Annotated in this window: 103 protein-coding genes and 2 tRNA genes (2 of these 105 running past the window's edge); 37 read left to right on the forward strand and 68 right to left on the reverse strand. The window is 72.1% G+C overall.

Annotated elements, in window-relative coordinates; all coding sequences use genetic code 11:
• The 9 genes from cyc1 to IE244_RS05595 all read right to left on the reverse strand — a co-directional run.
• A protein-coding gene (gene cyc1, locus IE244_RS05555) for an epi-isozizaene synthase (RefSeq protein WP_191871515.1) crosses the window boundary here: on the reverse strand, positions 1–60 show its beginning. It extends 1,026 nt beyond the left edge of the window; 60 of the gene's 1,086 nt are visible here — the first part of the coding sequence; it begins with the start codon at positions 58–60; its stop codon lies beyond the left edge, outside the window.
• 294 nt (positions 61–354) lie between these two features.
• Positions 355–1,005 carry a peptide deformylase gene (def, locus tag IE244_RS05560; protein ID WP_191871516.1) on the reverse strand — a complete coding sequence of 217 codons (651 nt, stop codon included), beginning with the start codon at positions 1,003–1,005 and terminating at the stop codon, positions 355–357.
• 73 nt (positions 1,006–1,078) lie between these two features.
• On the reverse strand, positions 1,079–2,059 hold the full coding sequence (locus IE244_RS05565; protein ID WP_191871517.1) for a hypothetical protein: 981 nt from the start codon (positions 2,057–2,059) through the stop codon (positions 1,079–1,081).
• Positions 2,060–2,159: 100 nt separating this feature from the next.
• Positions 2,160–3,452: an HD-GYP domain-containing protein gene (locus tag IE244_RS05570; protein WP_191871518.1), complete on the reverse strand. Its 1,293-nt coding sequence runs from the start codon at positions 3,450–3,452 to the stop codon at positions 2,160–2,162.
• On the reverse strand, positions 3,449–4,759 hold the full coding sequence (locus IE244_RS05575; protein WP_191871519.1) for an HD-GYP domain-containing protein: 1,311 nt from the start codon (positions 4,757–4,759) through the stop codon (positions 3,449–3,451). The genes IE244_RS05570 and IE244_RS05575 overlap by 4 nt, the downstream gene beginning before the upstream one ends.
• 118 nt (positions 4,760–4,877) lie before the next feature.
• Positions 4,878–5,180, reverse strand: a complete 303-nt coding sequence (rsrA, locus tag IE244_RS05580) for a mycothiol system anti-sigma-R factor (RefSeq protein WP_191871520.1) — start codon at positions 5,178–5,180, stop codon at positions 4,878–4,880.
• The gene (gene sigR / locus IE244_RS05585; RefSeq protein WP_031163380.1) at positions 5,177–5,872 is read right to left on the reverse strand and encodes an RNA polymerase sigma factor SigR; all 696 of its coding nucleotides are present in this window, start codon (positions 5,870–5,872) and stop codon (positions 5,177–5,179) included. Before sigR ends, rsrA begins: the two co-directional genes overlap by 4 nt.
• Positions 5,873–6,128: 256 nt before the next feature.
• Complete coding sequence (locus tag IE244_RS05590; protein ID WP_191871521.1) at positions 6,129–6,755, reverse strand: alpha/beta hydrolase family protein; 627 nt, start codon at positions 6,753–6,755, stop codon at positions 6,129–6,131.
• Position 6,756: 1 nt separating this feature from the next.
• Positions 6,757–7,611, reverse strand: coding sequence for an SOS response-associated peptidase (locus tag IE244_RS05595; RefSeq protein WP_191871522.1), 855 nt, complete (start codon positions 7,609–7,611; stop codon positions 6,757–6,759).
• Between the two features lie 70 nt (positions 7,612–7,681).
• Between IE244_RS05595 and IE244_RS05600 the strand changes: the two genes are divergently transcribed.
• The 4 genes from IE244_RS05600 to IE244_RS05615 all read left to right on the forward strand — a co-directional run bounded on the left by IE244_RS05600 (position 7,682) and on the right by IE244_RS05615 (position 11,336).
• Positions 7,682–8,449, forward strand: a complete 768-nt coding sequence (locus IE244_RS05600; protein WP_191871523.1) for a M50 family metallopeptidase — start codon at positions 7,682–7,684, stop codon at positions 8,447–8,449.
• A gap of 142 nt (positions 8,450–8,591) precedes the next feature.
• On the forward strand, positions 8,592–9,908 hold the full coding sequence (gene aroA / locus IE244_RS05605) for a 3-phosphoshikimate 1-carboxyvinyltransferase (protein ID WP_191871524.1): 1,317 nt from the start codon (positions 8,592–8,594) through the stop codon (positions 9,906–9,908).
• A 9-nt stretch (positions 9,909–9,917) separates the two neighbouring features.
• Positions 9,918–10,928, forward strand: coding sequence for a ribosome small subunit-dependent GTPase A (rsgA, locus tag IE244_RS05610; RefSeq protein ID WP_191871525.1), 1,011 nt, complete (start codon positions 9,918–9,920; stop codon positions 10,926–10,928).
• Between the two features lie 84 nt (positions 10,929–11,012).
• Positions 11,013–11,336, forward strand: a complete 324-nt coding sequence (locus IE244_RS05615) for a DMT family transporter (protein WP_191871526.1) — start codon at positions 11,013–11,015, stop codon at positions 11,334–11,336.
• 32 nt (positions 11,337–11,368) lie between these two features.
• Here the strand turns inward: IE244_RS05615 and IE244_RS05620 are convergent, their stop codons facing one another.
• Genes IE244_RS05620 through IE244_RS05630 form a run of 3 tightly spaced genes read right to left on the reverse strand, consistent with a single transcriptional unit; the run spans position 11,369 to position 15,077 of the window.
• Positions 11,369–13,162, reverse strand: a complete 1,794-nt coding sequence (locus IE244_RS05620) for a dipeptide ABC transporter ATP-binding protein (RefSeq protein WP_191871527.1) — start codon at positions 13,160–13,162, stop codon at positions 11,369–11,371.
• The gene (locus IE244_RS05625; protein WP_191871528.1) at positions 13,159–14,052 is read right to left on the reverse strand and encodes an ABC transporter permease; all 894 of its coding nucleotides are present in this window, start codon (positions 14,050–14,052) and stop codon (positions 13,159–13,161) included. The genes IE244_RS05620 and IE244_RS05625 overlap by 4 nt, the downstream gene beginning before the upstream one ends.
• Positions 14,049–15,077: an ABC transporter permease gene (locus tag IE244_RS05630; RefSeq protein WP_373305710.1), complete on the reverse strand. Its 1,029-nt coding sequence runs from the start codon at positions 15,075–15,077 to the stop codon at positions 14,049–14,051. The genes IE244_RS05625 and IE244_RS05630 overlap by 4 nt, the downstream gene beginning before the upstream one ends.
• Positions 15,078–15,198: 121 nt before the next feature.
• On the opposite strand from IE244_RS05630, the gene IE244_RS05635 reads away from it, so the two are divergent.
• On the forward strand, positions 15,199–16,887 hold the full coding sequence (locus IE244_RS05635) for an ABC transporter family substrate-binding protein (protein ID WP_191871529.1): 1,689 nt from the start codon (positions 15,199–15,201) through the stop codon (positions 16,885–16,887).
• A 66-nt stretch (positions 16,888–16,953) separates the two neighbouring features.
• On the opposite strand, the gene IE244_RS05640 is transcribed toward IE244_RS05635, so the two are convergent.
• Positions 16,954–17,559, reverse strand: coding sequence for a TetR/AcrR family transcriptional regulator (locus tag IE244_RS05640; protein WP_191871530.1), 606 nt, complete (start codon positions 17,557–17,559; stop codon positions 16,954–16,956).
• A gap of 193 nt (positions 17,560–17,752) precedes the next feature.
• Here IE244_RS05640 and hisN point away from each other — a divergent pair, with 193 nt between their 5' ends.
• Complete coding sequence (gene hisN / locus IE244_RS05645) at positions 17,753–18,553, forward strand: histidinol-phosphatase (RefSeq protein WP_031163400.1); 801 nt, start codon at positions 17,753–17,755, stop codon at positions 18,551–18,553.
• A gap of 148 nt (positions 18,554–18,701) precedes the next feature.
• A complete protein-coding gene (locus tag IE244_RS05650; RefSeq protein WP_191871531.1) occupies positions 18,702–19,097 on the forward strand; it encodes a CBS domain-containing protein in 396 nt (131 codons plus the stop codon).
• A 121-nt stretch (positions 19,098–19,218) separates the two neighbouring features.
• Here IE244_RS05650 and IE244_RS05655 read toward each other — a convergent pair whose 3' ends face one another.
• Positions 19,219–20,670 (reverse strand): catalase, encoded by a 1,452-nt coding sequence (locus IE244_RS05655; RefSeq protein WP_229853967.1) that lies wholly within the window; start codon positions 20,668–20,670, stop codon positions 19,219–19,221.
• A 156-nt stretch (positions 20,671–20,826) separates the two neighbouring features.
• On the opposite strand from IE244_RS05655, the gene IE244_RS05660 reads away from it, so the two are divergent.
• The gene (locus IE244_RS05660) at positions 20,827–21,243 is read left to right on the forward strand and encodes a Fur family transcriptional regulator (protein ID WP_191871533.1); all 417 of its coding nucleotides are present in this window, start codon (positions 20,827–20,829) and stop codon (positions 21,241–21,243) included.
• Between the two features lie 124 nt (positions 21,244–21,367).
• Here IE244_RS05660 and IE244_RS05665 read toward each other — a convergent pair.
• From IE244_RS05665 to IE244_RS05680, 4 genes are all read right to left on the reverse strand, one after another.
• Positions 21,368–21,441 (reverse strand) — tRNA-Met (locus IE244_RS05665).
• Positions 21,442–21,540: 99 nt separating this feature from the next.
• Positions 21,541–23,352: a tetratricopeptide repeat protein gene (locus tag IE244_RS05670; RefSeq protein ID WP_191871534.1), complete on the reverse strand. Its 1,812-nt coding sequence runs from the start codon at positions 23,350–23,352 to the stop codon at positions 21,541–21,543.
• Positions 23,353–23,556: 204 nt separating this feature from the next.
• Positions 23,557–23,630 (reverse strand) — tRNA-Met (locus tag IE244_RS05675).
• Between the two features lie 41 nt (positions 23,631–23,671).
• Positions 23,672–26,632: a UPF0182 family membrane protein gene (locus IE244_RS05680; RefSeq protein WP_191872082.1), complete on the reverse strand. Its 2,961-nt coding sequence runs from the start codon at positions 26,630–26,632 to the stop codon at positions 23,672–23,674.
• Between the two features lie 163 nt (positions 26,633–26,795).
• On the opposite strand from IE244_RS05680, the gene IE244_RS05685 reads away from it, so the two are divergent.
• Entirely contained in the window at positions 26,796–27,338 is a 543-nt protein-coding gene (locus tag IE244_RS05685) for a PPA1309 family protein (RefSeq protein ID WP_191871535.1), read from the forward strand.
• A 72-nt stretch (positions 27,339–27,410) separates the two neighbouring features.
• On the opposite strand, the gene IE244_RS05690 is transcribed toward IE244_RS05685, so the two are convergent.
• The 4 genes from IE244_RS05690 to IE244_RS05705 all read right to left on the reverse strand — a co-directional run bounded on the left by IE244_RS05690 (position 27,411) and on the right by IE244_RS05705 (position 30,551).
• Complete coding sequence (locus IE244_RS05690) at positions 27,411–28,505, reverse strand: YlbL family protein (protein WP_191871536.1); 1,095 nt, start codon at positions 28,503–28,505, stop codon at positions 27,411–27,413.
• Between the two features lie 50 nt (positions 28,506–28,555).
• On the reverse strand, positions 28,556–28,729 hold the full coding sequence (locus IE244_RS05695) for a hypothetical protein (protein WP_167349445.1): 174 nt from the start codon (positions 28,727–28,729) through the stop codon (positions 28,556–28,558).
• A gap of 128 nt (positions 28,730–28,857) precedes the next feature.
• Positions 28,858–29,319: a molybdenum cofactor biosynthesis protein MoaE gene (locus IE244_RS05700; RefSeq protein ID WP_191871537.1), complete on the reverse strand. Its 462-nt coding sequence runs from the start codon at positions 29,317–29,319 to the stop codon at positions 28,858–28,860.
• A gap of 119 nt (positions 29,320–29,438) precedes the next feature.
• Entirely contained in the window at positions 29,439–30,551 is a 1,113-nt protein-coding gene (locus IE244_RS05705; RefSeq protein WP_191871538.1) for an SDR family oxidoreductase, read from the reverse strand.
• 192 nt (positions 30,552–30,743) lie between these two features.
• On the opposite strand from IE244_RS05705, the gene IE244_RS05710 reads away from it, so the two are divergent.
• Positions 30,744–32,186 carry a zinc-dependent metalloprotease gene (locus IE244_RS05710; RefSeq protein WP_191871539.1) on the forward strand — a complete coding sequence of 481 codons (1,443 nt, stop codon included), beginning with the start codon at positions 30,744–30,746 and terminating at the stop codon, positions 32,184–32,186.
• The gene (locus tag IE244_RS05715) at positions 32,183–32,704 is read left to right on the forward strand and encodes an NUDIX hydrolase (protein ID WP_191871540.1); all 522 of its coding nucleotides are present in this window, start codon (positions 32,183–32,185) and stop codon (positions 32,702–32,704) included. The genes IE244_RS05710 and IE244_RS05715 overlap by 4 nt, the downstream gene beginning before the upstream one ends.
• A gap of 45 nt (positions 32,705–32,749) precedes the next feature.
• Here IE244_RS05715 and IE244_RS05720 read toward each other — a convergent pair whose 3' ends face one another.
• From IE244_RS05720 to IE244_RS05735, 4 genes are all read right to left on the reverse strand, one after another.
• Positions 32,750–33,505 carry an AIM24 family protein gene (locus IE244_RS05720; protein WP_191871541.1) on the reverse strand — a complete coding sequence of 252 codons (756 nt, stop codon included), beginning with the start codon at positions 33,503–33,505 and terminating at the stop codon, positions 32,750–32,752.
• Between the two features lie 17 nt (positions 33,506–33,522).
• Positions 33,523–34,203: an AIM24 family protein gene (locus IE244_RS05725; RefSeq protein ID WP_191871542.1), complete on the reverse strand. Its 681-nt coding sequence runs from the start codon at positions 34,201–34,203 to the stop codon at positions 33,523–33,525.
• Positions 34,204–34,215: 12 nt separating this feature from the next.
• Positions 34,216–35,940, reverse strand: coding sequence for a TerD family protein (locus IE244_RS05730; protein ID WP_191871543.1), 1,725 nt, complete (start codon positions 35,938–35,940; stop codon positions 34,216–34,218).
• Between the two features lie 129 nt (positions 35,941–36,069).
• A complete protein-coding gene (locus IE244_RS05735) occupies positions 36,070–36,666 on the reverse strand; it encodes a M48 metallopeptidase family protein (RefSeq protein WP_031163435.1) in 597 nt (198 codons plus the stop codon).
• A 304-nt stretch (positions 36,667–36,970) separates the two neighbouring features.
• Between IE244_RS05735 and IE244_RS05740 the strand changes: the two genes are divergently transcribed.
• Positions 36,971–38,188, forward strand: a complete 1,218-nt coding sequence (locus tag IE244_RS05740) for a TOMM precursor leader peptide-binding protein (protein ID WP_191871544.1) — start codon at positions 36,971–36,973, stop codon at positions 38,186–38,188.
• Positions 38,181–39,551: an ABC1 kinase family protein gene (locus IE244_RS05745; protein WP_191871545.1), complete on the forward strand. Its 1,371-nt coding sequence runs from the start codon at positions 38,181–38,183 to the stop codon at positions 39,549–39,551. The genes IE244_RS05740 and IE244_RS05745 overlap by 8 nt, the downstream gene beginning before the upstream one ends.
• 83 nt (positions 39,552–39,634) lie before the next feature.
• Here the strand turns inward: IE244_RS05745 and IE244_RS05750 are convergent, their stop codons facing one another.
• The 5 genes from IE244_RS05750 to IE244_RS05770 all read right to left on the reverse strand — a co-directional run bounded on the left by IE244_RS05750 (position 39,635) and on the right by IE244_RS05770 (position 43,530).
• The gene (locus tag IE244_RS05750; protein WP_157857832.1) at positions 39,635–39,847 is read right to left on the reverse strand and encodes a hypothetical protein; all 213 of its coding nucleotides are present in this window, start codon (positions 39,845–39,847) and stop codon (positions 39,635–39,637) included.
• Between the two features lie 141 nt (positions 39,848–39,988).
• Complete coding sequence (locus IE244_RS05755) at positions 39,989–40,312, reverse strand: putative WhiB-interacting protein (protein ID WP_191871546.1); 324 nt, start codon at positions 40,310–40,312, stop codon at positions 39,989–39,991.
• On the reverse strand, positions 40,309–40,677 hold the full coding sequence (locus IE244_RS05760; protein ID WP_023546912.1) for a WhiB family transcriptional regulator: 369 nt from the start codon (positions 40,675–40,677) through the stop codon (positions 40,309–40,311). Before IE244_RS05760 ends, IE244_RS05755 begins: the two co-directional genes overlap by 4 nt.
• A 172-nt stretch (positions 40,678–40,849) precedes the next feature.
• Complete coding sequence (locus tag IE244_RS05765) at positions 40,850–41,170, reverse strand: hypothetical protein (protein ID WP_031163446.1); 321 nt, start codon at positions 41,168–41,170, stop codon at positions 40,850–40,852.
• A 164-nt stretch (positions 41,171–41,334) separates the two neighbouring features.
• Positions 41,335–43,530 (reverse strand): ATP-dependent DNA helicase UvrD2, encoded by a 2,196-nt coding sequence (locus tag IE244_RS05770; RefSeq protein ID WP_191871547.1) that lies wholly within the window; start codon positions 43,528–43,530, stop codon positions 41,335–41,337.
• Positions 43,531–43,757: 227 nt separating this feature from the next.
• On the opposite strand from IE244_RS05770, the gene IE244_RS05775 reads away from it, so the two are divergent.
• A complete protein-coding gene (locus IE244_RS05775; protein WP_191871548.1) occupies positions 43,758–44,000 on the forward strand; it encodes a mycoredoxin in 243 nt (80 codons plus the stop codon).
• A gap of 97 nt (positions 44,001–44,097) precedes the next feature.
• On the opposite strand, the gene nudC is transcribed toward IE244_RS05775, so the two are convergent.
• The 5 genes from nudC to IE244_RS05800 form a co-directional block, all read right to left on the reverse strand.
• Complete coding sequence (nudC, locus tag IE244_RS05780) at positions 44,098–45,042, reverse strand: NAD(+) diphosphatase (protein WP_191871549.1); 945 nt, start codon at positions 45,040–45,042, stop codon at positions 44,098–44,100.
• A gap of 154 nt (positions 45,043–45,196) precedes the next feature.
• Positions 45,197–46,600 (reverse strand): dipeptidase, encoded by a 1,404-nt coding sequence (locus IE244_RS05785; RefSeq protein WP_191871550.1) that lies wholly within the window; start codon positions 46,598–46,600, stop codon positions 45,197–45,199.
• Between the two features lie 47 nt (positions 46,601–46,647).
• On the reverse strand, positions 46,648–50,262 hold the full coding sequence (locus IE244_RS05790) for an ATP-dependent helicase (RefSeq protein ID WP_191871551.1): 3,615 nt from the start codon (positions 50,260–50,262) through the stop codon (positions 46,648–46,650).
• A 267-nt stretch (positions 50,263–50,529) separates the two neighbouring features.
• A complete protein-coding gene (locus IE244_RS05795) occupies positions 50,530–54,099 on the reverse strand; it encodes an ATP-dependent helicase (RefSeq protein WP_191871552.1) in 3,570 nt (1,189 codons plus the stop codon).
• Positions 54,100–54,356: 257 nt separating this feature from the next.
• Positions 54,357–54,743, reverse strand: a complete 387-nt coding sequence (locus IE244_RS05800) for an MGMT family protein (protein ID WP_191871553.1) — start codon at positions 54,741–54,743, stop codon at positions 54,357–54,359.
• Between the two features lie 185 nt (positions 54,744–54,928).
• Between IE244_RS05800 and IE244_RS05805 the strand changes: the two genes are divergently transcribed.
• From IE244_RS05805 to IE244_RS05825, 5 genes are all read left to right on the forward strand, one after another.
• Positions 54,929–57,841 carry a lysylphosphatidylglycerol synthase domain-containing protein gene (locus IE244_RS05805; protein WP_191871554.1) on the forward strand — a complete coding sequence of 971 codons (2,913 nt, stop codon included), beginning with the start codon at positions 54,929–54,931 and terminating at the stop codon, positions 57,839–57,841.
• Between the two features lie 84 nt (positions 57,842–57,925).
• Entirely contained in the window at positions 57,926–59,473 is a 1,548-nt protein-coding gene (locus tag IE244_RS05810; RefSeq protein ID WP_191871555.1) for an alpha/beta hydrolase, read from the forward strand.
• Positions 59,474–59,607: 134 nt separating this feature from the next.
• Positions 59,608–60,627 carry a hypothetical protein gene (locus IE244_RS05815; protein ID WP_191871556.1) on the forward strand — a complete coding sequence of 340 codons (1,020 nt, stop codon included), beginning with the start codon at positions 59,608–59,610 and terminating at the stop codon, positions 60,625–60,627.
• A gap of 168 nt (positions 60,628–60,795) precedes the next feature.
• Positions 60,796–62,445, forward strand: coding sequence for a hypothetical protein (locus IE244_RS05820; RefSeq protein ID WP_191871557.1), 1,650 nt, complete (start codon positions 60,796–60,798; stop codon positions 62,443–62,445).
• 20 nt (positions 62,446–62,465) lie between these two features.
• On the forward strand, positions 62,466–63,371 hold the full coding sequence (locus tag IE244_RS05825; protein WP_191871558.1) for a hypothetical protein: 906 nt from the start codon (positions 62,466–62,468) through the stop codon (positions 63,369–63,371).
• Positions 63,372–63,565: 194 nt separating this feature from the next.
• Here IE244_RS05825 and moeZ read toward each other — a convergent pair whose 3' ends face one another.
• From moeZ to IE244_RS05880, 12 genes are all read right to left on the reverse strand, one after another.
• A complete protein-coding gene (moeZ, locus tag IE244_RS05830) occupies positions 63,566–64,744 on the reverse strand; it encodes an adenylyltransferase/sulfurtransferase MoeZ (RefSeq protein WP_191871559.1) in 1,179 nt (392 codons plus the stop codon).
• A 63-nt stretch (positions 64,745–64,807) separates the two neighbouring features.
• Positions 64,808–65,557, reverse strand: coding sequence for a spherulation-specific family 4 protein (locus IE244_RS05835; protein WP_191871560.1), 750 nt, complete (start codon positions 65,555–65,557; stop codon positions 64,808–64,810).
• Positions 65,545–66,504, reverse strand: a complete 960-nt coding sequence (locus tag IE244_RS05840; protein WP_191871561.1) for an NAD-dependent epimerase/dehydratase family protein — start codon at positions 66,502–66,504, stop codon at positions 65,545–65,547. The genes IE244_RS05835 and IE244_RS05840 overlap by 13 nt, the downstream gene beginning before the upstream one ends.
• A 777-nt stretch (positions 66,505–67,281) precedes the next feature.
• A complete protein-coding gene (locus tag IE244_RS05845) occupies positions 67,282–68,361 on the reverse strand; it encodes a hypothetical protein (RefSeq protein WP_191872084.1) in 1,080 nt (359 codons plus the stop codon).
• A gap of 218 nt (positions 68,362–68,579) precedes the next feature.
• Complete coding sequence (locus IE244_RS05850; protein WP_229854005.1) at positions 68,580–70,244, reverse strand: glycosyltransferase; 1,665 nt, start codon at positions 70,242–70,244, stop codon at positions 68,580–68,582.
• A gap of 240 nt (positions 70,245–70,484) precedes the next feature.
• On the reverse strand, positions 70,485–72,077 hold the full coding sequence (locus IE244_RS05855; RefSeq protein ID WP_191871563.1) for a dipeptide ABC transporter ATP-binding protein: 1,593 nt from the start codon (positions 72,075–72,077) through the stop codon (positions 70,485–70,487).
• Positions 72,074–73,072: an ABC transporter permease gene (locus tag IE244_RS05860; protein ID WP_191871564.1), complete on the reverse strand. Its 999-nt coding sequence runs from the start codon at positions 73,070–73,072 to the stop codon at positions 72,074–72,076. Before IE244_RS05860 ends, IE244_RS05855 begins: the two co-directional genes overlap by 4 nt.
• Positions 73,069–74,145 carry an ABC transporter permease gene (locus tag IE244_RS05865; protein WP_191871565.1) on the reverse strand — a complete coding sequence of 359 codons (1,077 nt, stop codon included), beginning with the start codon at positions 74,143–74,145 and terminating at the stop codon, positions 73,069–73,071. Before IE244_RS05865 ends, IE244_RS05860 begins: the two co-directional genes overlap by 4 nt.
• 4 nt (positions 74,146–74,149) lie before the next feature.
• Positions 74,150–75,868: an ABC transporter substrate-binding protein gene (locus tag IE244_RS05870; RefSeq protein ID WP_191871566.1), complete on the reverse strand. Its 1,719-nt coding sequence runs from the start codon at positions 75,866–75,868 to the stop codon at positions 74,150–74,152.
• Positions 75,869–76,078: 210 nt separating this feature from the next.
• Positions 76,079–76,174, reverse strand: a complete 96-nt coding sequence (locus IE244_RS43120) for an Ms4533A family Cys-rich leader peptide (protein WP_373305711.1) — start codon at positions 76,172–76,174, stop codon at positions 76,079–76,081.
• Between the two features lie 56 nt (positions 76,175–76,230).
• Complete coding sequence (locus tag IE244_RS05875) at positions 76,231–77,790, reverse strand: DUF3152 domain-containing protein (RefSeq protein ID WP_191871567.1); 1,560 nt, start codon at positions 77,788–77,790, stop codon at positions 76,231–76,233.
• Between the two features lie 7 nt (positions 77,791–77,797).
• Positions 77,798–78,799 (reverse strand): alpha/beta fold hydrolase, encoded by a 1,002-nt coding sequence (locus tag IE244_RS05880; RefSeq protein WP_191871568.1) that lies wholly within the window; start codon positions 78,797–78,799, stop codon positions 77,798–77,800.
• A 267-nt stretch (positions 78,800–79,066) separates the two neighbouring features.
• Here IE244_RS05880 and IE244_RS05885 point away from each other — a divergent pair, with 267 nt between their 5' ends.
• The 4 genes from IE244_RS05885 (at position 79,067) to IE244_RS05900 (ending at position 80,888) form a co-directional block, all read left to right on the forward strand.
• Entirely contained in the window at positions 79,067–79,291 is a 225-nt protein-coding gene (locus IE244_RS05885) for an Rv3202a family protein (protein ID WP_191871569.1), read from the forward strand.
• Positions 79,292–79,448: 157 nt separating this feature from the next.
• The gene (locus IE244_RS05890) at positions 79,449–80,090 is read left to right on the forward strand and encodes a TetR/AcrR family transcriptional regulator (RefSeq protein ID WP_031163494.1); all 642 of its coding nucleotides are present in this window, start codon (positions 79,449–79,451) and stop codon (positions 80,088–80,090) included.
• Positions 80,091–80,224: 134 nt separating this feature from the next.
• Entirely contained in the window at positions 80,225–80,452 is a 228-nt protein-coding gene (locus IE244_RS05895) for a DUF3107 domain-containing protein (protein ID WP_191871570.1), read from the forward strand.
• Between the two features lie 169 nt (positions 80,453–80,621).
• A complete protein-coding gene (locus IE244_RS05900; RefSeq protein ID WP_191871571.1) occupies positions 80,622–80,888 on the forward strand; it encodes a hypothetical protein in 267 nt (88 codons plus the stop codon).
• Between the two features lie 118 nt (positions 80,889–81,006).
• On the opposite strand, the gene IE244_RS05905 is transcribed toward IE244_RS05900, so the two are convergent.
• Positions 81,007–81,753, reverse strand: a complete 747-nt coding sequence (locus IE244_RS05905; protein ID WP_191871572.1) for a ferritin-like fold-containing protein — start codon at positions 81,751–81,753, stop codon at positions 81,007–81,009.
• A gap of 499 nt (positions 81,754–82,252) precedes the next feature.
• Here IE244_RS05905 and IE244_RS05910 point away from each other — a divergent pair, with 499 nt between their 5' ends.
• Entirely contained in the window at positions 82,253–85,003 is a 2,751-nt protein-coding gene (locus tag IE244_RS05910; RefSeq protein ID WP_229854006.1) for a DEAD/DEAH box helicase, read from the forward strand.
• Between the two features lie 142 nt (positions 85,004–85,145).
• Complete coding sequence (locus IE244_RS05915) at positions 85,146–86,027, forward strand: alpha/beta fold hydrolase (protein ID WP_191871574.1); 882 nt, start codon at positions 85,146–85,148, stop codon at positions 86,025–86,027.
• On the opposite strand, the gene IE244_RS05920 is transcribed toward IE244_RS05915, so the two are convergent.
• Positions 86,024–86,929 (reverse strand): NYN domain-containing protein, encoded by a 906-nt coding sequence (locus IE244_RS05920; RefSeq protein ID WP_191872085.1) that lies wholly within the window; start codon positions 86,927–86,929, stop codon positions 86,024–86,026. The genes IE244_RS05915 and IE244_RS05920 overlap by 4 nt on opposite strands.
• 186 nt (positions 86,930–87,115) lie before the next feature.
• On the opposite strand from IE244_RS05920, the gene IE244_RS05925 reads away from it, so the two are divergent.
• Positions 87,116–87,268: a DUF8834 family protein gene (locus tag IE244_RS05925; RefSeq protein WP_191871575.1), complete on the forward strand. Its 153-nt coding sequence runs from the start codon at positions 87,116–87,118 to the stop codon at positions 87,266–87,268.
• A 55-nt stretch (positions 87,269–87,323) separates the two neighbouring features.
• On the opposite strand, the gene IE244_RS05930 is transcribed toward IE244_RS05925, so the two are convergent.
• From IE244_RS05930 to IE244_RS05945, 4 genes are all read right to left on the reverse strand, one after another.
• Positions 87,324–87,929 carry a MarC family protein gene (locus IE244_RS05930; protein WP_191871576.1) on the reverse strand — a complete coding sequence of 202 codons (606 nt, stop codon included), beginning with the start codon at positions 87,927–87,929 and terminating at the stop codon, positions 87,324–87,326.
• A 70-nt stretch (positions 87,930–87,999) separates the two neighbouring features.
• Positions 88,000–88,857 (reverse strand): PHP domain-containing protein, encoded by an 858-nt coding sequence (locus IE244_RS05935; RefSeq protein ID WP_191871577.1) that lies wholly within the window; start codon positions 88,855–88,857, stop codon positions 88,000–88,002.
• A gap of 210 nt (positions 88,858–89,067) precedes the next feature.
• Positions 89,068–89,709, reverse strand: coding sequence for a DUF6758 family protein (locus IE244_RS05940; protein WP_191871578.1), 642 nt, complete (start codon positions 89,707–89,709; stop codon positions 89,068–89,070).
• A gap of 239 nt (positions 89,710–89,948) precedes the next feature.
• Positions 89,949–90,533 carry a suppressor of fused domain protein gene (locus IE244_RS05945; RefSeq protein ID WP_191871579.1) on the reverse strand — a complete coding sequence of 195 codons (585 nt, stop codon included), beginning with the start codon at positions 90,531–90,533 and terminating at the stop codon, positions 89,949–89,951.
• A gap of 462 nt (positions 90,534–90,995) precedes the next feature.
• Between IE244_RS05945 and IE244_RS05950 the strand changes: the two genes are divergently transcribed.
• On the forward strand, positions 90,996–92,126 hold the full coding sequence (locus IE244_RS05950) for a magnesium and cobalt transport protein CorA (RefSeq protein WP_191871580.1): 1,131 nt from the start codon (positions 90,996–90,998) through the stop codon (positions 92,124–92,126).
• 23 nt (positions 92,127–92,149) lie between these two features.
• Entirely contained in the window at positions 92,150–92,671 is a 522-nt protein-coding gene (locus IE244_RS05955; protein ID WP_191871581.1) for a hypothetical protein, read from the forward strand.
• 96 nt (positions 92,672–92,767) lie between these two features.
• Here IE244_RS05955 and IE244_RS05960 read toward each other — a convergent pair whose 3' ends face one another.
• A complete protein-coding gene (locus IE244_RS05960) occupies positions 92,768–93,517 on the reverse strand; it encodes a hypothetical protein (RefSeq protein WP_191871582.1) in 750 nt (249 codons plus the stop codon).
• A 226-nt stretch (positions 93,518–93,743) separates the two neighbouring features.
• Between IE244_RS05960 and IE244_RS05965 the strand changes: the two genes are divergently transcribed.
• The 3 genes from IE244_RS05965 to IE244_RS05975 are packed head-to-tail and all read left to right on the forward strand — an operon-like array spanning position 93,744 to position 96,814.
• Positions 93,744–95,033 carry a magnesium transporter MgtE N-terminal domain-containing protein gene (locus tag IE244_RS05965; RefSeq protein ID WP_031163526.1) on the forward strand — a complete coding sequence of 430 codons (1,290 nt, stop codon included), beginning with the start codon at positions 93,744–93,746 and terminating at the stop codon, positions 95,031–95,033.
• Positions 95,023–95,637 carry a DUF1003 domain-containing protein gene (locus IE244_RS05970; protein ID WP_191871583.1) on the forward strand — a complete coding sequence of 205 codons (615 nt, stop codon included), beginning with the start codon at positions 95,023–95,025 and terminating at the stop codon, positions 95,635–95,637. Before IE244_RS05965 ends, IE244_RS05970 begins: the two co-directional genes overlap by 11 nt.
• Before the next feature lie 43 nt (positions 95,638–95,680).
• Positions 95,681–96,814 carry an Mrp/NBP35 family ATP-binding protein gene (locus IE244_RS05975; RefSeq protein WP_191871584.1) on the forward strand — a complete coding sequence of 378 codons (1,134 nt, stop codon included), beginning with the start codon at positions 95,681–95,683 and terminating at the stop codon, positions 96,812–96,814.
• An 87-nt stretch (positions 96,815–96,901) separates the two neighbouring features.
• Here IE244_RS05975 and IE244_RS05980 read toward each other — a convergent pair whose 3' ends face one another.
• The 5 genes from IE244_RS05980 to sigE form a co-directional block, all read right to left on the reverse strand.
• On the reverse strand, positions 96,902–97,567 hold the full coding sequence (locus tag IE244_RS05980) for a hypothetical protein (RefSeq protein ID WP_191871585.1): 666 nt from the start codon (positions 97,565–97,567) through the stop codon (positions 96,902–96,904).
• A gap of 256 nt (positions 97,568–97,823) precedes the next feature.
• On the reverse strand, positions 97,824–98,279 hold the full coding sequence (locus IE244_RS05985; protein WP_191871586.1) for a sec-independent translocase: 456 nt from the start codon (positions 98,277–98,279) through the stop codon (positions 97,824–97,826).
• 104 nt (positions 98,280–98,383) lie between these two features.
• Positions 98,384–100,033 (reverse strand): S1C family serine protease, encoded by a 1,650-nt coding sequence (locus IE244_RS05990; RefSeq protein ID WP_444545075.1) that lies wholly within the window; start codon positions 100,031–100,033, stop codon positions 98,384–98,386.
• Between the two features lie 803 nt (positions 100,034–100,836).
• Positions 100,837–101,871 (reverse strand): zf-HC2 domain-containing protein, encoded by a 1,035-nt coding sequence (locus IE244_RS05995; protein ID WP_191871587.1) that lies wholly within the window; start codon positions 101,869–101,871, stop codon positions 100,837–100,839.
• Complete coding sequence (gene sigE / locus IE244_RS06000) at positions 101,868–102,578, reverse strand: RNA polymerase sigma factor SigE (protein ID WP_191871588.1); 711 nt, start codon at positions 102,576–102,578, stop codon at positions 101,868–101,870. Before sigE ends, IE244_RS05995 begins: the two co-directional genes overlap by 4 nt.
• A 234-nt stretch (positions 102,579–102,812) precedes the next feature.
• Between sigE and IE244_RS06005 the strand changes: the two genes are divergently transcribed.
• A complete protein-coding gene (locus IE244_RS06005) occupies positions 102,813–103,511 on the forward strand; it encodes an O-methyltransferase (protein ID WP_078963523.1) in 699 nt (232 codons plus the stop codon).
• A gap of 87 nt (positions 103,512–103,598) precedes the next feature.
• Here IE244_RS06005 and IE244_RS06010 read toward each other — a convergent pair whose 3' ends face one another.
• Positions 103,599–103,766 (reverse strand): DUF3117 domain-containing protein, encoded by a 168-nt coding sequence (locus IE244_RS06010; RefSeq protein WP_018544333.1) that lies wholly within the window; start codon positions 103,764–103,766, stop codon positions 103,599–103,601.
• Between the two features lie 371 nt (positions 103,767–104,137).
• Between IE244_RS06010 and chcB the strand changes: the two genes are divergently transcribed.
• On the forward strand, positions 104,138–104,941 hold the full coding sequence (gene chcB / locus IE244_RS06015; RefSeq protein ID WP_191871589.1) for a 2-cyclohexenylcarbonyl CoA isomerase: 804 nt from the start codon (positions 104,138–104,140) through the stop codon (positions 104,939–104,941).
• A gap of 24 nt (positions 104,942–104,965) precedes the next feature.
• Here chcB and IE244_RS06020 read toward each other — a convergent pair whose 3' ends face one another.
• From IE244_RS06020 to IE244_RS06030, 3 genes are read right to left on the reverse strand one after another with little or no spacing between them, the layout of a single operon-like run.
• Positions 104,966–105,652, reverse strand: a complete 687-nt coding sequence (locus tag IE244_RS06020; RefSeq protein ID WP_373305712.1) for a GNAT family protein — start codon at positions 105,650–105,652, stop codon at positions 104,966–104,968.
• Entirely contained in the window at positions 105,625–106,215 is a 591-nt protein-coding gene (locus tag IE244_RS06025; RefSeq protein ID WP_191871590.1) for a DNA-3-methyladenine glycosylase I, read from the reverse strand. The genes IE244_RS06020 and IE244_RS06025 overlap by 28 nt, the downstream gene beginning before the upstream one ends.
• Positions 106,212–106,568, reverse strand: a complete 357-nt coding sequence (locus IE244_RS06030; protein ID WP_191871591.1) for a DivIVA domain-containing protein — start codon at positions 106,566–106,568, stop codon at positions 106,212–106,214. The genes IE244_RS06025 and IE244_RS06030 overlap by 4 nt, the downstream gene beginning before the upstream one ends.
• 137 nt (positions 106,569–106,705) lie before the next feature.
• On the opposite strand from IE244_RS06030, the gene folP reads away from it, so the two are divergent.
• Positions 106,706–107,566 (forward strand): dihydropteroate synthase, encoded by an 861-nt coding sequence (gene folP / locus IE244_RS06035; protein WP_191871592.1) that lies wholly within the window; start codon positions 106,706–106,708, stop codon positions 107,564–107,566.
• A gap of 67 nt (positions 107,567–107,633) precedes the next feature.
• Here the strand turns inward: folP and IE244_RS06040 are convergent, their stop codons facing one another.
• Together IE244_RS06040 and dapE are read right to left on the reverse strand one after the other, a co-directional pair.
• Positions 107,634–108,392: an LOG family protein gene (locus IE244_RS06040; protein ID WP_191871593.1), complete on the reverse strand. Its 759-nt coding sequence runs from the start codon at positions 108,390–108,392 to the stop codon at positions 107,634–107,636.
• Positions 108,393–108,496: 104 nt separating this feature from the next.
• Positions 108,497–109,576: a succinyl-diaminopimelate desuccinylase gene (dapE, locus tag IE244_RS06045; RefSeq protein ID WP_191871594.1), complete on the reverse strand. Its 1,080-nt coding sequence runs from the start codon at positions 109,574–109,576 to the stop codon at positions 108,497–108,499.
• 95 nt (positions 109,577–109,671) lie between these two features.
• Here dapE and IE244_RS06050 point away from each other — a divergent pair, with 95 nt between their 5' ends.
• Positions 109,672–110,664, forward strand: a complete 993-nt coding sequence (locus IE244_RS06050) for a VldE C-terminal domain-containing protein (protein ID WP_191871595.1) — start codon at positions 109,672–109,674, stop codon at positions 110,662–110,664.
• 287 nt (positions 110,665–110,951) lie between these two features.
• On the forward strand, positions 110,952–111,368 hold the full coding sequence (locus IE244_RS06055; RefSeq protein ID WP_031163565.1) for a hypothetical protein: 417 nt from the start codon (positions 110,952–110,954) through the stop codon (positions 111,366–111,368).
• A gap of 72 nt (positions 111,369–111,440) precedes the next feature.
• On the opposite strand, the gene IE244_RS06060 is transcribed toward IE244_RS06055, so the two are convergent.
• Positions 111,441–112,538: a bifunctional succinyldiaminopimelate transaminase/glutamate-prephenate aminotransferase gene (locus tag IE244_RS06060; protein WP_191871596.1), complete on the reverse strand. Its 1,098-nt coding sequence runs from the start codon at positions 112,536–112,538 to the stop codon at positions 111,441–111,443.
• 126 nt (positions 112,539–112,664) lie between these two features.
• Positions 112,665–112,985 carry a ferredoxin gene (gene fdxA / locus IE244_RS06065; RefSeq protein WP_023546973.1) on the reverse strand — a complete coding sequence of 107 codons (321 nt, stop codon included), beginning with the start codon at positions 112,983–112,985 and terminating at the stop codon, positions 112,665–112,667.
• Positions 112,986–113,125: 140 nt separating this feature from the next.
• On the opposite strand from fdxA, the gene IE244_RS06070 reads away from it, so the two are divergent.
• A protein-coding gene (locus tag IE244_RS06070; RefSeq protein WP_191871597.1) for a GNAT family N-acetyltransferase crosses the window boundary here: on the forward strand, positions 113,126–113,962 show its 5' portion. The gene runs 186 nt beyond the window's last position; 837 of the gene's 1,023 nt are visible here — the first part of the coding sequence; it begins with the start codon at positions 113,126–113,128; its stop codon lies beyond the right edge, outside the window.

A 113,962-nucleotide genomic window follows, 5' to 3' on the forward strand; every position in this document is an offset into this window, starting at 1 on the left:
TGAGGGTGGTACGACGACCGCCGTCGGTGTCGCTGTGGTGCTGTGTGGGAAAGCTTGCACGAACAAACCCCTCTCAGCCGCCAGGAGCGCACATCCCTCTCCGGTTGTGCCGGGCGTGCGCCGTTGCGTATCCCCGCACTTACATTCAGCACCACAACTGACCGCCATGGGAACGGATTTGCTTCACTCACTACCCCAAGCTTGCCGAGAATCCCACCTTGTGTGACCGATCAAGGATCACAACAAGGGCAGAAGGGATCGGTTGTACGACGCACGGATGAGCGAGGCGGGGACATACGCAGGGCGCCCGACCGGGAGTGATCCCGGCCGGGCGCCCCAACTCACCAGTGTCGCCTAGTCGTTGGCGACCACCGGGTAACGTGGCTCGTTCTCGGCCATCTGCCGCAGCGCGTCCTTGCGGTCCCGCTTGGACAGCCGGTCGATGTACAGGTAGCCGTAGAGGTGGTCGGTCTCGTGCTGCAAACAGCGTGCGAAGTAACCGGTGCCGCGCACCCTGATCGGGTTGCCCTGCTCGTCCTGGCCGGTGACCTCGGCGTAGTCGGGGCGCGCGAGCGGCGCGTACGCCGTCGGTACGGACAGGCAGCCCTCGTTGCTGTCGTCCAGCCGGCGCCGGTCGGCGGGCAGGTCGACCAGCTTCGGGTTGCACACCACACCCACGTGCCGGGCGCCCTCGTCGTCCTGGCAGTCGTAGACGAAGACCTTCAGGCCGACACCGATCTGGTTGGCGGCCAGGCCCACGCCCTCGGCGGTGCGCTGACTGGCGAACATGTCGGCCACCAGCTGCTGCAGCTCCTCGCCGAACTCGGTGACGTCCTCGCACTCCTTGTGCAGCACCGGGTTGCCGACGACCGTGATCGGGCGCGAGGTCCCGCGCTCCCGCCAGGCCTTCTCGCGCTCCTCGCAGTCCTCCGTGTCGACGACGTAGCCCTCGTCGTCGACGGGGAGCACGCCCGCGTGCTGCTGATCGGTGTCCTGCTGCGCCATGACCGACGTACGCCTTCCTGCAAACCTGTGAAAAGTCTCGGGTACAGCCTAAAGGCGGCCGGTCACCGTCGGCTCAGCAAACCTCTTCGAGATCCCGCCAGTCCCTGGAGTCAGGGCTGTCCGCAACCCACCCGTCCAGCAGCCCTCTCACCAGCGAGGCCGGCGCGGCCACCCCGCACTCCCGCTCGGGCACCCAGAGCTGCCCGTCGGTGCGATGCCCCAGCGGCCCCGGATGCCCCGGCTCGCTGTGGTCATGCGGATCCAGGTGCACACCCTCCCCCTCGTCGGACGGCATACGCGACTCGCTGCACATCCGGCACAGCAGCCGTACCGAGGAGGACCAGTCCTCCGCGGCGAAGCCCGCGTCGGCGGCCAGCTGCTCCAGCGCGTCCCGGTCCGCCTCGGTGGCCGCCTCCAGCAGGACCACCCAGGTCGGAACGGGTGAGGGCGCCCAGAGCTCGATCTCGTCGAAGACCGGGTAGGAGTGCCCGGCGGACGTCGTGCGCTCACCGTGCGGGACACCGTCGTGCAGCACCACCTCGCCCCAGCGCCGCCCGGACGAGGGAAGCGGGATGGACAGCACCTCCAGCCGCGCCGGGTCCAGCCTGCGGCCCCACACGACCTCGGCCTCACCCTCCGGGGAGAGCCGTACGGCCGCGCTGCCCAGTTCCATGCCGAGGGGCTCGGCGGAGGCGGCGGCGCCCCCGGGCACCTTCAGCCCGTACGCCTGCCAGGCGCGGCGGGCCAGCGGCCAGTCCTGCAGGGCGGTGGCGGCGATGCCCACGTTCCACCAGTCGGGCGCCCCGGTCTCCCGGTCGAGCAGCGCGACGGCCCGGAGCCCGGCCGCCCGGGCCTGCTCCCAGTCGTGCCGGAACTTGTGCAGCAGGGCGAGGTTGAACCAGGACTCCGACAGCCAGGGCTCCAGATCGGCGGCCCGTGTCAGCAGCTCGCCCGCGTCCTCGTACCGTCCGTCGCCGATCAGCGTGAACGCGCGGTCGGTGGCCTGCCGCCAGGAGGCGGAGGGCCGGTGCCGTCCCTTGCCGAAGATCCTCACGATTCCCGCCTGCCAGTTCCAGTTCCGCACAGTGGGCTGGCTTGTGCCCCCGGACACCCTCTCCCTCGCATCCAACCACGTACGGCGGGAAAGGCGCTCATTACCCATGGGTTACCCAGCCGGGCGCGGGGTCAGACAGTGCCGTGCGTCTCCCGTCGCCCTTGGCCGGGGCGCCCTCCCCCCAGGCCCGCGGCCGGGCGAGGACCCGGGCGAGGGACTCCACGACCTCGGGCGCGTAGTCACCGGCGGTCCCGAGCCGCAGGTCCTCCAGCGCCCGCAGGGCTGCCTCGGGGCCGGCGTCCCGGGTCTTCTCCTCGTAGGCGTTCACGGCCCGGATGACACGCGCGGCGACCGGCTGTTCGCGGTAGGGGTCCGCCTGCCGTTCCACCATCACGGCGACGGCCGCGGCCACACCGGTCTGCCGTACGACGGCCCCGCCGAGCAGCGCGATCCGCCGCTGCTCGGCGGGGGGCAGGCCGGCGGTGGCACCGGCCGGGACCGGGTCGACCAGGCTGAGCTGGCCGATGTCGTGCATGAGGGCCGCGTACTCCAGGACGGTCAGCTCGCCCTCGCTCAGGCCCAGGTCCCGGCCGACGGCGAGACCGAGCGCGGCGACACGCCGGGCGTGCCCGGCGGGGGTGTATCCGGCGATCTCGGTGGCGCGGGCGAGGGAGGCGATGGTCTGCCGGTTGGTGGCGCGGACCGCCGCGTACCGGCGCACGGACAGCTGGGTGAGCAGCAGGGGCAGACAGAACACGGGCAGCGCCCACAGGCCGACGACGGCCACCGCGAGCGCCATCACCGCCCCGGTCGCGCAGACGGCGGAGCCGATGCCGAGCAGCCCGCGCAGCTCGTCGCGCAGCAGCGGGCCGAAGGGCCAGCGGGTGCGGGAGTGGGCGAGCGCCGCGGCGAGGACGGCGTCGCACAGGGCGGTGAGGACGAGGAGGGCGACGAGCAGCAGCGCGTAGGCGGGGCCGCTCCAGGACGCGAACACGCCCTTGTTGGAGAGGGGCTGGAAGCAGACGGCGGCGAATCCGACGCTCAGGACGCGGCGGGCGAGGTGGTCGAGGGTCGGGGTGCGGCCGCACCAGATGTGCGGGACGCCGCCGAGCAGGGAGGCGGCGAGGACGACGGTGACGACCTGCGGCGCGTCGTGCAGCGTGGGGTGTCCCGCGTCGGGTCCGAGCAGGGCGTACGACAGGGATCCGGCGGTGCCCAGCGGCGCGGCCTGCCGGACCGGGGCCCCGCTCCACCGGGTCAGCTCCCCGACGGCTATGAGCACCCCGAAGGCGAGCGCCACGCCCCGGTCGGCCAGGCCGGTCCACAGGCTGGCACCGAGGCACACGGCGGCGGTGAGCGCGGCGCAGGTGTGCACGATCCGCAGGGCGGTCATCGCGGTGCCCCACTGCGCGAGCCGGCGACCGGCTGCTGGGTCGGGGCCGCCCGCGCCGTCTCGTCGGCCGTGACGGCCGGGTGCCAGCCGTGCCGGTCGAGGGCCCGGGCGAGCGCGGTGACCATACGGGGGTCGAACTGGGTGCCCGCGCACCGCTCCAGTTCGGCGACGGCCACCTCGACCGGCCGGGCCCTGCGGTAGGAACGGGTGGAGGTCATCGCGTCGAAGGCGTCGGCGACGGCGACGACCCGGGCGCACTCGGGGATCTGGGTGCCGACCAGGCCGTACGGGTAGCCGCTGCCGTCGAGGCGTTCGTGGTGGTGCAGGATCGCGGCGCGGGCCTCGCCGAGGAAGGAGATCCCGCGGACCATCTCATGGCCGTACTCGGGGTGCAGTTCGATGATCCGGCGTTCCTCGGGGGTCAGGGGGCCGTCCTTGCGCAGCAGCCGGGTGGGGACGCCGAGCTTGCCGACGTCGTGCAGGATGCCGGCGAAGCGCAGGGTCTCGACGCGTTCGTCGTCCATGCCGAGCTCCCGGGCGATCATCACGGAGGCCTGTCCGACGCGTTCGCTGTGGCCGCGGGTGTAGCCGTCCTTGATGTCGACGGCCTGCACGAGGGCGCGGATGGTGGCCTGGTGGGCAGCGCGTTCGCGGTGGTACTGGGCGAAGATCCACCAGGACACGTACATCGGCAGCAGCACGAGCAGCGCGGCGACCGGGCCGTACGGGCTGCGCCACAGCACGGCCATCATCAGCCCGGCCAGTCCGTGCACCGCGACCGGCGCGAGCGAACGGGACAGCAGCCCGCGCCAGGCCCGGCGCAGCGGAACACCCAGGGCGACCACGCGCAGGCCGCCGTCGAGCAGGCTGAGGACCAGGCAGAACGCGAGGACGGCCGCACCGGCGGGCAGCAGCGCGTACGGGAAGTCGCAGCCGACGACGGCGTCCCGTCCGCCGAGCGCCCAGTGCACCCGGGCGGCGGCCCACACGGCGAGCGCGGGCTGCGCGGCCCGCCACAGGCGCCGCGGCAGCGCGGGCCGGTGCTCGACCGGGGAGACCAGGGCGGCGGGCAGCGGGACGAGCGCGGCGGCCGGCGGCGGCAGCAGGAACGCCCCGGCGAGCAGGACGGGGTGGAAGGTGCCGCCGAAACGCCGGCGTACGACGTACTCGCTGGCGGCGTAGAGCGCGGCCAGCAGGCCGAGCGCCCACCAGGGGGTGTGCAGCGCCGGCAGCGGCAGGAGGCAGAGCAGCGCCAGCAGGGCCGCACCGGCCACATAGCCGCGTGCCCTCGCCGGTACCGCCTCCATCGCACCCCTCCCCGACCATGCCTGTCCAGGCTCGGAGCCTAGGGCGGGGATCGGGGGGTACGGGGCTTATGACCTGAGGATTAGCACATTCGGGTGACGGCCGCGCCGACGGGCGTGGTCAGCTCTCCTGCGGCGTGGCGGTCACGTCGTGGTCCGGCACGGCCTGACCGGAGCGGATCAGGTCGATCCGCCCCATGACCTTGGCGCGCAGGTCGGCGGGCACGTCGTCATGGCCGCAGCACCGCTTGACCAGCTTCTTCACGGCCTGCTCCAGGCCGTACTTCTCCAGGCACGGCGAGCATTCCTCGAAGTGGTGCTGGAACTTGTCGCGATCGACGTCCGGCATCTCGCTGTCGAGGAACTCATACAGATGGTCGAGGACCTCACTGCAGTCCGTCTCGTGCGGGTCTCCGCAGCTCATGAGCCCGAACCTTTCGCTTCGTTCGACTCTCCGGCGCCCGCCGGGACCAGTCCGCGCTCACGCGCGTAGTCCTCCAGCATGCCGCGCAGTTGCCGGCGGCCCCGGTGCAGCCGGGACATCACCGTACCGATGGGTGTCCCCATGATGTCCGCGATCTCCTTGTACGCAAAGCCCTCGACGTCCGCCAGATAGACGGCGATGCGGAACTCCTCGGGGATCGCCTGCAGCGCTTCCTTCACGTCCGAGTCGGGCAGGTGGTCGAGCGCCTGCGACTCGGCGGAACGCAGACCCGTCGACATGTGCGACTCGGCGCGGGCGAGCTGCCAGTCCTCGATCTCCTCCGCGGCGGAGCGCTGCGGCTCACGCTGCTTCTTGCGGTAGGAGTTGATGAAGGTGTTGGTGAGGATCCGGTACAGCCAGGCCTTCAGGTTGGTGCCCTCGCGGAACTGGTGGAAGGACGCGTACGCCTTGGCGTAGGTCTCCTGCACCAGGTCCTCGGCGTCGGCCGGGTTGCGCGTCATGCGCAGCGCGGCCGAGTACATCTGGTCGAGGAATTCGAGCGCGTCCCGCTCGAAGCGCGCACTGCGCTCGGCGGTGGACTCGGAGTTCGTCTCCGCGCTCACGCCCTGGCCCTCGGGCTGCTCCGCCTGGCCGTTGTCGGTCCCTGCGTCGGTACCGGTGACCGGACCCACCTCCTCAAGATCCCGGGCAGGACCGAGACCGGTCCCACTCGATTCGGAGGATAGAACACGACCCGTGCCTGCCGCCCCTCGAATAGGAGCGGTCTTGGCCGCGTGCAGCACCGTCCAGTCCAGGTCAGCGCGGCGCTCACGGCTCGGGCATACGGTCGAACCCATGCGGCGGACTTCCTCTCCCACGACGTCGGTGCCAAGGCCTCAGCACTTCTGTCCGCCACAACAGCGCTCCGGCGCGGGGCATTCCCGCCCGTCACCCGAGTGCCGTGAGCCACCGCGCCACGGCCTCGGTGATGATCTCAAGGGCCCGGTCCTGGGTGATCTCCGCACGCTTGGGCACGGCGAAGCCGTGATCCCCGTACGGCACCTCGGTCAGCTCGAAGTCGCCCCCGGGGAACTCCGCCGGCTTCCCGAACGGGTCGTTGCCGCCCTGCACGACCAGCGTGGGCACTCCGGCTCCGAGCAGCTCCCCGGCCCGGGACTTCTCCGGCTTGCCCGGCGGGTGCAGCGGGAAGCTCAACGCGAGCACGGCGTGCGCGCCGAGCTCCGACGCCGTACGGCAGGCGACCCGGGCGCCCGCGCTGCGGCCGGCGGAGATCACCGGCAGCCCCGGCCCGGCGAGCGCCGGCCACACCCCGCGCCATCCGGTGTCCAGCGTCTTCGGCGCCGGCGCGACCTTCTTCCCGGCCACCCGCCAGGGCTGCTCGACCAGCGCGACGGTCACACCGTGCGCGGGGAGCGTGCGCGCGAGCGCCTGGAGGTCCCGCGCCTCGATGCCGCCTCCGGCGCCGTGGCTCGCGGCGAGGACGAACCGGGGCTTGTCCGCCCGGTGCCAGGTGAGGCGCGCGGTCCCGGCCTCGGTCTCGACAGTTTCGATCACGCTAGAAGAGTGTGCCCTCTTCCGGCGCCTCCAGCTCCTTCAGCAGCTCGGGGCCGTTGTTGCGGACGTTGCTGACGGCCGTGGAGACGGGGTAGGCGCGCATGAGCCCGGGCGGCGGCGGGGCCAGGAGGGCGCGCAGGTCGTCGGGGTCGGTGCGGGAGGGGTCGAGCCAGGCGTCCCAGCGGTCGGGGGTGAGCATCAGCGGCATCCGGGGGTGGATGTCGGCCAGGGAGCGCGGGCCCTGGGCGGGGGCGACGGCCAGCGGGGTCTTCTCGGCCTCGGTGGTGATCACGGAGCAGGTGACCCACCAGGCCCGCGGGTGGTCGTCGGGCAGGGTCCGGTCGCGCCAGAACTCGTACAGCCCGGCCATCGCGAACACCGAGCCGTCGGCCGGCAGCACGAAGTACGGCTGCTTGCGCGGACGCTTCTTCCTGCCCTCGACCTCCAGCTCGCGCTCCTGCTCGCCGGTGACCCACTCGTAGTAGCCGTCGGCGGGGATGATGCAGCGCCGGGCGGCGAAGGCGCGGCGGTAGGCGGGCTTCTCGTGCACGGTCTCGGCGCGGGCGTTGATCATCCGGGCACCGCCCTCGGGCGTCTTGGCCCAGGACGGCACGAGGCCCCACCTCAGCGTGCGCAGCTGGCGAACCGGGCGCGGGGAGTCCGCGTCTTTCAGGGGACGGTCGAGGACGGCGAAGACCTCCTTGGTCGGAGCCACGTTGTAGTCCGGCGCCAGGGTCTCCTCGGGTTCCCTCCCCCCGGGGCCCGACTCCGTCCGCCCTGGGGAGACCCCGGTCTCGATCTCAAAGATTCCTGCGAGATCCTCGGGCCTACGACTCGATGCATACCGTCCGCACATACGTGCCACACTGCCAGGCCCACCCGCCACCCGACCACCACCCCTCGACGACAGGGAGCCATCGCCGGACATGGACAGCCTCGCCGCCCTCGCGCTGCCCGACCTCTGGGACCGGCTCACCGGCACCCAGCCCGACCCGGACCTGTGGGTGGTGCTCGCCACCCTCGCCGCCGCCCTCGCCGTCGTCGTCCCGCACGGCCTGTGGCGCATATCGCGCAACGCGATCACGATCGCGCACGAGGGCGGCCATGGCCTGATCGCGCTGCTCACCGGCCGGCAGCTCACCGGCATCCGGCTGCACTCCGACACCAGCGGCCTCACCCTCAGCCGGGGCAAGCCGTACGGGCTCGGCATGATCCTGACGGCTGCCGCGGGCTATACGGCCCCGTCCTTGCTGGGCCTGGGCGGCGCCGCCCTGCTGGCCGCGGGCCGCATCACGCTGCTGCTGTGGGTGGCGACGGCACTGCTGGTGGCGATGCTGGTGATGATCCGCAACGCGTACGGCGTCCTGACCGTGGTGCTGGCCGGCGGCGCCTTCCTGCTGGTGTCCTGGCTGGCGGGGCCCCAGGTGCAGGCGGCGTTCGCGTACGCGGTGGTGTGGTTCCTGCTGTTCGGCGGGGTGCGGCCGCCCTTCGAGCTGCAGCTGAAGCGGTCGCGCTGGAGGGGGCGCGAAGCGTCGTTCGCGGGTGGCGGGAGCCGGGCGGGCGGAGCGGGGGACTCGGACGCGGACCAGCTGTCGCGTCTGACGCACGTACCGGCGGGGCTGTGGCTGTTCCTGTTCCACGCGGTGTCGCTGTCCTCGCTGATCGGCGGGGGCCGCTGGCTGCTGGAGGTGTGACGGCCAGGACGGGGGCGGGGCGCGAGGGCGCACCGGCCGCGGACTCCGCCCGGGTGCGACACACCGCCCGCCTGCGTTTTCGCGTGGTTTCACCGCTTTTGATCGAGATCTCCGGTCGCCCCCAGCCACTAAAGTGGGGCCCATGACCGTGAACCCCGCACCCACCGCCCTCTGGCCCGCCCCGCACGCGAGCGGAGCCGTCGACGCGACGGTCCACGTGCCCGGGTCCAAGTCGGTCACCAACCGCGCGCTGGTGCTGGCCGCCCTCGCCTCCGAGCCCGGCTGGCTGCGCCGGCCCCTGCGCTCCCGTGACACGCTGCTGATGGCGGGCGCGCTGCGTGCGATGGGCGTGGAGATCGAGGAGGGGGTCGGCCCCGACGGCACCGGCGAGGCCTGGCGGGTGCTGCCGACGGGCCTGCACGGTCCGGCCACGGTCGACGTGGGCAACGCCGGCACGGTGATGCGCTTCCTGCCCCCGGTCGCCGCGCTGGCCGACGGCCCCGTCCGGTTCGACGGCGACCCGCGGTCCTACGAGCGTCCCCTGCACGGCGTGATCGACGCGCTGCGGCAGCTCGGCGCCCGGATCGACGACGACGGCCGGGGCGCGCTGCCGCTGACCGTGCACGGCGGCGGTGCCCTGGACGGCGGCCCGGTCTCCGTCGACGCCTCCTCGTCCTCCCAGTTCGTCTCGGCGCTGCTGCTGTCCGGCCCGCGCTTCAACCAGGGCGTCGAGGTCCGCCACACCGGTGCCTCGCTGCCCTCCCTGCCGCACATCCGGATGACCGTCGACATGCTGCGTGCGGTCGGCGCCCAGGTGGACACCCCGGAGTCGGGCGGCGAGCCGAACGTGTGGCGGGTGACGCCGGGCGCGCTGCTCGGCCGGGACCTGACGGTCGAGCCGGACCTGTCCAACGCCCAGCCGTTCCTGGCGGCGGCCCTGGTCACGGGCGGCAAGGTGCTGATCCCGGACTGGCCGGAGCGCACCACCCAGCCCGGCGACCGGCTGCGGGAGATCTTCACCGAGATGGGTGGTTCCTGCGAACTCACCGAGTTCGGCCTGGTGTTCACCGGTTCGGGTGCCGTCCACGGGATCGACGTGGACCTCGGTGACGTCGGCGAGCTCACCCCCGGCATCGCCGCGGTCGCGGCCCTCGCGGACTCCCCCTCCACCCTGCGCGGCGTGGCGCATCTGCGGCTGCACGAGACGGACCGGCTGGCCGCGCTCACCAAGGAGATCAACGAGCTCGGCGGTGACGTCACCGAGACCGCCGACGGCCTGCACATCCGCCCGCGCCCGCTGCACGGCGGCGTCTTCCACACCTACGACGACCACCGCATGGCGACCGCCGGCGCGATCATCGGCCTCGCGGTCGAGGGCGTGCGGATCGAGAACGTGGCGACCACGGCGAAGACCCTGCCGGACTTCCCCGAGCTGTGGACCGGGATGCTCGGGCAGTAGGGACACGCCATGCGCCGCTACGGCAAGCACACCGACGAGGACGACATCCGCAGCCGCCCCAACCGCAAGGGCAACCGGCCGCGGACCAACATCCGGCCCAAGCACGAGGACGCGGCGGAGGGCCTGGTCCTCACGGTCGACCGCGGCCGGCTGACCTGTCTGGTCGACGACCGGGCCGTGATCGCCATGAAGGCCCGTGAGCTGGGCCGCAAGGCGGCGGTGGTCGGGGACCGGGTGGCCCTGGTCGGCGACCTGTCCGGCAAGAAGGACACGCTCGCCCGGATCGTCCGGATCGAGGAGCGCACGTCGGTGCTGCGGCGCACGGCCGACGACGACGACCCGTACGAGCGGGTGGTCGTGGCGAACGCGGACCAGCTGGCGATCGTCACCGCCCTGGCCGACCCGGAGCCCCGCCCCCGCCTGATCGACCGCTGTCTGGTCGCCGCCTTCGACGGCGGTCTGGAGCCGCTGCTGGTGATGACCAAGTCGGACCTGGCCCCGCCGGACAAGCTGCTGGAGCTGTACGGCGCGCTCGACATCCCCTACGTCGTCACCAGCCGCGACGAGCTGGAGAACGGGGACGCGGCGGACCGGGTGCGGGAGTATCTGGACGGGAGGGTGACCGCGTTCGTGGGCCACTCGGGCGTCGGCAAGACGACGCTGGTCAACGCGCTGGTCCCCAAGGAGCGACGGCGTACGACGGGCCATGTGAACGCGGTGACGGGCCGCGGCCGGCACACCACGACCTCGGCCCTGGCCCTGCCCCTGGCCGGCGAGGACGGCTGGGTCGTCGACACCCCCGGCGTCCGGTCCTTCGGTCTCGCGCACATCGACCCGTCCCGGGTGATCCACGCCTTCCCGGACCTCGAACCCGGCACGGAGGGCTGCCCACGCGCGTGCAGTCACGACGAGCAGGACTGCGCGCTGGACGCGTGGGTCGAGGAGGGCCACGCGGATCCGGCGCGGCTGTTCTCCCTGCGCCGGCTGCTGGCCACCCGGGAGCGCAGGGAAGGCGACTGACCACCGCGTTGTTTGGCCGGGTGAGCGGCCGGTAAGTGCATAATCGCACCGAGCCGGAGATCCGGATCAACGGGAGGACCGCACATGGCGTGGCTGCTGGTCATAGTGGCCGGGATTCTGGAGACCGGTTTCGCCGTGTGTCTGAAGCTCTCGCACGGGTTCACCCGGCTCTGGCCGACGGTCGCCTTCGCCTCCTTCGCCCTCGGCAGCTTCGGGCTGCTGACCCTGTCCCTGAGGAAGCTGGACGTCGGCCCCGCGTACGCGGTGTGGACCGGCATCGGCGCGGCCGGCACCGCGATCTACGGCATGGTGTTCCTGGGCGACCTCGTCTCCACCCTGAAGATCGTCTCGATCAGCCTGGTCATCATCGGGGTGATCGGCCTGCAGCTGTCGGGCTCGGCGCACTAGGCCCCCAGCCCTTCGGGCGCTTCCGACGCCCCCTACAGCACCTCCCGGGCCCTCGCGAAGTGGCACGCCGCACCGTCGCCCTCGAACTCCGGCACCTCGTGCGCGCACCGCTTGCGCTCGTCCACCGTCAGATCCGCCTGCAGCGGGCACCGCGCCCGGAACCGGCAGCCGTCGTAGCGGCGGGTCGGACTCGGCGGATCGCCGGGCAGGAGGATCCGCGTGCGGTGCCGCTCCCGCGTGGGGTCCGGCACGGGTACGGCCGACAACAGCGCCTGGGTGTACGGGTGCCGGGGCCGGGCGAAGACCTCGTCGACCGGCCCCGCCTCGACCGTGCGACCCAGATAGACGACGCTCACCCGGTCGGCGATGTTCCGCACGACGGCGAGGTCGTGGGAGACGAGGAGATACGCCAGGCCCAGCTCCTCCTTCAGCCGTCGCAGCAGTTCGAGCACCTCGGCCTGTACGGAGACGTCCAGGGCGGACAGGGGTTCGTCCAGGACCAGCAGTTCGGGTTCGACGGACAGGGCGCGGGCGATACCGACGCGCTGGCGCTGCCCGCCGGAGAACTCGTGCGGGAAGCGGTCGGCGTGGGCGGGTTCGAGGCCGACCTGGGCGAGGAGTGCGGGCACCCGGCGCGCGATGACGGCCCGGTCGGCGCCCTGGGCGCGCAGCGGCTCGGCGATGATGTCACCGACGGGCATCCGGGGGTCGAGGGAGGCCATCGGGTCCTGGAAGACGATCTGGATCCGCCGGCGCAGTGCCCTGGCCTCCGCCCTGCCGAGCGTGCCGAGCCGCTGCCCGAACAGCTCCACCGACCCCCCTTCGGGCGCGGTGAGTTCGAGCAGTTCGAAGAGGGTGGTCGACTTGCCGGACCCGGATTCGCCGACCAGCGCGAGGGTCTCGCCGCGCCGGACGTCGAGGTCCACGCCGTCGACGGCGTACACGGTGCCGCTGCGGCGGCGCACCACGGTACCGGTGTGGACGGGGAACGTGCGGGTGAGGCCTCGTACCGTCAACACCGGTTCGCCGGTGGCCGGCCGGGGCCGGCGCGGGGTGTCGATGCGGGGGACGGCGGCGAGGAGCTGACGGGTGTAGGGCGCGCGCGGGCGGTCGAAGACCTCCGTCGCCGTGCCCTGTTCGACGACCCGGCCCTCCCGCATGACGGCGACCCGGTCGGCCAGCCCGGCGATGACGCCGAGATCGTGGCTGACCAGCAGGACGGCCGCACCGGTCGCCCGCTGGGCGGCACGCAGCACGTCGAGGATCTGGGCCTGGATCGTGACGTCCAGGGCGGTGGTGGGTTCGTCGGCGAGGATCAGGTCGGGTTCGGCCGCCATCGCCATGGCGATCATGGCGCGCTGGCGCATGCCGCCGGAGAACTCGTGCGGGAAGGCCCGTGCGCGCAGGGCGGGCTCGGGGATGCCGACGAGGTCGAGCAGCTCGACCGCGCGGGAGCGGGCCTGCTCGCGCGGGACGTCCCGGTGGGCGCGGACGGCCTCGGCGATCTGGTCGCCGATGCGGTACACGGGCGTGAACGCCGACAGCGGGTCCTGGAAGACCATGGCGACCCGGCTGCCCCGGATCCGGGTCAGCTCCCGCTCGCCCGCACCGACGAGTTCGCTGCCGTCGAGCCGTACGGAACCGCGCACGGCGGCGTTTCCGGGCAGCAGTCCGAGGATGGCGAGGGCGGTGGCGGACTTGCCCGAGCCGGACTCGCCGACCAGCCCGAGCACCTCGCCGCGCTCCAGGGTGAGGCACACGTCCCGTACGGCCGCACGGCCGTCGAAGTCGACGTCCAGGCCGGTCACTTCGAGCAGCGGGTTCACCGGGCCGCCCCCTTCGCGGTCGGGTCCAGGGCGTCCCGCAGTCCGTCGCCGACCAGGTTGACGGCGAGCACGAACACGACGAGCAGTCCCGCGGCGAAGAAGAACATCCACGGGTAGGTGACGGCGGCGCCGGTGCCCGAGGCGATCAGCGTGCCCAGGGACACATCGGGCGGCTGCACGCCGAAGCCGAAGTAGGACAGCGCGGTCTCGCTCATCACCGCACCGCCGACCTGGATCGTCGCGTCGATGATCAGGAAGGAGGCCACGTTCGGCAGCACATGCCGCCAGATGATCCGGAAGGGCCCGACGCCCATGTAGCGGGCGGCGCGCACGAATTCACGCTCTTTCAGGGACAGGGTCATGGAGCGTACGACCCGAGCGGTGATCATCCAGGCGAACACGGTGAGCAGCCCGACGAACGCGATCCAGCCGGCGGAGCGCAGCCGGGGCGAGACGATCGCGATGACCAGGAACGACGGGAAGACCAGGAGAAGGTCGACGAAGAACATCGCCAGCCGGTCGGTCCAGCCGCCGAAGTATCCGGCGCAGGCGCCCACCAGCGAGGCGAGCCCGGTGGCCAGCACGGCCACCAGCAGCCCGATGACCAGCGACTTCTGCAGTCCGCGCACGGTCTGGGCGAAGACGTCCTGCCCGATCCGGTTGGTGCCCCACCAGTGCTCGGCGCTCGGTGCGGAGCGCAGCGCGCCGTAGTCGACGTGGCTGTAGGACCAGGGAGTGAGATACGGCCCGGCGAACGCGAGCACGAAGAGCAGGACCAGGACGACGGCTCCGGCGAGCGCGGACCTGTTGCGCGCGAACCGGCGCAGGACGAGCGTGGAGCGGCCGCTCGGCGCGGCGACGGTCTCGGGGGTGCGGGTGTCCGTGGTCATGAGGCCGCCCGTCGGATGCGCGGGTCGAGGGCGGCGTGCAGCAGGTCGGCGAGGAAGCCGGAGAGCAGCACGGTGACGGCGGCGAAGACGTTCACGGCGACGACGGAGTTCACGTCGTTCTTGCCGATGGAGTTCACGAACCACTCGCCCATGCCGTGCCAGCCGAAGATCGTCTCGGTGAAGGTGGCGCCGGTGAACAGGGCGAGGAAGCCGTAGGAGAAGTACGTCGACATGGGGATGAGGGCGGTGCGCAGCCCGTGCCGCAGCAGGACGGCCCGGCGGCCGAGTCCCTTGGCGCGGGCGGTGCGCAGATAGTCGGAGCCGAGGACGTCGAGCATGGTGCTGCGCTGGTAGCGGCTGTAGCTCGCCACGCTGAACAGGGCGACGGAGAGGGTGGGCAGCAGCAGGTGCACGGACCGGTCCTTCAGGGCCGTCCACAAGCCGCCGTCGGCCCCCGGGCTCCGCTCGCCGGTGAACTGGATCAGATCGGTGCCCGTGGCCTGGTTGAACCAGATCGCGCCGGTCTTCAGCAGAACGGCGAGCAGGAACACCGGTGTCGACAGCAGCGCGAAGGAGGCGAGGGTGACCGCGCGGTCGCTGGGACGGTACTGCCGTACGGCCGTCCAGGCGCCGAGGAGGACGCCGGCCACCGTACCGAGGACGGTGCCCGCGAGCAGCAGCCGCAGACTGACCCCGATCCGGCGGCCGAACTCGGCGTCGACCGGGGTGCCGTCGATGGTCTCGCCGAGGTCGCCGTGCAGGAAGGCGCGGTCGGCCCAGTGCAGGAAGCGGTCCCGCAGCGGCTGGTGGTCGTTGACGCCGAGCGCGGTGAGGTGGTGGTCGACGGCGCTCGGTGACAGCGGAGGCTGCCTGCCCTCGTAGTAGGCGCGGGGATCGAGCGCGAGCGAGGCCAGCAGATACGACAGGCAGACGGCGGCCAGCAGCAGGACGGCGTGGTAGCCGAGGCGTTTGACCAGGTAGAAGGGCACACACGAAATGGTCCAGTCCTCTTGTTGCAGCATCATGAAGAGAACATGTCAGTAACTCGGGAGCCCTCCCCCGGCCTGCCCGCGGCGTTCTAGGTTCGGCGCATCCGGCCGTCCTCACCGGCCCGCTCCCGACCTCGACTCCGCGAAGGACACCGACATGCGTCCAACCCCCGCCGCAGCATGGATCGCCGCCACCGCCGCCACGGCGCTCCTGGTGACCGGCTGCGGCTCCTCGGGCCAGGACAGCGCGCCGAAGAAGGCGGCGCCCGCGGTCGACGGCCAGGACATCAACGCGCACCCGCTCGCCGACATCCGGCAGGGCGGCACGCTGAAGACGGCGATCACCCAGTGGATCACCCAGTACAACGTCAACACGGTCGACGGTGCCCAGGGTGACGCGCAGGACATCGCCCGGACCGTGCTGCCCGACCTGTTCGACTCGGACGCCAGGGGCGCGCACCACATCAACCCGGACTTCCTGGTCTCGGCGAAGGTGACCTCCAGCAGCCCGCAGACCGTCGAGTACACCCTCAACCCGAAGGCCACGTGGTCCGACGGCAAGCCGCTGAGCTGGCACGACTTCCGCACCCAGTGGCGGGCGCTGAACGGCGCGGACAAGGCGTACGAGGCCGCCGACACCTCCGGCTACGACCAGATCGCCGAGGTCGGGCAGGGCGCCGGCGCCCACACGGTCAAGGTGACCTTCAAGGCGCCGTACGCGGACTGGCAGCGGCTGTTCGACCCGCTGTACCCGGCGGCGCACTACGGCACCCCCGCCGCGTTCAACAAGGGCTGGTCCGAGAAGGTGCCGGTCAGCGCGAACGCCTTCAGGGTCGGCCGGTACGACAGGACGGCCCAGACGATCACGCTCGTACCCGACTCCCGGTGGTGGGGCCGGAAGCCGAAACTGGACTCGATCACCTATCGCGTCCTGGACTTCACCGCGCGCACGGACGCCTACCTCAACAGGGAGATCGACTACGCCACCGCGCTGCTGCCGGAGGACTACAAGCGACTGGCGAAGACCCCGGGCACGGACATCCGGCGGGGCGCGCGCTGGGACGAGGTGCACATCTCGCTCAACGGCGGCCGCGGGCCGCTGAAGGACCCGCGGGTACGGCAGGCGATCCAGCACGCCGTCGACCGCAAGGGCATCGACGAGGCCTTCGCCAAGGACCTCTCCTTCGAGCTGAAGCCGCTCGACAACCACTTCTTCATGCCCAACCAGAAGGGCTACAAGGACACCACCGGCGGGTACGCCGACCACGACCTCGAAGCGGCGAGGAAGCTGCTCGACGCGGCAGGCTGGAAGGGCGACGGCACGGACGCCCCGCGCACCAGGGGCGGCAGCCGGCTCAGCCTCGACTACGTCCTCAGCGCCGGCAGCACCAGCGCCCAGGTCGACCAGGCCGAGCTGGTGCAGCAGCAGCTGGCACAGGTCGGGATCAAGGTCGAGCTCAAGAAGGTGCCGGCCAACGACTACTTCAACCAGTTCGTCAACAAGGGCAACTTCGACCTGACGAGCTTCCGCAACGTCGACGCCGTCTACACCAGCACGCTCACACCGGGCTTCGTCCGGCCCAGGAACGGCAACCTCTTCCAGAACTTCGGCTCGGTCGGCTCCCCGAAGGTCGACGCGCTGCTGAGGAAGGCGGGCGAGGCCACCGACCAGGCGACGGCGGCCGGACTCTACAACCAGGCCGACGCCGAGCTCTGGCGCCTCGGCCACTCCATCGAGCTCTACCAGCGCCCGGAGATCCTCGCCGTCCGCTCCGGCCTCGCGAACTACGGCGCGGAGGGCCTGGCGGACATCGACTACACGAAGGTGGGGTGGCTGAAGAAGTAGGGCGGGGTGCGGGCGCCGGGGGGGCAGCGATCGCACGACGGGGCGGCCCGGCGCGCCCCCGCTCGCTCACACCGCCGGGTGCGGGGCGACCGCTCGGACCAGCTCGGCCAGGCCGTTCTCGCCCGGTGGCGCGGCGACGCAGGACAGGGCGAGGCGCACGACGAGTTCGCAGGGGCGGAGCAGCCCGGCGGTGTCGGCGGGGGTGGCGGCGGGCCCCGCCAGAGCGCTGACCGCGCGGTCCCGCACGATGCGGACGAAGTCACGGGGCGTCGGCAGCGGCCCGTCCGCGCGGCGCTGCGCCGGCACCGAGGAGGTGGACGGCACGGCGGCGAGCGGAGGGGCGGGCAGCCGCTCGCTCCAGCAGCCGGTGAGCATGGCCCGTACCAGGGCGTTCTCCCGCGCGGCGGCGCTCGTCCACTCGACCACCGCGATGAGCCGCTCGCCCGGCTCCCCCGGGCCGGCGAGGGCCCGCTCCACCCCGGCCAGATAGCCGTCGGCCTCCCGCCGTACCAGGGCGCGGGCCAGCCCGTCCTTGCTGCCGAACTCGTTGTAGAGGGTCTGCCGGGACACTCCGGCCGCCGCGGCCACCTCGACCATCCGGACCATGGACCACGGCCGGCGCGCGAGGGCCGTACAGGCGGCGTCCAGTAGGGACTCCCGGGCAGCAGGCATCGTCGCCTCCCTGGCACGGAGCGGCTCTGCGCCCAGGTTTGACGCGCTTGTATGCACTGTCAAGGGTTCACGGGGGTTCGTTCGCGGCCGGTCCGGACACGGCACCGCCGGGCACCCGGCCGCGGCACCAGCCACCCCGACACCTCCCGGCCCTGCTGGCCCCCTACCGGCTGCGGCAGATACCGTGCCTTGCATGCCGGACTACCTCGACGACCTGCGCCTCGCCCACGTCCTCGCGGACGCCGCCGACGCCGCCACCATGGACCGCTTCAAGGCCCTCGACCTCAAGGTGGAGACGAAGCCGGACATGACCCCGGTGAGCGAGGCGGACAAGGCGGCGGAAGAACTCATCCGCGGCCAGCTCCAGCGCGCCCGCCCGCGGGACGCGATCCTCGGCGAGGAGTACGGCATCGAGGGCACCGGCCCCCGCCGCTGGGTGATCGACCCGATCGACGGCACCAAGAACTACGTCCGCGGCGTCCCCGTCTGGGCGACGCTCATCTCCCTGATGGAGGCAGGCGAGGAGGGCTACCAGCCGGTCGTGGGCGTCGTCTCCGCCCCCGCGCTGAACCGCCGCTGGTGGGCCGCGAAGGGCCATGGCGCCTTCACCGGCCGCAGCCTGACCTCCGCCAGCCGCATCCACGTCTCCCGGGTCGGCACGCTCGCGGACGCGTCCTTCGCCTACTCCTCCCTCTCCGGCTGGGAGGAGCGGGGCCACCTGGAGGGCTTCCTGGACCTGACCCGGGAGGTGTGGCGCACGCGCGCGTACGGCGACTTCTGGCCCTACATGATGGTCGCCGAGGGGTCCGTGGACATCTGCGCGGAGCCCGAGCTGTCGCTGTGGGACATGGCCGCCAACGCGATCATCGTCACCGAGGCGGGCGGCTCCTTCTCCGGCCTCGACGGCCGCCCGGGCCCGCACAGCGGGAACGCGGCCGCGTCCAACGGGCTGCTGCACCACGAGTTGCTGGGGTATCTCAACCGGCGCCAGTGAGACCCAGGAGGAACCCGCACACGCCCCCAACTGGCGTCGCGCGCCCTCTTGTTGACCCGTCCTTTACCTGGCACTCTGAAGCCACCCCCACTTGTGAATTTGTGAATCCCTACACAACCGCAGGGATTCCTAGGAGGTGGCCCCTTCCATGCTCGTCCGAGACGCCATGAGCACGGTGATCCTCACCGTCGGCCCCGCCCACACGCTCCGCCAGGCAGCCGCCCTGATGTCCGCCCGCCGCGTCGGCGCCGCCGTCGTCCTCGACCCGGACGCCGGCGGCATCGGCATCCTCACCGAACGCGACATCCTCAACTCCGTCGGCCTCGGCCAGAACCCGGACACGGAACGCGCCCACGCCCACACCACCACCGACGTCGTCTTCGCCGCCCCGACCTGGACCCTGGAGCAGGCCGCCCGCACCATGGCGCACGGCGGCTTCCGGCACCTGGTCGTCCTCGACCGCGGCGAGGTCGCCGGCATCGTCTCGGTCCGCGACATCATCCGCTGCTGGGCCCCGGCCCGCGAACCCGCGGCGGCGCTCTGAGCACGTTCCGCACACGTACGCACAGCAGCACGCGCCGAGCGCGCTGCGAGCACGCGGAACGGGCCGGACCCCGAGCACCGTGGGATCCGGCCCGCCCAGCAGCACGGGACGTGCCGCCGGCTCAGCCGCGCAGCGCCTGCACCGCCGCGTCCAGCCGCTTGCCGAAGTCGGCGTCGGCGTTGCGGAAGTTGCCGATCGCGCGCTCGGCGATGTCCTCGCGCGAGACCTTGGCGATGAAGCCCGCCAGGTTCGCGACCAGCCGCTCCTTCTCCTGCTCCGACATCAGCCGGTAGAGGGCGCCCGCCTGCACGAAGTCGTCGTCCTCGGCGTGCACCGGCGTCGGGTGGCCGCCGGTGGAGCCGTCGACAGAGGTGGGCTGCCACAGGGCGCGCCCGGTCTGCTGCGGCCCGCCGAAGCTGTTCGGCTCGTAGTTCTTCGCCCCGCCGTGCCGGCCGTCGTACAGGAAGCCGTCACGGGAGTGGGTACGCGCCTCGGTGGCGTGCGGGCGGTTCACCGGCAGGTGGTCGGCGTTGATGCCGACGCGGTAGCGGTGCGCGTCGCCGTAGGCGAACAGGCGGCCCTGGAGCATCTTGTCCGGCGAGGGACCGATGCCGGGCACGAAGTGGGCGGGGCTGAAGACCGACTGCTCGACCTCGGCGAAGACGTTCCGCGGGTTGCGGTTCAGCTCCAGCCTGCCGATCTCGATGACCGGGTAGTCCGCGTGCGGCCACACCTTGGTCAGGTCGAACGGGTTGAAGCGGTACGTCGCCGCGTCGGCCGCCGGCATGATCTGCACACCCACGGTCCAGCTGGGGAACTCGCCCCGCTCGATCGCCTCGCGCAGGTCGCGCTGGTGCGAGTCGGGGTCCTTGCCCGCGAGCACCTCGGCCTCTTCCGCCGTGAGGTTCCTGATCCCCTGGTCGGTCTTGAAGTGGTACTTGACCCAGAAGGCCTCACCGGCCGCGTTGTTCCACTGGAAGGTGTGCGAGCCGAAGCCGTCCATGTGCCGGTACGAGGCCGGGATGCCACGGTCGCCGAACAGCCAGGTCACCTGGTGCGTGGACTCCGGCGACAGCGACCAGAAGTCCCAGACGTTGTCGGCCTCGGTGCTGCCCGTGTAGGGGTCGCGCTTCTGGGTGTGGATGAAGTCCGGGAACTTGATCGCGTCCCGGATGAAGAACACCGGGGTGTTGTTGCCGACGAGGTCGTAGTTGCCCTCTTCGGTGTAGAACTTCAGCGCGAATCCGCGCGGGTCACGGACGGCGTCCGCCGCACCCAGGTTGCCGGCCACCGTCGAGAAGCGCAGGAAGACCTCGGTCTCCTTGCCGATCTCGGAGAGGAAGGCGGCTCGGGTGTACGGCGTGACGTCGGCGGTCACCGTGAAGGTGCCGTACGCGCCCGCGCCGCGCGCATGCACGACCCGCTCGGGGATGCGCTCCCGGTTGAAGTGGGCCAGCTTCTCCAGAAGCAGCTGGTCCTGGACCAGGACCGGCCCGCCGACGCCCGCCGTCTCGCTGTTCTGGTTGTCGGCGACCGGAGCACCGGCCTCCGTGGTGAGCGGTCCCTGCGTCACGTGCGCCTCCTGCGTCATGGCTGACTAGTCCTGTCCCAGCCCTGTCCTGTGGCCAAAGTCGTTCTGGATCCTACATTGGATTAGATCTAAGTCAAACAATGTTCCAAAGTCACACCTATTCCCGAGCTGGTACGTCTTCCTGTTAGGCTGGTGGCCATGAGCGACCTTCTGGAACGGCTGCGTGGACGCGGATGGCGGATGACCGCGCAGCGGCGCGTCGTGGCCGAGGTCCTCGACGGCGATCATGTGCACCTGACGGCCGACGAGGTCCATGCGCGTGCTGTCGCGAAGCTGCCCGAGATCTCCCGGGCCACGGTCTACAACACGCTGGGTGAGCTGGTCTCCCTCGGCGAGGTACTGGAAGTCACGACGGACAAGCGCGCCAAGCGCTACGACCCGAACGCGCACCGGCCGCACCATCACCTGGTCTGCGCCCTGTGCGGCGCGATCCGCGACGTCCACCCCACGGGCAACCCGCTCGCCGACCTGCCCGACACGGAGCGCTTCGGCTTCACCGTCTCGGACGTCGAGGTGACGTACCGCGGGCTGTGCCCGGAGTGCGTGAAGGCGTAACGCGCCATTTTTCCCGGAAAGCCCCGGCATCCGCCGGGGCTTCTTCGTGTTCCTGTGCCTTTTCCCGTGGCACGAACGACCGAGGGCCGGAACCCATTTCTGGATTCCGGCCCTCGGCCTTCAGTAGCGGGGACAGGATTTGAACCTGCGACCTCTGGGTTATGAGCCCAGCGAGCTACCGAGCTGCTCCACCCCGCGTCGGTGAACACGACATTACGCGTAAGAAGCAGACGGAAGCAAATCCATGGGGGGCATGGTGGCCGGGGTCGCTTCCGCGCAGCCCGTGGCGGGTGCCGATCAAGCGGACAGTTCCTCACGCAGGGCGTCTCTCAGCCGCCCCGCCCGCTCCGAGACCTCCGCCGGCCCCAGCGCGACCGCACGGTCCGCCCACTTCTGCCCCTCCGCCAGCTCGCCCCGACGCGCGTAGACCAGAGCCAGCCGCAGCGCCGCCCGGCCGTGCCCCGCGTCCGCCGCCCGCGTCCACCACACCGCCGCCTCCGGCTCGCTTCCCTCCCGGGCCAGCAGCAGCCCCAGGTTGAAGGCACCGTTGCGTGACCCGGCCTCCGCCGCCGCCCGGTACCACCGGGCCGCCTCGACCACGTCCCCCCGTGCCGCCGCGAGCATGCCGACCCGCACCTGGGCCCGCCGGTGCCCCTGGGTCGCCGCCCGCTCGTACCACTCCTCGCACTCGGTCTTCTCGTGCACGATCTCGCCCAGCTCATGCGCCGGCTCCGGCGGCCGGCGCGCGTCGAGCAGCGTGGCCAGCCGGTACGCCGCCTCCGCGCTGCCCGCGCCCGCCGCACACCGCAGGTGCCGCTCGGCCTCCTGCTCGTCGCCCTCGCGCAGCCGGGCGATGCCGACCTGGAGCGCCGCCTCGGTGTGCCCGGCGGCGGCGGCCCGCTCGTACCAGCGCAGCGCCATCGTGTCCGCCCCGCGCCCGGCGTAGAGGATCCCGAGGTTGAACGCGGCGTCCACGCTCCCGGCCTCGGCGGCCTTGGAGAACCACGGCTCGGCACCGGTGGTGTCACCGCCCTGGAGCAGCAGGATGGCGAGCGCGTTGGCGGCCTCCCGGTGCCCGGCGTAGGCGGCCCGCCGGTACCACTGCTCGGCCTGGGCGGTGCGTCCCTGCTCGGCGCACAGGAGCCCGAGGTTGTAGGCGCCGTTGTCGTCACCGGCGTCCAGTGCCGCCCGGTACCAGCGCTCGGCGGTCTGGGTCTCGCCCCGCTCGGCGTGCAGCGCACCGAGCGCGTTGGCCGCGTTGCCGTCGCCGTCCTGGGCGGCGCGCAGCCACCACACGGCCGCGCTCTCGGTGTCCCCGGCGTCGCGCAGCAGGAAGCCCAGCGCGCAGGCGGCCCGGGGCTCGCCGTCCTTGGCGGAGGTCAGGTACCAGCGCCCGGCCTCCTTCAGTTCGCCGCGCTTCTCCAGGATCGCGCCGAGGTGCAGCGCGGCGCGGCGGTGGCCGCGCGCGGCGGCCTGCCGGTACCACTGCTCGGCCTCCGCGACAGCGTTGTCAGCGCCCTCCTCCTCCCCGCGCCCGGCCCCGTGGTCGAGTACGCGGGCGAGCCGGTAGGCGGCCTCCCGGTGCCCGCGCTCGGCCGCGGCCCGCATCCAGTGTTCGGCGCCGACGTCCCCGCGGTGCTCCAGCAGGTCGGCGAGCGCGTAGGCGCCGAGGGCATGGCCCTGCTCGGCGGACTGGCGCAGCCAGTACTCGGCGGCGGGCTCGTCCCCGCGCTCACGGTGATGGCGGCCCAGCGCGTGGGCGGCCGCGGCGGATCCGGCGACGGCGGCGACACGCCACCAGCCGGCGGCCTCGTCGGGGTAGCCGCGCTGATGCAGCAGGACGCCCAGGTTGTTGGCGGCGGCCCGGTCGCCGGCCGCGGTGGCGGCCCGCAGGTGGGGTTCGGCTCCGTCGAGGTCGCCACGGCGCAGCAGCATGGCTCCGAGGACGCTCGCCGCCTCGGCGTCACCGCTCTGCGCGGCCAGCCCGAGGCGTACTTCTTCCGCGGCGTCCCCCATGTCGCTCAACTCGTCGCGGGACGGCTCTTCACCGGAAGACTGCACAAATCGCCCTGACTCGAACAGAGTTGCCTTGTCCCCCATAACGTCCATCGTCGCACCACCTGCAACCTGGGTACACCCGGTATACCGCAGCCCGTGAGGTCACTTCAGCGTTTTGTCGACATGCCCACAGGGAGACAAGTCAAACACACACCGCTCAACTCCCCACGGCGGCGCGGCCGTCCCTCCCCTCAGCACATGAGTTCGCACACCACGAAGGCCCGGATCCCTTGGGATCCGGGCCTTCGCCTGCAGTAGCGGGGACAGGATTTGAACCTGCGACCTCTGGGTTATGAGCCCAGCGAGCTACCGAGCTGCTCCACCCCGCGCCGTTGCCCGGTAACCGTACCACGGCGCGGAGGGAGCTTGATCAACTCTTGGTCCCGCCGCCGTTCTTGCCGTCGCCGTTCTTGCCGTCGCCGTTCTTGCCGTCGCCGTTCTTGCCGTCGCCGTTCTTGCCGCCGCCGGACTGGCCGGCCTTGGCCTCCGCCTCCTGTGCCCGCTTCAGCGCGTCCTTCAGGTCCTTCTGGGCCTTGTCGTACGCGGTCCAGTCCGGCCCGTCCGCCTTCTGCAGGGCCTTCTGCCCGGCGTCGTAGGCCTTCTGGGCTTCGTCGAGGGCCTGCTGGACGGTCGGGTTGGCGGACGTGGGCGGGTTGGTGGTGCCGGTGTCCGGTGGGTTGGTCGAACCGGCCACCCCGAACACGGCGTCGAGGGCCTCGTCCAGGGTGTCCTTGAAGGCGGTCTTGCCGCCGTAGGTGACCAGAACCTTCCTCAGCAACGGGTACTTCAGCGAACCGCCCCGGACGTAGACCGGCTCCACGTACAGCAGTCCGCCGTCGAGCGGCACCGTCAGCAGATTGCCGTACTCGACCTTCGAGTGCCCGCGGCTGAGCAGGCTGATGGTCTCGGCGATGTCCGATTCGGAATTGAACTTGCTCTGCACCTGTTTGGGGCCGTCGACCGTGGTGCTGGTCGGCAGCTTCAGCACTCTGATCCTGCCGTAGTCACTGGTGCGCGGATCGGAGTCGACGGCCATGAACGCGCTGAGGTTGTCCCGCCCGTTCGGCGTGTACGTCGACGTCAGCGAGAACGCCTCCCGGCTCTGGTCGGGCATCTTCATGCTCAGGTAGTACGGCGGCACCGCGCTGCCCGAGTCGTTGGCCGGGTCGTCGGGGACCTGCCAGACCTCGCTGCCGGTGAGGAACGTCTGCGCGTCCGTCACGTGGTACCGCGTGAGCAGCTCGCGCTGGACCTTGAACAGGTCCTGCGGATAGCGCAGATGGGCCATCAGGTCCGCGGAGATGGCGGTGCGCGGCTGCACCGTGCCGGGGAAGGCCCTCATCCAGGTCTTCAGCACCGGGTCCTGGGTGTCCCACTGGTACAGCTTGACGTCGCCGGTGTACGCGTCGACGGTCGCCTTCACCGAGTTGCGGATGTAGTTGACCTGGTTCTGCTGGGCCACCACGGTGCGGGAGTTGTTGGTGGCGGTCAGCGAGTCGGCCGTGGTGTCACCGAGGGTCGTACGGGAGGAGTACGGGTAGCCGTTCGACGTCGTGTACGCGTCGACGATCCACTGGATACGGCCGTTGACGACGGCCGGGTAGGCGTCGCCGTCGATGGTCAGCCAGGGGGCGACCGCCTCGACGCGCTCCTTGGGCGTGCGGTTGTACAGGATCCGCGAGCCCTTGCCGATCGCGCCCGAGTAGAGGATCTGCGGCTCGTTGAACGCCACCGCGTACGCGGCCCGGTTGAGCGGGTTGTCGAGGTTGACGCCGCTCTTTCCGGTGTAGCTGGTGGTCTTCTCCCCCTTGTCGTCGGAGTAGTCGACCTCCTTCTGGGGACCGCCGACGATGGAGTAGGTGGTGGTCTTCTCGCCGTAGTAGACGCGCTGGTCGTACCGGGGCAGGTCGCCCTTGGACGGCAGGTCCTTCTCGGTGAAGACCGGCTGGCCGTCGGCGGCCTCGGTGCCCTTGGCGGCGACCACGCCGTAGCCGTGTGTGTAGCGGAAGTGGTCGTTGATCCAGTTGTTCTTCGGGACGCCGTCCAGGTTCAGCTCGCGCAGGCCGATGACCGTGTCCTGGTCCTTGCCGTCCTTGGCGGGGTACCGGTCGACGTCGAGGTTGGTCGGGAAGCCGTAGTAGTTGCGGATCTGCTGGAGCTGCTGGAACGTCGGCGAGACGACGTTCGGGTCCAGGATGCGGATGCTGGCGGCGTCACCGACCTTGGCGCGCAGCGTGGACTTGTCCGGGGTGCTGGACTTGCCCGGGTACTCGGTGACCTTGGTGGCGTCGATGCCGTACGCCTCGCGGGTCGCCTTGAGGTTCTTCTGGACGTACGGGGCTTCCTTGGCCTGCTCGTTGGGCTGGACCTGGAACTTCTGCACGATCGCCGGGTACAGCCCGCCGATCAGGATCGCCGAGAGGACCATCAGGCCGAAGCCGATGACCGGCAGCTGCCAGGTGCGCCGCCACAGCGTGGCGAAGAAGAGCAGCGCGCAGATGACGGCGATGCAGAAGAGGATCGTCTTCGCCGGGAGATAGGCGTTGGCGTCGACGTAGCGCAGGCCGGCCCAGTCATCGGTGGCCTTGAAGTCGCTGGACTTGACGGCCAGGCCGTACCGGTCGAGCCAGTAGGCGACCGCCTTCAGGGCGACGAAGACGCCGAGCAGCACCGACAGATGTCCGGTCGCCGCGGCGGTGGCGCGTGCGCCGGGGCTGGTGACGCGCAGCCCGCCGTACAGGTAGTGCGTGAGCGCGGCGGCCACCAGGCACAGGATGGCGGTGGCGAAGCCGAAGCCGAGCAGGAAGCGGTACCAGGGCAGGTCGAAGGTGTAGAAGGAGACGTCGAGGTGGAACTGGGGGTCCTTCTGGTGGAAGGGCACGCCGTTGACCCACAGCAGCCAGGTCCGCCACTGGCCGGCCGCGGAGGCGCCGGCGATCAGCCCGACGAGCGCGGTGACGGCGAGCAGCAGCCACTTCTTGTACGGCGCGACGCCCATCCGGTAGCGGTCGAGGCTCTGCTGCTCCATGGACATGGCACTCAGCGGGGGCCGCAGCCGGTGCGCCAGCCAGATGTTGACCCCCACCGCGACCGCCATCAGCAGACCGAAGACGAAGAAGAGGCCGATCTTGGTCCAGAGCGTGGTCGTGAACACGGACGAGTAGTGCACCGACCGGTACCACAGCCAGTCCGTCCAGAAGCCCGCGAACATGGTGAACGCCATGCCGAGCACGGCCAGGACGCCCAGTGTCATGAGCAGGGTCCTCGCCCGCCGGGACGGGCGGCCCGCTCTGATCCGTGGCCCCGTCGGGCCTCCGCCGCGGTCCGGCATCTGGAAAGCCAAGGTGCGCACCTCGAAGTCGCTGTCGATCCGTCAGGCCCTCGTGTTCGCGGGCCCTCGGTTGCCCCCCGTGATCGCGGGCCAACACCTATGCAACTTACTCACGCACTGCTCGGTTCCCGATTCCGGTGAGGAACGAGGCAGGATTGTGACCATGTCCAACACTCCCATGGCAGCGAGCCCGCTCACCCGGGCCGTACTCGAGATCGACGAGTACGTCTCCGGCCTCGGCTGGGACCAGCCCGCCCGCCTCTTCGCCCTTGTCGACACCGCACGGCTACGGACCCAGGAACCCGCACTGGCGGCCCAGCTGGGCCTTGAGGACGCGTCCGCCCCCACCGGTCTCACCCCGATCGAGCAGGACGAGATCCCGTCCGGCAAACCGCTGGACGAGTTCCTCGGCACCATCGCCTGGCCCGACGCGGTGACCGGCTGCGCGCTGTCGGTGGAGCGCCTGATGCTGCCGCCTTCCGCCGAGGCGCAGGTCCCGAAGAACCTCAGCGAGGCGAAGCTGGCCAAGTGGGTCGCCGAGCACCCCGAGCGTCAGGAGGTGCGGATGACCGTCGCGGTGCTGCGCGAGGGGGGTCGTGAGTCGGCTCTGCGGCTGCGCGAGAAGGACTCCCCGACGGAGGTCCTGACGGGCCCGGACCTGGTGCCCGGACTGGCGGAGGCCCTGGCGGCGACGTTCGCGGACTGATCCCGCCCGACGCGGTACGGCGATGGGGGCGCCCCTGCGTTGCGGGGCGCCCCCAGCCGTGTCATGACCGGCTCAGCTCTTGGCGCAGGTGGGCAGCGCCCCGGTGTTCCCGCTGCGGATGTCCTTGAGCGCGTCGAGCGCGTCCCCGATCGTCTTGACCTTCACCAGCCTGAGCCCGCTCGGGGTGTCCTTGGCGGCGGCCGCGCAGTTGTCGGCGGGCGTCAGGAAGTACTGGGCGCCCTTGTCGCGCGCGCCGACGGTCTTCATGTCGATGCCGCCGATCGGCCCGACGGTGCCGTTGTCGTCGATGGTGCCGGTACCGGCGACGAACTTCCCGCCGGTCAGGCTGCCCGGGGTCAGCTTGTCGTAGATGCCGAGGGCGAACATCAGGCCCGCGCTCGGCCCGCCGACGTCGGCGAGCTTGATGTCGATGGTGAACGGGAAGGTGTGGTCGGTCCCGGCGGAGATCCCGACGATGGCCCGCTTGGCGCCGCTGTCGTCGGAGGTGGCCGTGGTGATCGTGACGTCCTGGGTCTTCGTCGCGGTCCGGTGCGCCTTCTCGGCGGCCGCCTGCTCCTTGACGGGGACGACGGTGAACACGACCTTCTGCCCGGGCTTGTGCCTGGTGACGAGCTTGGCGACGTCGGAGGGCTGCTTCACGGCCGTACCGTCGACGGCCTTGATCACGTCACCGGCGTGCAGCCTGCCCTCGGCCGGCGAGCCCTTGACGACGGTGGAGACGATCACCCAGGACTTCACGGGAACGCCCAGCTCCTTCAGGGCGGCGACCTTGGCGCTCTCCTGGGACTGGCTGAACTCCTCGGCGTTCTCCTGGGTGGACTGCTCCTCGGTCTTGCCGTCCGGGTAGAGCGTGTCGTGCGGCACGATCTTGCTGTCGCGCGCCAGCCAGCCGTAGACCGCCTCCACCAGGTTCATCCGGAAGTCCGCGCTGGTCACCCGGACCGTCGTCATGTTCAGGTGGCCGTCGGTGGGGTACGTCTGGTGCCCGGTGATCTGCAGCACCGGCTCGCCGTCGTGGTCCCCCAGCGTGTTCACGGTCGGGCCGGGAGACATCTCCGAGTACGGCACGGGGATGAGTACTCCCGCGCACAGGAGCGCGATCAGCATCAGGGTGGAGGCGAGCATCGTCGCGGTGCGGCGTGGCATGCCACGACAGTACGGGACGGCTGCGTCAGCGGGCCGTCAGGGCACCCCCGTCAGGCGCCGCCGGCTCCCGTGTGGGACTTCTCCATGGCCTCGCGGAACCGGGCGTAGCCGTCCAGTTCGGGGCCGTCACCGCGCACCTTGCGGGTGCGGTTGGCCCAACTGCCCCACAGGCCGCCACCGATCCCGGCCACGAGCGGAATCAGCAGCCAGACAAGCGCCCCCATGCCGGCCTCCCAACGCCGTGAGTGTCCGCAACTGACTGATCAGCAGATTAACCATCCGCACTGACAACGCTCACGCGAGGGGGCCGGTTACGCAACCTGGGGGGCGCAGATGCCCCGAGTGACGCACGTCAGCAGGCGCCGACCCACTCTTCCGTCCCATCGGAGAACCTCTGGTGCTTCCAGATGGGCACCTCGTGCTTGAGGTCGTCGATCAGCTTGCGGCAGGCGTCGAAGGCCTCGGCCCGGTGCGGACAGGCCACGCCGACCACCACGGCGAGATCCCCGACCCGCAGGTCCCCCACGCGGTGCACGGCGGCCAGCGCCCGCACCGGGTACTCGGCCACGACCTTCTCGGCGATCCGCCGCATCTCGGCCTCGGCACTGGGGTGGCAGGAGTACCCGAGGGCGTCCACGTCGGTGCCCCCGTCGTGGTTGCGCACGGTCCCCACGAACAGCGCGACACCCCCGGCCGCGTCGTCCCCGACGGCCTGGAAGACCTCGTCCACGGAGAGCGCGGTCTCCCGGACGCCGATCAGCTTGATGGGATCCTGCGCCGCCTGCTCACCGGGGTGCTCGTTCGCATGTGCCATGCCTCCCATCGTGCCGCACCCCTGTGACACGGGGGAATACGAGATTCACCAGGCACGCGCGTGGGGCGTTTTGGATGCTTGTACGACGCGGCCCCGCTCTCCTGCGCCCCGGGCGCCCCTCACAGGCGCCGCCGGGCCTTGCGGGCCCGCCGGACCACGGCAGCGGCGCCGAGCAGGGCCACCGTGGCTCCCGCGGCACCCGCGGCCGTGGCGTCCTTGCGCCCGAGCCGCCGCCCGGCGACCGTGTGCCGTCCGGAGACCTCCTCCAGCAGCTCCGCGAGGACTTCCTCGTTGGTCCACCGCGGCCGCCACCCGGCGTCGTGCAACCGGCTCCCGCTGACCACCCAGGGGTACATCGTGTACGCCAGGTCCCCCGCCGGGGACGGCGTGAGTCCGATCCGGTGCAGCCGGGCCGCCGCCCCCAGCGCGACGGCCGACGGCAGCTCCATCCGCCGGATCCCGCTGAGCTCCTCGACCTCCTCCTGCTCCAGCCACCCGTCGCAGCCGACGGCCAGTTCCCCGTCGACCTTCTCCAGGACGGCGTACTCCAGAGCGCCGCACAGGTCCTCGACGTGGCAGAACTGCCAGGCGGGCCGCGACCCGGCGACGACGAGCAGCCGCGGCGACTCGAAGTACCGGGTCAGCGCCGTGTCCGTGCCCCCGACCAGCACCGCGGGCCGTACGACGGTGACGTTCAGCCCCGGGTGCGCCCGCGGCGCCCGCCGCGCCAGCCGCTCGATCTCCAGCAGGTCCCCCACGCCCGTGGCCTCGGCGGTCGCGCGCAGCTCGGCGTCCTCCGACAGGGGCAGCTCGTTGTCCGGCAGTGCGCCGTAGACCATGGCCGAGGTGCACAGCACGACCCGGTGCACGCCGGCCGCCGCGGCGGCCGTCAGGACGGTCTGCGTCCCCCGGACGTTGTAGGCGCTGCGCGCCGCCGGATCGGTCTCCAGATCGAGGTCGAGCGCGAGGTGGACGACCACGTCGGCGCCCCGCAGCTTGTCCGCGATGGCGGGGTCGCGCACGTCGAGGATGTGCCACACGGCGGCTGCGCACTCCCCGCGCCGCTCGTCGATGGCGATGACCTGCTTGATCTCCTCGGAGGCGGCGAGCCGCTCGGTGAGCAGGGCACCGACGCCGCCGGCGGCGCCGGTGACCGCGACGACGGGTCCGCGGACGGCGGAAGGGGTTGAGGGGTTTCGCGCTGCGCGAACCTGTGGATCTGGGGAACTCACCGGGCGTCTCCAGCGGTTGTCTTCAGTACGAGCGCGACTGACGCGTACGTACCAGGTGCATCCATCCTGCCGCAGGCCTGCCGTGGGCGAAGCACCGAGGCCCGATCGGGTCCGGGTGTCTACGCTGGGTGGTGTTGTCGGGCAGCCGCGCCGCCGGAGCGAAACCGGTGGCCTTACCAGCCGAGGAATCCCGTGAGTGACACCCCATTCGGTTTCGGCCTTCCGCCGGAGGAGCCGGAGGACGGCGACGAGGGCAAGAAGAAGGACCAGCAGAGCGGTGGTGGGCAGGGACCGGCCAACCCGTTCGGCTTCGGCGGCCTGCCCGGAGCCGGGGGCTTTGGCGACCCTGGTGCAGACAATCCGCTCGCAGCCATGTTCGGGTCCCTGAACCCCACCGACCTGGGCGCCGCGTTCCAGCAGCTGGGCCAGATGCTCTCCTACGAGGGCGGCCCGGTGAACTGGGACATGGCCAAGCAGATCGCCCGCCAGACGGTCGCCCAGGGCACCCCGGACGGCACCAAGGACCAGAGCGTGGGCCCAGCCGAGCGCAAGGCGGTCGAGGAGGCCGTCCGCCTGGCCGACCTGTGGCTGGACGACGCGACGTCCCTGCCGTCGGGCTCGGCCTCGGCGGTGGCCTGGTCCCGCGCGGAGTGGGTGGAGGCCACCCTGCCCGCCTGGCAGGAGCTGGTCGACCCGGTCGCCGAGCGCGTCGGCGCGGCCATGGGCGACGTCCTGCCGGAGGAGATGCAGGCCATGGCGGGCCCGCTGATCGGCATGATGCGTTCGATGGGCGGCGCCATGTTCGGCACGCAGATCGGGCAGGCCGTCGGTGTGCTCGCGGGCGAGGTCGTCGGCTCCAGCGACATCGGCCTGCCGCTGGGCCCGGCCGGCAGGGCCGCGCTCCTCCCGGCCAACGTGGAGGCCTTCGGCAAGGACCTCGGTGTGCCGCAGGAGGAGGTGCGGCTCTACCTGGCCCTGCGCGAGGCGGCCCACCAGCGTCTGTTCGCGCATGTGCCGTGGCTGCGCTCGCACCTGTTCGGCGCGGTCGACGGGTACGCGCGCGGCATCAAGGTCGACACCGCCAAGCTGGAGGACGTGGTCGGCCAGTTCGACCCGCAGAACCCCGAGCAGCTGCAGGACGCCCTGCAGCAGGGCATGTTCCAGCCGGAGGACACGCCGGAGCAGAAGGCCGCCCTGGCCCGTCTGGAGACCGCTCTGGCCCTGGTCGAGGGCTGGGTGGACGCGGTGGTCCACGCGGCGGCGAAGCCGCGTCTGTCGTCCGCCGACGCCCTGCGCGAGACCCTGCGCCGCCGCCGTGCCACCGGCGGCCCCGCGGAGCAGACGTTCGCCACGCTGATCGGCCTGGAGCTGCGCCCGCGCCGGCTGCGCGACGCCTCCCGCCTGTGGGCCTCGCTCACGGACGCGCGCGGGGTCGACGGCCGGGACGGCCTGTGGGCCCACCCGGACATGCTGCCGACGGCGACCGACCTGGACGACCCGGACGGCTTCGTGCACCGCGAGCAGCTGGACTTCTCCGAGCTGGACAAGATGCTCGGGGAGGCGGCGGGCGGCTCCGAGGGCAAGCCGGACCTGCGCAAGAAGGACGACGACGGCAAGGGCGACGACGCCGAGTGAGCCTGTACGACGACGCGGTCCTCGTCCTGAAGGGCTACGAGGACCAGGCGGAGCTGCGCCAGGCCTATCTGGACCATCTGGCGGCCCACCCGGACGGCATGTGGAAGGCCTGCCACGCGGGCCACGTCACTGCGAGCGCGCTCGTGATCGACCCCGAGCGCGGCCGGGTGCTGCTCACCCTGCACCGGAAGCTGCGGATGTGGCTGCAGATGGGCGGCCACTGTGAGCCGGGCGACCCGGCCCTGGAGGCGGCGGCGCTGCGCGAGGCGACGGAGGAGTCCGGCGTCTCCGGGCTGACGCTGCTGCCGGGCGGCCCGGTCCGCCTGGACCGGCATCCGATCCCGGCGCCCTGCCACTGGCACTACGACGTCCAGTACGCGGTCCTGGCCCCGCCCGGCGCCGAGCACGCCATCAGCGACGAGTCGCTCGACCTGCGCTGGTTCGGCTACGACGAGGTGGGGGACGTGGCCGACGCGTCGGTCGTGCGGCTGCTGGAAGCGACACGCGCCCGGCTGTGAACGGGTGCGGGGTGACCGCCCGGGCGGTCACCCCGCGCCTCGTCCTCAGCTCCAGACGTTCCCCTGGTTCTGCGCCCGCGCCCCGTGCTGTCCCATGCCGAACTGGGCGGCGAGGCCCTGGCCGATCACCGCGTTCTGCGGCGGCAGCAGCTCACTGGGCTGGACCAGCGCGAACCCGGACCCCATGAAGCTCAGCTCCCAGCCCTCACCGGTGTTCCCGCGCCGGCGCCACACCCCGGAGGAGTGCGTCTGCGCCTGCATCTGCACGCGCAGCCCGGTGGACCAGGCGACGATCGCGTCCGCGTCGCAGTTGACGTACTTGTCGGGGGTGACCTGCATCAGCAGCGGCGCGCCGGAGGTCATCAGGGCGACCCTGCCGCGCCCGGTGATGTTCAGCTGGTACTTCCCGGAGCCGGAGATGCCGTAGAGGCTGTCGACGGCGATGACCTCGTGGTGCAGCGAGGAGTCCATGGCGAGGACGTAGGAGCTGTCGACGGTCAGCCCGTCCTGCTCGACGTCCATGACGTGCACGTGCTGGGCGAGGTTGGCGAGGTACACCGTGCCCTGCCCGTGGCAGCGCATCAGGTCCAGGCCTTCGCCGGTGTACGCATGGGCGCGTGCCTGGTTGTTGCTGCGGTACTCGGCGTCGAACTCGACGAGGCCCTGGTAGGCGACCATGGTGCCCTTGCGGGCGAGGATGTCGTCGTGGCCTTCCAGGACGACCCGGAGCAGCTGCGAGTTCTGCAGACTCCAGCGCTCCTGGGTCTGCAGGTCGTTGTGCGCGAAAAGCGGGCTCTGCATGGCTTTCTGACTCCCCCTCAGCCCCGGACCCGGATGCGGTCGGTGCTGTCCTCGCTGGGCTGGACGACGACGATGCCCTGGCCGGAGAACGCCATCTGGTAGGCCTCTCCGCTGCCCCGGCCGATCAGCGACTGCGCCTTGAAGCTGCGCTTGCCCTTCACTCGCAGGTTCGGCGACCAGGCGACGAGCGCGTCCGGGTCGACGTACGTCTCGTCCTCGCCACCGCCGCAGTCGACGACGATCGGCTTGCCCCGGGAGGTCAGGGCCACCCAGCCCTGCCCGGAGATCTTCGTGTTCCACAGCCCCTGCCCGGCGAACTTCGCGAGCCCCTTGACCCGCTCGACGCCCCACGTCAGATGGGCGTCGAAGGCGAGCAGGTTGGTGGCGTTGACGGAGATGCCGTCGCCGTTGAGGTTGATCACGACGACGTTCGCGCCGTAGTCGGCGAGGTAGAGCAGTCCGTCGCCGGAGCACTTCATCAGGGGCGCGCCCTCGCCGGTGATCCAGTCGCGGGCGATCTGGCGTACGGCCGGCGGGTTGGGCTCGTACTGGATGAAGCCCTCGTAGGCGACCATCGAGCCCACGCGCGCGAGGAGGTCGTTTCCGGTCTGCATGGCGACCTTCAGCATGTGACTGCCGTGGTTCTCCATGCGGGCGGTGACGGGTGCGGGGGCGTAGCCCGCGAGCGGCTGGTTCATGACGGGCTCCCTTTAGACCTCGTACGGCTGGACGACGATGAAGTTGCCGGGCGCGCCCCGGAACTGGAGGTTGACGCTCTCGCCGGTGTCGCCCGGGTAGGCGTTGCGGCGCATCCGGACCTGACTGGAGACGATCACCTGGGAGGCGGCCGACCAGGCGACGACGGCGTTGCAGTCGGCGAACGTGGTCGGCGTGACCGGCAGCACCACGGGCGTGCCGTGCGTCTTGACGACGATCGTGCCGGTGCCCTGGAACTGCATGGTGAACAGCGCGCCGCCGGGGATGCCGTGGCCCTCGATGCGGCGGACCTCGTACTGCAGGCCCTCGTCGAAGGCGAGGACGTTCTCGGCGGAGACGCAGATCGCGTCGCCCTGCAGCTCGACGGGGTGCAGGTGGGTGGAGTTCTCGGCGAGGAACACCTGGCCCTGGCCGGTGCAGCGCATCAGCTGCATCTCCTGGCCGGTGGCGCTGCCGACGATCCGCCCGGCGAAACCGGCGCCCTTGTAGCCGAAGTCGACCTTGCCCTGGTACAGCACCATGCTGCCCTGCCGCGCCAGCACCGGCTGGCCGCCGATGCCGAGGTCGACGCGGATGAGCTTCTTGTTCTGCTGCGTCCAGCGCTGACCGGTCGGCGTCTCCTTGAACGCCTGCAGCGCGGCCGTCACACCTGCGCCGGCCTGCGGGGCGCCCTGCGGGGCTCCGTAGCCGCCGGGCTGCTGGCCGGGGATCTGGCCGTAGCCCTGCGGCATGGGCGCGGTGGGCTGGCCGCCGTAGGAGGGCGGCTGCTGGCCGTAGCCCGGGGGCATGGGCGCGGTGGGCTGGCCGCCGTAGGAGGGCGGCTGCTGGCCGTACGCCGGCTGCTGCTGCCGGTGGCCGTACGGCGCGGGGGCCGGGGCCGGCGGCGGGACGGTGCCGCCGGCGGGCGGGGCGGGCGGGGCGAGCGGGGCGATGACCGTCGGAGCGCCGTGCACGTTCGCCGCGGGGGCCGGGGGCGGGGTCTGGCCGGGCGGGGTGAAGCCGTGCGGCGGGGTGCCGCCGGGCGGCGGGGCGAAGCCCTGGGCGGCGGGCTGCGGGGCGGGCGCCGGTGCGGGAGCCGGGGCGGGGGCGCTGGGCGCGGCGAACGACGGCGGGGCCGTGGCCTGGGCGGGCGGGGCGAAGCCGGGGGCGGCGCCGGTCTGCGGCTGCTGCGGGGCGGCGGGCGCCTCCTCCTCCAGCACCTCGCCGCCGAAGTTCTTCAGCAGCGCCTCCAGGCCGCCGTCGAAGCCCTGCCCGACCGCGGCGAACCGCCAGCCGTCCTTGAAGTAGAAGTCACCGAGCATCACGGCCCGCTCGGTGGAGAACTCCGCGCCGCTGAAGGAATACCGCGCGATCTCCTCGCCGCCCGCCACGATGCGCAGGTATCCGGGGGCGATCTGGGACATCTGTCCGGCGCCGTCGAGGGTCGCGGTGAAGGACAGCTTGCGGATCTGCGAGGGGATCCGGTCCAGCGTGACCCGGAACGACTCCGTGTCGCCCGCCTGGCCCCCCAGCAGCTGGATGGACTCCTCCGGGGACTTCGGCTGGTTGAAGAAGACGAAGTACCGGTCGTCCGAGAGGCGCTCGTCGGCGTCCAGGCCGAAGCAGCTGATGTCGAAGGTGAGCCCGGGGGCGGAGATCTGCACGCCTACGTACAGATCCGTGCCCGCCGTGAGGTCACTGATCCTGGCCTTGTGGCCGCGTTGGAAGTCCCTGGCCATGCGTAACGACCGTCCCCCATCCCGAGTGTGAGTGCGTCGCGCCAGGCTAACGGCAAAGTCCGACATCGCACGCAGCCGGTACACACCCGGTACACAACCGCGCCCGGAGGCGGACGGACGCCGCGCGGCTCATTCCGCGCGCGCCCCCGGCACATGCGGCAGCCGCTCGGCGGCGACGACCCCTTCGAGGTAGCCCCGGGCCCGCTCGGTACGCGGATAGGCCTCCAGCAGCCGCCAGAAGTCCGGCCCGTGACCGGGGACCAGCAGATGGGCCAGCTCATGGCAGAGGACGTAGTCGATGACGTAGTCGGGCATGCCCTGAAGCCGGTGCGAGAGCCGGATACTGCCCTCGGCCGGGGTGCACGAACCCCAGCGGGTGTTCTGGTTGGTGACCCAGCGCACGGAGGCGGGGCGCGCCCGGCCTGCGAAGTACTGGTCCGAGAGCCGCTCGGCGCGCTCGCCCAGCTCGGCGTCCCCCAGCTTCCGTCTGCTCTCCTGGGCGGCGAGTTTGTCGAGCATGACGGTGATCCAGCGCTGTTCCTCGGCCTTCGACATCCGGGCGGGGATCAGTACGACGGTGCGATCGCCCTCGCGGTACGCGGAGACCGTCCGGCGGCGCCGGGCACTCCTGCGGACCTCGATCGCGCTCGCCCCCGAGCCGCCGGGCGGCTGGCTCGTCGTGCTGCGCTGTGGGTTTCCGGCGCGGTGCAGGGGGTCGGCGGGCACGCCCCGACGTTACCCGCTGGGCATGGCCGAAGTCCCGGCTCCGGAACGGTTCGGTGCCGATCCCCCACCATGCGTTTGATTCCTATGATTCCTCCGACTGATCCGCACATCCGGTTTACGACGATCCGATGGAAATAGCGCGCTTTCCCCAACCGGCTCGTATGACAAATACCGACAGTCTGTGGATAACCCCCGGCGCCCGACGAACCAGCACGGCATGCTGGCAGATGTCGACGGAGCGTGACCGGCTCCGCAGGCGACAAGAGGATCCAGGATGCTTTCAACCGATACGGGGGGACATGTCATGCATCCGGTGATGAAACCCGCGCTGCGGCGCGGCTGGCGTGATCGCGACACCGTGCAGTTCGGAATGACACCGGCCCACGCGCTGACACTGGGCCCGATGGACCCGGCCACAAACGGCTTCCTCGACCTGCTCAACGGCACCCGCGGGCTGCCGCTGCTGCGCGAGGAGGGCCGCCGCCTGGACCTGCCGCCCGGCCACGCCGACACCCTGCTGACCCGGCTCACCCGCGCGGGCCTCGTCGACGACGCGCGCGGCGGCGGACCGGCCGCGGACGCGCTGCGCGAGAAGACGGACGTGCTGGCGCGGCTGCGCCCCGACCTCGCCGCGCTCTCCCTGACCACGGCCGAACCGGGCGCCGCGCTCGCCCGCCTCGCCGCCCGCCGCACACTGCGCGTGCAGGTGCGGGGCGCAGGACGGGTCGGCGCCGTGCTGGCGTCGGTGCTCTCGGGCGCCGGAGTCGGCGAGGTCGACGTCCGCGACACCGGACGCGTCGAACCCTGGGACGTGGCGCCGGGCGGCCTGCCCGCCGAATCGCTCGGCGAGCGCCGCGACACGGCGGCGCGCAACGCCGTGCGCCACGCGGCCCCCGGCCGCCCGCCGCGACACGCCCACTCCCCCGGATCCGGCGCCCAGGACGCCGGCCTCGCCCTGGTGATCCTCGCGCCCCGGGACGAGGTGGCCGTGCACGCACCCGACCCGGCCGACGCCGAGCCCCTCCTGGCCTCCGGAACCCCGCACCTGTACGCCGGCGTCGTCGAGGCCACGGGTGTCGTCGGACCGCTCGTCCTGCCCGGCGCCTCGGGCTGCGCCGGCTGCCTGCACCTCGACCGCGGCGACCGGGACCCGGCCTGGCCCCGGCTGACCGCCCAGTGGCGCTCCCCGAAGGCCCGCCGGGTCGCGGCCTGCGAGCTGACGCTGGCCACCGCCGTCGCCGGACTGGCCGCGGCACACGCCCTGGCCTTCCTCGACGGGCAGTCGCCGACCAGCGCGGGTACCCGCTGGGAGGTGTCCCTGCCCGGCCTGGACTGGCGCAGCCGACCGGTCCGGGCGCACCCCGCATGCGGGTGTGGTGCGGCACAGAGAGGTAAGAAGGGGGAGCACACCTCAACGGGCGGCGAACGGCGCGCGACAATGGCGGTGCAACGGCCGTCAGCGGAGCGACGACGCAAGGCAGGCGAGGCGCGGCCGACTGGGACTTGGAGGGCGCATGTCTGATCTTCCCCGGAAGGCGGTCACCCGGACCGCCAAGCTCGCCGCGCTTCCGCTCGGCTTCGCCGGCCGGGCGACCTGGGGGCTGGGCAAGCGGATCGTGGGCGAGTCCGCGGAGATCGTCGGCCGGGAACTGCAACAGCGCACGGCGGAGCAGCTCTTCAAGGTGCTCGGCGAGCTGAAAGGCGGTGCGATGAAGTTCGGGCAGGCCCTGTCCGTCTTCGAGTCTGCGCTGCCCGAGGAGATCGCCGGCCCCTACCGCGCGGCCCTGACCAAGCTCCAGGAGGCGGCACCGCCCATGCCGACCCGCACCGTGCACACGGTGCTCGCGGAACGTCTGGGTCCGGACTGGCGCGATCTGTTCGACGAGTTCGAGGACAAGCCGGCCGCCGCCGCCTCGATCGGGCAGGTGCACCGGGCCGTGTGGCACGACGGCCGCGAGGTGGCCGTCAAGGTGCAGTATCCGGGCGCCGGCGAGGCCCTGCTCTCCGACCTGGGACAACTGAGCCGGTTCGCCCGCCTGTTGGGGCCGCTGATTCCCGGCATGGACATCAAGCCGCTCATCGCGGAACTGAAGGACCGCGTCTCCGAGGAGCTGGACTACGCGCTGGAGGCGCAGGCCCAGAGCGCCCACGCGCAGGAGTTCGCGGACGACCCGGACGTGGTGGTCCCGGCGGTGGTGCACCAGTGCGATCAGGTCCTGGTGACCGAGTGGATCGACGGCATCCCGCTGTCGGAGGTGATCTCGGACGGCACCCAGGAGCAGCGCGACCGCGCCGGCCAGCTCCTGGCCCGCTTCCTCTTCTCCGGCCCGGCCCGCACCGGCCTGCTCCACGCCGACCCGCATCCCGGCAACTTCCGGCTGCTGCCCGGCGGCCCGGACGGCGAGGACGGCTGGCGCCTCGGAGTCCTCGACTTCGGCACGGTCGACCGGCTGACCGGGGGGCTGCCTCTGCCCATCGGCACCTCCCTGCGCATGACACTGGACGGCGAGGCCGAGTCGGTCTACGACATGCTCTGCGCCGAAGGTTTCGTCAAGGAGTCCATAGAGCTGGACCCCGACGCGGTCCTCGACTACCTGCTGCCGATCATCGAACCGGCCCGGGTCGAGGCGTTCACCTTCACCCGCTCCTGGATGCGCAGCCAGGCGGCCCGCATCGCCGATCCGCGCTCCCCCGCCTACCAGCTGGGCAAGCGACTCAACCTGCCGCCGGCCTATCTGCTGATCCACCGGGTGACCCTGAGCACGATCGGCGTCCTGTGCCAGCTGGGCGCCACGGTGCGGCTCCGGGAGGAACTGCAGGAGTGGCTGCCGGGGTTCGTGCCCGAGGAAGAGCTGAGCGAGGAGGAACCGGCGGCGGAGGCTTGATCCGGGGTGCCTTGAGCCCGGGGTGAGGAGGGGAGGGCGGGGGGGGAGGGGGAGGGAGGGGGGAAGGGCCCCCGAAGCGGGGTTCACCACCACGCCGAGTCCAGCCGCCCCTCGATCGCCCGCAGGTTCTCCCTGGAGCAGGTGTCGCAGAAGTACTGGCGGACGCCGTTCTCCACGGAGCAGGTCCAGGTGGTCGGCGGGGCTCCGTCGGCGGGGGTGCCGCAGCGGGCGCACACGAGCACACGGCGCTCCGGAGTGGAGCCGCCCTGATCACTTCCTCCGGGAAGACTCGTCACCCGGCGACGATAACTCCGCCGGCCGCGGATCGCCGTGCGCAACGCACCGCGGGGGCCGGTCCGTTCCGCCGGACCGGCCCCCGCCCAGAAGGCTCCGCCTCCCGGACGGGCCGGGAGGCCACCGCTTCTCAGGTGTGTTCGTTACTGCATGACCGCCATGGCGAGCGCGCGCCGGGCGCGCAGCGAGGCGCGTTCGGCGCGGCGCTGCATCCGCTGGGCGACCGCCAGGCGCACGGCCTGGCGTTCCCGCACGGCGTCATGGAGTCGCTCGTGCATATGCGCACGAGCCAGGGCTTCTTGCATGAGTTGCATCTCTCGGGTCCTGTTCTGGCGCGCTTCGGTCGCGCCGGGGGTGCTGACGTCTGTGGTCGCGGAGCCTGCGTGCTCGCTGGTGGACGGCTTCATCGGGGCCTGCTTCTTGGGGTCGTGCGTGAGGGGGCGATCGATCGTTCCTGCGGTGTTCATGCCGTGACCGGGTTCTTCCGCGGGCGACCACGCGGCCGCTTCCGGGCGACGACGACACCCTGGACGAACAGCTCGCCGCCCCAGACGCCCCAGGGCTCGCGCCGCTCCTTGGCGCCGGCGAGGCAGGCCTCGATCAGCGGGCAGGTGCGGCAGAGGGACTTGGCGTACTCGACGTCCGCCGGCGACTCGGCGAAGAAGACCTCCGGGTCGTAGGAGCGACAGGGGACGGGTACGCCGAGGTTCTCGATGGCGTCGTCGAGCGCGGTGAGCGCGGTGAGGGGGGTCAAGGTGGAGTCCTCCGTGAGGCCGGGCGGGGGGATCGTTTGCGAAGGCGGTACGGACGGGGCGTGCGCTTCGAGTTGCACGGTTGGTCTTCCTCGTCTGGTCGTTCCGGCCGGTTGACCGGGTGTCGGCTTGGTACCGGGTTCTTTCCTGTCCCGAGGCCCCTTCGCTCCGTCGTCCCCGTTTTGGGGAAAACAGAAGGGCCGCGGATCCCGGGTGGGGTTCCGCGGCCCTGAAGGCGCCGGCCTGATCGGATCAGGCTGGATCACTCCAGGGTTCTGGCCCACGGAAGGCCCACATCAGGTGGTGCTGCGTCGTCTGCTTCCGGAATCCGGCACCGGCCGCCGCAAAGGCATAGGCATGCGCCTGTGCCGCTACCGCTTCCAGTGCCTTGGTCGGTCGCTCATTGCGCTCACGAACGGGAAGGCCCGCGAGAGCGAGGGAGGACGCCGGACGCACGGCACGAATGCCGGACAGACCGGTGCCCTGCTGGGAGGCGCCGAGCATGCACAGGGAGACGGCCGAGCGATCGGTCAGTTTGGCCGTGCTGATGGTGCTGGTGGTGATGCTGATCACTGGACTCGCCTCCTCTCGGCGTCTCAAGGACCGGGGTGAACCAGTCCGTTCGGATATGCAAGTACAACACGGAGTCGGGCCTTTGGAGAAGGCCGCTGCTTCCGTGCCTAGAACCTATGGGGATTGCTGGGGCATGCGCAAACTATTTTTTCGACGAGTTCGTATCAGTCGTCCTCGTCGGCTTCGCCGACCTCCTGGCCTGCGCAGATGGTCAGGACGTCGGTTCCGTAGCTGCGCAGCTTGCGGCTGAGGACACCGGGGATGCGGGAGAGTTCGGCGGCGCTCTCGGGCCGCGCCTCGGCGATGGCCATCAAGGTGCGGTCGGTGAAGACGCAGAAGTCCGGCTGGCCGCTGCGCGCGGCCTGGACCGCCCGCCACTCCCGCAGCCGCTGGTAGAGCGCTTCGTCCATGTCCGACGGGCAGTCCTCGCAGCGCATCAGCTTCATCTCGCCCGCGTCGGTGAGCGTGCGGCCGCAGACCCGGCAGCGGGCGGGGGTGCGCTGGGCGCGCCGGGGGGAGGCGGCGCCGGCCCGGGTGGTCCCGTGCTCGACGCCTCCGCCGGCGGCGGTGCCCGCGTGGCCGACGGTGGCGGTGGTGCCGGGACGCAGCCCGTCCAGGAAGCGGCTCGGTCGGCGGTGGGGACGGCCGCCGGGTGAGCGGGACAGGGACCAGGAGACGTGGAGCCGTTCCCGCGCGCGGGTGACGCCGACGTAGAGGAGGCGGCGTTCCTCCTCGATCTGCTCGTCGGTGCGGGCGTAGGTGATGGGCAGCATGCCTTCGGCGATGCCGACCAGGAAGACGACGTCCCACTCCAGGCCCTTGGCGGCGTGCAGGGAGGCGAGGGTGACGCCCTGGACGGTCGGGGCGTGCTGGGCGTTCGCCCGCTCGTCCAGTTCCGCCACGAAGTCGCCGAGGGTGGCGCCGGGCCTGGCGGCGGCGAGGTCGTGGGCGAGGTTGACCAGGGCGGCGAGGGACTCCCAGCGTTCTCTGACGGCGCCGGAGCCGGCTGGTGGCTTGCTGGTCCAGCCCTCGCCGGACAGGACGGCACGCACCTGGGAGGGCAGGTCCACGGCGTCGTCCAGCAGGGAGTCGTTGCCGCCGAAGCGGGCCGCGCCGCGCAGGGCGATGCCAGCCTTGCGCACCTCGGCCCGGTCGAAGAACCGCTCGGCGCCGCGTAGCTGGTAGGGGACGCCGGCGTCGGCGAGGGCCTGTTCGTAGGTCTCGGACTGGGCGTTCGTACGGAAGAGGACGGCGATCCCGGCGGCCGGGACGCCGGCGTCGATCAGCTCGCGGATGCGGCGGGCGGCGCCTTCGGCCTCGGCGGGCTCGTCGGTGTACTCGGTGTAGACGGGCTCGGGGCCTGGGGCGCGCTGGGAGAGCAGTTCGAGCCGGTGGTCGGCGGCGCGGCCGCGGGCCTGGGCCAGCAGGCCGTTGGCGAGGCGGACCACCTGGGGGGTGGAGCGGTAGTCCCGGACGAGTTTGACGACGGTGGCGCCGGGGTGGCGGGTGCGGAAGTCGAGGAGATGGTCGGGCGTTGCTCCGGTGAACGAGTAGATGGTCTGGCTGGCGTCGCCGACGACGCACAGGTCGTCGCGGTCGCCGAGCCACAGCTCCAGCAGCCGCTGCTGCAGGGGGCTGACGTCCTGGTACTCGTCGACGACGAAGTGCTGGTACTGGGCGCGGATCTGTTCGGCGATGTCGTGCCGGTCCTGGAGGATGGCGACGGTCAGCAGCAGGACGTCCTCGAAGTCGATCACCGAGCGGTCGCGCTTGAGGTCTTCGTAGGCCGCGTAGAGGTGGGCGATCTCGGCGGGGTCGCGGGGGGCCTCACGGCCGGCCTTCGCAGCCGCGTACGCGTAGTCGGCGGGGATGGTCTGGGTGACCTTGGACCATTCGATCTCGGCGGTGACGTCCCGCAGCTCGCCCCGGTCGAGCCGGGTGCCCAGGCTTACGGCCGCGTCGGCGACGAGCTGGATCTTGCGGTCGATCAGCCTGGGCATGCCGCCACCGATCGCTTTCGGCCAGAAGTACTGGAGCTGGCGCAGGGCGGCGGAGTGGAAGGTGCGTGCCTGGACGCCGTGGGCGCCGAGCTGGCGGAGCCGGCCGCGCATCTCTCCGGCGGCGCGGTTGGTGAAGGTGACGGCGAGCACGCTGGAGGGCTGGAGGATGCCGGCCCGGACGCCGTAGGCGATACGGTGGGTGATCGCTCGTGTCTTGCCCGTGCCCGCTCCGGCCAGCACGCACACCGGGCCGCGCAGGGCGGTGGCCACCGCGCGCTGCTCGGGGTCGAGCCCTTCGAGCACCGCGTCGGCCGAGTCCGGTGTCTGCGGGAAGAGGGTGGAGTGCGTTGCTGCTGTCACACCGCCATGCTGCCAGGTCGCCAGGGGCTGCCGTGTCGGTTGTCCACAGGCGGGGCCCCGCGGTCGTACTAATGCGGCGGGTGTCACAGCCGCCCTGTGGATGGCCGCGGCAGGCGTCAGGGCCCGCCTCGCCGGTGTCGCGGGCATACCCCGGGCGGGAATGGCCGGCGGCTCGCGTACGTTCTTCCCCCGGACGAACTTTCCGAGCTGCCTGAGGAGCGCGAGACATGCAGGGCACTGTGACGATGTACAGCACGACTTGGTGCGGCTACTGCCGGCGGCTGAAGAGCCAGATGGACCGGGAGGGCATCGTCTACACCGAGATCAACATCGAGCAGGACCCCGAGTCCGCCGCTTTCGTGGAGAAGGCGAATGGCGGAAACCAGACGGTCCCGACCGTGCTCTTCGCGGACGGCTCGACGCTCACGAACCCGTCGCTGGCCCAGGTGAAGCAGAAGCTCGCCGCGTGACGCTCCGCGGGTTTCCGCGGTGACCGCAGCAGGGCGGCCCCTGAAAGATCAGGGGCCGCCCTGCTGTGTCTTCGGTCACCGGCCGCCCGGTGGCCTCTCAGACGAAGCTGCGGGTCGGCAGGGGCTTGCCGTACCACATCTCGATCAGGCGGGCCGCGATGGAGATGCCGTAGGGCGGCAGCACCTCGCCGGACTCGAAGGCGTCGTGGAGTTCCCCGCGGGAGAACCAGCGGGCCTCGTGGATCTCGTCGCCGTCGACGTCGATCTCGGTCGAGGTGGCGCGGGCGATGAAGCCGAGCATCAGGCTGGACGGGAAGGGCCAGGGCTGGCTGGCCACGTACTCGACGGTTCCGACGGTGACGCCGACCTCTTCGGACACCTCGCGGCGCACGGCCTGCTCGATGGACTCGCCGGGTTCGACGAAGCCGGCGAGGGTGGAGAAGCGGCCCTCGGGCCAGTGGACCTGGCGGCCGAGCAGGATGCGGTCGTCGGCATCGGTGACGGCCATGATCACGGCCGGGTCGGTGCGCGGGTAGTGCTCGGCGCCGCAGGCCGGGCAGCGGCGGATGTGGCCGGCGGCGGCGATGACCGTGCGTTCGCCGCAGCGGGAGCAGAAGCGGTGGGTGCGCTGCCAGTTCTCCAGGCCGACCGCGTGCACCATGAGGCCGACGTCGCGCGGCGAGAGCAGCAGCCCGGCCTCGCGCAGCCCGGCCGGGCGCGCGGACTGGTCGATACGGCCGGGCAGCGCGTCCTTCTGGAGCGCGAAGTAGCTGACGCCTTCCTCGTCGATACCGAGGAAGTAGCGGTGTGCTTCGGTGAGCGGGGCCTCGAAGGAGGGCGTCATGACGAGTTCGGTCCGGCCGTCCGGTGTCTCGTCGATGAGCACCTGACCGCCGGAGACCACGAAGCAGCGGGTCGTGGGGTGGCTCCACGCCGCCGCGAGCCAGGCCTCGTCGAGCCGGTGGTGGGCGGCGCGGTCGATGCCGCTCTGGGCGGTCAGCGAGATGGGTCGATCGGCTGTGTCGTCGGTCCAGGTGGTCACGGGTACTTCCAACTCCCCCAGTGCAGCGGTTCGTTCGGCGGGCGGTTCGGCGGTACGTACGGCGGGAGGGCACCGGGCCGGGCGGGGACGGGGCGGCGGGGCGGTCCTTCCAGTGTGCCCCGCGCGCGGTGCCGTCCCGTACGGCGCCGGCCGGTCAGGGCGTGGGACGCCAGTGTTCGGCCAGGTCACCCCAGAGGTAGGCGCTGGTCTCGACGCCCTTGAGGAGGAGGTCCAGCTCGACCTTCTCGTCGGGGGCGTGCCAGCCGTCGGAGGGTACGGAGATGCCCAGGAAGAGGACCGGGGCGCCGAGGACTTCCTGGAGGTCGGCGGCGGGTCCCGAGCCGCCTTCGCGGGTGAAGCGGACCGGCTTCTCGAAGGCGCGGCCCATGGCGCGGGCCACGGACCGCAGCGCGGGATGGTCGAGCGGGGTCAGGCACGGGCGGGTGGCCGAGCCGAAGCTGATCTCGTGCCAGATCCCGGCGGGCACCTGGGCCTCGGCCCAGGCGCGGACGGCCTTTTCGAGGTGGTCGGGGTCCTGGCCGGCGACCAGCCGGAAGGACAGCTTGACCATGGCCGAGGACGGGATGATCGTCTTGCTGCCGGGGCCCTGGTAGCCGCCGCCGATGCCGTTGACCTCGGCGGTCGGGCGGGCCCAGATCCGTTCGAGGGTGCTGTATCCGGCCTCGCCGTGGGTGGCGTGGGACTTGGCGGTGGCCAGCCAGCGGTCCTCGTCGAAGGGCAGCTCGGCGAACAGTTCGCGTTCGCGGTCGGTGAGCTCGACGATGCCGTCGTAGAAGCCGGGGATCGCCACGCGCGCGTGCTCGTCGTGCAGGGCGGCGACCAGGCGGGCGGCCGCGGTGGCCGGGTTGGGCACGGCGCCGCCGAAGGAGCCGGAGTGGATGTCCTGGTCGGGGCCGTAGAGGCGGATCTCGCACTCGGCGAGGCCGCGCATGCCGGTGCACACCGTCGGGGTGTCCTCGGACCACATGCCGGTGTCGGAGACGATCACGGCGTCGGCGGCGAGCCGCTGCGCGTGTGCTTCGACTAGCGCACGGAAGTGCGGGGAGCCGGATTCCTCCTCGCCCTCGATCAACAGCTTCAGGTGGACCGCGGGGGCGGTGCGGCCGGTGGCGGCGAGGTGGGCGCGGACGCCGAGTGTGTGGAAGAACACCTGGCCCTTGTCGTCGGCGGCCCCGCGCGCGTACAGCCGGTTCCCGCGGACGACCGGCTCGAAGGGGTCGCTGTTCCAGCCGTCCTCGCGGGCGGCGGGCTGCACGTCGTGGTGGCCGTAGACGAGGACGGTCGGTGCGTCGGGGTCGTCGGACGGCCATTCGGCGAAGACGGCCGGGGCGCCGGGGGTCGGCCAGACCTCGGCGGTCGGGAAGCCGGTCTCCGTCAGCTTGGCGGCGAGCCAGTCGGCGCTGCGCCGTACGTCGGGCGCGTGGTCGGGCTGGGCCGACACGGAGGGGATGCGCAGCCATGCGGTGAGGTCGTCGAGGAAGGCGGCGCGGTGCTGCTCGATGTACGTGCGGACGGCGCTGTCCGGGGTCTGGCTCATGCTCACGAGCCTATCGGCCCGTACGGACATCCTCGGCGGGCGGTTCGTCACACTCGGCCCGTCGGGTGCGCCGCTTCGGCGTCTTCCGTGAGGAGCCGTTCCAGGGCGGTCCGGTCGGGGAGGTCCCGGGGGCGTACGACCTCGCCGCTGCGCACGTACAGGAAGGCGGCCGTCACCGATTCCAGCGGTACGCCCTGCTGCTCGGCCCAGGCCAGGCGGTACACGGCGAGCTGCAGGGGGTCGGCGGTGCGGGTGCGGCTGGTCTTCCAGTCGACGATCTCGTACGTCGCCTCGTGGCCGTCGTCCAGCTGGTAGACCGCGTCGATACGGCCCCGGACGACGCGGCCGGCGAGGGTGAGCTGGAAGGGGGCTTCGACCCGGTAGGGGGTGCGCCGGGCGTACTCGCTGCGTTCGAAGGCCTCCTTGAGGGCTTCCAGGTCGTGTTCGTCGGCGATCTCGGCGTCGCTGCCGGGCAGCTCGTCCGGTTCCAGCAGGGGCAGTGTCAGTTCCTCGAAGCGGGCTTCGACCCAGGCGTGGAACCGGGTGCCCCGGCGTGCGGCCGGTTGCGGGGGGCGTGGCATGGGGCGCGCGAGTTCCTGCGCGAACCCGTCCGGGTCCTCGGCCAGGCGCAGCAGCTGGGACGCGGTGAGCGTGACGGGCAGCGGGACGTCGGTGACGGCCTGCCGGGCCCGCAGCAGCTCTCCGGTGAGCGCGTCCAGGTCACGGTCCCAGGAGGCGAGGGTGCGGGCTTCCTCGGGGGTGAGGCCGGGGTCGTGCCGCGGCTCGGCGGGGCGGGGGTGGCGCGGCGGGGCGGGTGCCTGCCGCGGGACCGTCGGCCGGCGGGTGCTCCAGGCGTCCCGGTCGGCGGGGGCGGGGGTGTCGGAGGCGGGGGTGTCCGCGTCGTACGGCGCCTCCCTGTCGTCAGGAGCGTCCGTGTCGTGCGGGAAGTCCCCGCCGGGCTCGCCGTAGGGGACGTCGTCACCGTCGTGGGGGAAGCCGTCCCCGAAGGGGGACTCCTCCCCGCCGTGGTCGTGGTCGTGGGGGAGGCCCCCGTCGTACGGCTCCTCGGCGTAGGGGTCGTCCTCCGGGGGTGGGGGCCAGTCCGGGTCGTCGACGGCGGCGGGGTCGTGCGTGGCCTGCGGGTGGCCGGTGTCCTGGGCGGCGAGGGCGTCCAGGTGGGCGAGGACGGTGTCGGCGGCCGCTCGGCGGCGGGCCAGAGCGGCGTCGTCCAGCGGGAGCGGCCACACCTGGTCGGCGCCGGCCGTGTGCAGGGCGGGGTTCTCCTCGTCCTCGGCGGGCTCGTCGGCCCACGCCTCGATCTCGCCGTGGCCGGCGGCGCAGTGGTCGTACAGGGCCTGGAGGAAGTCGGAGGGGCCGCGCGGCTTCTTCTGGCTGGGCCCCCACCAGTGGCCGGAGCCGAGCAGGAGGGAGCGGGGGCGCGTGAAGGTGACGTAGCCGAGGCGCAGCTCCTCGGTGTGCTGGTGCTCCTTCATGGCCTCGTGGAAGGCCTTCATGCCGCGCGCGTCCCAGCTGTCGGCGTCGGGCAGGGTGTCCGCGTCGCCGCGCAGCGCGTGCGGCACCACCTTGGCCTGCGCGGTCCACTTCTCGCGGCCCTGAGCGCTGGGGAAGGTGCCCTTGACCAGTCCGGGGACGGCCACGACGTCCCACTCCAGGCCCTTGGACTTGTGGGCGGTGAGCACCTTGACCGTGTTCTCGCCGCCGGGCAGGGCGTTGTCGAGGCCCTTCTCGTACTGCGCGGCGGTGCGCAGGAAGCCGAGGAAGGCCAGCAGGGTCGCTTCCGCGTCGCTCGCCGCGAAGGAGGCGGCGACGTCCAGGAAGTTGGACAGGGTCTCGCGGCGGCGGGCGGCCAGGGCGTGCGGGGACGCCGACAGCTCCACCTCCAGGCCGGTGACGGTGAGGACGCGGTGCAGGACGTCCATGAGCGGGTCGGACAGCGAACGGCGCAGGTCGCGCAGCTCGGTGGCCAGGCGGGCGAAGCGCACGCGCGCGTCGCGCGAGAACGGCAGCCCGTCGTCCGGGCCCTCGTCGTCCAGGGGGCCTTCGAGGAAGGTGTCCAGCGCGTCCGCGAGCGATATCACCTCGGCCGGGTCGACCCCTTCGACGGCCGCGGCGAGCCGGCGGTCCGGGTCGTCGGTGTCGTCCACGCGCGCGTGCGCGACGAGCAGGCGGGCGCGGCGGCCGAGCAACGCGAGGTCGCGGGGGCCGATGCGCCAGCGCGGGCCGGTCAGCAGGCGCACCAGGGAGGCGTTGGCGCCGGGGTCCTGCAGGACCTCGCACACGGCGACGAGGTCGGCGACCTCGGGCAGGTGCAGCAGCCCGGACAGGCCGACCACCTCGACGGGGATGTCGCGGGCCACGAGGGCGCCCTGGATCTCGGCGAAGTCGGTCGCCGTGCGGCACAGGACGGCGATCTCGCCGGGGGCCGTGCCGGTGTGCACGAGGTGCGCGAGGGACTCGGCGATCCAGTCGATCTCCTCGGCGTGGGTGCGCAGCAGGGCGCAGCGGACCGTGCCGTCGTACTCGGCGCCGGGGGCGGGGCGGAGCGCCTGCACGCCCGCGTGCATGGCGCGCAGCGGCTCGGCGAGGCGGTTGGCGAGGTCGAGGAGGCGGCCGCCGCTGCGGCGGTTCTCACTGAGCGCCTGCCGGGTGGCGGGCCGGCCGTCGGGGCGCGCGAAGTGCGCCGGGAAGTCGTCCAGGTTGGCGACGGAGGCCCCGCGCCAGCCGTAGATGGCCTGGCAGGGGTCGCCGACGGCGGTCACCGGATGCCCCGTCCCGCTGCCGAACAGGCCCGCCAGGAGGACGCGCTGGGCCACGGAGGTGTCCTGGTACTCGTCCAGGAGCACCACGCGGAACTCCTCGCGCAGCAGCCGGCCGACCTCGGGGATGCGGGCGAGGCGGGCGGACAGGGCGATCTGGTCGCCGAAGTCGAGCAGGTCGCGTTCGCGTTTGGCGGTCCGGTAGCGCCGGACGAGGTCGGCCAGCTCCCGGCGGGCGGCGGCCGTCTCGGGGACCCTGCGCAGGTCGGCGTTGGTGAGTCTGGCGTCCTGCAGGGTGTGCAGCAGGTCCGCGTCCCAGGCGCGCAGTTCGTCGGGGTCGACGAGGTGCTCGGCGAGTTCGGAGTCGAGCGCGAGCAGGTCGCTGACGAGGTCGGCGAAGGAGCGCGTGAGCGCCGGGTAGGGGCCGGGGGCCTCGCGCAGCACGCGCGCGGCGAGCTGGTAGCGGGTGGCGTCGGCGAGCAGCCGGGAGGTGGGCTCCAGGCCGAGGCGCAGGCCGTGGTCGGTCAGCAGGCGGCCGGCGAAGGAGTGGTAGGTGGAGATCACCGGCTCGCCGGGCGGGTCGGCCGGGTCGATGGCGTCCGGATCGGTGACGCCGGCCTGGACCAGCGCCTTGCGGACGCGTTCGGCGAGCTCACCGGCGGCCTTGTTGGTGAAGGTCAGGCCGAGGACCTGTTCGGGGGCGACCTGGCCGGTGCCGACCAGCCAGACCACGCGGGCGGCCATCACGGTGGTCTTGCCCGACCCGGCTCCGGCCACGATCACCTGCGGGGCGGGCGGCGCGGTGATGCAAGCCGTCTGCTCCGGGGTGAACGGGATACCGAGGAGCTCTTTGAGCTGCTCGGGGTCGGTGATACGGGCGGGCATGTCGGGAAAGGCTAGCGGCGGGCACTGACAGCCGAGGACACATTGACCCCTCGTGACGGAAGAAGCGCAGGTCAGCACGTGTGGTGCTGTACGTCACCCTCGCGCCCGCCCACGTCACCCGAGCGCTCGCCCATGTTCACCCTGGCACTCGCGTAGGTCACCCGAGCGCTCGCCCACGTCCACCCGGGCACTCGCGTACGTCACCCACGCGCGCCGCCCGTACGTCACCCGTGCGCCCGGGTTCGTCATCCAGGCGCCCGGGGCCGCTCACTCGACCACGTGCCGTCCCTCGGGCCGGGCGCTGCACGAGGCGCGGAACGCGCAGTGCGTGCAGTGCTGGCCGGTGTGCGGGGCGAACCGCTCGTCGAGGACCTTGCCCGCGGCGGTGGCCAGCAGTTCGCCGACCCACTCCCCCGACAGCGGCTCCTGGGTCTGCACCTTCGGCAGGCTGTCGCCGCCGTCGCGTTTGGCGGCGCCCTGCCGGAGGTGCACCAGTTCCGCGCCGCCGGGTTCGGGGCGTACGCCGTCGTGGGTCTCGTCGACGGCGCCCTCGCGGACGGCGAGCTGGTAGACGGCGAGCTGGGGGTGGCGGGCCACCTCGGCGGCGCTGGGCGCCTGTTTGCCGGTCTTGAAGTCCACCACGTAGGCGCGCCCCTCGCCGTCCGTCTCGACGCGGTCCATCTGACCGCGGATGCGGACCTGGTAGTCGCCCGCCGCGAGGGTGACGTCGAAGTCCTGCTCGCTCGCCACCACGGTGCGCCCGGTGCGGTCCAGGACATGCCAGTTCAGGAAGCGTTCCAGCGCCACGCGCGCGTTGTCCTTCTCCTGCCGGGACTTCCAGGGCGCGTCGAAGACGAGAGCGTTCCACACCGAGTCCAGGCGTTCCATCAGCACGTCGAGGTCGGCGGGGGTACGGCCGGAGGCGACCTCGTCGGCGAGGACGTGGACGACGTTGCCGAAGCCCTGCGCGGTGGTGGCCGGGGCGTCGGCCTTCACCTCGCGGCCGAGGAACCACTGGAGCGCACAGGTGTTGGCGAGCTGGTCGAGGGCGCTGCCGGAGAGCACGACGGGCCGGTCGCGGTGGCGCAGCGGCACCTTGCTCTCGGTCGGGTCGTACATGCCCCACCACCGGTAGGGGTGCGCGGAGGGCACCAGCGGGCGGCCGTCCTCGTCGGTGAGGGCGGCGAGCCGGGCCAGGCGGCGGGCGGCGGCCTGGCGCAGGGCGGCGGACGCGCGCGGGTCGACCGTGGTGGCGCGCAGCTCGGCGACGAGCGCGGCCACGGACAGCGGGCGGCGGGGGCGTCCGGTGACGTCACGGGGCTCGACGCCGAGCTCGGTCAGGAAGCGGGACGGCTGGTCGCCGTCGTCGGCCGGTGCCTTCACCGCGGTCACGACGAGGCGTTCACGCGCGCGCGTGGCGGCGACGTAGAACAGTCGGCGCTCCTCGGCGAGCAGCGCCCCGGGGGTGAGCGGTTCGGCGAGGCCGTCGCGGCCGATGCGGTCGGCCTCCAGCAGGGAGCCGCGGCGGCGCAGGTCGGGCCACAGGCCCTCCTGGACGCCGGCGACCACGACCAGTCGCCACTCCAGGCCCTTGGAGCGGTGCGCGGTCATCAGGCGGACGGCGTCGGGACGTACCGCACGGCGCGTGAGCGTGTCGGCGGCGATGTCCTCGGCCTCGACCTCCTCCAGGAAGTTCAGCGCGCCGCGGCCTCCGGTGCGCTCCTCCGCGCGCGCGGCGGTGGCGAACAGCGCGCACACGGCGTCCAGGTCGCGGTCGGCGTTTCGGCCGGCCGCGCCGCCGCGCCGGGCGGACCGCTCCAGGCGCGCGGGCCACGGCGTGCCCTCCCACAGGTCCCACAGCGCCTCCTCGGCCGTACCGCCGCCGGCCAGGCGTTCGCGGGCCTTGCGGAGCAGCGCGCCGAGGCGCTGCGCGCCGCGCGCGTACGCCGGGTCGTGCACGGCCAGGCGCTCGGGTTCGGCGAGTGCCTGGGCGAGCAGGACGTCGGAGGGGGGCGGCAGGGGGTTGCCGGCCGCGCGCTCCTCCTCGCGCAGGGCACGTCCGAGGCGGCGCAGGTCGGCCGGGTCCATGCCGGCGAGCGGGGAGGCGAGCAGGGTGAGCGCGGTCTCGGTGTCGAGCCAGGAGGCGGCGTCCGGGGCCTGCCCGACGGCCTCTTCCGGAGCGGCGTCCGCGGTGGCCGGTTCGTCCGGCCCAGCACCCACGACGGCGGGCCTCTCCAGCCCGGCCCCCACGACGGCGGACTCCTCCAGTCCAGCACCCCCGGCAACGGACTCCTCCATCCCGGCACCCGCGGCGGAGGGCCCCTCCAGCCCGACGCCCCTGGCGGGGGGCTCCCCCAGTCCAGCACCCCCGGCAACGGACTCCTCCAGCCCAGCACCCGCGGTAGCGGACTCCGGGGTCGCGCTGTTCTTCTCGTGGGTGCCTGCCTCCGCCGTGGCCACCGCGCGCAGGGCCGCGAGCAGCGGGGCCACCGCCGGCTCGTGGCGCAGGGGCAGCTCGTCGCCGTCGATGTCGAGCGGGACGCCGGCCGCGGTGAGGGCGCGGCGCAGGGTCGGCAGGGTGCGGGATCCGGCCCGGACCAGGACGGCCATGTCGCTCCAGGCGACGCCGTCCTCCAGGTGCGCGCGGCGCAGGATGTCGGCGATGTTGTCCAGCTCCGTGCCGGACGTCGGGTACGTGTAGACCTCGACGCGGCCCCCGTCCCGTACGGCGGCCGGCTCGCGGTGGGCACGGACCGTGTCGGCGGGCAGCCGGGTCAGGGGCATGCGCCGGGTGATCAGGCGGGTGGCGGCCAGCAGGGCGGCGCCGGAGCGGCGGGAGGTGCGCAGCACCTCGACGGGCGCGGGACGGCCGTCCACGCGCGCGAAGGCCGCCGGGAAGTCGAGGATGCCGTTCACGTCGGCGCCGCGGAAGGTGTAGATCGACTGGTCGGGGTCGCCGAGGGCGATCAGGGTGCGCCCGCCGCCGGCCAGCGCGTGCAGGAGCCGTACCTGGGCGGGGTCGGTGTCCTGGTACTCGTCGACGTACACGGCGTCGTACCGGGCGGCGAGCCGTGCGGCGGTCTCCGGACGGTGGGCGAGCAGGACGGCGCGGTGGACCAGTTCCGCGTAGTCGATCACGCCCTGCATGTCGAGCACGTCGAGGTACTCGGCGAGGAAACCGGCGGCGGCCTGCCAGTCGGGGCGGCCGATGCGGCGGGCGAAGGCCTCCAGCGCGTCGGGGCCGAGGCCCAGCTCGCGGCTGCGGGCGAGGACCGCACGGACCTCGTCGGCGAAGCCGCGCGTGGTCAGGCAGGCGCGCAGTTCGTCGGGCCAGCGCACAGAGGTGAGCCCGAGCCGCTCCAGCTCCGGCTGCCCGGCGAGGAGCTCGCGGACGGTGACGTCCTGCTCGGGGCCGGAGAGCAGGCGCAGCGGCTCGGTGAACAGGCCGCTGTCCTGGTGGGCGCGCACCAGGGCGTAGCAGTACGAGTGGAACGTGGTCGCCCGGGGCGCGCGGGCGGCGCCGATGCGCAGGGCCATGCGGTCGCGCAGGTCGACGGCGGCCTTGCGGCTGAACGTCAGCACCAGGATGCGCTCGGGGTCGGCGCCCCGGGCGATCCGCGCGGCCACGGACTCGACCAGGGTGGTGGTCTTGCCGGTGCCGGGACCGGCGAGGACGAGCAGGGGTCCGGCGCGGTGATCAACCACGGCGCGCTGTGCCGCGTCCAGAGGAGGGGGGTCCACGGCGGCCGGCGGCGTCCGGACCAGTCGGTAAGCGCCACGGCCCTGCTGCCGCACCGGGAGGTGCGGCAGGCGCCTGGTGGAGGAGGAGGAGCTCACGTGATCGGCCGGTCCTGGTGGTCGTACTGGTGGGCGGGCGGTCACGCGTGCGAGGCGGTGGCCGCGGGATGAGGGGGACGTGTGCAGCCGACGCTACGCCGCCGCACCGGACGGAAGCAGGGCTTCGGCTCCTTCCCTCACGGCGCCGGCGTCACGCGCGTCCCTCACCTCACGAACGTACGTCATGTCACGGACGTCCCCGGTGTCACCCGTACGGGCCACGGGCTCTCCCCGGCGGCATCCGATGGCGGAAGCTGTCAGATGTGACCCTCCGCGCCCGCTCCGCCGTCCCAACGGGCCCGCCGCATGTCGAGTCGCGGCAGATGCCCTTCGGCGCTCCTGGCCGCCTGCTTCAGCGGTGTGCCCTCCGCCCGGTAGTGGTCGAGGGCGCGCAGTTCGTGGCCGGGCAGCAGCACCCCGTCGGCACGGACGACCCGCCACCACGGCACGGCGCCTCCGTAGAGGGACATCACCCGGCCGACCTGGCGCGGTCCCCCCTCCTCCAGCCACTCGGCGACGTCGCCGTACGTCATGACCCGCCCCGGCGGAATCCGCTCGGCCGCGTCGAGGACCCGCTCGGCGTACTCCGGCAGCGCGTCCGCGTACTCCCCGGGGGTGTCCTCGGCAGGGCTCTGCTCGCTCATTCGTCCATCCTGCCGCACCCCACGGACATCGCGGCGCGGACGGCGAGAAGCGGCCCTCTCGCCCCAGGACGCCGCTTCCGGCAGACTGTGCGCCCGCGCATCCGCACCCTGATGCCCGCGAGTGTCGGTGGGGCATGCCACCATCGTGCGGGCGGTGACTGGTGATACGAGACCAAGAAGAGACCATGAAGCAGCAGGGCGTGCACCCGGAGGACGGAACAGGCACCCCTGACGCCGGCGCGCGCCCCGGCACCGGTCCGCGCAAGCGCGACGGCACCGAGGACACCAGCCCGCGCAAGGACGACGGCACCGCACGCACCGGCCCGCCCGAGGACGACGCCACGCGCACGCGTGGGACGAACGCCGATGCCGGCCACAGCGGCGGCACGCGCGCGCGTGAGGACGAGGACGACGAACGCGCGCGGGACGACGGCCACGAGACCGAGGGGGCGCACGTCCCGGAGAACACGCCCCGAGACCTCGGTCCCGGCGCAGACGACGACCCGCACGCCGAGGCCGTGGAGGGCGACGAACCACTGCTCCCCGCGCGCGTGCACCGCCCCTCCGACCTCATGCGGCTCCTGGTGGGCCTGCTCGCAATCGTGGTGCTGCTCGCGATCGCCGCGTTCGCGCACGGCACCACCTCGGGCCTCGAACAGGACATCAACAAGGGCACCGGGCAGGCCCCCGACCTGCTGATCAGGTTCGCGGGTCTGGCGTCCAGCATCGCGATCCTGCTGGTGCCGGTCGCCTTCGCGATCGAACGGCTGATCAAACGCGACGGGTTGCGCATCGCCGACGGCGTCCTCGCGGCCGTCCTCGCCCACGGGGTGACCCTCGCGACCGACCTGTGGGTCGCCCGGGCCGCCCCGGACTCGATCCAGGAGGCGCTCACCCAGCCCTCGCCGGGCGACATCCACGCCCTGACCGACCCGGTGCACGGCTATCTGGCCCCCGTCATCGCCTACATGACGGCCGTCGGCATGTCCCGCAGACCGAGATGGCGCGCGGTGCTGTGGATCGTGCTGCTGCTCGACGCGTTCTCGATGCTCGTCACCGGCTACACGACACCGTTCTCGATCATCCTGACCGTGCTGATCGGCTGGACCATCGCCTACGGCACGCTGTACGCGGTCGGCTCCCCCAACGTCCGGCCCACCGGACAGACGCTGATGGCGGGCCTGAGGCACGTGGGCTTCCACCCCGTCAGCGCGGCCCGCGAGGAGGTCGTGGAGACGGAGAGCGGCGACCGCGGCCGGCGCTACTTCGTCACCCTGGAGGACGGTCCGCCGCTGGACGTCACGGTCGTCGACCGCGAACAGCAGGCCCAGGGCTTCTTCTACCGCGCGTGGCGCAATCTGACCCTGCGCGGTTTCGCCACCCGGTCCAGCCTGCAGTCGCTGCGCCAGGCGCTGGAACAGGAGGCACTGCTGGCGTACGCGGCGATCGCGGCCGGCGCCCACGCGCCCAAGCTCATCGCCACCTCCGAGCTCGGCCCCGACGCCGTCATGCTCGTCTACGAGCACACCGGCGGGCGCACGCTGGACTCGCTGGCCGACGCGGAGATCACCGACGAACTGCTGCGCCACACCTGGCACCAGGTGCGGGCGCTGCAGTCGCGGCGCATCGCGCACCGCAGGCTCGCGGGTGACGCGATTCTGGTGGATCGTTCCGGCAAGGTGATCCTGACCGAGCTGCGCGGCGGTGAGATCGCGGCCGGCGAGCTGCTGCTGCGCATGGACGTGGCCCAGCTGGTCACCACGCTCGGTCTGCGGGTCGGGGCCGAGCGGGCGGTGGCCTCGGCGGTCGGGGTGCTCGGGCCCGACGCGGTCGCCGACTGCCTGCCGATGCTGCAGCCGATCGCGCTGACGCGCTCCACGCGCGCGACCCTGCGCCGGCTGGCCCGGGAGCGCGCCCAGCGCGAACGGGAAGCGGTCCTGGAGGCGTCCCGACAGACCAAGCAGGCCCGTCTGGAGGAGGCTTCCGGGACGGACGGGGTCGTCCTCGAAAAGCCCGACAAGAAGACGGTCCGCGCCGAGCAGCGCGCGGAGCGGCGGGCGATAGACGAAGCCCTGGACGAGGCCCGCGAGGAGGACCTGCTCACCCAGATCCGGCACGAGGTGCTGCGGATCAGGCCGCAGGCCCCGGTGGAGCCGGCCCGGCTGGAGCGGGTGCGGCCGCGCACGCTCATCAGCTTCATCGCGGGTGCGATCGGCGCGTACTACCTGCTGACACAGCTCACCCACATCGAGTTCGGCACGCTGTTCGCGCAGGCCCAGTGGGGCTGGGTGATCGCCGCGGTGGCGTTCTCCGCGCTCAGCTACGTCGCCGCGGCGATGGCGCTGCTGGGGTTCGTGCCGGAGCGGGTGCCGTTCCTGAGGACGGTGGCGGCACAGGTCGCCGGGTCCTTCGTGAAGATCGTGGCGCCGGCCGCGGTCGGCGGTGTCGCGCTGAACACGCGCTTCCTGCAGCGCGCCGGCGTACGCGCCGGTCTCGCGGTGGCCAGCGTCGGCGCGTCGCAGCTGTTCGGGCTCGGCTGCCACATCCTGATGCTGCTGTCCTTCGGCTATCTGACCGGCACCGAGAAGACACCGTCGCTGTCGCCGTCCCGTACGGTCATCGCGGGCCTGCTGACCGTGGCGGTACTGGTGCTCGTGGTGACCTCGGTGCCGTTCCTGCGGAAATTCGTCGTCACGCGCGTGAGGTCGCTGTTCGCCGGTGTCGTACCGCGCATGCTCGACGTGCTGCAGCGGCCGCAGAAGCTGGTCACCGGCATCGGCGGCATGCTCCTGCTGACGGCGTGTTTCGTGATGTGCCTGGACGCCTCCGTCCGGGCGTTCGGCGGCGGCTCGGCCTCGCTGAGCATCGCCAGCGTCGCCGTCGTCTTCCTCGCCGGCAACGCGCTCGGGTCCGCGGCGCCCACCCCGGGCGGCGTGGGCGCGGTGGAGGCGAGCCTCACGCTCGGCCTGATCGCGTTCGGCCTGCCCAAGGAGGTCGCCGCACCGGCCGTCCTGCTGTACCGCCTGCTGACGCTGTGGCTGCCGGTGCTGCCGGGGTGGCTGGCCTTCAACCACCTCACCCGCAAGGGAGCCCTGTAAGACCCGGAGAGGCAGGGCGTACGCCTACCTCGTACGGCCCGCGCCCCGCGCGCGCCTCGGCGTGCGCGCCCCCAGGATGGGAGCATGGCGAACCCCTCCCGGCTGCGCGCCGCCGCCCTGACCACCACGGCCGTGCTGCTGTCCGCCCTGCTGGCAGGATGCGGCGACGGGACGAAGCACCACGGCGACCTCGCCGCGCAGAAGCTGGACTGGAAGGACTGCCCGGCGCCGTCCGAGGCGGAGGGCGGCGGCAGCGCTCCGTCCCCGCTGCCGAACGGCACCACCTGGCAGTGCGCCACCATGCAGGCGCCCCTCGACTGGAGCAGGCCGAAGGGCGACACCATCGGCATCGCCCTGATCCGCGCCCAGGCCACCGGCCCCGCGAGCAAACGGATCGGCTCGCTCGTGTTCAACTTCGGCGGCCCCGGCGGCAGCGGCGTCAGCACCCTGCCCGCGTTCGGCGCGGACTACGCCACTCTGGGCACCCGCTACGACCTGGTCAGCTTCGACCCGCGCGGGGTCGGCCGCAGCGCGCCGGTGAAGTGCGAGAGCGACGCCCAGCTGGACGAGTACTTCCAGCAGGACGCGACTCCCGACGACGACGCCGAACGCACCGCGCTCCTGGACCGCACCAAGCAGTTCAACGCGGCCTGTGAGAAGAACTCCCGAAAGATCCTGCCGCACGTGGCGACCACCGACGCGGCCCGCGACATGGACCTGCTGCGCCAGGTCCTCGGCGACGCCAAGCTGCACTACTTCGGCATCTCCTACGGCACCGAACTGGGCGGCGTGTACGCCCACCTGTTCCCCCAGCACGTCGGCCGGGCCGTGCTCGACGCCGTCGTGGACCCCACCCAGAACGCCGAGCAGAGCGCGCTCGGGCAGGCCAGGGGCTTCCAGCTGGCGCTCGACAACTTCGCCGAGGACTGCACCTCCAAGACCACGGAATGCCCGATCGGCGACACCGCGCAGGACGTGAAGAACCGCATCGCCAAGCTTCTGAACGACCTGGAGAAGAAGCCGATCTCCGGCATCACACCACGTCAGCTGACCCAGACGGTCGCGACGAACGGCATCGCGCAGGCCCTGTACTCCAAGGACTTCTGGGAGTACCTCACCGAGGGCCTGGAGCAGGCCTACGACGGCGACGGCAAGATCCTGATGCTGCTGTCCGACTCGCTGAACGGCCGCAGCGAGAACGGCGAGTACAGCAACATCACCGCGGCGAACATCGCCATCAACTGCGCCGACCAGAAACCCCGGTACACCGCCGACTACGTCCAGCGGCAGGTGCCCGAGTTCCGTGCCGCGTCCCCGCTGTTCGGGGACTACCTGGCCTGGGGCATGCTCAGCTGCACCGACTGGGCCGTGCCGGGCGCCGCCGACCATCCCGACGTCAGCGCGCCCGGCTCGGCCCCCATCCTCGTCGTCGGCAACACCGGCGACCCGGCCACGCCGTACGAGGGCGCGAAGAAGATGGTGGACGCGCTCGGCAAGGGCGTCGCCGTAGAGCTGACGTACAAGGGCCAGGGGCACGGCGCGTACGACAGCAAGAACAAGTGCGTGCAGAGCGCGGTGAACGACTACCTGCTCGACGGCAGGGAACCGAAGGCCGGCACGGTCTGCTCCTGACACCCGACGACGAGGCGGCGAAGGCGGTCAGAATCTTGTCCTTGCCGCTGCCGCGACACCCCCGCGTTTGGTTATCTGATCCATACAGCGCAAACCGGAGCGCGGCAGCACCCGATCTGCCACATAGTTGGATCATGAAATCCATCCGGCAGCTGCTCGACACGAAACGAGAACTGCGCGCAGTGACTTGGGCCCGAGTCATCGATCTCACCGGGCGACTGAATCTGAAATTAGAAGAAAACAAGGAAAATCTTCTACTCCGGACAGCGATGGAGCAAATTACTCGATGCCGAGATGCCCTCGCCTTTAGCATCAGATCTTCATCGGTGGCCGTCGCCCAGATTCATTTCGATGCAGCGTTCATTCTCTATTTGCGCGCAGCAAGCCTTGCTGAAACCGCCCCCATGATGCCTGCCATCCTTGGCACCGTGAGAGAAAATCTACCCTCTAACGATCTACGCAGAAAAGCAGTGGAGAGTATCGCCGAGGGGATTTCCGCAAAGAAGTCTACGCTTACCGAATCTGACCGCGAGACGGTACTGGATACCCTAGCGGCGGCCAATCAGGCGCGGACCACTAAGACCATAAGGATCCGCGATTTCGTGCGCATCGTGTCGATTGTCAGCCTTTTGCTGACGGCTGTCGCTGTCGGCGTGGCGGCCCTAGGTGCGTACCGCCCCACTGCCGTCCCGCTATGTTTCGTACCTCAGACTCCAGCGGGCGGCTATTTTACTGTTTGCCCGTTGGGAGTGGCCTCTGGAGGTGATCCCGCATTCCCTAATACCCGGGCCACCGACCCAGCCGACTACTTAGTGGTGCAAATCATCGGACTGGTTTCCGCAGGCCTCGCTGCTGCTACAGCGCTGCACCAAATGAGAGGAAGCACGACCCCCTATAATGTCTCGCTAGCTCTTGCGGCCCTGAAGCTGCCCACCGGGGCGCTTACCGCTCCACTTGGCCTCCTATTTATCCACGGCGGCTTCATTCCTGGCCTGTCGGCGCTAGACTCGTCCGCGCAAGTCATCGCATGGGCTATCGTATTCGGTTACTCGCAACAAATCCTGACGAGGTTGGTCGACAATCAGGCCAAATCGATTCTTGGCGATCCCCCCGATGGCCCGAAAGTAACAACAAAACATGCGAATCCCGCATAAGAACGTTGCACTGTGCGGGACAAGGCGGGCGAGCTCTTCCTTCTCCTCGGTGACGGGCAGGCCGTCCCGCTCGCCGCCGTCGGCCTCGGCCTGCCGGATGGGGTTCCTCTCGTGAGGCCCATGGCGCCTACGGGCCATCACCAGTCAGCGCCCTTAATATGCGAAGGGATGGAAGAAAACGCACCAAGTAACCCAAATCGCACCCAGGGCGGCACGAAGATCTGGGTGGTGGCGGCCGGTATCAGCTTTGCTCTGGCGGCATCCCTCACTCTGGCCAACGCTTTGGGCGCAAAGCCCGGCCGGGCAGCCACCCTCATCGGTGTGCTGGTCGGCCTGACCGGTTTTCTGGGGTCCGTCACCGAGCTTCTGCGGGACAGACTGGCCGAGGTGCCTCGGTGGCAGCGTGCCACGTACGCAGTCGTGATCGGTTGTGTCTTTGCCGGCGGGGTCGTGGTGCTCCTGCGCTTCCAGGCACCACCGCCCCCGCTGCACCGGCTGACCGGTCCTCAGGACGTGGCCGTGGTCGGCTTCAAGGACCGTGGCTCCGGGCAAGACCAGCAGCTCTTGAACGATGTCTCCTCGACCTTTGCCCAGGTCCTGAGCAAGGCCCTTCCCAAGGGCACAGTCGTACACGACTACGCAACGGAGTACGAGCTTCCGCTGACCGAACTGCTCCACGGCGATCACCGCCGCCTCGACAGCCGCACCCGGAAGTTTGTCGGCCAGTCCAACGCCGCCATCCTCGTCGGCGGCATCGTCACCCCCGGTTCCGGCGGGCAGATCAACGTGCGCCCCGCGGTGTATGTCCGCGCCGACCAGGTGCCCGACGCCCCCGAACTCGCCGGCTGGTACACCAGCGCACCGGTCCCCGCGGACCAGAGCCTCGGCCTTGCCCACAGCCGGGGCGCCCTGGTGGCCGAGCTGGTCCGGCAAGCCAGCGGTCTTGCCCAGTTCACCTCCGCCCTAGACGCCTGGCACTCAGGCCGTACCACCGAAGCCGTAGCCGGCTTCACACGGCTGCTGCCCGGCAAAGGGACGTCGGACCTCGACCCCGGCTCCGGATTCGTCACCTCGGACCTTGTCCACCTGTTCCGGGGCCACGCCCTGGAACAGACCACTGTCAATGGGCAGGCGGCCTCGCGTTCCGTGCTGGAGGCCGCCGGCGCCGACTACCGGGCCATCCCGGCGGACTCTCCCATCCGGCTCCGGGCACAGCTCAGCCTGGCCAGCAACATTTATCTGCGTGCGGAGACAGCGACGGACTGCGTTCCCGGAGCCCTGCGTGACTCGGACATCGCCGGCGTCACCTCCACCCTCCGGCGGCTGATGTCCGACGCGAACTTCACCACGCTGGGCCGCCTCAAAGCCGCGGTCAACCTGGCCCAGGTGGAGTATTGCCGGATCAATGCGGGCCTCACCAGCGACGACGGCACCATCGATGCCGTTGTGCGACGGGTCCGCGCCGCAGGGCCCGGCGTAGGCGTTCGCGAACTGAAGGCGCTGGCCGCCTCCATCGTCGCCGTGCGCGAGGCGGACCGAGGGCACCTGGAGGCCGCGATCTCCGGCATCCGGCAGGCACTCGCGCTGGAGAGCCATTTCGCCCGGCGCGCCCAGTGGCTGGAATGGCTGGCCGACTGGGCCTTCGCTCGGTGCGACCTGGTCACCGGAGACCAGGCCGCGCGGGATTCTCTCGACCAGATGCGTAACGCCTTCCGCACCGGTGCCGCGAGCCGACAGGACTACGAGGCGGACCGCAAGCGCCTCGACCAGCAAAGGAACCACGCCCGCGCGCAGTGCGGGTCTGGGAGCCCACGGTGAGCACATGAAAGGAAACCCTGATGAAGCGTCGACAACTGGCCGGGTGGCTGGTGCTGCTGTCCATCGCCGCCGCTGGATGTGGCTCAGCAGCCCAGGACGCCACACGTCGAACGAACGCGACACCACGAAGCGCAGCGGAGAGCCGCCAAGCCGCAGACGCACGCAAACCCAAGCCGCACAAGGGCCCGAAACTGCAGGGGAAGTTCAGAAACCTCGCGGCAGGCGACGGCGACGCCCCCGAATGTAGGCGGGATCTATCCTCTCTGCCTGCGGGGTTCGCCACCTCGCCCGCCGTATGGATGAGCACGGTCCAGGGCCCCAGCAAGCTCGTGTTCAGTGGCGAGAACGCACTGTGTCTGCACGGCTTCACGGCCGAGCGAGCGGTCACCGTCACCGTCTCTGACGGCCGCCACGGCTACACAACCACCGCACAGCCCACCGCCGGCAAGCTCACCTTCGACCGGTACGAGCCTCCGGAGTCGCTTTTCAACGATGCGCGGCTGCGGGTGTACGACATCGGCAGCGACGTGATGCAAAGTGAAACCTGGGACTTCGTCCCGCAGTCCGCCGCCCGTGAAAGCCTGGCGGCAGCGGGCCACTTCACCATCAGCGCCACCCAGGGCAGCACCACCGCCTCGTACAAGCAGTCGGTTGCCGTACCGACGAACCCGGAACGGGCACGGCTGCGCGGTGAGAGCAAGCGCCGACTGGTCGTCGACGGTTTCAAGCAGGGAGACACGATTCCCGTCGGGCTCTACCGCCTGGCTGCCGGGGCGAGCGGCCAGGCGACCCTCGTCCGACAGCTCGGCAACGTCGTGATGCCCCGCTCGCGCACCGCCGTCTTCGCCGTCCCGCAATCGGCGGCGGGCAGTACGTACTGCGTCACGGTACCCCTGGCTGCGCAGTACAACTGTCCGTCCTTCTGATCCGCTGGTCGGGGTGTAGGCGATCTCGACGTTGTTCGCCGCTGCCGACGTCGCGACCCGCCAGCCGGATCGCTGGGCCGCCCTGGGGCCATGCGAGGTCAGCCAACGCTACCCAACAACGGCAGAAGCCCACGGCATCCGAACTGGTCAGAGCCGTGGGCTTCGTCAGCCTCGCCGGTGGGCGAGGCCTCTGGTCAGTAGATCGGCTTCTGGGGTTCGATCTGGTTGACCCAGCCGATGACGCCGCCGCCGACGTGGACCGCGTCGGCGAAGCCCGCGGACTTCAGGACGGCCAGGACTTCCGCACTGCGGACACCCGTCTTGCAATGCAGGACGATCTTCTTGTCCTGCGGGAGGCCCTCCAGGGCGGTGCCCATGAGGAACTCGTTCTTCGGGATCAGCTTGGCGCCCGGGATGGAGACGATCTCGTACTCGTTCGGCTCGCGGACGTCGATGATCTCGATGTTCTCGCCGTCGTCGATCCACTCCTTGAGCTGCTTGGGAGTGATCGTCGAGCCGGCGGCGGCCTCCTGGGCCTCCTCGGAGACGACGCCGCAGAAGGCCTCGTAGTCGATGAGCTCGGTGACGGTCGGGTTCTCGCCGCACACCGCGCAGTTGGGGTCCTTGCGGACCTTGACCTGGCGGTACTGCATCTCCAGGGCGTCGTAGATCATCAGGCGGCCGACCAGCGGTTCGCCGATGCCCGCGAGGAGCTTGATCGCCTCGTTGACCTGGATGGAGCCGATGGACGCGCACAGCACGCCCAGGACGCCGCCCTCGGCGCAGGAGGGGACCATGCCGGGGGGCGGGGGCTCCGGGTAGAGGCAGCGGTAGCAGGGGCCGTGCTCGGACCAGAAGACGGAGGCCTGGCCGTCGAAGCGGTAGATCGAGCCCCACACGTACGGCTTGTTCAGCAGCACGCACGCGTCGTTGACCAGGTACCGGGTGGCGAAGTTGTCGGTGCCGTCGACGATCAGGTCGTACTGGCTGAAGATGTCCATCACGTTGTCGGCCTCAAGCCGCTCCTCGTGAAGGACCACGTTGACGTACGGGTTGATGCCCTTGACGCTGTCACGGGCGGACTCGGCCTTGGAGCGGCCGATGTCGGACTGGCTGTGGATGATCTGGCGCTGCAGGTTCGACTCGTCGACCTCGTCGAACTCCACGATGCCCAGGGTGCCCACGCCCGCGGCGGCCAGGTACATCAGCGCCGGCGAGCCCAGGCCGCCGGCGCCCACACAGAGCACCTTGGCGTTCTTCAGCCGCTTCTGCCCGTCCATGCCCACGTCGGGGATGATCAGGTGGCGGGAGTACCTGCGGACCTCGTCTACGGTGAGCTCAGGAGCTGGCTCGACCAGGGGTGGCAGCGACACGGGGACTCCGTTGGTCGGTCAAACAGTACGGTTGTTCTCCCCGTAACACTGCCACGGCCTTTTTCATTCCGAGACACCTGTTCCGATACGCGAGACGATGTCGTCCCAGTAGCCGGGCATCGTCTCCCAGGGGTCGGTGCGGCCACCGCGGTCGGTGCGGTCGGTGAAGTAGATCGTCGCCGCTCCCTGCCAGCGGGCGAGGCGCAGCGCCTCGTCCAGGTGGCCGCGGGGCACGCCGTGCACGAAGTGGCAGAAGCGGTCCGGCGGGTAGTCGGCGGTCCACTCGGCCACCTGCGACCAGCGGTAGTCGGACCAGGAGCCCGAGAAGGTCACCAGCTGGTCGGCGTTCTCGGCATAGCCGGGGTGCGGGTGGGTGCCGTGGCCCAGGACGATGTGGGCGGTGTCGCTGATCGCCCGGAGGGTGGTGACCGCACGGCGGACCTCGGGGAGCGCGCCGCGGTCCGTGGGACAGCGGTCCAGCAGGAAGCCGTCGACGCGGTACCAGTCGAGGTGGCGGTGGGCGTCGCAGAGCAGGTCGGCGAAGGCCCGGGCGCCATGGGTGAGGTCCAGGTGGCCGAGGACCCGCACGCCCGCCCCGCGCAGCCGCCCCGCCGCTTCCAGGCAGTGCGGGTCGGGGCGGGTGCCCGGCCCGGCGGCCACGTTGAGGACCACCCAGTCCAGCGGGGTGCCGGAGCGGGCCAGTTCCGCCCACTGGGCCGGGGCCACGAGCGGGTGGGCGTAGCCGGGGATACCGAGGGCGGTGCGCAGGCCGGTGCTGGTGGCGCCCGCTGAGGTGCTGGTCAGATGCGGCATGCGGCCTCCATCCAGATGTCGGCCAGGGATTCCTCCAGGCCGATGCGGGGCCGCCAGCCGAGCCGGTCGCGTGCGGTGCGCACGTCGGCCTGCTGCCAGCCGCCGCAGCCGTCGGGGTACGGGTACGCGACCGGGCCCGCGTGGTCGGAGTCGGGCCGGGGGTGGCCGATGGTGCTGCGCAGCGGTCCGGGCGGGGCGTCCAATTCGTGCAGGGCGCCGCCGTAACCGGCCACGCGCGCGAGGACGGCGGCGGCGTCGCGGAGGCGGACGGCGCGGCCGGAGCCGATGTTGATGACGCCCTGCGCGGCGGAGAGCGAGGCGGCGTGCACGGCGCGGGCGACGTCGCGTACGTCGATGAAGTCGCGCTGGGCCCCGAGGCCGCCGAGTTTGAGTTCACCGTCGCCGGACTGCATGGCGCGCCGCATGGCCTCGGCGAGCCGGCCCAGTGGGGAGCCGGCCGGGGTGCCGGGGCCGGCCGGCGAGAAGACCCGGAGCACGACGGCGTCCAGGCCGGAGCCGAGGACCAGTTCGGTCGCGGCGAGCTTGCTGACGCCGTACGGGCCGCCGGGGCGCGGTACGGCGTCCTCGGCGGTGGAGGAGCCGGGCTGGCTCGGCCCGTACTCGGCGCTGCACCCGATCTGCACCAGCCGGGCGCCGCAACCGCTGCGGCGCAGGGCCTCGCAGACGGTGGCGACGGCGACGGTGTTGTGCCGGGTGAGTTCGCGGGCGCCGCCGCGGATGGCGCCGGCGCAGTTGATGACGACCCCGGGGTGGACCGCGTCGAGGAAGCGGGTGAGCGCGCCCGGGCTGCCGGTGGCCAGGTCGAAACGGACGTCGGCGTCGTCGCCGCGGCCGAGCGCGGTGAGCTGGACGGCCGGGTCGGCGAGCAGACGGTCGGCGACGAACCGCCCGATGTATCCGTTGGCTCCGATCAGCAGGACCCTCATCGGACGGCTCCCGGGGTGTGAGCGCGGACGGCACCGTCGGGACCGGAGTGACCGGCGGACCCGTCGTGGTGGAAGGGGCTGGCGGGGTCACCGTGACCGGCGGGACGGAAGGGACTGGCGGGGTCGCCATGACCGGCGGGACGGTGAGCAGTGGGACGCTGTCCGGCGGGACTTTGACCCCCGGGACTGCGACCGGCGGGACGGGGACCAGCGGGACCTTGCCCCCCGGGACTGCGACCGGCGGGGCGGTGGCCGGTGTGGCTGTGACCGGTCCGGCGGGGATCGGCGGGACTCGTGTGACCGAAGGAGCGGCTGGAACAGCAGTGTGTGACGGGGCCGCTCGCTCTGGGGGCGACTGCGGACCCCGTGGTTCCCCAGGCCCCGGCCCCGGCGGATCCGGTCACTGCCCGGCCTCCGGCTCCGAAGGTCCCAAAGGCTCCGGCGCCCACGGCTCCGAAGGTCCCAGCGGCTCCGGCGCCCGCGGCTCCGAAGATCCCGGCGGCTCCGGCGCCCGCGGCTCCGAAGATCCCGGCGGCTCCGGCGCCCGCGGCTCCGAAGATCCCAGCGGCTCCGGCGCCCGCGGCTCCGAAGATCCCAGCGGCTCCGGCGCCCGCGGCTCCGGCGGTCCCGGCGGCTCCTGCGCGCGCGGCTCCGGCGGACGCGCCGGTGGTTCCGGGGGCTCCGGACGCTCCGGGTCGGGAGGTGGTCATCTGGCGTTCTCCTTCAACAGGGGTGGTGCGGTCGCCTCCGGCGGCGGTCCGGGCCGCGGCGGAAGGTTCACTCGGGGGCTCCCGTGGGCGCGTGCGCCGAGGCCTGGGTCAGCGTGCGGACGGCGTGGAGCAGCAGGGCCAGCGCAGCGGTGCCGCAGGCGAGGGCCGGGACGGCCGCCGCGCCCCAGGCGTGCACGAGGGTCCGGACGGGAGCGGCCGGCACGGCCCAGCCGGTCAGCCTCGCGACCGTCGGCAGGGCGAGGGCCACCGCCTCCGTGGCCGCCGCGGCGCCGAGCAGCACGGCCGGGGCGTGCCGGTGGTGGTGCACGGTGAGCAGACGGGCGAGCAGGAGCAGGGCCCCCAGGGCAAGGGTCTGCGGGGAGGCCACGGATTCGTGCAGGACCGTGCCGCACATCACGAGCAGTGCGGTGAGCGCGCCCACGAACAGGGCGAACGTGCCGAGCAACAGCGGTCTGCTGGCGGCCGTGAAGTCCTCCAGGCCTCGGCTGCCGGCGAGCCTGCGGCGGGCGCCCGCGGTGAGCAGGTGGGCGCACCAGGCGGCCGGGGCACAGGCCAGGGTGAGGGCGAGGGCGGGCGTGGTGGCCGTGGGCCAGGGGCCGTCCGGGGCGCCGGTCGGCAGGGCGTCGGGGCCACCGGTCACGACGGCGTGGAGCAGCCCGTCGCCGAGGAGGGCGTACCCGAGCAGCCAGAATGTGCACGCGCGCGTGGCGTTCGCGGTGTGCCAGGCGGGTGGGCCGGACGGGCCGGCGAGGGGGCCGCGGCGCAGTGCGGCACGCGTGGCGAGGGCGACGGCGAGGATGCCGGCGAGGGCGGTCAGCAGGCGGGGCTGGCCGTGGGCGAGGCGCAGTCCTGCCACGGTGGCCGTGCCGAGGGCGCCGGGCAGGAGGGTGAGCAGGACCCAGTCCGCGCGCACCCGGGGCGCGGGCAGCGGCTCCGTCGCGGGACCACGCTCACCGGTACGCGGCACGCGCGCGTAGAGCTCCTCGGCGAGCGAGAAGACGTCGCGGTGGCGGAACCGGGCGGCGGTCCGGTCGGTGACGCCGTGCGCCTCCAGACCGGCGGCGATCTCCAACGAGTCCACGGCCTGTTCGCAGAGCTCGCGGTGCCGGTGCAGCAGGGCCTTCACCGGGTCGGCGGCACCGCGCCGGGGTGCGGCGAGGCGTCGCCCGACCGGCTGGGGGCCGACCGCGTCCCCGTCATCGGCGGGCGCGATCCCCCACTCCCCCGAGCCCGCGTTCCAGGGCTCGGCACCTTTGGGCATCCCGGGCCGGTCGAGTCCGACCGACGTGCCCGCCTCGCTGGGCTCACCCACCGCACCGCTCCCGTCCACGTCCCGTACGCCCATCACGCCCCCTCCGCGGCCAGTGGTGTCGCGCGTACCGGTGGGGCCGTGGCCCAGCCGGGGACGGTCCGGGGCAGGACGCGGGCCGTGGGGCCGGTCCAGCGGCCGGGGACGTGCGACTCGGCGGGGGCGGCGAACGGCCGGGGCTCGCCGGCCTCGTCGAGGACGACCCGGTGGACCGGACAGTGCGAGACGATCCGCAGGTAGAGGCCGTGGAACGCCGCGATGTTCTGCTCGACGGTGAACAGTTCGAGCGCGCGGGCGCGCGCGGCGGCGCCGAGGCGCTCACGGCGCTCGGGGTCGCGCAGCAACGCCACGCACGCCTCGGCGAGCGCCCTCGGGTTGCGCGGGGGTACGACGAGTCCCGTGCCCCCGATGACCTCGACCACCGCGCCGACGTCGGTGGACACGGTGGCCCGGCCGCAGAACATGGCCTCGATGAGGCCGATGGGGAAGCCCTCGACCACGCTGGACAGCACGACGACGGCGCCGGCGGCGTAGGCGTCGGGCAGCGTGGGGGCCTCCGGGCCGCCGATCTCCTCGAAGGAGACGGGGTTGTCACCGACGGCGTGCGCGCCCTCCGCCTCGTCCGGGAAGAGCTGCGCGGCGAGCGCCCGGCAGTGGCCGAGGTAGGCCGCGCCCTCGGGCCCGGCGGGCGCGCCGACGATCCTGAGGCGCGCCTTGGGTTCCTCCTTGCGGACCTCGGCGAAGGCGTGCAGCAGCGAGATCAGGTCCTTGGCGGGTTCTACGCGCCCGACCCACACGAGCGTGTCCGGCTCGGCGCGGTCGGGGGCCTCGCCGACCTCGGTGAAGCGGGCGGCGTCCATCCCCGGGTAGACCGTGCGGATCCTGGCCCGGTCGGCGCCGCACCGTTCCTGCCAGCGGCGGGCGTGGGTGTTGCCGGGGGTGAGGATCTCGGCCCGCCGGTAGACCTCGGTGGCGAGCCGGCCGTGGAAGGCGCCGAGCAGCGCGCGTACGGCGGGGGTGGCGATGTCGGGGCCGAGGGTCAGGTAGTGCGAGCGCAGGGGCACGCCGTACTCGGTGACGAGCAGCGGTACGTCGGAGAAGTGCCGGGCGAGCAGCCCGGGGAGGGCGGCGGGGCCGCCGGCGGCGGCGTGACAGAGGTCGGCCGCGCCGAGGCTGTCGTCGCCGTACCAGTCGAGGGAGAGGGGGCGCAGGGCGCGTTCGAGGTGTGCGGTGACGGTGAGCAGATCGGGTACGCGCGCCTCGTGCGCCGTGCGCAGCGCGCCGGGGGCACGACAGGCGCGTTCGAGGGTGCGTACGGCGGCGTCCGAGCGCAGGGCGCCGACCAGTCCGCCCTGGTCGCGGGCGAGTTCGGCGAGTCCGTACAGCGCGTTGCCGAAACGGTCCGCCAGAGCGGTGGCCCCCTCCTCGGAGACGGCATCGGCCCTGGTCCCGGCGCATACCGAGGCGACCAGTTCGCCGTAGCACTCGATGAAGCGCCGGCGTGTGCGCCGCCCGTAGGCGACCCCGTCGTCCTCGGCCGTCCACAGCGGCGCCGTACGCACCCCGCCGACCTGTGGCGGGAGCGCGACCCAGCCGGAGTCCTCCTGGCGCCGGCTGCGGCTGAGCGCGTAGACGTCGAACTCGTGCCGCCCGAGCCCGCGCACGAGCCGCTCGCACCAGAGTCCGGCGTCACCGCCCACAAACGGGTAGCCACCCTCGGTAACCAGTCCGATGCGCACGTGTGCACCCCCGATCTCCTGTCCGGTGAGCCGCCCCGGTCCCGGCGGCTCGCAGCGGGACGAACGTAAGCGGACAAGGCGGTGGCGCGACGGACGGTTGTCCATCGCGCCACCAAAAGGGGTGAACGGGCGTAACTTTCGCGTGCGGGTCGCGTTCGGCCGCGCTAAGGATCCACCCGGCGATCAGCCGGGCGCGAAACGTTACGCCACGGCCGGTTCCCGGCGGGCCGCGCGCCGCTGGGCCGCCAGCTCGGGGTCGAGCGCCGGTACGGCGGCCAGGAGCCGGCGGGTGTAGGACTCGCGCGGGCTGTCGTACACCTCGTCCGCGGGCCCGCACTCGACGACCCGGCCCCGGCGCATCACCGCGACGTGGTCGCTCACCTGCCGGACGACGGCGAGGTCGTGCGCGATGAAGACGAGCGCGAGGCCGAGTTCCCGCTGGAGTTCGCCGAGGAGGGCGACCACCTGGGCCTGTGTGGTGACGTCGAGCGCGGAGACGGGCTCGTCGCAGACGATGACACGCGGTTCGGCGGCCAGCGCGCGGGCGATGCCGATGCGCTGGCGCTGGCCGCCACTGAACTCGTGCGGGTAGCGGTCGTGGTGCGCCGGTTCGAGCCCCACCCGCTCCAGCAGTTCCCTCACGCGCCCCCGGATGCGCTCCTCGTCCCGTTCGCCACACGCCCGGAGCGGGTCGGCGATGGACTCGCCCACGCTGCGGCGGGGGTTGAGGGAGGAGACGGGGTCCTGGAAGACCATCTGGACGGCCGGGTTCACCCCGGTGTGCGGGCGGCCCTCGTAGCGGAGGGCGCCGGCGGTCGGCTCCAGCAGTCCGACGAGCATGCGGCCGAGCGTGGTCTTGCCGCTGCCGCTCTCACCGACCACCCCGAGGGTCTCGCCGCGCCGGACGGTCACGGAGACGTCGTCCACGGCCGCGACCGCCCCCTTGCCGCGCCCGAACTCGCGCCGCACGCCCATGGCCTCCAGCACGACCTCGTCGGTGGCCGGAGAGCCGGTGCGACGGGCGTCCACGCGCGGGACGGCGTCGAGGAGCTCGCGGGTGTACGCCTCGGCGGGCGCCGCGAGGACCGTGCCGACCGGGCCGCGCTCGACGGCCCCGCCGTGCCGCATGACGAGGATGTCGTCCACGCTCTCGGCGGCGACGCCCACATCGTGGGTGACGAGCAGCAGGCCCATGCCGGTCTCCGCGCGCAGCGTGTGCAGCAGGTCGAGGATCTGGGCCTGGACGGTGACGTCGAGGGCGGTCGTCGGCTCGTCGGCGATCAGCAGGTCCGGCTCGCAGGCGAGGGCCATGGCGATGAGGGCGCGCTGGCGCATGCCGCCGCTGAACTCGTGCGGCCGGGAGCGGGAGCGGCGCTGTGCGTCCGGAATGCCCACCCGGTCCAGCACCTCCACCGCACGCGCACGTGCGTGGCGACGCGACACGCGCGCGTGCACGCGGTAGACCTCGGCGATCTGGTCGCCGATCGCGTAGTACGGGTCCAGCGAGGACAGCGGGTCCTGGAAGACCATGGCGGCCTTCGCCCCGCGCAGCCGCCGCAGCTCCTCGTCGGAGGCCGCCTGTACGTCCGTGCCCGCCACCCGCACCGCGCCGGTGACCCGCGCCCCGGTGCCCCGGTGCAGGCCCAGCAGGGCGCCCGCGACCGTGGACTTGCCGGAGCCGGACTCGCCGACGAGGGCCAGAGCGGCGCCCTTCGCCAGGCTGAAGGAGAGCGAGTCCACGGCACGCAGGGGGCCGAACTCGACGCTCAGGTCCGTCACTTCCACCAGGCTCATGCGAGCACCACCCGTCGGTCGGCCACCGCGTACAGCACGTCCGCGACGGCGTTGGCGAGGACCACGAAGAAGCCGATGACCAGGACCATGCCGACGACCACCGGCAGGTCGACGACCTTCACCGCGTGCACCAGCTCCTGGCCGACGCCGGGCAGACCGAAGAGGGTCTCGGTGAGGACGGCGCCACCGACGGCCGAGCCGAAGGTGACCGCGTTGAGCGCGATGACGGATGCCGTCGCGCCGCGCAGGGCGTGCCGGGCGATCACCGCGCGTTCGCTGACGCCATACGCGCGGAACGTGCGGATGTGGTCCTCGGCCAGCGTCTCCAGCATCGACGCCCGGGTCAGCCGGGCGAAGTTGGCGGACTCGACGAGGGCGAGGGAGAGCCAGGGCAGCAGCAGGTTCCAGGCCCACTGCTCGGGGTCGTCGGTGAAGTTCACGTACTGCGGGAAGGGCAGCAGCTGCAGCTCGCCGCAGACGACGATCATCAGGACCAGACCGATGACGAAGACCGGTGTGGCGACGCCCGCCAGCGTGATCGCGGTCAGCACGCGCTCGCTGAACCGGCCGCGCCGCCAGGCCGACAGCACACCGGTGCCGACGCCGAGCAGCAGCCAGATCACCATCGCGCCGAGCACCAGCGAGAAGCTCACCGGCAGCTTGGCCAGGATGATGTCGGTGACCTGCTGGTCGGTCTGGTACGACTGGCCGAGGCAGGGCGCGGCGCAGTGCTCGACGGACGTGCCGGTGGAGAAGTCCTGCCCGGCGAAGAGTCCCTGCAGGAAGTGCCCGTAGCGCACGTACAGCGGGTCGTCGAGGTGGAGTTGCTGGGCCACCTGGTGGACCTGGGCGGGGGAGCAGCGCGGGCCGCAGGTGATCTGGGCGACGTTGCCGGGGGTGACGTAGAAGACGACGTAGATGATCACCGAGAGTGCGAACAGGGTGACCACGGCGCCGATCACGCGGCGCAGGACGAAGCCGGTGAGGCCGTTCACGCCCGGTCCTCCTTTCCCGCTTCGGTCTTCGCGCCGCCCTGGCGCCGCGCGCGGGTCCCGGCCTGCGGTGCGGCCTGCTCCGCGCGGGCCTCGCGCTTGCTGCCGGTGCCGACGCGCAGGCGGGAGGCCGCACGCGGGTCGAGGGCGACACGGACGCCGTCGCCGAGGACGGTCAGCGCGAAGACGGTCACGAACAGGGCACCGGCGGGCAGCAGCAGGTACTGCGGGGCCGCCTGGTACCAGACGTCGGCGGAGGTCAGCATCTGTCCCCACGAGGGCGTCGGCGGCTTCACGCCGACGCCGAGGAAGGACAGGGCCGCCTCGGCGCTGATGTTCGTCGGGACCAGCAGCGCCGCGTAGGTGATGACCGGCGCGGCCAGCCCGGGCAGCAGTTCGCGCACGGCGGTCCGCCAGGTGCTCCAGCCGCTGAGCCGGGACGCGGCGACGTAGTCGAGGTTCTTGAGGGTGAGCGTCTGCGCGCGCACCATCTTCGCGGTCGTGCTCCAGCCGGAGACCAGGGCGATGACCAGCGCGACGAGGACCGGCCGTGGGAAGTCGCCCGGGACGACGGCGAGCAGCGCGAGGGCCATGATCATCAGCGGCATCGCGACGAAGATGTCGGTGATCCGGCTCAGGACCAGATCGACCCAGCGGTTGCCCAGCCCGGCCGCCACGCCCATGACGGTGCCGAGGATCACCTGCGCCACCGTCGCCGCCAGCGCCACCCCGAGCGACACCCGTGCCCCGTACACGAGCCGCGCGAACAGGTCCCGGCCGGTCTGGGGTTCCACGCCCAGCCAGTGGTCGGCGCTCATGCCGCCGAGGGAGCCGACCGGAACGCCGCCGCGGGCGGAGTCGATCAGTGACGGGTGGTACGTGGTGGGGTCCTGGCCCTCCAGCGCGGTGAGCAGCGGCGCGCCGAGCGCGATCAGGACGAGCAGCGCGACGACGGCCGCGGCGACCAGGGCGGCGCGCTGCGCGCGCAGCCGCCGCCAGAACTGACGGGCCCCCGAGGCCGCCGGGACGGACGATTCCGTCCCGGCGGCCTCGACGGTGACAAGTGCCTCGCTCACGGTGCTACTTCACCGCGACCTGGGAGATGTCGAGGACGCCGGTCCAGTCGCTGATGACGATGTTCCTGACGTCCTCGCCGTACAGCCGCTTGTAGACGGGGTGGAACAGCGGCACGACGAGGGCCTTCTCGCCGATCTTCTGGTCCAGTGCACCCCATCGCCGGGCGGCCGCGTCAAGGTCGGTCAACTTGTTGATCGCGTCAATCTCGTCATTGACCGACGTGTCGTTGAGCAGACCCGTGTTGAAGTTCGCGCCGTCCTTGACGATCTGCCGGCCGTCGAAGATCGGGGCGAGGAAGGGGCCGCCGGAGGGCCAGTCGGCACCCCAGTGCGCGAGGAAGAAACCGGGCTCGGTCTTCACGCTGTGGATCTTGTCCCGGTAGTCGTTGTCCTCCAGGCCCTGCAGCTTGACCGTGATGCCGGCCTTCTTGAGCGCGTCCTGGACGGCGGTCGCGATCTCCGGGCTGGTCTCGAAGTCCTTGGCGTTGGAGTGGGTGAGGGTGACCGTGAGCCCGTTCTTGTGGCCGGCCTGCGCCAGCAGCTCCCTGGCCTTGGCCGGGTTGCCGGAGGTGCCGGCCGGGAACGGGTCGTACGGCGTGTAGCCGAAGGACTTCTGGCTGGGCAGGAACGTGGTGGCGGGCTCGGCGAGCGCGCTGCCGCCGGCCGCGTTGACCACCGAGGACCGGTCGATGGCGTAGGCGATCGCCTGGCGCACCTTCGGGTCGTCGAACGGCTTCACGGTCGGGTTGAAGGCGATGTAGTCGGTGTAGCCGAAGTGGCCGGTGCCCACGCGCGCGGCCAGTGCCTTGTCGCCGCCGACCTTGGCGAGCTCGGCCGGACCGAGGTTGGTGTCCGTGGTGACCGCGGCCGCGTCCGCACCCTGGGACGCGGACAGCCGCTGGTTGATCACCGAGGAGTCGAGACCGGAGCGGACGTCGATCTCGTCCGGGTAGGCCTTGCGCTCCCCGTCGGTGGCCGCGGACCAGTTCGGGTTGCGCACCAGGACGACGTGCTCGCCGTCGTTCTCGTTCTTGACGACCTTGTAGGGGCCGGACGAGACCGGGTGCTCCTCGTACTTGGTGCCGTTGTCCTTGCTCTTGGGCACCGGGGCGAACTGCGTCTGTGTGGCGAGGAACGGGAACTCGCCCTCGGGCTTGTCCAGGTGGAAGACGATGGTCCGGGCGTTCGGCGTCTCGATCGCCGAGAGGCCCTTCTTGTCCTTGTACGGCCCCTGGTAGTCGGCCGCCCCGGCCAGCCAGTCACGCAGATAGGGTGCGCCGCCCGAGAGTTCCGGGGCGAAGGAGCGCTCGATGCCGTACTTGATGTCGGCCGAGGTGATCGGCGTGCCGTCCTCGTACTTCAGGCCCTTCTTCAGGGTGTACGTCCACACGGTCGCGTCCTTGTTGGGGCGTCCGGTGTCGGTGGCGAGGTCGGGGACGACCTTGGCGCCGGCCGCGCCGTTCTCGCGGTTGCGCGTGGTGAGGGTGCGGAAGACCAGCGAAGGGACGTTTCCGCCGCCGGAGGTGTACAGGCGGGCGGGGTCGAAGTCGGTCTGCGGCTGGGAGTTCAGCACCGTCAGGGTGCCGCCCTTGTGGGGCGCGGAGTCGCCACCGGAGCCCTTGGCATCGTTGTCCTTCGGACCGCAGGCGGCGGCGCCCGCTGCCACGACCAGGCTGACGGATGCCGCTGCCACGCGGCGCGCTGTGACGGACGTTTGACGCATCGGAATGACGACCTCTCGGAAAAGTGAGGGGGAATGAGGGGGTGCTCGGGGCTGTGATCGTGCGCTTCTCGAAGAGTGAGACGTGCGGACGAACAGTGAGACGACTGCGGACAGACGTCTGCCCCGGCGCCGGGTCGCCGAAGGAATCCGTGACACGGTCACGGAGGGGGAAAGGGGGAGGATCGCGACGCGAGCGCCAGGGCGGCGGCGTCAGCGACAGTCGATGTCGGCCACGCAGAGTGCGGTCACACCGATGAGCGCCAGCTCGATGGCGGCGCTCTCGTAGACGGCATGACTAGACCACATGCGCAGAAATATGAACGACCTTACGACTCATGTCAATCTGACATGAGCGGCGCCCGTCAACTCCTGGGATAGGGCCAGGGGTTGGGAAGACAGTGGATTCCGTCGTGGTCCAGGAACTTGGTCTGCTGCTGCATGACGGGGGCGAGTTCGCCGTTCTTCTGGCACGTCACATGGCCGTGGCCGAGCCGGTGACCGACCTCGTGGTTGATCAACATCTGCCGGTAGGCGTAGATTTTGTCCCCATACGTCTTGCTTCCCTGGGCCCACCTGTACGCATTGATCATCACGCGTTCGGTGGCGGCCGAGTCACAGGAGACGTTGTCCTCCGTGGTGTCCAGCCCGGACTTGGCGCACCACTTGGCGGTCGTACCGGGGCTGGCCAGCGTGATCACGAAGTCGGGCTTGCCGGAGGAGATCCGCTCGAAGGTACGGGCACCGCCGTGGGCCCAACTGCGGTCGTCGTTCAGGGTCTTCTGCACGGCCTCGGCGAACAGCTCGCCGTCCAGCCCGAGCCCCTGCTCCACGTCCACGCGGTAGGTGTACTTCTGCCCCTTGCCGGGCGCCTTGGCGAAACCAGGCACCGCTTCGAACTTCCCCGACGCCTTCAGGGTGGCGCTGAGCGGGTACGTCCGGTCCATCCTCTGCTCGTACGACAGCGTGGCCGTGCCGGGTGAGGCCGACGGGGCCTGCCCGGCGGGGGTGTGCGCGTCACGGGCCTGGTCGGTGGCGGACCGCGACTGCGCCGCGCCACCGTCCCGCGACTCGGTCACCTGTCCGGCGACGACCACCGCGAGCACCGTCGTGACGGCGGCCGCCGCGATGCCGGCCAAGGCCCGGCCGCGCGGCGCTCCCGGGGAGGTGCTTCCGTCACCCTGCGGGTGCGTCGCGGTTGCGGGCGGCCCGCTCGGGGTCCTGCCGCCGCGGCCGTCCGCCTCCGGCGCGTCCGCCGCGTGCTCGTCTGCGGTGCGGGGCTTGCCCACCCGGGGCGCGAAGACATCGGCATCGTCACGGGCGTCGACATCGCCGGCACGCCCGCCGGCGAAGGCGTCGAGGTACTCCTGCCGGGGCCCGCCGGCGCGGCCCGGCCCCGCCGGCCGCTGGCGCGAAGACGCTGTCCCGGCCACCCCCGCGAACTCCCCCCAACCGCCGCCGGCTTCCCGCTGCTCGGGGTGCCCACCCCGCGCGGCGGCACCACCGGGAAAGCGGGGCACACCGCGGCCCGGGGTGCCCTCAGGGAGCCGGGGCACACCGAGGCCCGGGGTGCCGTCAGGAACACGCGGCACACCGCGCACGGGCGTGCCGTCGGGGAAACGCGGCACACCATGGGCCGGGGTGCCGTCAGGAAGGCGCGGGACACCCCGTACGGGCGTGCCGTCGCCGAAGCCCGGGGTTCCGTGGGCCGGTGGTGCCTGACGCCGGCCCGGTGGTGCCTGTCGCTGGCCCGGCAGCACGGGCCGGACCCCGTACGCGCCCTCCTCCTGCGACGCCGGTCCACCCCCCTGCCCGGGAAGGTCCCTGGCGTCGCCGGAGCGGTCGTCCCGCTGTTCCCGGCGCCTGGCGGCTATGTCCGCGGAGTCGTTCTTGGGGACCGGGCCGCGGCGGCTGTGACGTCCCACGCGGGCCTCAGCTCCCCTCGCCCGGGACGGCGGCGTCGGCGCTCCGGGCCGGCTCCCCCGCGTCGGCGAGGAGTTCCCGGAACGCCGTGGCGACCACGTCCGGGTACTCCATCATCGCCACGTGCCCGGCGTCCGGCAGGGACAGCAGACGGGAGTCGCGGAAGGCGCGGGCGGCCCGGGGAGCCATGCGGAAGCCGACCAACTGGTCCCGGCCGCCGTAGATCAGCAGGCTGGGCGCGAGCACGCGCTCGGCCTGGCGCCACAGCCCGTGCTGTCCGCCGAGCGTGTAGGCGTTGACGATCCCGCGCGCGGAACGGGCCATCGCGTCCCAGAAGTACGGCAGCTGCAGCCGCCGCTCCAGCTCCTCCACGGCGTGCTGGAACGCCTCGGGCGACACCCGCCCCGGGTCGCCGTAGCAGAGGCCCAGAACCCCGCGCACCCGCTGCTCGGCGGTCCACCCCTTGGTCAACCGGTTGAACAGGGCGGCGACACCGGGCACCCCGAGCAGGGCGGTCGGCGCCGCGGTGCGCTGGATGCGCAGCTCCGGCAGGGCGGGCGACACGAGGGTGAGCGTACGGACCAGGTCGGGGCGTACGGCGGCCACGCGCGTGGTGACCGCGCCGCCGAGCGAGTTGCCGAACAGGTGGACCGGGCCGCGGCCGGCCGCGTCGAGGTAGCGGATCACCGCGCGCGCGTGCCCGGTGACGGAGTAGTCGCCGTCGTCCGGGGGCGGGGAGTCGCCGAAGCCCGGCAGGTCGACGGCCTCGCTGTGGACGACGCCGTCCAGCTCGGCCATCAGGGCCGACCAGTTCTGCGAGGAGCCGCCGAGGCCGTGGACGTACAGGGCGGGTGGCAGGTCCTCGTGCGCGGGACGGCGGGACCGGATCGACAGGGTCACTCCGGGCAGCGCCACGGACCGCAGCCGTTCGCCCTCTCCGACCCGGACGGGCGCCACCCTCGGAAGCGCACTGCTGGCGGCCGGTACGGACGGCGACTCGGTCGAAGACATGCGGCAATGTTACGAGGTGATCACGCCGGGTTTGGTGTGGTGGCCGTCACAGAATGGTGTGTGGTGGCCGTCACGGAGTGAATGTGGGAGACGGGTGAACCCGAGGGAGCGCGGACGGCGCGAGCGCGCGTCCGCGTCCGGTGAACAGGGGCGACGAAGGGGCGAGACGGCATGGCGTCCGGATCGGCTCTCTCCTAGGCTCGTACACAGGGCACCCGTATGTGGCCCCTGCTTCTTCCAGGGACGTTCGTAGGAAGGGAGCCCACCATGGCCTATGACCCGACCGAGCCCGACATGATCGACGACCTGGAGGCCGAAACGGTCCCCGAGATCGACGTCGAGGCTCCCGAAGTGGACGCCGCCGAGCAGCACGCGGACATCAGGCCGGACCGTGACGACCCCCTGACGGGAGTGGATCCGGACCGGGCGAACGAGGCCGATCTGGTCGAACAGGCGCGCGTGGTCTCACTCGACGAGGACGACTATCGCTGACGTCGGCGTGCCCCTGCGGCCGCACCCGGGACCCGCTGCCGCTTTCGCCGCCGTCCGGTACGTGAAATTCTGCGCTCGCAGCGCGCACACCACGGTTACCGAAAAGTACGATGGCGGCGCGGCCGATACCGCGATATGGACGAATTTGGGAGGCGGCGTGACAGCCATCGAGCAAACTGAGGCGGCCCGCCCACGTGGCACCCGTCTGCCACGCCGAGCCCGACGGAACCAGTTGCTGGGCGCCGCCCAGGAGGTTTTCGTCGCGCAGGGGTACCACGCGGCGGCGATGGACGACATCGCCGAGCGGGCCGGCGTGAGCAAGCCGGTGCTCTACCAGCACTTCCCCGGCAAGCTCGATCTGTACCTCGCCCTGCTGGACCAGCACTGCGAGTCGCTGATCCAGTCCGTGCGCGGCGCCCTGGCGTCGACGACCGACAACAAGCAGCGCGTCCGGGCCACGATGGACGCCTATTTCGCCTACGTCGAGGACGACGGCGGCGCGTTCCGGCTGGTCTTCGAGTCGGACCTGACGAACGAGCCCGCCGTGCGCGAGCGCGTCGACAAGGTCACCAACGACTGTGCCGAGGCGATCTGCGACGTCATCGCCGAGGACACCGGCCTCTCGCGCGCGGAGTCGATGCTGCTCGCCTCCGGCCTCGGCGGACTCGCCCAGGTGGTGGCCCGCTCCTGGCTGCACAGCGACCGCAGTGTGCCCCGCGACCAGGCGGTGCAACTGCTGACCTCGCTGGCCTGGCGGGGCATCGCCGGCTTCCCGCTGCACGGCACCGAACACCACTGACGTCCGTTTGTTCCCATGCGCTGTTCGCTGACGGCGTTCCGGCCCGCAGCGTGTACGTCCCCTCACCGGACTAATGTGTGCGGGGTACGGCGCGGAAGATCGCGCACATCACTGGCCGTCGGAGGGACAAAGCCGTGGAGGTCAAGATCGGCGTGCAGTACGCGCCCCGCGAGATCGTTCTGGAGAGCGGTCAGAGCGTCGAGGAGGTCGAGCGTCTGGTGTCGGACGCGCTGTCCGGCAAGACGCAGCTGCTGAGCCTCCAGGACGAGAAGGGACGTAAGGTCCTGGTGCCGACCGACCGCCTGGCGTACGTGGAGATCGGCGAGCCGACCGTGCGCAAGGTGGGGTTCGGCACGCTGTAGGCCGACGTCGTGCGAAGGGCCCGGCGGCTTGTGCCGCCGGGCCCTTCCACATGGGTCGTGCACACAGTTGGCACACAACTTCTCCACAGCGGAGGATTGCACTCCGCAGGTCACGGGTATGACGGGCTACGACCGTTCAAGGCAGACCGGCCGTGGGAGGGACCCCGACATGATCCTGGAAGCACTAGGCTCCGCCGTGCTCGGTCTGGCCCTCGCCCTGATCGCGGCGTACCGCCTGCCGCACCGGTTGCCGGCCCGGCCCCTGGTCCTGTCGACGGGCGTCGCAGGCGCGCTGTTCGGCGACTTCGTCACCCACACCGCGCTCGGCTCCGCCGCCACCTGGCTGAGCCTCCTGGGCGCAGCGGTCATCTCGGCGGCGTCCCTGTCCCTGCTGCTGCGCCCGGCGGGGAGACTGCGCCGATCAGCGACGGCGTAGCCCCGGCGCCTTCACCGCGGGCGCCAGGGACAGATCCCCGGGGGGTGCGGGGAACTGCGCGACCGGCCCGCACGGACCCGCGGCCGCGCACCTCACCGCAACCACCCCTCGCAGGGCGCTACGCCGCGAGGCCCAGCGCGGCCATCCGCTTCGTGTGCGCCTCGGTGATCCGCGAGAACATCTTCCCGACCTCCGCGAGATCGAAGCCGTCGGCCACCCCGCCGACCAGCATCGTCGACAGCGCGTCCCGGTCGGCGACGACCCGCTGGGACTGCGACAGGGCCTCGCCCATCAGCCGCCGCGCCCACAGCGCCAGCCGGCCGCCCACACGCGGGTCGGCATCGATGGCGGCCCGCACCTTCTCCACCGCGAACCCGGCGTGCCCGGTGTCGTCGAGAACGGCCAGAACCAGCTCGCGGGTGTCGGAGTCGAGACGTGCCGCGACCTCCCGGTAGAAGTCGCTCGCGATCGAGTCGCCGACATAGGCCTTGACCAGGCCCTCCAGCCAGTCCGAGGGCGCGGTCTGCTTGTGGAAGCCGTCCAGGGCCGCGACGAACGGGTCCATCGCGGCCGTCGGCTCCTCGCCGATCTCGGTCAGCCGGTCCCGCAGCCGCTCGAAGTGGTGGAACTCGGCCGAGGCCATCTTCGCCAGCTCCGCCTTGTCCGCGAGGGTCGGAGCCAGTTTCGCGTCCTCCGCGAGCCGCTCGAACGCCGCCAGCTCCCCGTACGCGAGCGCGCCGAGCAGGTCCACGACGGCGGCGCGGTACTGCGGGTCGGCGGAGGCCTGCGTCCAGTCCTGGGCGGCGACACCGGTGGGCGCCGCGGAGTCGTTCTCAGGCTTGTCAGAGCTAGTCATGAGGCGCACAATAGCCCGCTCGCGCGGTCTCGGAAGCGCCTGGCCGATCAGTGTGACGACGACGACGTGACCAAATCGGCCATCGCATGTGCGCGAATCCGGGGTATGGTGGTAATGCGCCTGCCAGAGTGCGTCGACGATGTTCGACGTCTTCGCGACAGGCCGCACGCATGAGGATGCCCGGTCGGTGGCCCGATCGGCTCCGACCCGACAGCCCTCCCTGGCCGTACGTGACAGTACGTACGACGACCGGAGGGACCCCCTCAGCGGTACGAGCGCTAGAGCGTCGGCAGAGGTCCCGTGTCATACGGCTTGCCTTGAGTGGTTCGCCCGTACGGCAGCCGACGTCCCCCCGGCACGGTCGTACATGACCCCCGCGCTCGCCTCGCACCGCGCACACAGAAGAGGCATGACCCTGACTACGACGTTTCGAGAACTCGGAATCCTCCCCGAGACCGCCGAGGCCCTGGAGGCCGTCGGCATCATCACCCCCTTCCCCATCCAGGAGATGACGCTTCCCGTCGCCCTCTCCGGCACGGACGTCATCGGCCAGGCCAAGACCGGCACCGGCAAGACCCTGGGCTTCGGTCTTCCGCTCCTGGAGCGCGTCACCGTCCCCGCCGACGTCGAGGCCGGACGCGCCGCCCCCGAGGCCCTCACCGACGCGCCGCAGGCGCTCGTCGTCGTCCCCACGCGCGAGCTGTGCACCCAGGTCACCAACGACCTGCTGACGGCCGGCAAGGTCCGTAACGTGCGCGTGGTCGCGATCTACGGCGGCCGGGCCTACGAGCCGCAGGTGGAGGCCCTGAAGAAGGGCGTCGACGTGGTCGTCGGCACCCCGGGCCGGCTGCTCGACCTCGCCGGCCAGAAGAAGCTGAACCTGAAGCACGTCAAGTGCCTGGTGCTCGACGAGGCCGACGAGATGCTCGACCTGGGCTTCCTGCCCGACGTCGAGAAGATCATCGACATGCTGCCGGCCAAGCGTCAGACGATGCTGTTCTCGGCGACCATGCCGGGCGCGGTCATCGGCCTCGCGCGCCGCTACATGTCCCGGCCCACGCACATCCGCGCCACCGCGCCGGACGACGAGGGCGCGACGGTCGCGAACATCAAGCAGTTCGTCTACCGCGCGCACAACATGGACAAGCCGGAGATGGTCGCCCGCATCCTGCAGGCCGACGGCCGCGGGCTCGCGATGATCTTCTGCCGCACCAAGCGCACGGCCGCCGACATCGCCGAGCAGCTGCAGCGCCGCGGTTTCGCCTCCGGCGCGGTCCACGGCGACCTCGGGCAGGGCGCCCGCGAGCAGGCGCTGCGCGCCTTCCGCAACGGCAAGGTCGACGTCCTGGTCTGCACCGACGTCGCCGCGCGCGGCATCGACGTCGAGGGCGTGACCCACGTCATCAACTACCAGTCCCCCGAGGACGAGAAGACGTATCTGCACCGGGTAGGCCGTACGGGCCGCGCGGGCGCCAAGGGTACGGCGATCACGTTCGTCGACTGGGACGACATCCCGCGCTGGCAGCTGATCAACAAGGCGCTGGAGCTGGACTTCAACGACCCGGTGGAGACGTACTCGTCCTCCCCGCACCTGTTCTCCGACCTCGGCATCCCCGAAGGCACCAAGGGCACCCTGCCGCGCTCGGAGCGGACCCGTGCGGGTCTGGACGCGGAGGAGCTGGAGGACCTCGGCGAGACCGGCGGGCGTGGCGCGCGCGGCCGTGGCCGTGGTGGCCGGGGTGAGCGTGACAGCCGTCCCGAGTCCGGCACCGCCGAGCGCGAGCGTACGCCCCGTACTCCGCGCCGTCGCCGCCGTACCCGCGGCGGATCCCCCGTCGACGCCGCCACGGCCCCCGCGGCACCGGCCGCCGAGTCCGGCACCGCGGAGTCGGCCGCCGGTGTGGAGGAGTCCCGGGCTCCCCGCACCCTGCGCCGCCGTCGCCGTACGCGCGCCGGTGCCTCGGCGCAGCCGGTGGCGGCCGAGGCCGCCGTCGAGTCGCTGGACACCGCGGAGAGCGCGCCCGCGCCGACCGAGCCGGAGCAGGAGGCCGCGGCCAAGCCGCGCCGCCGCCGCACCCGCAAGCCGGCTTCCGCCGAAGCGGCCACGGCGGTGACCGAGCCGACGGCTCCGGAGAGCGTGGCGACGATCGAGTCCGTGGCCACGGAGGTGGCGGCGAAGCCCGAGCCCGTGGTCGAGAACGGCCCCGCGCAGGAGCCGACGGCCGAGACCGCCGAGGCCGCCGAGACCAAGCCTCGCCGCCGCACGCGCAGGACGGCCGCCGTCGCCGAGGACGCTGAGGTCGCTGAGACCGTCGAGGTCGCTGAGACCGTCGAGGCCAAGCCGCGCCGCACCCGCAAGACCGCCGCCGCCGCGGAAGCGGCCGTGGAGACGGCGGAGGGCACGGAGGCCAAGCCCCGTCGCACGCGGAAGACCGCCGCGACGGCGCCGGAAGCCCCCGAGGCCGAGGCCGTCGAGGCCAAGCCGCGCCGCACCCGCAAGACGGCAGCCGCCGCCGAGGTCGCTGAGACCGTCGAGGCCAAGCCCCGTCGGACCCGGAAGACGGCAGCCGCCGCCGAGACGACCGCGGACACCGCCGAGGCCGTCGAGGTCGCTGAGACCGTCGAGGCCAAGCCGCGCCGCACCCGCAAGACCGCCGCCGCCGCCGAAGCCGCCGCCGACACCGCCGAAGGCACGGAAGCCAAGCCCCGCCGCCGCACCCGTAAGGCAGCGGAGCCGGCCGCCGAGGTCGAGGCCCCCGCGGAGGAGGCCGCCCCGGCGGCCAAGCCGCGCCGGACCCGCAAGACGGCGGCCGCCGCCGAAACCGCCGTGGAGACGGCGGAGGGCACGGAGGCCAAGCCCCGTCGCACGCGGAAGACGGCAGCCGCCGCCGAGGCCGCGGCGGACACGGCTGAGGGCACGGAGACCAAGCCGCGCCGCACGCGGAAGACCGCCGCGGCCGCGCCGGAGACGGCCGAGGCCGCCGAGGCCAAGCCGCGCCGCACCCGCAAGACGGCAGCCGCCGCCGAAACCGCCGTGGAGACGGCGGAGGGCACGGAGGCCAAGCCGCGCCGCACGCGGAAGACGGCAGCCGCCGCCGAGACGACCGCGGACAACGCCGAGGCGGTCGAGGCCAAGCCGCGCCGCACGCGCAAGGCCGTCACCGCGGAGATCCCGGCGCAGGCCACCGCGGAGCCGGAGACCAAGCCGCGTCGCCGGGCCCGCAAGGCCACGGCGGCCGTCGAGGCCGCCGAAAGCTGATCCGGCGCACCGTCGCCGACGGCCCGGTCCACTTCGGTGGGCCGGGCCGTCGCGTTCGCGCTCCCGGCCCCGCCCGTGCCGGCGCTCCCCGAACCCGTGCCCGCCCCCTCGTGCCCGGGCGGGGGCCCGATAGCCTCTCCCCATGAGCAGGCCCGCCACCTTCGTCCCGCCGCCCGGCGCCCGTGCGTACCTTCTGCGCACCGCGCGGGGTGAGTTCGCCGTCGTCGACGCTCCCGTGGGCGACGGGGTCGAGCCGCGGGGGGTCGTGCTGTTGGTGCCGGGGTTCACCGGGAGCAAGGAGGACTTCAACCCGCTGCACGTGCCGCTCGCGGAGCGCGGGTACCGGACCGTCGCCGTCGACGGGCGCGGCCAGTACGAGTCGGACGGTCCCGCGAGCGACCAGTCCGCCTACGCGCAGGAGGAGTTGGCGCGGGACGTGCTGGCCCAGGCCGAGGCACTCGGGCAGCCGGTGCATCTGCTGGGGCACTCCCTCGGCGGGCAGATCTCGCGCGCGGCCGTGCTGCTCGAGCACGCCCCGTTCCGGTCGCTCACCCTCATGGCGTCCGGGCCCGCGCAGATCTCGGAGTCCCAGCAGCAGCGCGTGAAGCTGTTGCGGGACGCGCTCGCCGCGCTGACGATGGCGCAGGTGTGGGAGGCGATCCAGGCGATGGAGACGCCCGAGGAGACCGAGACGCCCGCGCTGGACGACGGCCTGGACGACCGGGACGACCTGCGGCGCCGCTGGCTGGGCACGAAGCCCGCCCAACTCCTCGCCACCGGCGGCCAGTTGTGCACGGAGCCGGACCGCGTCGCGGAACTGGCCGCCGTACCGCTGCCGTTCCACGTCCTGTCCGGTTCACGGGACGACACCTGGCCGCTGCCCCTGCTGGACGAGATGGCGGTACGGCTGGGCGCACGGCGGACGGTGATCGAGGACGCCGAGCACTCCCCCAACACCGACCAGCCCCTGGCCACGGCCCGCGCCCTCGCCGACTTCTGGGACGCCGCGGGCGGACAGGGTTAGTACTGCGCCTGCAGATGGTCCCAGAAGCCGTCCCTGAGGGCGCGGCGCAGGTCCGCCTGGCCGCGCAGGGAGTACTGGAGCAGGCCCTCGGCCTCGACGAGCAGGTCCTGGTCGACGGAGCCGGGGAGATAGGGGTGGCCGGGGAGCAGCTCGACCAGGGCCTCACGGCCCCGGGAGGCCAGCCACTTGGCCGCGATCTGGGCGCCCACGAAACGGACGTCCTCGCGGGTGGGACGGTTGCCGGACGTGGCCTCGTAGGCGGCGGCCGTACGGCGGGAGACGTACGGCTTGAAGAACTCCAGGTCGAGGGTGCGCTGACTGTCGCCCTCCCAGAGCAGCGGCTCGGCCTGGTTGCGGCCCTCGGGGGCCTCGATGCCCCACAGGTGGACGCGGGCGCCGTACCCCTGCGCCGCCTCGACCGCCGAGACCAGGTCCTCGTCGCCACCGAGGAGCACGGCGTCGCTGATGGCGCGGTGCCGGGCGAGGGACTCCAGATCCGTGCGGATCAGTGAGTCCACGCCCTTCTGCTGGTTGTTGGCGTTGAGGTTGCCCAGGCGCACCTTGACGTCGGGCAGTTCGGCGATGGCCTGCTGCTCGGCGGTGTGGATGCGGCGGCGGGCGCCGTCGTACCAGTAGACGCGCAGCAGGCGGCTGTCCGCGAAGACGGAGCGGGCGCGGTCGATGAGGGCCTCGATCAGGCCCTCGGCGTCGAGGTCGAAGGCCCGGCGGTCCTCGGTGCCCGCGACCAGCCGGCCGGCGGCCGCGTACAGGTACCCCGCGTCGACGAAGATCGCGTGGGTGGAGGGCGTCTTCGCCACCTCGGCGAGCATGCGGGTCAGCAGCTCGTTCGTGCGGTCGATGCGGGCGCCCAGGGCCGCCAGGTCGTCGTTCATCGCCTCCATTGTCCCGGTGGTCACGCTGCGAACACAAACGGACGCTTACCGGTCAGTAATTAGCCGTTCGAAAAATTTCTTTAGCGTAGGGAATGTTCGTAACATGGAGCATGTTGACTACGTACGACACCGGCTGCACAGCCGGTGCACCGAGTAGTTCTCCTCAGGAGGATGACCAGACGAAGGGAGAAGCCCATGCGCTTCGAAATCATGCGACTCGACGAGGTCGACGGCACCACCGTGGACAGCACCGTCGTGGACGCCGCCTCCGTCAACCGGATCGTTCAGCAGGCCGCCGCCATCGGACAGCGCCTGTGGATCCGCCCGGCCGGGACCAACGCCTCGTAACGCTCACGCGCTGCGCGCCACTCAAGCTTTCCGGGGGAGCCGAGCCGACGAGGGCTCAGCTCCCCCGGATCACCTGAGTGATCCCGTTGATGATCTGCTGCACGGCGATCGCGGAGAGCATCATGCCCGCGAGCCGCGTCACCAGCACCACGCCGCCGTCCTTGATGACCCGGATGATCAGCAGCGAGTAGCGCATCACCACCCACAGCACGACGTGGATCGCGAGGATCGCGGACCACACCGAGAGCTGCGTGGCCACGCTGTCGGCCTTCTGCACGGCCAGGATCACGGAGACGATCGCACCGGGGCCCGCCAGCAGCGGCATGCCGAGCGGTACGAGCGCCACGTTCACGTCCTTGGTCTGCTTCGGCTCGTCGGTCTTGCCGGTGAGCAGGTCCAGCGCGATCAGCAGGAGCAGCAGACCGCCCGCGATCATCAGCGCGGGGACGGAGACGTGCAGGTAGTTGAGGATCTGATGGCCCAGGACGCCGAACGTGGCGATGACCCCGCCCGCGACGCACACCGCCTGGAAGGCCATGCGCTTCTGCACCTTGGCCGGGCGGCCGGCGGTGAGGGCGAGGAAGATCGGGGTGATCCCGGGGGGATCCATGATGACGAAGAGGGTCAGGAACAGGGAGCCGAAGACGGCGATGTCGAACATGGTGGTGCGTCAGGCCTTGCGGAGAGAAGTGATTCGGGCGTCGAGTCGATGAGCCGGGCCGGTGCCGGCCTCAGACTCCGCCGGTGCCCGGGACCGGGAACGCGCCCGTGGCGCGCCGCGTGATCTCCCCGTACACCTCGGGGTCGGTCGTGTACGCGCCCAGCGACACGGTCTTGCGGCTGCCGTGGTAGTCGGAGGAGCCGGTGACCAGCAGGTCCAGGTCCTTCGCCAGACCCCGCAGCCGTTCGCGCGCCTCGGCGTCGTGGTCCATGTGGTCGACCTCGATGCCGTCCAGGCCGGCCTCGGCGAGCTCCGCGATGCGCGACTCCGGGACGGTGCGCCCCCGCTTGGCGGCGGCCGGGTGTGCGAACACACAGACCCCGCCCGCGCCCTTGACCAGCCGGATCGCCTCGAAGGGGTCGGTCTCGTGCTTCTCCACGAAGGCCCGGCCGCCGTCGGCCAGCCACTCCTCGGTGAACGCGTCGCTCACCGTCGGTACGACGCCCAGTTCGACCAGCGCGGTCGCGACATGCGGGCGCCCCACGGAACCGCCGGCCGCGATCCGCTCGACCTGCTCCCAGGTGACCGGCACGCCCAGCGCGGCCAGCTTGGCGACCATGGCCTTGGCCCGCGGCACCCGGTCGTCCCGCACCAGCTCGCGCTCGGCGAGCAGGGCGGGCTCCGCGGGGTCGAAGAGGTAGGCCAGCATGTGCATGGAGATGCCGTCGACACGGCAGGACAGCTCGGCGCCGGTGACCAGGGTGAGCCCCTCGGGCAGCGCGGCGACCGCCTCGGCGTACCCGCGGGTGGTGTCGTGGTCGGTCAGCGCGACGACGTCCAGCCCGGCGGCGGCGGCGTTGCGCACCAGCCCGGCCGGGGTGTCCGTACCGTCGGAGGCCGTGGAGTGACAGTGCAGATCGATACGCACGGTGACTCCAGACGGGGGACGCTACGGAAGGGGACACCTAAGGATAGCGGTGTTTTGAAGCCCGCCTGTCACACCCGAACCCCTGGAGCACCCCCTACTGAACCCACCAAGCGGGTGAGGCCGTATCGATATGCGGTCCGCCGCGTGGGCGCGAGTAACCACGCCGAACCCGCAGCCGCCACCAGGCAGCACCCGGCACCCCAGCGGGCGCTACGGCCGAAGCAAGCGCGGCGACAACGCCCCGAAGGGCACCAGATCCAGCTCCGCCCCCGCGTCCCGCAGATCCGTCAGCACCAGCTCGTCGTACATGAGCAGGCCGGACTGCTCGGGCCACATCACCGCCCACAGCCACATCCCGAGGGCCTCCCCGGCGAAGACGGCGCGGTCGTCGGGGGTGCGGTAGACGTGCCAGAGCGGGGTCGGGCGGCCGGCGGCCAGGACCTTGGCCTCGGGCGGCTTCTCGATGTTCATGTACGACCCCGGGTCCGGGCCGTCGATGCCCGCGTACCGCGCGCCGAGGCCGACGCCGAGTTCCTCGGCGACCAGGATCAGCTCGCCGGGGCCGCCGAGCGGGCCGGGTCCGGAGCAGGCCACGGCGGTCGCGCGGCCGCCACTGCGGTCGTCGCCGGCGTAGGCCGCGCCCGTGAAGAGCCAGCCGACCGGCAGCGGCCAGGGCATCCACAGCGGGACGTGCGTACGGTGCACCACGGCCCCGAGGGCTTCGACGCTGGGCGGGATCACGGGCTGCAGCGGATACACCGTGCCGTGCACATCGCACTGCCACGCATCGGCGAAGAGACCGGGAGCCCTGACCCGGCCACCACACCGCGGGCAACTGGGTTCGCCCCTCATAGGGCTCCACGGTCCTACCCCTGCCCGCCCACGTCAAGGACGATCACCCGTCCGGACGGAACACACCACCCGGCGAAGTGCGTGCACTTCACATTTATTAGCCGGGCTAAGTCACCCGGAGACGAACCTCGGGTGAGCCCGCGGGTCGACGCGATCCGCCGGCGACGCAGGACGGGGCCGGTGCCCTTCGCCAACTGGCGCCCGCTCCCCGGACCTTGGTGAGCTTGCTCACGTACGGGTCAGTCCAGCGGGACGGCCCCGCGGGCCGGGTCGCGCAGGTCCGTGCCGTTCGCGAGCCAGCGCTCCTGGAGGGCCTGGGCGCCGTGCACGCGCTTCCAGGCGGCCTCGTTCGGAGTCATCGGCAGCAGCGGCAGGAACCGTACGGGCTCCATCGGCTCGTCCAGCTCCAGGTCCTCCACCAGGCCGCCGGGCTCACCCACCAGGACCGAGGTGAAGGGGGCGCCGGGCCACAGCGGGCCGCCGACGTCCAGGGAGGCGCCCGGGGTCACGATCAGGCCTTCCACCTGCGGAGTCGCGGCCAGCACGGCGAGCGGACGCAGCACCTTGTCGGTGTCCGCGAGGCCCGCGCGGACGGAGAGGACGAGCTCGGCGCGGGCACCCTTGACCGGGTCGGCGAGCATCGCGGTGGGGTCGTTCATGGGGTGCGCGGACATACCGAGGGTGGCGTACCGCAGGACGTCCCCCTCCTGGAACCGGAGCACCTCGATGCGGTCCGCGCCGAGGAAGGTGACGGCGGCGCGCGCGTCCGGTGCGCCCAGCGCGGTGGTCAACCGTGCCTCGACCAGAGGAAGAACATCAACCATGCGGTGAGCATAGAACTCGTCAGCAGCGGGCAAAGCGGCGCCTTGACACATCGGGCTGCTGCTACGCTGAGCCGGTGGTTCGGGACAGCACGCAAAGCGTCGCCATCAAGTCCCGGCGCCGCTGAGACTCCCTTACGAGGGACCGGCCGGAGGAGGTGGGGCTGTCATGGATCGAAGTCGACCGTGCAGTACCACTCGCTCTTCCGCCCGCTGATCCAATCACTGGCTGGTTTCTGGCTGTCCGAGGCCTTCCCGTGCGTGTCCGCCCTCCGGAAGAGCACTTCGTTTTGCTTTGCCTGATCTGAAATCAGTTCTGCATCAGTAGCGAAGTCGCCACCGCGACGGTGCGGTGCTCCCCGCTTTGTGGACGTGCCAAACATTCCGCAGTCAGGACGTCCCCATTCCGGGTAGTTCCACCCGTCGCCGGCGGTCTTTCGTCGCCTGTAGCGAAGGAGCCTGCCCATGTCGATGATCCGCGACCTGCGCGCCGTGGTCCGTCCGTCCCGTGTCTCGCTGCGCAAGACCACGAGCACGTCGAGCACGTCGTACGACACCACCCGCGACCCCGCCACGCCCTCGGCGGTCGTGGACTGCGCCGTGTACCGCGACGGCGCCCGTGTCGCGAGCGAGAAGCCGCTCACCCCGCACGAGGCGATGCGGCTGGTACGGCGCGACGGCGGTTTCGTCTGGATCGGGCTGCACGAGCCGACCGAGGCCGAATTCGCGGGTATCGCGAGCGAGTTCGGGCTGCACCCGCTGGCCGTCGAGGACGCGGTGCAGGCTCACCAGCGGCCCAAGCTGGAGCGGTACGACGACTCGCTCTTCACCGTCTTCAAGACCATCCACTACGTCGAGCACGACCGGCTCACCGCCAACAGCGAGGTCGTCGAGACGGGGGAGGTCATGTGCTTCACCGGACGGGACTTCTTCATCACCGTCCGGCACGGCGGCCAGGGCTCGCTCAGGGCACTGCGCCACCGGCTGCAGGACGACCCGGAGCTGCTCGCCAAGGGCCCCTCGGCGGTGCTGCACGCGATCGCCGACCATGTCGTGGACGGCTACATCGCGGTCGCCGACGCGGTGCAGGACGACATCGACGAGGTGGAGACCGAGGTGTTCTCGCCGGGCCGCAAGGGCGGGGTGTCCCGGGGTGTGGACTCGGCGCGGATCTACCAACTCAAGCGTGAGGTACTGGAGTTCAAGCGGGCGGTGGCTCCCCTGCTGCGCCCGATGCAGCTGCTGAGCGAGCGGCCGATGCGGCTGGTCGACCCGGACATCCAGAAGTACTTCCGGGACGTCGCCGACCACCTCGCCCGGGTCCAGGAGCAGGTGCTGGGCTTCGACGAGCTCCTCAACTCCATCCTCCAGGCCAACCTCGCACAGGCGTCCGTCGCGCAGAACGAGGACATGCGCAAGATCACCGCCTGGGCGGCGATCATCGCCGTGCCGACGATGGTGTGCGGTGTGTACGGCATGAACTTCAAGTACATGCCGGAGCTGCACTGGAGGTACGGCTACCCGGTGATCATGGGCATCACGGTCGTGATCTGTCTGGGCATCCACCGCACGCTGAAGCGCAACGGCTGGCTGTGACCGGCGCTGGATAGGGTGGGCGCATGACAAGCGAGCTGCTCGACCGGGCCCTCATCGAGGAGGCCGCGAAGAAGTCCGGCCTCATCTGGGTCAGGGGCGCAGGTGGCCCCGCGCGTGCGCTGTGGCACGTGTGGCACGAGGGCGCGGTGTGCCTGGTCGGCGACGGGCCCGGTGAGCAGCCGCTGGAGGGGCTGGTCGACGGGGGCCCCGCCGAGGTGACCGTGCGCAGCAAGGACAAGGGCGGCCGGCTGGTGACGTTCCCGGCGACCGTGACCGAGCTGGCGCCCGGATCCGCCGAGTGGGAGGCGACGGTCGCCGAGCTGAAGGGCAAGCGGCTGAACGCCCCGGACGGCGAGGAGATGCCGGCCCGCTGGTCCCGCGAGTGCCGGGTGCTGCGCCTGGCTCCGGCGGGGTCCGTGGCGCCGCTGCCCGCCGGCAGCCTGGCCGAGGCTCCGGTGCCGACTCCGGCGACGACTCGGATGCCGATTCCGGCGGCCCTGCCGAGGTTGCTCGCGAAGCGGCGGAAGAAGGAGCGGCGGGGCTGAGGAGGCTTCGGCGCCGCAGGTCACGTCCGTGAGGGCTGAGCGCCGTCGCGGCGGACGAGGACGGCCTGTGCCGTTCGGCACCGGGGCTTTCGACGGCTAGGACGTCGGCAGCTGCTGCCCGTAGTCCACCGTCTCGCCCTGCGCGGGCTCGGTCACGGCGAAGTCCTTGCCCCAGTCGGAGAAGCTGAGCGTCCCCGCCCCGCCGGCGCGGACCAGGCGCAGGGGGTAGGGCGTGCCCTCCAGGCAGACGTCGAGGCTGCCGCCGGAGCCCTTGTCGCCGGTGATGCGGATGGTGCGGGTACCCGCGTCGTCGTGGTGGCCGTCCGTCGCCAGCGTGCCGTGCAGTGTCAGCAGCCCGTCGAGGAGGACGTCCTTGTCCGTGAAGCCGCTGAACTTCTTGTACGCGGGGTCCGTCTGCGGCACCTTCACGTACTTGCCGTTCAGCTTGCCGGCCGTGCCGTCACCGCCGGCCTTGCCTCCGGCCTGGTTCCAGAAGTCCGCGTCGGCCTTCAGATACAGCTGTGCGCCGACCCGCAGCAGCTTGAAGGTCGCCCCCTGTGAGGTCACCGACCCGGTGCCACCGTCGGCCTTGAGCCGCATGTCCAGCTGGTACGTCCGGCCGCTGGTGACCACGGTCCCGGACAGCCGCACCGCCGGGGCGCCCTGGGCGGCCGCCCGTGTCTTGGCCTCGATGCGGTCGGCGGGCAGTTTGCCCACGCCGTTCGTCCCCGCGTCCGGGTCGCCGCCTCCGCACCCGGTCAGCAGCGCCGTCCCCGTCACGGCGAGTACGCAGAACGCGGGGACCCGGGCGGCCCGGCGGGTACGGCCCTGGGGAATCGCAGTCACAGGTGGGGTCGCCTTTCTGACGGTTCCTGAACGGCGTACGGCAGCGTACCGGTGCCCCGGGCGCCTGGCGGAGCCAGTCCGTCCGGACCCCCCACCGGGGCGTATCCGACCGGTACGGGCTAGCCTGAAGCGCACCCGAGCGGGCAAATCCGAGCAATTCACAAAGAAAGCGGAACACCCGAGCAAAGGGCGATTCCCAGGCCACGTCAGCAGAGGAAGCACAGCCATGGCAGCCGGCGCCCCCCGGATCTTCGTGTCGCACCTCGCCGGGGTCCCCGTCTTCGACCCGAGCGGCGACCAGGTGGGCCGCGTACGCGATCTGGTCGTGATGCTGCGCGTGGGCCGCAGGCCCCCGCGGCTGCTCGGGCTGGTCGTCGAACTGACCACCCGGCGCCGTATCTTCCTGCCCATGACCCGGATCACCGGCGTCGAGTCCGGGCAGGTCATCACCACCGGCGTGATGAACGTCCGGCGCTTCGAGCAGCGGCCCACCGAGCGGCTGGTCTTCGGCGAGCTGCTGGACCGCCGGGTGACGCTGGCGGAGACCGGCGAGCAGGTCACCGTCCTCGACGTGTCCGTGCAGCAGCTGCCCGCCCGCCGCGACTGGGAGGTCGACCGCGTCTTCGTCCGCAAGGGGAGGAAGGGCGGCGCGTTCCGGCGGGCCAAGGGCGAGACGCTGACCGTGGAGTGGTCCGCCGTCACCGGGTTCTCGCTGGAGGAGCACGGGCAGGGCGCCGAGAGTCTGCTCGCCACCTTCGAGCAGCTGCGCCCCGCCGACCTCGCCAACGTCCTGCACCACCTCTCCCCCAAGCGGCGCGCCGAGGTCGCCGCCGCGCTCGACGACGACCGCCTGGCCGACGTGCTCGAAGAGCTCCCCGAGGACGACCAGATCGAGATCCTCGGCAAGCTGAAGGAGGAGCGCGCGGCGGACGTCCTGGAGGCCATGGACCCCGACGACGCGGCCGACCTGCTCTCCGAGCTGCCCGAGGAGGACAAGGAGCGGCTGCTGAGCCTGATGCAGCCGTCCGACGCGGCCGACATGCGCCGCCTGATGTCGTACGAGGAGCACACGGCCGGCGGTCTGATGACCACCGAGCCGATCGTGCTGCGCCCGGACGCCACGGTCGCCGACGCGCTCGCCCGGGTCCGCAACCCCGACCTGTCCCCCGCCCTCGCCGCCCAGGTCTACGTCTGCCGGCCGCCCGACGAGACCCCGACCGGCAAGTACCTGGGCACGGTGCACTTCCAGCGGCTGCTGCGCGACCCCCCGTACACCCTGGTCAGCTCGCTCCTCGACGAGGACCTGCAGACCCTGGCCCCGGACGCCGCGCTGCCCGTCATCGCCGGGTTCTTCGCCACGTACGACATGGTGGCGGCGCCCGTGGTGGACGAGTCGGGATCGCTGCTGGGAGCGGTGACCGTGGACGACGTACTGGACCACATGCTGCCCGAGGACTGGCGGGAGACCGAGTTCCACCTGGACGAGGGAGAGGGGGCGGCCGCACATGGCTCCTGAGCGTGAGAGCACCCGTGACCGCAACACCCCGGCGGGCGCCACGGCCGCCGGCCGGCCCCGTACGCCCCGGCTGGACCAGCCGCGCCCGCCCAGGCGCCGGATCCTGCCCGAGTGGGACCCGGAGGCCTTCGGGCGGCTGTCGGAGAAGATCGCCCGCTTCCTGGGCACGGGACGCTTCATCGTCTGGATGACGGTCGTCATCATCGCGTGGGTGGTGTGGAACATCGCCGCACCCCACCATCTGCGCTTCGACCAGTACCCGTTCATCTTCCTGACCCTGATGCTGTCCCTGCAGGCCTCCTACGCGGCCCCGCTGATCCTGCTCGCGCAGAACAGACAGGACGACCGCGACCGGGTCAACCTGGAGCAGGACCGCAAGCAGAACGAGCGGTCCATCGCCGACACCGAGTACCTGACCCGGGAGATCGCCGCGCTGCGCATGGGCCTGGGCGAGGTGGCCACCCGCGACTGGATCCGCTCGGAACTCCAGGACGTGGTCAAGGAGCTGGAGGAGCGCCGCCGTCACGACGGGCACCCCGGCCATGTCGTATTCCCGGCAGAACGGGCAGAACGCCCCCCGGGACGTGACACAGACGACCGCTGAGGGGCATCCCTCCGGCCCCTCGGGGCGCCGTACCATCGTCCTTATGGCTACGGAAGACGCGGTGCGCGAGGCACTGGCGACGGTGAACGACCCCGAGATCAACCGCCCCATCACCGAGCTGGGGATGGTCAAATCGGTGGAGATCGGGGATGACGGCGCGGTCGCCGTCACCGTGTACCTGACGGTCTCCGGCTGCCCCATGCGCGACACCATCACCCAGCGCGTCACCGAAGCGGTCGCGCGGGTCGAGGGCGTCACCCGTGTCGACGTCACGCTCGACGTCATGAGCGACGAGCAGCGCAAGGAGCTGGCGACGGCCCTGCGCGGCGGCCAGACCGAGCGCGAGGTCCCCTTCGCCAAGCCCGGCAACCTCACCCGCGTCTACGCGGTCGCCTCCGGCAAGGGCGGCGTCGGCAAGTCCTCGGTGACGGTGAACCTCGCCGCGGCGATGGCGGCCGACGGCCTCAAGGTCGGCGTGGTCGACGCCGACATCTACGGCCACAGCGTGCCGCGCATGCTGGGCGCGGACGGCCGTCCCACCCAGGTCGAGAACATGATCATGCCGCCGTCGGCGAACGGCGTGAAGGTCATCTCCATCGGCATGTTCACCCCGGGCAACGCCCCCGTCGTCTGGCGCGGCCCCATGCTGCACCGCGCCCTGCAGCAGTTCCTGGCGGACGTCTACTGGGGCGACCTGGACGTCCTCCTGCTGGACCTTCCGCCCGGCACCGGCGACATCGCCATCTCGATCGCCCAGCTGATCCCGAACGCCGAGATCCTGGTCGTGACGACCCCGCAGCAGGCGGCGGCGGAGGTGGCCGAGCGCGCCGGCTCCATCGCGGTCCAGACCCACCAGAAGATCGTCGGTGTGGTCGAGAACATGTCCGGCCTGCCCTGCCCGCACTGCGGCGAGATGGTCGACGTCTTCGGCGCGGGCGGCGGCCAGACGGTCGCCGACGGCCTGACGCGGACGACGGGCACGACCGTCCCGGTCCTCGGCTCCATCCCGATCGACGTCCGCCTCCGCGAGGGCGGCGACGAGGGCAAGCCGGTGGTCCTGAGCGACCCGGACTCCCCGGCGGGCTCGGCCCTGCGCGCGATCGCGGGGAAGCTGGGCGGCAGGCAGCGGGGCCTGTCGGGCCTGTCCCTGGGGATCACACCCAAGAACAAGTTCTGAGCACGTCCCGGCGGACGCGGGGGCCCGTTCGGGGAACGTGAGCGGACCCCGCGGCGAAAGGGGCGCCGGGCAGCCGGCGCCCCACCCTCACGCGTAGGCGGAAACGTCCTTCACCACGGCGAACCCGAGACCGTACGCGCTCATGCCGCGCCCGTACGCCCCCAGATGCACCCCCGCCTCCGTCGTGCCGGCCAGGACCCATCCGAACTCCGACTCCCGGTAGTAGAACGAGGCGGCCACCCCGTCCACCGGCAGAGAGAGCCTGGTCCACTCCGGCCCTTCGAGATCGTCGGCCAGGGCCCACGCGGTCTCCGTCTGCTGGTCCAGCCAGTCGTCCCGCAGGGTGTGGTCCATCTGTCCGGGCCAGGTGAAGGACAGCAGTCCCACCCCGGCCAGCCACGCGGCCGAGGAGACCGAGGTGGCCTCCAGCAGCCCCGTACCGTCGGCGCTCCGGCGCGACGGCTGCGCGGCGACCGTGATGACCACCGCGAACTTCTCCCGCGGCTCACCGGAGGAGACCGCCTCGCTGCGTACGGAGGGCTCGTCACCGTGCCCGATCGAACCGTGCTCGACGGCGCCGTCCGCCCCTATACCGACCTGCATCAGCCAGCGCGGTCCGGTGAACGCCTCGTCGAGGCCGTACCACGGGAAGGGCGCCTGCAGGTAACCGTCGACCGTACGCCGGCCGGAGGGGAGCTGTTGCTCACCCTCCGCGTCCGGCGGCTGCGCGCCCACCCGACTCGTCGTCTCCATCTGCCCGGACGCCTCCTCGCTCTCGTCGGACCGGGGTGACCCGCCCCCCTTCGGGCGTACGCGTCCGGTCCGCACAACAACTCGGCAGCATATCCACACCGGTGAGAATCGCAGGGCAGGCGCTGGAGGCGTGGGGCGCACGAACGCCCTGTTCAGGCCGTGTGCGACGGGTGCGTGCTATGACACGCGTCACGTGCGCGGGATGCGCCCCCGTGCGCGTGTCGGCGTAGCTCCGCTTCCGCGGCCGTCGCCGCGGCTATGTGGCGTCCGCGTCGAAGGGAGGCCGCTCGTCCTGGCCGGGCTCCTCGGGCTTCTTGGTCATGTCGATACGCCCACCGGACGACGAGGGCGCGGAGGACGAGGACGCGGTGGAGGAGGAGGCCTCGGCGTCCCGGCCGTTGACGGCGTCCGTGACCTCGGCCATCTCCTTCTTCAGGTCGAACCCGTTACGGATCTCCTTCAGCCCCAGATCGTCGTTGTCCAGCTGCTTGCGGATGAACGTCTTGGGGTTGAGGTCCTCGAACTCGAAGTCCTTGAACTCCGGACCCAGTTCGCTGCGGATGTCCTGCTTGGCGCTCTCCGAGAACTCGCGGATCTTCCGGATCGTGCGCGTCACGTCCTGGATGACCTTCGGGAGCTTGTCCGGACCGAAGACGAGCACAGCGAGCACGATGATCGTCACCAGCTCCAGTGGCCCTATGTCATTGAACACCTGACGCTCCTTGCGATGTCCTCGGTCGCTCAACGGTACCCGGCGTTCCTGTCCGACCGGTACCGTCCCGAGGTGAGACTTCTGTCAGTTCTGTTCCGCGGCTGTCAGTTCTGATCCGCGGCGCCCAGGCTGAGCGGGACCTGCCGGTCGGTACCGTCACGCCGGACCGTCAGCCGCAACCGGTCACCGGGCCGGTGGGCGCGGATCTTGACGATCAGCTCCTCGGCCGTGTGCACGCGCTCTCCGTCCACCTCGGTGATGACGTCGCCCGGCTTGAGTCCGGCCCGCTCACCGGGGCCGCCCCGGGTCACGGCGGGTCCGCCGCCCGCGCTCTTGCCGTCGATCCGGGCCCCGTCGCCGGTGTACGCCATGTCGAGGGTGACGCCGATCACGGGATGGGTCGCGTGACCGTCGTTGATCAGTTCCTCGGCGACGCGCTTGGCCTGGTTCACGGGGATGGCGAAGCCGAGACCGATGGAGCCGGCCTGGCCGCCGTCCGTTTCGGAGCCGCCGTCGGCGGAACGGATGGCGGAGTTGATGCCGATCACCTGGGCCCGGGAGTCGAGCAGGGGGCCGCCGGAGTTGCCCGGGTTGATGGGCGCGTCGGTCTGCAGCGCGTCGACGTAGCTGACGTCGCTCCCGTCGCCCTTCTCCCCGCCCGCCGTGATGGGCCGCTCCTTGGCGCTGATGATGCCGGAGGTGACGGTGTTGGCGAGGTCGAAGGGGGCGCCGATGGCGACGACGGGATCGCCTACGCGCACATCGTCGGAGTTGCCGAGGGGCAGCGGGATGAGCCCGTGCACGCCGTGGACCTGGACGACGGCGAGGTCGTAACCGCTGTCGCGGCCGACGACCTTGGCCTTGACGGTGTCGCCGCTGCTGAAGGTCACGGATATCGCGCCGCCCGATCCGGCGGGCGCCACGACGTGGTTGTTGGTGAGGATGTGGCCCTGGGCGTCGAGCACGAAGCCGGTGCCGGTGTCCGCCTGGTCGGTCCCCGTGACGTGCAGGGTGACGACGCTGGGCAGCGCCCGGGCGGCTATCGCGGCCACGCTGCCCGGCGGCCGCCCGGCGGGCACGCTTCCGGCCTGCGGCAGACGCACGTCACCGCCGCCCAGGCCCTGGCGTTCGACGTAGGCGCCGACGACACCGCCGACGCCGGCGGAGACCACCGCGACCATGAGGGTCCACACCAGCGCGAGCCGCTTCGCCCGCCGTTTGCGCTGCGCGTCCGTCGGCACACCGGCCCCGGTCTGCTGCAGTCCCCCGTGCACGACCCCCTGCTCCCGCGGGGACCCGCCGGCCCAGGGGTCATAACGCCCACCCACGCCCCCCGCCCCACCGTCCGAAACCGGAGAGGCCAACGGGGCGGACGCGCCGGCGGCAGGGGCACCGGCCCCGTGGGCGCCCGGTGCGGGCGTGCGAGCGCCGGGGGCGGGGGCGCCGGCGGCAGAAGTGCCGGGCGCGGGCATGGGAGCGCCGGGGGCGGGGGCGCCATCGCTAGGAGCGCCGGGGGCGGGGGCGCCGGGGACCGGGATGGACGCGCCGGGCGCGAGGGCACCGGCGGCAGAGGAGCCGGGCGCGGGCATCGGTGCGCCGGGGGCGAGGGTGCCAGCGGCAGGGGCGCCGCCGGGTGCGGGGGCGGCGACGGCATGGGTGCTGGGCGCGGGCGTGCCGGGGACCGGCATCGGGGCATGGGGCGCGGAGACGCCAGCGGCAGGAACGCTGGGCGCGGGCGTGCCCGGTACCGGGATCGGGATTCCGGGCGCGGAGACGCCAGCGGCAGGGGCGCCGGGCACGGCGGTGCCGGGGACCGGCATATGAGCGCCGAGGGCGGATGCGCCGGGGGCCGGGGTGGAGGCGGTCGGGGCGGGTGTCCGTGCCGGGGGTACGGGTGTCCCCTGGGGCGGTGTGGCCGCCGGGTGCTGTACGGGCGGTGCGGGTGCCCAGGGGCCAGGCTCGCCGTAGGGCGGGGTGCCGTAGGGGTCGGGGTCGTGCAACGGCTTCGGCCGCTCGGTGGGAGCCGCCCAGGCGGAATTCCCCTGCTCGGGCGCCTCACCCGCCGGCGTGCCGCCGTCCGCCTCGGCCTCCTTCGCCGGGCCCGGCACCGGCTTGGCCAGCTCGAAGTCCCCGTCGGCCACGGCGGCCTCGGCCTCATCCGACCCGGCCTGCTCCGTCCCGGTGCCCACCGCCCCGACCGGACGCGCCAGGGCGAAGTCACCCGAGTCTCCGTCGAACGAACCGGAATCCGCCGGCCCGACGCCGCCGGGCGCCTCGCCGCGCTGGGCGTCCACCGACGCGGCCGGACGTGCCGAAGCGGACTCGCCCGTCGGCTCGGTGCCGGACGGCTCGTTGTCGGCCGGGGTCATCCCCGCCGCTCCCTCCGGTCCGTCCTCCGGCGGGACACGGTTCCCCTCGTTCATGCTCTCCCCACGGCTGGCCGTGGCCGCGCGCTTCGGCGGCGGCCACGGAACGTCGACCACGCCCCCGGGACATCGCCGCGGGAACGGTGCTCACAGGATTCAACCAGGTTCGCGGGGCGTGGCGAAGTGACCGGTCAGGGCGTCTCGCGGGGGGTGGAGGGGGACGGTGAGGGAGCGGAGGCGGCGTCGGGGACGGGGGCGGACAGCAGGCCGGAGGCGGACACTCCGGGGATCCTGGACCAGGCGGTGAGCGGGTAGACCACGGTGTCGTCGAGCGGACGTATCAGCGGGGAGACGGCGGCCGCACCGGCCGTCACCGGCGTGGTCAGGCCCCGTATCGCGTCGACCTGGGTCTGGCCGGTGCCGGAGGCCGGCAGTCCGGGCACGAGTGGCGCGGACATCGTGGTGGGGGCCGCCGGCGTCGGTCCGAACTGCGCGCCGCCCCGGGCGAGCAGTGGTCCCGCCGCGCGACGGCGCTGGTTGTCGGGCGTGGCGGCGCCGGTGCCGGCCGAGCGGGCCGGGAGCACATTGCTGCCGGTGCCGGAGCCGCCGCGGGCGTCCGCGGTGGTGTCACCGGGGATGGCGGTGGTCATGCCGCCGAGGGCGACCGCGGCCAGGGAGACCGCGCCGGCGGCGGCGACCGCGAACCGCAGGCCGCGCGAGGCGGAGCGGCCGTCGTCCGGGCGGCCGACGGGATGGATGCGGAAGCCGCGCTCCTCGGGTGCCGGAACGGGGTGATGCGAGCCCGCGGGGGCGGGGCCGTGCGGGCGGGCGGGGACGTATCCGAACGCGAAGCGCTCGCCGCGCCTCGCTCCGAAGACGCCGAGGACACCGGTGGGTCCGCCGCTCTCGTCGGCGGGGCCGCGTCCGAAGGAGCCGCCCCCGGGCGGCGACATGCCGTCGCCGTCCAGGTCACCTCCCCCGGGAAGGCCCTGGAGGCGGGCCAGGAGGCTCGCCGAGGGAGGCGGCGGGGCTGCCTCCGCGAACACGTTCTTCAGCGCGCGCTGGGCGTCCGCCTCCGCCTTGCACCGGGCACAGGTGGCCAGGTGCGCGAGGACCCGCTCACGCGTCTCATGACCGAGCTCTCCGTCCACCAGGGCGGAGAGACGGTCTCCCAGGTGCTGCTCTGCGAGGTGCCCCTCCGCAGGTTTCGGCCGTGATCCACTCACGCGGTCGCGCCCCCTCCTCCCAGAGCGGGGACACGGGCCAGGAAGGTGCGCCGCTCGGCCGCGCGGGCCTCCGGGGACCGGTGCGCCAGGGCCTTGCGGAGCTGGGAACGGCCACGGTGGATACGGGAGCGGACGGTGCCGAGCTTCACGCCGAGGGTGGCGGCGATCTCCTCGTACGACAGTCCCTCGATGTCGCACAGGACGACGGCGGCACGGAACTCGGGCGCGAGGGTGTCGAGGGCCTGCTGGACGTCGGCGTCGAAGTGGGCGTCGTTGAGGAGCTGCTGCGGGGTGGGCTCGCGGCTGGCCAGACGCTCGGCGGCGTCGTCGCCGAGGGCGTCGAAGCGGATGCGCTGCTTGCGCCGGACCATGTCCAGGAAGAGGTTGGTGGTGATGCGGTGCAGCCAGCCCTCGAAGGTGCCGGGCGAGTACGTCGACAGGGAGCGGAAGACACGGACGAAGACCTCCTGGGTGAGGTCCTCGGCGTCGTGCTGATTGCCCGTCAGGCGGTAGGCCAGTCGGTAGACCCGGCCGCTGTGGGTGCTGACGATCTCCTCCCACGTGGGCGGAGTCCACGCCTGCCCGTCCGCGTCGGTGGAGAAGCTCGCGGTCTGGGCCTCGCCTGCGGCGAGACCGGCGTGGTGGTCAGCAGCGGTGTCGGTCACGGATTTCGGCCTGCCCGCCGACCCGAGGAAGCGCCGCAGCACTCCGCCCCGGTCCCCGGGCGCAGCCGCACCTCCCCTGTCGGCTCTGGTGGTGTCCAGTGGAGCCCCTACCATAGCCACCTCGCCCGTTAGCTCCGGATAAGCGGTTTTACGAGAATTTGATACTCGCTGATACGGCTCGTGCGGCTGCGTCAGCAGTTGCTCGGTGCGCCGATCCACCCCTCGCCCCCCGTCGCGCCGCCGGCCTCCGTCTCATCCCTATAAACGCCCGGTCCCATCTGCGGGTTCCCGACACCAACGGATACAGTCACGCCCAGGCATCCATGGGGACAGGAGAGGGTCATTACCGGCAACCGGCAGACGAGCTGGGCGTTCGCCGACGCCTTTGTCGCCGAGGACGAAGCGCTGCGCTGGGCCCGTGACCGGGCCCGCGAGGCAGGGCTGCGCTCGGTGTCGCCCGGCACGGGCGCCGCGCTGCGTCTGCTCGCCGCCTCCGTCGACGCCAAGGCCGTCGCGGAGATCGGCACCGGCTGCGGGGTGTCCGGAATCCATCTGCTGCACGGCATGCGCCCGGACGGGGTGCTCACCACGGTCGACCCGGAGCCGGAGCACCAGCAGTTCGCCCGGCAGGCCTTCCGCGCCTGCGGCTTCGCCAGCAACCGCGCCCGCTTCATCCCCGGCCGGGCCCTGGAGGTGCTGCCCCGGCTCGCGGACGCCGGATACGACCTCGTCTTCTGCGACGGTGACCGGCTGGAGTACCTGGACTACCTCGCTGAATCGTTGCGCCTGCTCCGGCCCGGCGGCCTGGTGGTTTTCGAGGGGATCTTCGCCAACGGCCGTACGGTCGACTCGGGACCGCAGCCGACGGAGGTGCTCAAGCTGCGGGAACTGCTGCGCACGGTGCGCGAGAGCCAGGAGCTGGTGCCCTCGCTGCTGCCGGTGGGCGACGGCCTGCTGTGTGCCGTCAAGCGGTGAGCGCCGGCCCAGGGCGGGGCAGGACGCGCGACTGCCCCGGCACCGCGTACGATGCCGGGGCAGCCGGAAGGACACTGCGCTGGGGCGTCAGACGACGACCTTCTTGAGGGCGTCGCCGAGCGCCTCGGCCTCGTCAGGGGTCAGCTCGACGACGAGTCGACCGCCGCCTTCGAGCGGAACGCGCATGACGATGCCCCGCCCCTCCTTGGTCACCTCGAGCGGGCCATCACCCGTCCGCGGCTTCATGGCCGCCATGCTCGTTCCCCTTCCTGAAACCAGCTCATCGTCTGCCGGGAGCCCGCACAGGGCATCCGCGGTTCCGCACCGGACACGCGACACCGGCATCGAACACATTGCTTCCCAGCCATTATCCCGCATCGCAGGACCCGATGACCAACATCAGTCGGCATCGCTTGGGCAACGCGCGCGAGCAAAACCACCCAATTCGGCGATGTGGCTGCGATACTGCGCCGCTGCACGGACGTCCGCGGGCCGACTCCGCTCCGGTTTTCTTTGACGCAGGTCACACGTCCGGTCCGGCCCTTGGCCGGCGATCTCCGCCATGCTGTCCTTCATACAGGGACGTACTGAGCGGTACGTCATCCGCGACACCGAGGGGATGCGCCATGGCCGACACCGTGCTCTACGAGGTGAGCGACGGACTCGCGACGATCACGCTGAACCGCCCCGAGGCGATGAACGCGCTGAACATCGCGACCAAGGCCGCTCTCCGGGAGGCGGCGGAGTCCGCGGCCGGCGACCCGGCCGTACGCGCGATCCTGCTGACCGCCGCCGGGGACCGGGCGTTCTGCGTCGGCCAGGACCTCAAGGAGCACATCGGGCTGCTCGCGTCGGACCGCGCGACGGGGTCCGGGCAGACGATGAGCACGGTCAAGGAGCACTACAACCCGATCGTGCGGGCCCTCACCGGGGCGCAGAAGCCGGTGGTCGCCGCGGTCAACGGCGTCGCGGCCGGGGCCGGCTTCGGATTCGCGCTCGCCGCGGACTACCGGGTGGTCGCCGACACGGCCGCCTTCAACACCTCGTTCGCCGGCGTGGCCCTCACCGCCGACTCCGGCATCTCCTGGACGCTGCCCCGGGTGATCGGCCCGAGCCGCGCCGCCGACCTGCTGCTCTTCCCGCGCAGCATCAGCGCCCAGGACGCGCTGGAGCTGGGCATCGCCAACCGGGTCGTGCCCACCGCCGAGCTGCGCGCCGAGGCCGAGAAGACCGCGCGCGCACTGGCCGAGGGCCCGACGGTGGCGTACGCGGCGATCAAGGAGGCGATGGCCTACGGCCTCACGCACTCCCTCGACGAGACCCTGGAGAAGGAGGACGAGCTGCAGACCCGGGCCGGCGGGTCCGAGGACCACGCGATCGCGGTGCAGGCGTTCGTGAACAAGGAGAAGCCCAAGTACCTGGGCCGGTGAGGCACCGGGCCCGGGGGGCGGGGCCTAGGGGGCGATGAGCAGGGCCTCCGCGCCCACCGGGCGGTATCCGGCCGCCTGGAAGGCGCGCACGCTGCGGGCGTTGCCGGCGGCCTGCTGCGACCAGACCCACTGCCCGGGCGGGACGAGATGCCGGGCGGCCGTGGCCAGGGCCCGCCCCAGGCCCCGGTGGCGTACGTCCTCGTCCACCTCGATCGCCGTCTCCCAGCGGCCCGCCACACCCCGGCCGAGGACGACCACCGCGCCGTCCGCCGCCCAGACCCGGACGTCGTCGCGGCGGGCCCGCGCGCCGTGCACGCGCGGGTGGTCCGGGTCGGTGAGTTCCCGCAGCTCCACCGGGGGGTCGCCGGGCAGGGAGCCGGCCACGGTGAGCAGGTCGACGGTGTCGGTGGAACGGCCCGTGCGGGCCAGGAACGCGGCCAGGAAGCGGGGGTTCATCGCGGCCGCCAGCGCGTCGCAGTCGAGGGACGCGAGGGTGTCCCGCACCCAGTGCGGGTCCTCGTCGGTGAACACCACGGAGTGCGCGGTGAACGCGATCACCCCGGCGTCGCGGTGGCTCGGCTGCGGCACGACGGTGACACCGCCGTCGGGCGGCGGGAAGTGACCGCGGGCCGCCGCGTCCAGGAGGGCGGCCAGGGTCGGGGACACGGCCTGGGACATGGCGGTCAGGCGCCCGTGCTTCTCGCCACGCATGCTTCCAGGTGGTCGTTGACCAGGCCGCATGCCTGCATCAGGGCGTAGGCCGTGGTCGGGCCGACGAATCTGAGGCCCCGCTTCTTCAGGGCCTTGGACAGGGCCGTCGACTCCGGGGTCACGGCCGGGACGTCGGCGAGGGTCTTCGGGGCCGGGCGGCCGGCCGGGTCGGGGGCGTGCGACCAGATCAGCTCGTCCAGCTCGCCCTCGGCCCAGTCGGCGAGCACACGCGCGTTGGCGAGCGTGGCGTCGACCTTGGCGCGGTTGCGGATGATGCCCGGATCCGCCAGCAGGCGCTCGCGGTCCTCGTCGGTGAACGCGGCGACCTTCTCGACGCGGAAGCCGGCGAAGGCCGCGCGGAAACCCGGGCGGCGGCGCAGGATGGTGATCCAGGACAGGCCCGACTGGAAGGCCTCCAGGCTGAGCCGCTCGAAGAGGGCGTCGTCGCCGTGGACCGGGCGGCCCCACTCCTCGTCGTGGTACGCCACGTAGTCCTCGGTGGACAGGGCCCACGGGCAGCGCAGCGCACCGTCGGTCCCGGCGAGGGCGGCACCGGCGCTCACCGCTGGTCCTCAGGGTGGTCGCGCTTCTCCATGTGGACGTGTGCGGCGGCGGCTCTCGCGCCGGCCAGCGCGGACTCCAGGTCGGCGATACGGGCGTCCCGCTCGGCGAGTTCGGCGGCGAGCCGGCCGAGGGCGTCGTCGACGTCCGCCATGCGGTAGCCGCGCGGCGCGACCGGGAAGCGCAGGCTCTCCACGTCCGCGCGCTCCACCGGGCGGTCCTCGGGCAGCGGGTCCTGCAGCCGCTCCGGCGCCACCTCGGGCAGCGGGCCGCTCCCGCCGCCACCCACCACGGCGAGTGTCACCGCGGCGACCACGACGGCCAGCGCGACGACCAGGAACAAGAACATCACCATCGCCAGGGGTCCCCACGCTCCGTGCCGGACGTTGTGCCGGACGTTGAATCTGTCAGGGTCCGATCGTGCCATGCGCCTCTGACAGTTAGGGTCACAGGCGGCCGTACTGCGGGACGTACTAGGAGAGGTCACAGCGGATGCTCAGGCTGGGCAGGCGGGAATTCGGGCCCCACGAGCCGGTGATCATGGCGATCGTGAACCGGACACCGGACTCCTTCTACGACCAGGGGGCCACCTTCCGTGACGAGCCGGCGCTCGCCCGCGTGGAGCAGGCGGTGGCCGAAGGCGCCGCGATCGTCGACATCGGCGGGGTGAAGGCCGGGCCGGGCGACGAGGTCACGGCCGAGGAGGAGGCGCGGCGCACGGTCGGCTTCGTGGCGGAGGTACGGCGCCGCTTCCCGGACGTGCTCATCAGCGTGGACACCTGGCGGGCCGAGGTCGGCGAGGCGGTGTGCGAGGCGGGGGCGGATCTGCTGAACGACGCCTGGGGGGGCGTCGACCCGGCGCTCGCGGAGGTCGCGGCGCGGTACCGGGTGGGGCTGGTGTGCACGCACGCCGGGGGTGTGCAGCCGCGCACCCGCCCGCACCGGGTGACGTACGACGACGTCATGGCCGACATCCTCAAGGTGACCGTGGGGCTGGCCGAGCGGGCGGTCGCGCTCGGGGTGCCGCGTGAGTCGGTGCTGATCGATCCCGGGCACGACTTCGGGAAGAACACGCGGCACAGTCTGGAGGCGACGCGGCGGCTGGACGAGATGGTCGCGACGGGGTGGCCGGTGCTGGTGTCGCTGTCCAACAAGGACTTCGTCGGCGAGACGCTGGACCGGCCGGTGAAGGAGCGGCTGATCGGTACGTTGGCGACGACCGCGGTGTCGGCGTGGCTCGGGGCGCGGGTGTACCGGGTGCACGAGGTGGCCGAGACGCGTCAGGTGCTGGAGATGGTGGCCGCCGTCTGCGGGCACCGGGCCCCCGCTGTGGCGCGGCGAGGCCTGGCCTGAACACCCCGGGGGCCGAAGCGCCCCGGGGTGGGGCGTGGTGGCGGTGGCTGTCGGGTGGAGCCCTGGGCTAGCGGGCCGCCTCCTTCGAGACCAGGGCCACCGCTTCGTCCACGTCGTCCGTGACGTGGAACAGGAGGAGGTCCTTCTCGGCCGCCTTGCCCTGGGCCACCAGCGTGTTCCTCAGCCAGGACACCAGGCCGCCCCAGTACTCGCTGCCGAACAGGACGATCGGGAAGCGGGTGACCTTCTGGGTCTGGACCAGGGTCAGCGCCTCGAAGAGTTCGTCGAGGGTGCCGAGGCCGCCGGGCAGGACCACGAAGCCCTGCGCGTACTTCACGAACATCATCTTGCGGACGAAGAAGTAGCGGAAGTTGAGGCCGATGTCGACGTAGGGGTTCAGCCCCTGCTCGAAGGGCAGCTCGATGCCGAGGCCGACCGAGACGCCCCCCGCCTCACAAGCGCCCTTGTTCGCGGCCTCCATCGCGCCCGGACCGCCACCCGTGATCACCGCCCAGCCGGCTTCGACCAGGCCCCGGCCGAGCCGCACCCCCGCGTCGTACTCCGCCGAGTCCACCGGTGTCCGGGCCGAGCCGAACACGCTGATGGCGGGCGGGAGTTCGGCCAGCGTGCCGAATCCCTCGATGAACTCCGACTGGATGCGGAGCACGCGCCAGGGGTCCGTGTGGACCCAGTCCGTGGGGGCGCGCTCGTCGAGCAGCCGCTGGTCGGTCGTGCTGGGCGTCACCTGTCCGCGGCGTCGGAGGACCGGTCCGAGCCGCTGCTCGTCCGGCGGCTGCTTCTTCCCCTCGGGGTTGCCGGTAGCCATGTGCGCTCCCTCCGCTTGGCGGTAGTTCGATCTCAGACTAGATCCACGCGGGTTACGGAGGGGGGACGTGAGCATGTCCGGAATGAAGCGCCGAGCGGCGGCCCCTACGCGGTGAGCCAGTTCCGCAGGCGCTCCTCGCCCGCCAGGATCTTCGCCGTCTCCACCCGCTCGTCGCGCTTGTGGGCCAGGTGCGGGTTGCCGGGGCCGTAGTTGACGGCGGGGACACCGAGCGCGGAGAAGCGGGAGACGTCCGTCCAGCCGTACTTGGGCTTCGGCGTGCCGCCGACCGCCTCGATGAAGGCCGCGGCGGCGGGGTGGGACAGGCCGGGCAGCGCGCCGGGGCTGTGGTCGTCGACCACGAACTCCGCCACCCCGCAGTCCGCGAACACCTCGCGGACGTGCGCGACCGCCTCCTCCTCGGTGCGGTCGGGGGCGTAACGGAAGTTGACCGTGACCACGCACGCGTCGGGGATGACGTTGCCGGCCACTCCCCCGCTGATGCCCACGGCGTTCAGGCCCTCGCGGTACTCCAGGCCGTCGATCACCGGGTAGCGGGGCTCGTAGGCGGCCAGGCGGGCCAGGATGGGGGCGGCGGCGTGGATGGCGTTGGCGCCCATCCAGGAGCGCGCCGAGTGGGCCCGCTCGCCCGTGGTCTTCAGCAGCATGCGCAGGGTGCCCTGGCAGCCGCCCTCGACCTCGCCGTCGGAGGGCTCCAGCAGGACCGCGAAGTCGCCCTCCAGCCACTCGGGGTGGGCCTCGGCGACGTGCCTGAGGCCGTTGAGCTCGGCGGCGACCTCCTCGTTGTCGTAGAAGACGAAGGTGAGGTCGCGGTTGGGGGCGGGGACCGTGGCGGCGACGCGCAGCTGCACCGCGACGCCCGACTTCATGTCGCAGGTGCCGCAGCCCCACAGCACGCCGTCCTCGTCCAGCCGCGAGGGCACGTTGTCGGCGATGGGGACGGTGTCGATGTGGCCGGCCAGGATCACGCGCTCGGCGCGGCCCAGGTTCGTGCGGGCGATCACGTTGTTGCCGTAGCGGTCGACCGTCAGGTGCGGCAGGGCGCGCAGGGCGGTCTCGATCGCGTCCGCGAGGGGCTTCTCGGTGCCGCTCTCCGAGGGGAAGTCCACGAGCCGCGCGGTGAGCGCGGCGGCGTCGAGCGTGAGGTCAAGCGAGGTGTCGGCCATGGCCTCGACCCTAGCGCGCCACCTGCCGGGGCCCGGTCCGCGGCGCTGACCGGGCCCGCCGTGAGCGCCGGACGCCCCTCCAGTACCTTGTACGCGTGCCAGAGCCGTCCCCCACCCGTCCCAAGCGTCGCGGCCGCCTCTTCCGTTTCGCGGCGGCCCTGTTGGTCCTGTGCGGTGTCGCCGCGTACCTCGTGGTGCAGTACGTCACCGGAGGCGGCGGTGCGCGCGGCTGCAAGGTGATCTCGTCCGCGGGTGACGGGGCGTCGTACGAGTTCACGCCGGAACAGGCCGTGAACGCGGCGACGATCGCGGCCGTGGGCACCGGGCGCGGGATGCCCGAGCGGGCCGTGACGATCGCGCTGGCGACCGCCCTGCAGGAGTCGGGGCTGCGCAACATCGAGCACGGCGACCGGGACTCGCTCGGCCTGTTCCAGCAGCGGCCCTCGCAGGGCTGGGGCACCGAGCAGCAGATCATGGACCCCGCGTACGCGGCGGGCATCTTCTACGCGCACCTGGCCAAGGTGCCGGACTACGCGGCGCTGCCGCTGACCGAGGCGGCCCAGGAGGTGCAGCGCAGCGGCTACCCGGAGGCGTACGCCAAGCACGAGCCGGACGCGAAGCTGCTGGCGGCGGCGCTGACCGGCCGCGCGGCGGCCACGCTGACCTGTGACGGGCGCCCGGAGCCCGCCGCCCGGGCGACGGGTCCGGACGCGGTACGGGCCGCGCTGGTCGGGGACTTCGGGCGGGACGCGCTGCAGGAGACCGGGGCGGAGGTCGGCGGTACGCCCGTGCCGTCGCCGTCTCCCTCGCCGAGCGTGACCGCGACCGCGCACGGGCGGACGGTGACCGTTCCGGTGCCGCAGGGCAGGCGGACGGACGCGAGCGGGCGTACGGAGCGGGAGCGGGGCTGGCAGCTGGCGCAGTGGGCGGTCGCGAACTCCTCGGCGCTGCACATCCAGCGCGTGTCGTACGCGGGGCGGGAGTGGACCGCCGGGCGCGGCGACGACCCGTGGAAGACGGCCGCCACCGGCGGGGCCGGTGGCGCGGAGCAGTCCGTGGGGGCCGTCCGCATCGTGGCCGGACAGTAGTACGAGGGATCACTCCGGCGGGTTGTGCGGTGCCGGTTCGGCGCGTGTCCGGGGCGGGAACGGCGCCGGATCCGGGACCCCTTGGAAATCAAAGGCTGTAAGGATTCTGCGGGATGACGGACGGACGCTCTTTGCCCGTTTTTATCCACACCTGATAATGCGATGCGTTATCCATTCTTTACCTGGGGCGTCCGCAACCTTCGCGGCCTTCGAGCGGTAGTCACGGCGTCCGAGCCGGACACGAGCCCGGACCACAGACATCGTTCTCTCCCGTCGAATGGAGCATCATGTCCCTCCCTCTGACCCGCCGGATCGCCCGTGCCGCGCTGATCGTCGCAGCGGGAGCGGCTGCCGGGGTCGGTGCGGCCGGCTCCGCCGGTGCGGCCACCAACCAGCCGGTGGCGGTCCCGAACACGGGTGGTCTGACCGCCCCGGACACGGCGAACGTCGGCAGCACCGTCGAGGGTGCCGCGCAGCACGCCACCACTCTCGCGGCCACCACCGGCGGCACCGCGGTCGGGAAGACCGTGCCGGGCGCGGCCAAGACCGGCACCGGTGCCGTGAGCAAGACGGCGCCGGTGGCGCGCAAGGCCGCCGGGGAAGTGACCGGGGCGGCCGGGAGCGTCGTCGGGAACGCCGCGTCCTCCACGGCGAAGAGCGGCCTGCCGCAGCTGCCGGTGCAGGGTGGTCTGCCGCTCGGCTAGGCACCCGGCTTTGACAGCCGACGGGGTCCAGGGAGTTCCCTGGGCCCCGTCGCCTTTGTGTGCCTCGTCGGCTCAGGGGGTCAGGCGTGCGGCTGCCGCCTGGACGCGTTCGTCGGTCGCCGTCAGGGCCACGCGGACGTACTTCTCGCCCGCCTCGCCGTAGAAGTCACCCGGGGCCACCAGGATGCCCCGCTCGGCCAGGTGGGCGACCGTGTCCCAGCAGGACTCGCCCCGGGTGGCCCAGAGGTAGAGGCTCGCCTCGCTGTGTTCGATGCGGAAGCCGTGGCCCAGCAGGGCGGCCCGCAGGGCCTCGCGGCGGGCGGCGTAGCGCTCGCGCTGTGCGTGGACGTGGGTGTCGTCGGACAGCGCCGCCACGACCGCGGCCTGCGTCGGCGCGGAGGTCATCATGCCGCCGTGCTTGCGGATCTCCAGCAGCGGTCCCAGCACGGCCGGGTCGCCGGCGACGAAGGCCGCGCGGTAGCCCGCGAGGTTGGAGCGCTTGGAGAGGGAGTGGACGGCGACGATGCCGTCGTAGGAGCCGCCGTTGACGTCCGGGTGCAGGACCGAGACCGGGTCGGCCTCCCAGCCCAGCTCCAGGTAGCACTCGTCGGAGACCAGCAGGACGCCGTGCTCACGGGCCCAGGCGACGATCGCGGTCAGGTCCTCCTTCGGGATGACCCTGCCGGTGGGGTTCGAGGGCGAGTTCAGCCAGAGCAGCTTCAGGCCCGCCGGGTCCAGCTCGCGCGGGTCGTCGTAGGCCTCGTACGCGGCGCGGGCGAGGCGGGCGCCGACCTCGTAGGTGGGGTAGGCCAGGCGCGGGTAGGCCACCTTGTCGCCGGGGCCGAGGCCCAGCTGGGTGGGCAGCCAGGCCACCAGCTCCTTGGAGCCGACGACCGGCAGGACATGGCGGTGGGTGACCTCGCGGGCGCCCAGGCGGCGCTCCAGCCAGCCGGTGATCGCGTCGCGCAGCGCGGGGGTGCCCCAGACGGTCGGGTAGCCGGGCGAGTCGGCCGCGTCGACCAGAGCCTTCTGGATCAGTTCGGGCACCGGGTCGACGGGGGTGCCCACGGAGAGGTCGACGATCCCGTCGGGGTGGGCGGCGGCCGTCTTCTTGTACGGCTCCAGCTTGTCCCAGGGGAAGGCGGGGAGCCGGTCGGAGACTGCGGACACGGGAATCAGGCTCTCTTTCGTACGGTGCGGCAAACGCCTCGGTCCCGTACGGCGGTGATCGGGACGATCGGGCCGTACGGGACCGAGGCGGCGCGTCCTGCGGGCGGCCGCTTGGCGCTTAGACGGTCACTCGCCCTGCGGCGGCAGCGCGGCGACGAAGGGGTGGTCCCGCTCGATCAGCCCGAGCTTGCTGGCGCCGCCGGGAGAGCCGAGCTCGTCGAAGAACTCGACGTTCGCCTTGTAGTAGTCCTTCCACTCCTCCGGGACGTCGTCCTCGTAGAAGATCGCCTCGACCGGGCAGACCGGCTCACAGGCACCACAGTCGACGCATTCGTCCGGGTGGATGTACAAGGACCGGGAGCCCTCGTAAATGCAGTCGACCGGGCACTCCTCGATGCACGCCTTGTCCTTCACGTCGACACAAGGCTGCGCGATGACGTAGGTCACGCTGTCGTTCCTCCTCGATAGGGCGCTGGCGGGCCTCCTCAGGCTCCGCCGCCTGGCGCGCGGGAGCGCGGCGTCGTCGATGCCCGCCCCTAGTATCTCCGTTCCGGAGCATGATCCGAACAGGAGGGGTGAACTGACCGGTGGAAATCTCGGCGACAGGACGCCTGGAAGTCCGAATCACCCCCGCTGACGTGGGAAAACGAGTCTCCGTGCGGCGCTTGAGCGAACCTGGAACGGCACAGGAGAAGTTCACCGACACGGTGGGTGTTCTCACATCATGGGATGATGGCGTGCTCATGATCACACGGCGGGACGGGCGGAGTGTCCGGATCGCCGAGTCCGCCCTGGTCGCGGGCAAGGTGGTACCGGCCGCTCCGGCACGCCGCCGGGGGCCCGCCGCCTCGTACGAGGAACTCGCGCACGTCGCCTCGCGCGGCTGGCCGCCCCTGGAGACCGGGCGGCTCGGCGCGTGGCGGCTGCGGGCCGCCGGCGGGTTCACCCGGCGGGCCAACAGCGTGCTGCCGCTCGGCGATCCGGGCGTTCCCCTCGACGCGGCCCTGGTGGCCGTACGACGCTGGTACGGCGAGCGTGGTCTGCCCGCCTACGTCCAGACGGCCACCGGAGCCGAGGGCACGCAGGAGCTGCTGTGCGCGGAGCTGGAGCGGCGCGGCTGGGTGCGGGAGGTGACCGCCGAGCTGTGGACGGGTGCCCTGGCGCCGGTCGCGGACCGGGCCGAGGGCGCCGGCGTGGTGCTGTCCCGGCAGGCGGACGAGGCGTGGCTCGCCCGGTACCGGCGCAAGGGGGTGAGCGAGGTGGCCCTGCGGGTGCTCAGCGGTGGCCCGTCGGTGTGGTTCGCGTCCGTGCCGGGTGCGCGGGGCGAGCCTCCGCAGGCGATCGGGAGATGTGTCGTGGACGGGCGCTGGGCCGGGTTCGCCGCCGTCGAGGTGGATCCCACCCGGCGCCGGCAGGGTCTCGCC

The organism is Streptomyces filipinensis, from assembly GCF_014649495.1.
Lineage (GTDB): Bacteria > Actinomycetota > Actinomycetes > Streptomycetales > Streptomycetaceae > Streptomyces > Streptomyces filipinensis.

Excerpts from the sequence above, each read along its gene's own strand:
- def (WP_191871516.1), bottom strand. The coding sequence starts at position 1,005 with ATGGCGCAGCAGGACACCGATCAGCAGCACGCGGGCGTGCTCCCCGTC.
- IE244_RS05570 (WP_191871518.1), bottom strand. The coding sequence starts at position 3,452 with ATGACCGCCCTGCGGATCGTGCACACCTGCGCCGCGCTCACCGCCGCC.
- IE244_RS05575 (WP_191871519.1), bottom strand. The coding sequence starts at position 4,759 with ATGGAGGCGGTACCGGCGAGGGCACGCGGCTATGTGGCCGGTGCGGCC.
- rsrA (WP_191871520.1), bottom strand. The coding sequence starts at position 5,180 with ATGAGCTGCGGAGACCCGCACGAGACGGACTGCAGTGAGGTCCTCGAC.
- IE244_RS05595 (WP_191871522.1), bottom strand. The coding sequence starts at position 7,611 with ATGTGCGGACGGTATGCATCGAGTCGTAGGCCCGAGGATCTCGCAGGA.
- IE244_RS05600 (WP_191871523.1), top strand. The coding sequence starts at position 7,682 with ATGGACAGCCTCGCCGCCCTCGCGCTGCCCGACCTCTGGGACCGGCTC.
- aroA (WP_191871524.1), top strand. The coding sequence starts at position 8,592 with ATGACCGTGAACCCCGCACCCACCGCCCTCTGGCCCGCCCCGCACGCG.
- rsgA (WP_191871525.1), top strand. The coding sequence starts at position 9,918 with ATGCGCCGCTACGGCAAGCACACCGACGAGGACGACATCCGCAGCCGC.
- IE244_RS05615 (WP_191871526.1), top strand. The coding sequence starts at position 11,013 with ATGGCGTGGCTGCTGGTCATAGTGGCCGGGATTCTGGAGACCGGTTTC.
- IE244_RS05625 (WP_191871528.1), bottom strand. The coding sequence starts at position 14,052 with ATGACCACGGACACCCGCACCCCCGAGACCGTCGCCGCGCCGAGCGGC.
- IE244_RS05630 (WP_373305710.1), bottom strand. The coding sequence starts at position 15,077 with ATGATGCTGCAACAAGAGGACTGGACCATTTCGTGTGTGCCCTTCTAC.
- IE244_RS05635 (WP_191871529.1), top strand. The coding sequence starts at position 15,199 with ATGCGTCCAACCCCCGCCGCAGCATGGATCGCCGCCACCGCCGCCACG.
- IE244_RS05640 (WP_191871530.1), bottom strand. The coding sequence starts at position 17,559 with ATGCCTGCTGCCCGGGAGTCCCTACTGGACGCCGCCTGTACGGCCCTC.
- hisN (WP_031163400.1), top strand. The coding sequence starts at position 17,753 with ATGCCGGACTACCTCGACGACCTGCGCCTCGCCCACGTCCTCGCGGAC.
- IE244_RS05650 (WP_191871531.1), top strand. The coding sequence starts at position 18,702 with ATGCTCGTCCGAGACGCCATGAGCACGGTGATCCTCACCGTCGGCCCC.
- IE244_RS05660 (WP_191871533.1), top strand. The coding sequence starts at position 20,827 with ATGAGCGACCTTCTGGAACGGCTGCGTGGACGCGGATGGCGGATGACC.
- IE244_RS05670 (WP_191871534.1), bottom strand. The coding sequence starts at position 23,352 with ATGGACGTTATGGGGGACAAGGCAACTCTGTTCGAGTCAGGGCGATTT.
- IE244_RS05680 (WP_191872082.1), bottom strand. The coding sequence starts at position 26,632 with ATGCCGGACCGCGGCGGAGGCCCGACGGGGCCACGGATCAGAGCGGGC.
- IE244_RS05685 (WP_191871535.1), top strand. The coding sequence starts at position 26,796 with ATGTCCAACACTCCCATGGCAGCGAGCCCGCTCACCCGGGCCGTACTC.
- IE244_RS05690 (WP_191871536.1), bottom strand. The coding sequence starts at position 28,505 with ATGCCACGCCGCACCGCGACGATGCTCGCCTCCACCCTGATGCTGATC.
- IE244_RS05695 (WP_167349445.1), bottom strand. The coding sequence starts at position 28,729 with ATGGGGGCGCTTGTCTGGCTGCTGATTCCGCTCGTGGCCGGGATCGGT.
- IE244_RS05700 (WP_191871537.1), bottom strand. The coding sequence starts at position 29,319 with ATGGCACATGCGAACGAGCACCCCGGTGAGCAGGCGGCGCAGGATCCC.
- IE244_RS05720 (WP_191871541.1), bottom strand. The coding sequence starts at position 33,505 with ATGCAGAGCCCGCTTTTCGCGCACAACGACCTGCAGACCCAGGAGCGC.
- IE244_RS05725 (WP_191871542.1), bottom strand. The coding sequence starts at position 34,203 with ATGAACCAGCCGCTCGCGGGCTACGCCCCCGCACCCGTCACCGCCCGC.
- IE244_RS05730 (WP_191871543.1), bottom strand. The coding sequence starts at position 35,940 with ATGGCCAGGGACTTCCAACGCGGCCACAAGGCCAGGATCAGTGACCTC.
- IE244_RS05740 (WP_191871544.1), top strand. The coding sequence starts at position 36,971 with ATGCATCCGGTGATGAAACCCGCGCTGCGGCGCGGCTGGCGTGATCGC.
- IE244_RS05745 (WP_191871545.1), top strand. The coding sequence starts at position 38,181 with ATGTCTGATCTTCCCCGGAAGGCGGTCACCCGGACCGCCAAGCTCGCC.
- IE244_RS05755 (WP_191871546.1), bottom strand. The coding sequence starts at position 40,312 with ATGAACACCGCAGGAACGATCGATCGCCCCCTCACGCACGACCCCAAG.
- IE244_RS05775 (WP_191871548.1), top strand. The coding sequence starts at position 43,758 with ATGCAGGGCACTGTGACGATGTACAGCACGACTTGGTGCGGCTACTGC.
- IE244_RS05785 (WP_191871550.1), bottom strand. The coding sequence starts at position 46,600 with ATGAGCCAGACCCCGGACAGCGCCGTCCGCACGTACATCGAGCAGCAC.
- IE244_RS05790 (WP_191871551.1), bottom strand. The coding sequence starts at position 50,262 with ATGCCCGCCCGTATCACCGACCCCGAGCAGCTCAAAGAGCTCCTCGGT.
- IE244_RS05800 (WP_191871553.1), bottom strand. The coding sequence starts at position 54,743 with ATGAGCGAGCAGAGCCCTGCCGAGGACACCCCCGGGGAGTACGCGGAC.
- IE244_RS05805 (WP_191871554.1), top strand. The coding sequence starts at position 54,929 with ATGAAGCAGCAGGGCGTGCACCCGGAGGACGGAACAGGCACCCCTGAC.
- IE244_RS05810 (WP_191871555.1), top strand. The coding sequence starts at position 57,926 with ATGGCGAACCCCTCCCGGCTGCGCGCCGCCGCCCTGACCACCACGGCC.
- IE244_RS05815 (WP_191871556.1), top strand. The coding sequence starts at position 59,608 with ATGAAATCCATCCGGCAGCTGCTCGACACGAAACGAGAACTGCGCGCA.
- IE244_RS05820 (WP_191871557.1), top strand. The coding sequence starts at position 60,796 with ATGGAAGAAAACGCACCAAGTAACCCAAATCGCACCCAGGGCGGCACG.
- IE244_RS05825 (WP_191871558.1), top strand. The coding sequence starts at position 62,466 with ATGAAGCGTCGACAACTGGCCGGGTGGCTGGTGCTGCTGTCCATCGCC.
- IE244_RS05835 (WP_191871560.1), bottom strand. The coding sequence starts at position 65,557 with ATGCCGCATCTGACCAGCACCTCAGCGGGCGCCACCAGCACCGGCCTG.
- IE244_RS05840 (WP_191871561.1), bottom strand. The coding sequence starts at position 66,504 with ATGAGGGTCCTGCTGATCGGAGCCAACGGATACATCGGGCGGTTCGTC.
- IE244_RS05855 (WP_191871563.1), bottom strand. The coding sequence starts at position 72,077 with ATGAGCCTGGTGGAAGTGACGGACCTGAGCGTCGAGTTCGGCCCCCTG.
- IE244_RS05870 (WP_191871566.1), bottom strand. The coding sequence starts at position 75,868 with ATGCGTCAAACGTCCGTCACAGCGCGCCGCGTGGCAGCGGCATCCGTC.
- IE244_RS43120 (WP_373305711.1), bottom strand. The coding sequence starts at position 76,174 with ATGTGGTCTAGTCATGCCGTCTACGAGAGCGCCGCCATCGAGCTGGCG.
- IE244_RS05880 (WP_191871568.1), bottom strand. The coding sequence starts at position 78,799 with ATGTCTTCGACCGAGTCGCCGTCCGTACCGGCCGCCAGCAGTGCGCTT.
- IE244_RS05885 (WP_191871569.1), top strand. The coding sequence starts at position 79,067 with ATGGCCTATGACCCGACCGAGCCCGACATGATCGACGACCTGGAGGCC.
- IE244_RS05900 (WP_191871571.1), top strand. The coding sequence starts at position 80,622 with ATGATCCTGGAAGCACTAGGCTCCGCCGTGCTCGGTCTGGCCCTCGCC.
- IE244_RS05910 (WP_229854006.1), top strand. The coding sequence starts at position 82,253 with ATGACGCTTCCCGTCGCCCTCTCCGGCACGGACGTCATCGGCCAGGCC.
- IE244_RS05915 (WP_191871574.1), top strand. The coding sequence starts at position 85,146 with ATGAGCAGGCCCGCCACCTTCGTCCCGCCGCCCGGCGCCCGTGCGTAC.
- IE244_RS05920 (WP_191872085.1), bottom strand. The coding sequence starts at position 86,929 with ATGGAGGCGATGAACGACGACCTGGCGGCCCTGGGCGCCCGCATCGAC.
- IE244_RS05925 (WP_191871575.1), top strand. The coding sequence starts at position 87,116 with ATGCGCTTCGAAATCATGCGACTCGACGAGGTCGACGGCACCACCGTG.
- IE244_RS05930 (WP_191871576.1), bottom strand. The coding sequence starts at position 87,929 with ATGTTCGACATCGCCGTCTTCGGCTCCCTGTTCCTGACCCTCTTCGTC.
- IE244_RS05940 (WP_191871578.1), bottom strand. The coding sequence starts at position 89,709 with ATGAGGGGCGAACCCAGTTGCCCGCGGTGTGGTGGCCGGGTCAGGGCT.
- IE244_RS05945 (WP_191871579.1), bottom strand. The coding sequence starts at position 90,533 with ATGGTTGATGTTCTTCCTCTGGTCGAGGCACGGTTGACCACCGCGCTG.
- IE244_RS05950 (WP_191871580.1), top strand. The coding sequence starts at position 90,996 with ATGTCGATGATCCGCGACCTGCGCGCCGTGGTCCGTCCGTCCCGTGTC.
- IE244_RS05955 (WP_191871581.1), top strand. The coding sequence starts at position 92,150 with ATGACAAGCGAGCTGCTCGACCGGGCCCTCATCGAGGAGGCCGCGAAG.
- IE244_RS05965 (WP_031163526.1), top strand. The coding sequence starts at position 93,744 with ATGGCAGCCGGCGCCCCCCGGATCTTCGTGTCGCACCTCGCCGGGGTC.
- IE244_RS05970 (WP_191871583.1), top strand. The coding sequence starts at position 95,023 with ATGGCTCCTGAGCGTGAGAGCACCCGTGACCGCAACACCCCGGCGGGC.
- IE244_RS05975 (WP_191871584.1), top strand. The coding sequence starts at position 95,681 with ATGGCTACGGAAGACGCGGTGCGCGAGGCACTGGCGACGGTGAACGAC.
- IE244_RS05980 (WP_191871585.1), bottom strand. The coding sequence starts at position 97,567 with ATGGAGACGACGAGTCGGGTGGGCGCGCAGCCGCCGGACGCGGAGGGT.
- IE244_RS06010 (WP_018544333.1), bottom strand. The coding sequence starts at position 103,766 with ATGGCGGCCATGAAGCCGCGGACGGGTGATGGCCCGCTCGAGGTGACC.
- chcB (WP_191871589.1), top strand. The coding sequence starts at position 104,138 with ATGGCCGACACCGTGCTCTACGAGGTGAGCGACGGACTCGCGACGATC.
- IE244_RS06020 (WP_373305712.1), bottom strand. The coding sequence starts at position 105,652 with ATGCGTGGCGAGAAGCACGGGCGCCTGACCGCCATGTCCCAGGCCGTG.
- IE244_RS06030 (WP_191871591.1), bottom strand. The coding sequence starts at position 106,568 with ATGGTGATGTTCTTGTTCCTGGTCGTCGCGCTGGCCGTCGTGGTCGCC.
- folP (WP_191871592.1), top strand. The coding sequence starts at position 106,706 with ATGCTCAGGCTGGGCAGGCGGGAATTCGGGCCCCACGAGCCGGTGATC.
- IE244_RS06040 (WP_191871593.1), bottom strand. The coding sequence starts at position 108,392 with ATGGCTACCGGCAACCCCGAGGGGAAGAAGCAGCCGCCGGACGAGCAG.
- dapE (WP_191871594.1), bottom strand. The coding sequence starts at position 109,576 with ATGGCCGACACCTCGCTTGACCTCACGCTCGACGCCGCCGCGCTCACC.
- IE244_RS06055 (WP_031163565.1), top strand. The coding sequence starts at position 110,952 with ATGTCCCTCCCTCTGACCCGCCGGATCGCCCGTGCCGCGCTGATCGTC.